95 protein-coding genes and 3 tRNA genes (2 of these 98 only partly in view) are annotated in these 115,343 nt (G+C 65.1%); 49 read left to right on the top strand and 49 right to left on the bottom strand.

The annotated features are described in order from the left end of the window. The 13 genes from NRS07_RS16610 to NRS07_RS16670 form a co-directional block, all read left to right on the top strand. A protein-coding gene (locus NRS07_RS16610) for a M48 family metallopeptidase (RefSeq protein ID WP_259208910.1) crosses the window boundary here: on the top strand, positions 1 to 231 show its 3' portion. 1,035 nt of this gene lie to the left of the window's left edge; only the last 231 of its 1,266 coding nucleotides appear in the window; its start codon lies off the left edge, out of view; its stop codon occupies positions 229 to 231. 45 nt (positions 232 to 276) lie between these two features. Then, entirely contained in the window at positions 277 to 603 is a 327-nt protein-coding gene (locus NRS07_RS16615; RefSeq protein WP_259213312.1) for a hypothetical protein, read from the top strand. 16 nt (positions 604 to 619) lie between these two features. After that, positions 620 to 1,381 (top strand): Crp/Fnr family transcriptional regulator, encoded by a 762-nt coding sequence (locus tag NRS07_RS16620; protein WP_259208911.1) that lies wholly within the window; start codon positions 620 to 622, stop codon positions 1,379 to 1,381. 157 nt (positions 1,382 to 1,538) lie between these two features. Further along, positions 1,539 to 1,838, top strand: coding sequence for a hypothetical protein (locus tag NRS07_RS16625; protein WP_259208913.1), 300 nt, complete (start codon positions 1,539 to 1,541; stop codon positions 1,836 to 1,838). A 228-nt stretch (positions 1,839 to 2,066) separates the two neighbouring features. Beyond that, positions 2,067 to 2,867, top strand: coding sequence for an ABC transporter permease (locus tag NRS07_RS16630; RefSeq protein ID WP_307729901.1), 801 nt, complete (start codon positions 2,067 to 2,069; stop codon positions 2,865 to 2,867). Next, a complete protein-coding gene (locus NRS07_RS16635) occupies positions 2,867 to 4,090 on the top strand; it encodes an ABC transporter ATP-binding protein (RefSeq protein WP_259208914.1) in 1,224 nt (407 codons plus the stop codon). The genes NRS07_RS16630 and NRS07_RS16635 overlap by 1 nt, the downstream gene beginning before the upstream one ends. Positions 4,091 to 4,100: 10 nt before the next feature. Next, on the top strand, positions 4,101 to 5,480 hold the full coding sequence (locus NRS07_RS16640; protein ID WP_259208916.1) for an FkbM family methyltransferase: 1,380 nt from the start codon (positions 4,101 to 4,103) through the stop codon (positions 5,478 to 5,480). Positions 5,481 to 5,506: 26 nt separating this feature from the next. After that, a complete protein-coding gene (locus NRS07_RS16645) occupies positions 5,507 to 8,452 on the top strand; it encodes a glycosyltransferase (protein ID WP_259208918.1) in 2,946 nt (981 codons plus the stop codon). A gap of 177 nt (positions 8,453 to 8,629) precedes the next feature. Continuing rightward, positions 8,630 to 9,655, top strand: a complete 1,026-nt coding sequence (locus tag NRS07_RS16650) for a glycosyltransferase family 2 protein (RefSeq protein ID WP_373889832.1) — start codon at positions 8,630 to 8,632, stop codon at positions 9,653 to 9,655. After that, positions 9,652 to 10,041 (top strand): GtrA family protein, encoded by a 390-nt coding sequence (locus NRS07_RS16655; RefSeq protein ID WP_259208919.1) that lies wholly within the window; start codon positions 9,652 to 9,654, stop codon positions 10,039 to 10,041. The genes NRS07_RS16650 and NRS07_RS16655 overlap by 4 nt, the downstream gene beginning before the upstream one ends. Further along, positions 10,041 to 10,910, top strand: coding sequence for a GNAT family N-acetyltransferase (locus NRS07_RS16660; protein WP_259213317.1), 870 nt, complete (start codon positions 10,041 to 10,043; stop codon positions 10,908 to 10,910). Before NRS07_RS16655 ends, NRS07_RS16660 begins: the two co-directional genes overlap by 1 nt. Continuing rightward, the gene (locus NRS07_RS16665; RefSeq protein WP_259208921.1) at positions 10,900 to 11,694 is read left to right on the top strand and encodes a PIG-L deacetylase family protein; all 795 of its coding nucleotides are present in this window, start codon (positions 10,900 to 10,902) and stop codon (positions 11,692 to 11,694) included. Before NRS07_RS16660 ends, NRS07_RS16665 begins: the two co-directional genes overlap by 11 nt. 20 nt (positions 11,695 to 11,714) lie before the next feature. After that, complete coding sequence (locus NRS07_RS16670) at positions 11,715 to 13,826, top strand: hypothetical protein (protein WP_259208924.1); 2,112 nt, start codon at positions 11,715 to 11,717, stop codon at positions 13,824 to 13,826. A 133-nt stretch (positions 13,827 to 13,959) separates the two neighbouring features. On the opposite strand, the gene NRS07_RS16675 is transcribed toward NRS07_RS16670, so the two are convergent. The 4 genes from NRS07_RS16675 to NRS07_RS16690 form a co-directional block, all read right to left on the bottom strand. After that, positions 13,960 to 15,627 carry a DEAD/DEAH box helicase gene (locus NRS07_RS16675; protein ID WP_259208926.1) on the bottom strand — a complete coding sequence of 556 codons (1,668 nt, stop codon included), beginning with the start codon at positions 15,625 to 15,627 and terminating at the stop codon, positions 13,960 to 13,962. 265 nt (positions 15,628 to 15,892) lie between these two features. Beyond that, complete coding sequence (locus NRS07_RS16680) at positions 15,893 to 16,648, bottom strand: hypothetical protein (RefSeq protein ID WP_259208928.1); 756 nt, start codon at positions 16,646 to 16,648, stop codon at positions 15,893 to 15,895. 8 nt (positions 16,649 to 16,656) lie between these two features. Next, positions 16,657 to 17,277, bottom strand: coding sequence for an LON peptidase substrate-binding domain-containing protein (locus NRS07_RS16685; protein WP_259208930.1), 621 nt, complete (start codon positions 17,275 to 17,277; stop codon positions 16,657 to 16,659). 91 nt (positions 17,278 to 17,368) lie between these two features. After that, positions 17,369 to 17,803, bottom strand: coding sequence for a hypothetical protein (locus NRS07_RS16690; protein ID WP_259208932.1), 435 nt, complete (start codon positions 17,801 to 17,803; stop codon positions 17,369 to 17,371). Between the two features lie 207 nt (positions 17,804 to 18,010). Between NRS07_RS16690 and NRS07_RS16695 the strand changes: the two genes are divergently transcribed. The 4 genes from NRS07_RS16695 (at position 18,011) to NRS07_RS16710 (ending at position 29,497) form a co-directional block, all read left to right on the top strand. Continuing rightward, positions 18,011 to 20,281, top strand: coding sequence for a CHASE domain-containing protein (locus NRS07_RS16695; RefSeq protein WP_259208934.1), 2,271 nt, complete (start codon positions 18,011 to 18,013; stop codon positions 20,279 to 20,281). Positions 20,282 to 20,335: 54 nt separating this feature from the next. Continuing rightward, entirely contained in the window at positions 20,336 to 20,677 is a 342-nt protein-coding gene (locus tag NRS07_RS16700) for a hypothetical protein (protein WP_259208937.1), read from the top strand. 296 nt (positions 20,678 to 20,973) lie between these two features. Next, positions 20,974 to 28,050, top strand: a complete 7,077-nt coding sequence (locus tag NRS07_RS16705; protein WP_259208939.1) for a non-ribosomal peptide synthetase/type I polyketide synthase — start codon at positions 20,974 to 20,976, stop codon at positions 28,048 to 28,050. Further along, a complete protein-coding gene (locus NRS07_RS16710) occupies positions 28,043 to 29,497 on the top strand; it encodes an FAD/NAD(P)-binding protein (protein ID WP_259208941.1) in 1,455 nt (484 codons plus the stop codon). The genes NRS07_RS16705 and NRS07_RS16710 overlap by 8 nt, the downstream gene beginning before the upstream one ends. A 40-nt stretch (positions 29,498 to 29,537) precedes the next feature. Here NRS07_RS16710 and NRS07_RS16715 read toward each other — a convergent pair whose 3' ends face one another. From NRS07_RS16715 to ybiB, 12 genes are all read right to left on the bottom strand, one after another. Beyond that, positions 29,538 to 30,287 (bottom strand): MBL fold metallo-hydrolase, encoded by a 750-nt coding sequence (locus NRS07_RS16715; RefSeq protein ID WP_259208944.1) that lies wholly within the window; start codon positions 30,285 to 30,287, stop codon positions 29,538 to 29,540. 639 nt (positions 30,288 to 30,926) lie between these two features. Beyond that, positions 30,927 to 31,005: transfer RNA gene (locus NRS07_RS16720), tRNA-Ile, on the bottom strand. A 122-nt stretch (positions 31,006 to 31,127) separates the two neighbouring features. Further along, entirely contained in the window at positions 31,128 to 33,323 is a 2,196-nt protein-coding gene (gene rpoD, locus NRS07_RS16725) for an RNA polymerase sigma factor RpoD (RefSeq protein WP_373889833.1), read from the bottom strand. Between the two features lie 291 nt (positions 33,324 to 33,614). After that, on the bottom strand, positions 33,615 to 35,411 hold the full coding sequence (gene dnaG / locus NRS07_RS16730) for a DNA primase (RefSeq protein WP_259208946.1): 1,797 nt from the start codon (positions 35,409 to 35,411) through the stop codon (positions 33,615 to 33,617). Between the two features lie 151 nt (positions 35,412 to 35,562). Further along, positions 35,563 to 36,012: a GatB/YqeY domain-containing protein gene (locus NRS07_RS16735; protein ID WP_259208947.1), complete on the bottom strand. Its 450-nt coding sequence runs from the start codon at positions 36,010 to 36,012 to the stop codon at positions 35,563 to 35,565. Between the two features lie 150 nt (positions 36,013 to 36,162). Continuing rightward, positions 36,163 to 36,375: a 30S ribosomal protein S21 gene (gene rpsU / locus NRS07_RS16740; RefSeq protein WP_008451879.1), complete on the bottom strand. Its 213-nt coding sequence runs from the start codon at positions 36,373 to 36,375 to the stop codon at positions 36,163 to 36,165. Positions 36,376 to 36,482: 107 nt separating this feature from the next. After that, positions 36,483 to 37,709 (bottom strand): NAD(P)/FAD-dependent oxidoreductase, encoded by a 1,227-nt coding sequence (locus tag NRS07_RS16745; protein WP_259208984.1) that lies wholly within the window; start codon positions 37,707 to 37,709, stop codon positions 36,483 to 36,485. A gap of 74 nt (positions 37,710 to 37,783) precedes the next feature. Further along, the gene (locus NRS07_RS16750; protein ID WP_259208986.1) at positions 37,784 to 40,360 is read right to left on the bottom strand and encodes a collagen binding domain-containing protein; all 2,577 of its coding nucleotides are present in this window, start codon (positions 40,358 to 40,360) and stop codon (positions 37,784 to 37,786) included. A gap of 154 nt (positions 40,361 to 40,514) precedes the next feature. Then, the gene (locus NRS07_RS16755) at positions 40,515 to 41,381 is read right to left on the bottom strand and encodes a molecular chaperone (RefSeq protein ID WP_259208989.1); all 867 of its coding nucleotides are present in this window, start codon (positions 41,379 to 41,381) and stop codon (positions 40,515 to 40,517) included. 9 nt (positions 41,382 to 41,390) lie between these two features. Then, a complete protein-coding gene (locus tag NRS07_RS16760; RefSeq protein WP_259208991.1) occupies positions 41,391 to 41,885 on the bottom strand; it encodes a DUF4402 domain-containing protein in 495 nt (164 codons plus the stop codon). 32 nt (positions 41,886 to 41,917) lie between these two features. After that, the gene (locus NRS07_RS16765; RefSeq protein ID WP_259208994.1) at positions 41,918 to 42,457 is read right to left on the bottom strand and encodes a DUF4402 domain-containing protein; all 540 of its coding nucleotides are present in this window, start codon (positions 42,455 to 42,457) and stop codon (positions 41,918 to 41,920) included. 472 nt (positions 42,458 to 42,929) lie between these two features. Next, on the bottom strand, positions 42,930 to 43,889 hold the full coding sequence (gene ybiB / locus NRS07_RS16770; RefSeq protein ID WP_259208996.1) for a DNA-binding protein YbiB: 960 nt from the start codon (positions 43,887 to 43,889) through the stop codon (positions 42,930 to 42,932). Between the two features lie 130 nt (positions 43,890 to 44,019). Between ybiB and NRS07_RS16775 the strand changes: the two genes are divergently transcribed. The 3 genes from NRS07_RS16775 to NRS07_RS16785 all read left to right on the top strand — a co-directional run bounded on the left by NRS07_RS16775 (position 44,020) and on the right by NRS07_RS16785 (position 47,177). Continuing rightward, positions 44,020 to 45,081, top strand: a complete 1,062-nt coding sequence (locus tag NRS07_RS16775) for a 3-deoxy-7-phosphoheptulonate synthase (protein WP_307729902.1) — start codon at positions 44,020 to 44,022, stop codon at positions 45,079 to 45,081. A gap of 66 nt (positions 45,082 to 45,147) precedes the next feature. Beyond that, positions 45,148 to 46,188, top strand: a complete 1,041-nt coding sequence (tsaD, locus tag NRS07_RS16780; protein WP_259208998.1) for a tRNA (adenosine(37)-N6)-threonylcarbamoyltransferase complex transferase subunit TsaD — start codon at positions 45,148 to 45,150, stop codon at positions 46,186 to 46,188. A gap of 143 nt (positions 46,189 to 46,331) precedes the next feature. Continuing rightward, positions 46,332 to 47,177: an endonuclease/exonuclease/phosphatase family protein gene (locus NRS07_RS16785; protein ID WP_259209000.1), complete on the top strand. Its 846-nt coding sequence runs from the start codon at positions 46,332 to 46,334 to the stop codon at positions 47,175 to 47,177. A gap of 15 nt (positions 47,178 to 47,192) precedes the next feature. Here NRS07_RS16785 and NRS07_RS16790 read toward each other — a convergent pair whose 3' ends face one another. The 3 genes from NRS07_RS16790 to NRS07_RS16800 all read right to left on the bottom strand — a co-directional run bounded on the left by NRS07_RS16790 (position 47,193) and on the right by NRS07_RS16800 (position 49,183). Continuing rightward, positions 47,193 to 47,870 (bottom strand): DsbA family oxidoreductase, encoded by a 678-nt coding sequence (locus NRS07_RS16790; protein ID WP_259209001.1) that lies wholly within the window; start codon positions 47,868 to 47,870, stop codon positions 47,193 to 47,195. Positions 47,871 to 47,983: 113 nt separating this feature from the next. Beyond that, complete coding sequence (gene plsY, locus NRS07_RS16795) at positions 47,984 to 48,604, bottom strand: glycerol-3-phosphate 1-O-acyltransferase PlsY (protein ID WP_259209002.1); 621 nt, start codon at positions 48,602 to 48,604, stop codon at positions 47,984 to 47,986. 87 nt (positions 48,605 to 48,691) lie between these two features. Continuing rightward, positions 48,692 to 49,183 (bottom strand): aminoacyl-tRNA deacylase, encoded by a 492-nt coding sequence (locus tag NRS07_RS16800; protein ID WP_259213327.1) that lies wholly within the window; start codon positions 49,181 to 49,183, stop codon positions 48,692 to 48,694. A 39-nt stretch (positions 49,184 to 49,222) separates the two neighbouring features. Between NRS07_RS16800 and NRS07_RS16805 the strand changes: the two genes are divergently transcribed. After that, positions 49,223 to 50,197: an endonuclease/exonuclease/phosphatase family protein gene (locus NRS07_RS16805; RefSeq protein ID WP_259209003.1), complete on the top strand. Its 975-nt coding sequence runs from the start codon at positions 49,223 to 49,225 to the stop codon at positions 50,195 to 50,197. On the opposite strand, the gene NRS07_RS16810 is transcribed toward NRS07_RS16805, so the two are convergent. From NRS07_RS16810 to NRS07_RS16830, 5 genes are all read right to left on the bottom strand, one after another. After that, the gene (locus NRS07_RS16810; protein WP_259209005.1) at positions 50,179 to 52,386 is read right to left on the bottom strand and encodes a bifunctional diguanylate cyclase/phosphodiesterase; all 2,208 of its coding nucleotides are present in this window, start codon (positions 52,384 to 52,386) and stop codon (positions 50,179 to 50,181) included. The two genes, NRS07_RS16805 and NRS07_RS16810, sit on opposite strands and share 19 nt — an antisense overlap. Positions 52,387 to 52,657: 271 nt before the next feature. After that, the gene (locus tag NRS07_RS16815; protein ID WP_259209007.1) at positions 52,658 to 52,858 is read right to left on the bottom strand and encodes a hypothetical protein; all 201 of its coding nucleotides are present in this window, start codon (positions 52,856 to 52,858) and stop codon (positions 52,658 to 52,660) included. Between the two features lie 81 nt (positions 52,859 to 52,939). After that, the gene (xerD, locus tag NRS07_RS16820) at positions 52,940 to 53,845 is read right to left on the bottom strand and encodes a site-specific tyrosine recombinase XerD (protein ID WP_259209008.1); all 906 of its coding nucleotides are present in this window, start codon (positions 53,843 to 53,845) and stop codon (positions 52,940 to 52,942) included. Beyond that, entirely contained in the window at positions 53,818 to 54,342 is a 525-nt protein-coding gene (locus tag NRS07_RS16825; protein ID WP_259209010.1) for a methylated-DNA--[protein]-cysteine S-methyltransferase, read from the bottom strand. Before NRS07_RS16825 ends, xerD begins: the two co-directional genes overlap by 28 nt. Before the next feature lie 387 nt (positions 54,343 to 54,729). After that, positions 54,730 to 55,728 carry a TRAP transporter substrate-binding protein gene (locus tag NRS07_RS16830; RefSeq protein ID WP_259209012.1) on the bottom strand — a complete coding sequence of 333 codons (999 nt, stop codon included), beginning with the start codon at positions 55,726 to 55,728 and terminating at the stop codon, positions 54,730 to 54,732. A 184-nt stretch (positions 55,729 to 55,912) separates the two neighbouring features. Here NRS07_RS16830 and NRS07_RS16835 point away from each other — a divergent pair, with 184 nt between their 5' ends. From NRS07_RS16835 to NRS07_RS16845, 3 genes are all read left to right on the top strand, one after another. Next, positions 55,913 to 57,889 (top strand): PAS domain S-box protein, encoded by a 1,977-nt coding sequence (locus tag NRS07_RS16835; RefSeq protein WP_259213332.1) that lies wholly within the window; start codon positions 55,913 to 55,915, stop codon positions 57,887 to 57,889. Between the two features lie 47 nt (positions 57,890 to 57,936). After that, positions 57,937 to 58,518: a response regulator transcription factor gene (locus NRS07_RS16840; protein ID WP_259209015.1), complete on the top strand. Its 582-nt coding sequence runs from the start codon at positions 57,937 to 57,939 to the stop codon at positions 58,516 to 58,518. 132 nt (positions 58,519 to 58,650) lie between these two features. Further along, positions 58,651 to 59,031, top strand: coding sequence for a DUF3052 family protein (locus NRS07_RS16845; protein ID WP_259209017.1), 381 nt, complete (start codon positions 58,651 to 58,653; stop codon positions 59,029 to 59,031). On the opposite strand, the gene queG is transcribed toward NRS07_RS16845, so the two are convergent. Beyond that, positions 59,026 to 60,120, bottom strand: a complete 1,095-nt coding sequence (gene queG, locus NRS07_RS16850) for a tRNA epoxyqueuosine(34) reductase QueG (protein WP_259209018.1) — start codon at positions 60,118 to 60,120, stop codon at positions 59,026 to 59,028. The genes NRS07_RS16845 and queG overlap by 6 nt on opposite strands. 51 nt (positions 60,121 to 60,171) lie before the next feature. Here queG and tsaE point away from each other — a divergent pair, with 51 nt between their 5' ends. The 3 genes from tsaE to NRS07_RS16865 all read left to right on the top strand — a co-directional run bounded on the left by tsaE (position 60,172) and on the right by NRS07_RS16865 (position 62,900). Next, entirely contained in the window at positions 60,172 to 60,654 is a 483-nt protein-coding gene (gene tsaE, locus NRS07_RS16855) for a tRNA (adenosine(37)-N6)-threonylcarbamoyltransferase complex ATPase subunit type 1 TsaE (protein ID WP_259213335.1), read from the top strand. A 74-nt stretch (positions 60,655 to 60,728) separates the two neighbouring features. Continuing rightward, a complete protein-coding gene (locus NRS07_RS16860; RefSeq protein WP_259209020.1) occupies positions 60,729 to 62,081 on the top strand; it encodes an N-acetylmuramoyl-L-alanine amidase in 1,353 nt (450 codons plus the stop codon). A gap of 12 nt (positions 62,082 to 62,093) precedes the next feature. After that, positions 62,094 to 62,900 (top strand): D-hexose-6-phosphate mutarotase, encoded by an 807-nt coding sequence (locus tag NRS07_RS16865; RefSeq protein ID WP_259209023.1) that lies wholly within the window; start codon positions 62,094 to 62,096, stop codon positions 62,898 to 62,900. Positions 62,901 to 62,931: 31 nt separating this feature from the next. On the opposite strand, the gene NRS07_RS16870 is transcribed toward NRS07_RS16865, so the two are convergent. Continuing rightward, complete coding sequence (locus NRS07_RS16870; protein ID WP_259209025.1) at positions 62,932 to 64,056, bottom strand: carbonic anhydrase; 1,125 nt, start codon at positions 64,054 to 64,056, stop codon at positions 62,932 to 62,934. 141 nt (positions 64,057 to 64,197) lie between these two features. Further along, on the bottom strand, positions 64,198 to 64,842 hold the full coding sequence (locus tag NRS07_RS16875) for a VTT domain-containing protein (protein WP_259209026.1): 645 nt from the start codon (positions 64,840 to 64,842) through the stop codon (positions 64,198 to 64,200). A 160-nt stretch (positions 64,843 to 65,002) separates the two neighbouring features. Between NRS07_RS16875 and NRS07_RS16880 the strand changes: the two genes are divergently transcribed. From NRS07_RS16880 to NRS07_RS16900, 5 genes are all read left to right on the top strand, one after another. Further along, entirely contained in the window at positions 65,003 to 65,944 is a 942-nt protein-coding gene (locus NRS07_RS16880) for a peptidylprolyl isomerase (protein WP_259209027.1), read from the top strand. Between the two features lie 27 nt (positions 65,945 to 65,971). After that, positions 65,972 to 67,894, top strand: a complete 1,923-nt coding sequence (mutL, locus tag NRS07_RS16885) for a DNA mismatch repair endonuclease MutL (protein ID WP_259209028.1) — start codon at positions 65,972 to 65,974, stop codon at positions 67,892 to 67,894. Continuing rightward, positions 67,891 to 68,850 (top strand): tRNA (adenosine(37)-N6)-dimethylallyltransferase MiaA, encoded by a 960-nt coding sequence (miaA, locus tag NRS07_RS16890; protein WP_259209030.1) that lies wholly within the window; start codon positions 67,891 to 67,893, stop codon positions 68,848 to 68,850. The genes mutL and miaA overlap by 4 nt, the downstream gene beginning before the upstream one ends. Before the next feature lie 80 nt (positions 68,851 to 68,930). Next, positions 68,931 to 69,007, top strand: a tRNA-Met gene (locus tag NRS07_RS16895). 71 nt (positions 69,008 to 69,078) lie between these two features. After that, positions 69,079 to 69,155, top strand: a tRNA-Met gene (locus tag NRS07_RS16900). A gap of 123 nt (positions 69,156 to 69,278) precedes the next feature. Here NRS07_RS16900 and NRS07_RS16905 read toward each other — a convergent pair. Genes NRS07_RS16905 through NRS07_RS16925 form a run of 5 tightly spaced genes read right to left on the bottom strand, consistent with a single transcriptional unit; the run spans position 69,279 to position 74,471 of the window. Next, on the bottom strand, positions 69,279 to 69,593 hold the full coding sequence (locus tag NRS07_RS16905; RefSeq protein WP_259209033.1) for a putative signal transducing protein: 315 nt from the start codon (positions 69,591 to 69,593) through the stop codon (positions 69,279 to 69,281). 33 nt (positions 69,594 to 69,626) lie between these two features. Continuing rightward, on the bottom strand, positions 69,627 to 70,895 hold the full coding sequence (locus tag NRS07_RS16910) for a DUF445 domain-containing protein (protein ID WP_259209036.1): 1,269 nt from the start codon (positions 70,893 to 70,895) through the stop codon (positions 69,627 to 69,629). Positions 70,896 to 70,941: 46 nt separating this feature from the next. Continuing rightward, positions 70,942 to 72,108, bottom strand: a complete 1,167-nt coding sequence (locus NRS07_RS16915; RefSeq protein ID WP_259209038.1) for a CaiB/BaiF CoA-transferase family protein — start codon at positions 72,106 to 72,108, stop codon at positions 70,942 to 70,944. A gap of 16 nt (positions 72,109 to 72,124) precedes the next feature. Further along, on the bottom strand, positions 72,125 to 73,279 hold the full coding sequence (locus NRS07_RS16920) for an acyl-CoA dehydrogenase family protein (RefSeq protein ID WP_259209040.1): 1,155 nt from the start codon (positions 73,277 to 73,279) through the stop codon (positions 72,125 to 72,127). A gap of 10 nt (positions 73,280 to 73,289) precedes the next feature. Further along, positions 73,290 to 74,471: a lipid-transfer protein gene (locus NRS07_RS16925; protein WP_259209042.1), complete on the bottom strand. Its 1,182-nt coding sequence runs from the start codon at positions 74,469 to 74,471 to the stop codon at positions 73,290 to 73,292. A gap of 99 nt (positions 74,472 to 74,570) precedes the next feature. Here NRS07_RS16925 and NRS07_RS16930 point away from each other — a divergent pair, with 99 nt between their 5' ends. Then, positions 74,571 to 75,206: a TetR/AcrR family transcriptional regulator gene (locus tag NRS07_RS16930; RefSeq protein WP_259209044.1), complete on the top strand. Its 636-nt coding sequence runs from the start codon at positions 74,571 to 74,573 to the stop codon at positions 75,204 to 75,206. Positions 75,207 to 75,307: 101 nt separating this feature from the next. Continuing rightward, positions 75,308 to 77,002, top strand: a complete 1,695-nt coding sequence (gene ybaL / locus NRS07_RS16935; RefSeq protein ID WP_259209048.1) for a YbaL family putative K(+) efflux transporter — start codon at positions 75,308 to 75,310, stop codon at positions 77,000 to 77,002. Positions 77,003 to 77,114: 112 nt separating this feature from the next. Here ybaL and NRS07_RS16940 read toward each other — a convergent pair whose 3' ends face one another. Next, positions 77,115 to 79,079 (bottom strand): AAA family ATPase, encoded by a 1,965-nt coding sequence (locus tag NRS07_RS16940; protein WP_259209050.1) that lies wholly within the window; start codon positions 79,077 to 79,079, stop codon positions 77,115 to 77,117. A gap of 578 nt (positions 79,080 to 79,657) precedes the next feature. Between NRS07_RS16940 and NRS07_RS16945 the strand changes: the two genes are divergently transcribed. The 3 genes from NRS07_RS16945 (at position 79,658) to NRS07_RS16955 (ending at position 81,217) form a co-directional block, all read left to right on the top strand. Then, complete coding sequence (locus NRS07_RS16945; protein ID WP_259209051.1) at positions 79,658 to 79,927, top strand: hypothetical protein; 270 nt, start codon at positions 79,658 to 79,660, stop codon at positions 79,925 to 79,927. Between the two features lie 109 nt (positions 79,928 to 80,036). Beyond that, positions 80,037 to 80,366, top strand: coding sequence for a hypothetical protein (locus NRS07_RS16950; RefSeq protein WP_259209053.1), 330 nt, complete (start codon positions 80,037 to 80,039; stop codon positions 80,364 to 80,366). After that, positions 80,363 to 81,217, top strand: coding sequence for an HDOD domain-containing protein (locus NRS07_RS16955; RefSeq protein ID WP_259209055.1), 855 nt, complete (start codon positions 80,363 to 80,365; stop codon positions 81,215 to 81,217). The genes NRS07_RS16950 and NRS07_RS16955 overlap by 4 nt, the downstream gene beginning before the upstream one ends. 175 nt (positions 81,218 to 81,392) lie before the next feature. Here the strand turns inward: NRS07_RS16955 and NRS07_RS16960 are convergent, their stop codons facing one another. Next, positions 81,393 to 81,791 (bottom strand): hypothetical protein, encoded by a 399-nt coding sequence (locus NRS07_RS16960; RefSeq protein ID WP_259209057.1) that lies wholly within the window; start codon positions 81,789 to 81,791, stop codon positions 81,393 to 81,395. Between the two features lie 611 nt (positions 81,792 to 82,402). Between NRS07_RS16960 and miaB the strand changes: the two genes are divergently transcribed. From miaB to NRS07_RS17010, 10 genes are all read left to right on the top strand, one after another. Beyond that, positions 82,403 to 83,776 carry a tRNA (N6-isopentenyl adenosine(37)-C2)-methylthiotransferase MiaB gene (gene miaB, locus NRS07_RS16965; RefSeq protein WP_259209058.1) on the top strand — a complete coding sequence of 458 codons (1,374 nt, stop codon included), beginning with the start codon at positions 82,403 to 82,405 and terminating at the stop codon, positions 83,774 to 83,776. Continuing rightward, positions 83,773 to 84,849, top strand: coding sequence for a PhoH family protein (locus tag NRS07_RS16970; RefSeq protein ID WP_259209060.1), 1,077 nt, complete (start codon positions 83,773 to 83,775; stop codon positions 84,847 to 84,849). Before miaB ends, NRS07_RS16970 begins: the two co-directional genes overlap by 4 nt. After that, positions 84,830 to 85,297 (top strand): rRNA maturation RNase YbeY, encoded by a 468-nt coding sequence (gene ybeY, locus NRS07_RS16975; protein WP_259209061.1) that lies wholly within the window; start codon positions 84,830 to 84,832, stop codon positions 85,295 to 85,297. The genes NRS07_RS16970 and ybeY overlap by 20 nt, the downstream gene beginning before the upstream one ends. 114 nt (positions 85,298 to 85,411) lie before the next feature. Then, positions 85,412 to 86,290 carry an HlyC/CorC family transporter gene (locus tag NRS07_RS16980; RefSeq protein ID WP_259209063.1) on the top strand — a complete coding sequence of 293 codons (879 nt, stop codon included), beginning with the start codon at positions 85,412 to 85,414 and terminating at the stop codon, positions 86,288 to 86,290. After that, positions 86,290 to 87,882 carry an apolipoprotein N-acyltransferase gene (lnt, locus tag NRS07_RS16985; RefSeq protein ID WP_259209066.1) on the top strand — a complete coding sequence of 531 codons (1,593 nt, stop codon included), beginning with the start codon at positions 86,290 to 86,292 and terminating at the stop codon, positions 87,880 to 87,882. The genes NRS07_RS16980 and lnt overlap by 1 nt, the downstream gene beginning before the upstream one ends. Before the next feature lie 111 nt (positions 87,883 to 87,993). Further along, the gene (gene glyQ / locus NRS07_RS16990; protein WP_259209068.1) at positions 87,994 to 88,920 is read left to right on the top strand and encodes a glycine--tRNA ligase subunit alpha; all 927 of its coding nucleotides are present in this window, start codon (positions 87,994 to 87,996) and stop codon (positions 88,918 to 88,920) included. A 27-nt stretch (positions 88,921 to 88,947) separates the two neighbouring features. Next, positions 88,948 to 91,035 carry a glycine--tRNA ligase subunit beta gene (glyS, locus tag NRS07_RS16995; protein ID WP_259209070.1) on the top strand — a complete coding sequence of 696 codons (2,088 nt, stop codon included), beginning with the start codon at positions 88,948 to 88,950 and terminating at the stop codon, positions 91,033 to 91,035. A 31-nt stretch (positions 91,036 to 91,066) separates the two neighbouring features. Beyond that, positions 91,067 to 91,621, top strand: a complete 555-nt coding sequence (gene gmhB / locus NRS07_RS17000; RefSeq protein WP_259209072.1) for a D-glycero-beta-D-manno-heptose 1,7-bisphosphate 7-phosphatase — start codon at positions 91,067 to 91,069, stop codon at positions 91,619 to 91,621. Positions 91,622 to 91,667: 46 nt separating this feature from the next. Then, on the top strand, positions 91,668 to 92,408 hold the full coding sequence (locus NRS07_RS17005; RefSeq protein ID WP_259209073.1) for a 1-acyl-sn-glycerol-3-phosphate acyltransferase: 741 nt from the start codon (positions 91,668 to 91,670) through the stop codon (positions 92,406 to 92,408). Positions 92,409 to 92,425: 17 nt separating this feature from the next. Further along, positions 92,426 to 93,358, top strand: a complete 933-nt coding sequence (locus tag NRS07_RS17010) for a M48 family metallopeptidase (RefSeq protein ID WP_259213338.1) — start codon at positions 92,426 to 92,428, stop codon at positions 93,356 to 93,358. 51 nt (positions 93,359 to 93,409) lie between these two features. Here NRS07_RS17010 and NRS07_RS17015 read toward each other — a convergent pair whose 3' ends face one another. The 6 genes from NRS07_RS17015 to NRS07_RS17040 all read right to left on the bottom strand — a co-directional run bounded on the left by NRS07_RS17015 (position 93,410) and on the right by NRS07_RS17040 (position 99,416). After that, positions 93,410 to 93,919: a YcxB family protein gene (locus tag NRS07_RS17015; protein WP_259209075.1), complete on the bottom strand. Its 510-nt coding sequence runs from the start codon at positions 93,917 to 93,919 to the stop codon at positions 93,410 to 93,412. Positions 93,920 to 94,020: 101 nt separating this feature from the next. Then, positions 94,021 to 95,295 carry a lipid IV(A) 3-deoxy-D-manno-octulosonic acid transferase gene (waaA, locus tag NRS07_RS17020; RefSeq protein WP_259213341.1) on the bottom strand — a complete coding sequence of 425 codons (1,275 nt, stop codon included), beginning with the start codon at positions 95,293 to 95,295 and terminating at the stop codon, positions 94,021 to 94,023. Between the two features lie 13 nt (positions 95,296 to 95,308). Further along, the gene (waaC, locus tag NRS07_RS17025; RefSeq protein ID WP_259209078.1) at positions 95,309 to 96,289 is read right to left on the bottom strand and encodes a lipopolysaccharide heptosyltransferase I; all 981 of its coding nucleotides are present in this window, start codon (positions 96,287 to 96,289) and stop codon (positions 95,309 to 95,311) included. A 22-nt stretch (positions 96,290 to 96,311) separates the two neighbouring features. After that, the gene (locus tag NRS07_RS17030; RefSeq protein ID WP_259209081.1) at positions 96,312 to 97,694 is read right to left on the bottom strand and encodes a phosphomannomutase/phosphoglucomutase; all 1,383 of its coding nucleotides are present in this window, start codon (positions 97,692 to 97,694) and stop codon (positions 96,312 to 96,314) included. 213 nt (positions 97,695 to 97,907) lie between these two features. Then, a complete protein-coding gene (locus NRS07_RS17035; RefSeq protein ID WP_259209083.1) occupies positions 97,908 to 98,225 on the bottom strand; it encodes an H-NS histone family protein in 318 nt (105 codons plus the stop codon). 90 nt (positions 98,226 to 98,315) lie between these two features. Continuing rightward, positions 98,316 to 99,416, bottom strand: coding sequence for a glycosyltransferase family 4 protein (locus tag NRS07_RS17040; protein ID WP_259209085.1), 1,101 nt, complete (start codon positions 99,414 to 99,416; stop codon positions 98,316 to 98,318). Positions 99,417 to 99,695: 279 nt separating this feature from the next. Between NRS07_RS17040 and NRS07_RS17045 the strand changes: the two genes are divergently transcribed. Continuing rightward, complete coding sequence (locus NRS07_RS17045) at positions 99,696 to 100,553, top strand: symmetrical bis(5'-nucleosyl)-tetraphosphatase (RefSeq protein WP_259209089.1); 858 nt, start codon at positions 99,696 to 99,698, stop codon at positions 100,551 to 100,553. A 30-nt stretch (positions 100,554 to 100,583) separates the two neighbouring features. On the opposite strand, the gene ilvD is transcribed toward NRS07_RS17045, so the two are convergent. From ilvD to NRS07_RS17080, 7 genes are all read right to left on the bottom strand, one after another. Then, positions 100,584 to 102,446 (bottom strand): dihydroxy-acid dehydratase, encoded by a 1,863-nt coding sequence (gene ilvD, locus NRS07_RS17050; RefSeq protein ID WP_259209091.1) that lies wholly within the window; start codon positions 102,444 to 102,446, stop codon positions 100,584 to 100,586. 121 nt (positions 102,447 to 102,567) lie between these two features. Next, the gene (locus NRS07_RS17055; protein WP_259209093.1) at positions 102,568 to 103,299 is read right to left on the bottom strand and encodes a 1-acyl-sn-glycerol-3-phosphate acyltransferase; all 732 of its coding nucleotides are present in this window, start codon (positions 103,297 to 103,299) and stop codon (positions 102,568 to 102,570) included. A 48-nt stretch (positions 103,300 to 103,347) separates the two neighbouring features. Next, a complete protein-coding gene (locus NRS07_RS17060) occupies positions 103,348 to 104,628 on the bottom strand; it encodes a dihydroorotase (protein WP_259213343.1) in 1,281 nt (426 codons plus the stop codon). 11 nt (positions 104,629 to 104,639) lie between these two features. After that, the gene (locus NRS07_RS17065) at positions 104,640 to 105,620 is read right to left on the bottom strand and encodes an aspartate carbamoyltransferase catalytic subunit (RefSeq protein WP_259209096.1); all 981 of its coding nucleotides are present in this window, start codon (positions 105,618 to 105,620) and stop codon (positions 104,640 to 104,642) included. Next, a complete protein-coding gene (gene pyrR, locus NRS07_RS17070) occupies positions 105,598 to 106,149 on the bottom strand; it encodes a bifunctional pyr operon transcriptional regulator/uracil phosphoribosyltransferase PyrR (protein ID WP_259209098.1) in 552 nt (183 codons plus the stop codon). Before pyrR ends, NRS07_RS17065 begins: the two co-directional genes overlap by 23 nt. Next, positions 106,136 to 106,528: a Holliday junction resolvase RuvX gene (ruvX, locus tag NRS07_RS17075; RefSeq protein WP_259209099.1), complete on the bottom strand. Its 393-nt coding sequence runs from the start codon at positions 106,526 to 106,528 to the stop codon at positions 106,136 to 106,138. The genes pyrR and ruvX overlap by 14 nt, the downstream gene beginning before the upstream one ends. Before the next feature lie 18 nt (positions 106,529 to 106,546). Continuing rightward, positions 106,547 to 107,200 carry a YqgE/AlgH family protein gene (locus NRS07_RS17080; protein WP_373889834.1) on the bottom strand — a complete coding sequence of 218 codons (654 nt, stop codon included), beginning with the start codon at positions 107,198 to 107,200 and terminating at the stop codon, positions 106,547 to 106,549. 267 nt (positions 107,201 to 107,467) lie between these two features. Between NRS07_RS17080 and NRS07_RS17085 the strand changes: the two genes are divergently transcribed. Continuing rightward, positions 107,468 to 108,919 (top strand): deoxyribodipyrimidine photo-lyase, encoded by a 1,452-nt coding sequence (locus NRS07_RS17085; RefSeq protein WP_259213345.1) that lies wholly within the window; start codon positions 107,468 to 107,470, stop codon positions 108,917 to 108,919. Between the two features lie 17 nt (positions 108,920 to 108,936). Here NRS07_RS17085 and NRS07_RS17090 read toward each other — a convergent pair whose 3' ends face one another. Beyond that, entirely contained in the window at positions 108,937 to 114,177 is a 5,241-nt protein-coding gene (locus tag NRS07_RS17090; RefSeq protein ID WP_259209102.1) for an Hpt domain-containing protein, read from the bottom strand. 27 nt (positions 114,178 to 114,204) lie between these two features. Then, on the bottom strand, positions 114,205 to 115,343 hold the final stretch of the coding sequence (locus NRS07_RS17095; RefSeq protein WP_259209103.1) for a methyl-accepting chemotaxis protein. 1,159 nt of this gene lie beyond the right edge of the window; 1,139 of the gene's 2,298 nt are visible here — the last part of the coding sequence; the start codon falls outside the window, past its right edge; its stop codon occupies positions 114,205 to 114,207.

The following is a 115,343-nucleotide window of genomic DNA, read 5'->3' on the forward strand; positions in this document are numbered from 1 at the left end:
TCATGGACCCGCCAGCAATGGGACAGCGCCACTCCTTATTCGCCGGAACTGCTGATCGACCAGGTGCGCGCCCAGCGCACGCAGGTGCTGCGCGCGGTGCTCACTTATCAGTTCGCCCGGAACCAGACTGTTGCGCTGGAGGGACGCATGGTCCGTAACCGCGAGAACATCAGCATCTTTCAGTACAATAACCGGCAACTGCAGCTGAGCTGGCAATGGCAGTACCCGTGACCCAGGCGGTACAATCGCCGGGTTAACAATCACGAAGGCTTGCCGATGGCGCCGGAAGTATGGATGTTTGTCTGCGCCGCAACCGTGCTGGGTGCCGGTTGTCTGGTTCCCAATCGCTGGCTTCCGCCCCTGCCCAACGATAAGTTCCTGCATTTTGCCGCATTTGCAGTGCTGACCGTACTGGCACTGCGGATCGCCCGGGGACAGGCCGAAATCGCCTGGTGGCTGGGCGGCCTGCTGGTGGGTGGCTGGCTGGTCGAATGCCTGCAGCAACTGGTGCCGGAGCGCCGCTTTTGCTGGCGCGACCTGGCCGCGAATGCCGCCGGCATCGCCGTCGTCGCCCTTCCCGCCTTCGCCCTCGGGCATTTTTGACGAGACCGATCCATCGATGAGTTCTTCCGCCAAATTATCCCAGCAGCGCGATCCGGCCGAGCAGTCTGCGCAGCCGGCTGCGCCCGAGCTGCAAAAACAGCAGATCCAGGTCAACCTGCGCAAGATACCTCTGTTGTCCGACCTGGCCGACGAGGAAATTCTTCAGGTCAAGGGCGAGCTGCGCTACCGGCATTACCCGAAACGTTCAGTGGTGCTGCACAAGGGCGGTAGCGGTGACGGTTTGCTGTTCTTGCTGTCGGGCCAGCTGCAGGTGGTCGACGTGACCGAAGACGGACGCTCGGTCGGCTTGCGCATGCTATCGGCCGGCGACTTCTTCGGCGAGATCGCCCTGATCAACGATTCGACCCGTTCGGCCTCGGTGGTAGCAACTACCGAAGTGCTGGTCGCCTTTTTGCCGGCCGCCGTGGCGCTGCACCTGTTCTCGCATTCGCCCTCGGTGGCGCGCAAGATGCTGGGCCACCTGGCGCAAAAGATCCAGCGCGATTCGGAATTCCGCGCCCTGCTCAGTATTAACAATACGACGCGCCGCATCTTTACCTATATCGCCCTGATGCAGCAGATCGACGGCCCCGACGGCACCCGCGTGATCGAAAACCTGCCAACCCACCAAGACATTGCCAACATGATCAATACGAGCCGCGAAACCGTCACCCGGGCCTTGTTGACGCTGGTGCAGCAGGGGGTGGCGCAGAAGGAGGCACACCGCTTGATCATCCTGGATCCGGGGGCGTTGCAGAGGTTGGTGCAGGGAACCTGAGGTTGCGCTCCTGGCTCTAGGCCCGACGGGGAACGGGCAGCGCCAAGCCCAGCCTTGGTTGCATTGGACAGGGTGCGGCGCCTCCAGCCCCGTGATACATTTCTGCCATGCCTGGCACCCTGCCGGCTTGATCTTTCTGTCCCCTCGGAGAACCACCATGAGCATCCCGACCGGCAGCAGTCTCGGCAAAAGCATCTCGTACGTGGTGGCGCTGACCGGCACCATTCTGATGATTCCGCTGGTGGCGATGCAGTTCACGCGCGAAGTCGACTGGACCGGGTCAGATTTTGTGGCCGCAGGCATTGTGCTGATGGTGACCGGGCTGGCATTCATGTTTGCGTCGCGCAAGCTCAAGACAGCGACACAGCGCGCGACGGCGTGTGGAGTGATTGCGCTGGCTTTCCTGTGGCTGTGGGCGGAGCTGGCGGTAGGGGGTTTTACCGATATGGGTAGTTGAGGTTTACGTTTCGACGATACAAGCCTTCGTCGAACTTGCCCAACACACGGTTAAACACCAGCGAAGCCTTTTCCTGGCACTGCTTATTGAACCAAGACAAGATGTTACACCTGTAACAACGGGCCGGCTGTTGGATGAAGTATAATTTCGGGCTCATCCGGCTCAGCCATTCCACATGACCAACACCCTGACGCACCCGACCGGGGCGCTGCCAGCACGGGCCGCCTCATGATCTCGCCCCTGATGCTGCGCGGCCTGTGGGCCTACCGCGGTTTCGTGCTGGGCAGCGTCAAGCGCGAATTCCAGTCGAAATACGTCAACGCCATGCTCGGTGCCGTCTGGTCCGTGCTGAGCCCGCTCGCGATGATTCTTGTCTACACCGTGATCTTTTCCGAGGTCATGCGAGCCAAGCTGCCCGGCAACGATTCCGGGGTCGCCTATTCGATCTACCTGTGCGCCGGCATCCTGACCTGGGGATTGTTTGCCGAGATTGTTGCACGCGGCCAGAACATGTTTTTGGAGCAGGCCAATCTGATCAAGAAGATCAGCTTCCCACGCATCTGCCTGCCGCTCATCGTGGTGCTCAATGCACTGGTCAACTTCGGCATTATCTTCGGTCTGTTCGTCGTCTTCCTACTCGTGTCCGGCCACTTTCCGGGGGCGGTGTTTTTCGCCATTATTCCGGTACTGGTGCTGCAGATCCTGCTAGCCATCGGACTGGGCATGGTCAGTGGCGTCCTGAACGTGTTCTTCCGCGACGTCGGCCAGTTCGTGACGATCGCGATGCAGTTCTGGTTCTGGCTCACGCCGATCGTCTACCCGGCCAGCATCCTGCCCGAAGAAGTGCGCCCGGTACTGGTCTATAACCCGATGGCCGCAGTGGTGCAGGCGCACCAGGCGATCCTGGTCGAAGGCGCCCTGCCAGACTGGAATTCGCTGATCCCTGCGGCACTGATGGCGCTGTTGCTGTGCATCCTTGGCATGCGCCTGTTCCGCAAGCGCTCGGGCGAAATGGTGGATGAACTCTGATGGGCAGCATCGTCGTCTCCAAGCTGGGCAAGGCCTACAAGCAGTACCCGACACGCTGGTCGCGGCTGGGCGAGTGGCTGCTGCCGCTGCGCGGCCCGCGCCACAAGCTCAAATGGGTGCTCAACGATATCAGCTTCCAGGTCGCGCCCGGCGAAGCCGTCGGCCTGATCGGCATCAACGGCGCCGGCAAGAGCACCCTGCTCAAGCTCATCACCGGCACCACCCAGCCGACCACCGGGACGGTGCAGATGCAGGGCCGCGTGGCCGCCTTGCTGGAACTGGGCATGGGCTTCCATCCCGATTTTACCGGCCGCCAGAACGTCTACATGGCCGGGCAACTGCTGGGCATGACGGTCCCCGAGATCAGCGCGCTGATGCCGCAGATCGAAGACTTCGCCGGCATCGGCGAGTACATGGACCAGCCGGTGCGCGTCTACTCGAGCGGCATGCAGATGCGGGTGGCGTTCTCGGTGGCCACCGCGCAGCGCCCGGACATCCTGATCGTCGACGAAGCGCTGTCGGTGGGCGACGCCTATTTCCAGCACAAGAGCTTCGATCGCATCCGCCAATTCCGCAAGGAGGGCACTACCCTGCTGCTGGTCTCGCACGACAAGCAGGCGATTCAGTCGGTGTGCGACCGCGCCATCCTGCTCGACGGCGGCTGGCTGGCCAAGGAAGGCCGGCCGGAAGAGATCATGGACTACTACAACGCCATGATCGCCGAGCGCGAAAACGAGACCGTGCGCCTGCACGAAGCCCAGGGCGGCAAGGTCCAGACCATCTCGGGCACCGGCGAAGCCACGGTCGGCGACATCGCCCTGTTCGATGACACCGGCGCACGGGTCGAGGTGGTGGACGTGGGCGCGGCCGTGACGCTGGAAGTACGGGTGCGGGCCAATGCACCGATTCCGCGCATGGTACTCGGCTACATGATCAAGGACCGTCTCGGCCAGCCGATGTACGGCACCAATACCCATCTCAAGGGCATGGCGCTGGACAGTGTCCAGGCCGGCGAAGAAGTGATTTACCGTTTCGCCTTCCCGATGAACCTCGGGCCCGGCACCTATTCGGTCGCGACCGCGATCGTCAGTACCGAGACCCACCTGGTGAACAACTACGAGTGGCGCGACCTGGCCCTGGTCTTCACCGTGATGAACATGCGCCGCCCGCACTTCGAGGGTTCGGCCTGGCTCGACCCGGCCATCGACATCCACCGCACATGATCCTACGTCCATGAGTTTAATTTCCTACGCCCAGAATTCCGAGGATGTGCTGCTGTGGCGCGCGCTCGGCCACGTCAAGAATGGCTTCTACATCGACGTCGGCGCCAACGACCCGGTCGAGCACTCGGTCACCAAGGCCTTCTACGACGCCGGATGGCGCGGCATCAGCATCGAGCCCCTGCCCGCCTTCCACCAGGCTTTCCTGGATGCCAGGCCGCGTGACGTCAACCTGGCGGTAGCGGCAGGCAGCACGAATGGCGAGCTGGTGCTCTACGACGTGCCGGCCGTGCGCGGCTGGGCCTCGCCCGAACAGTCGGTGGCCGAACTGCACCGCGCCGAAGGCCACCAGGTCGCCGAGCTGAAAGTGCCGGTGCGTACCCTGGCCTCGGTGTGCGAAGAGCATGTCCAGGGCGACATCCACTTCTTGAAGATCGACGTCGAAGGGTTCGAGGGCGACGTGCTGCGCGGGATGGACTTCGCGCGCTGGCGGCCATGGGTGCTGGTGATCGAGGCGACGCTGCCGAACAGCCGGGCCACCAACCACCACACCTGGGAACACCTGGTAACCGGCCAGCGCTACCGCTATGCCTGGTTCGATGGCCTGAACCGCTATTACGTGGCCGATGAACATGCCGAGCTGATGGCGCACTTTGGCGTCCAGCCGAATGTCTTCGACGACTTTATTTCGCATCACCTCGACAAGGCGTGGACCTCGTCGAAGGACCTCACGCGCGCACTGCGCGACTCCGAGCAGCATGCCGCGGACATCGGCCAGCGCGCCGAGAGCGCCGCGCAGGAAGCGGCGCGGGTGGCCCTGGCGCTGCACGAAGAAGTGGCGTACCACCGGCATTGCTTCGACGACGCCAGCGCGCGCGCGGACGAACTGAAAGACCAGCTCGACGCCGCCTGGGCGCGTGCCGAACACCTGGCCCAGGAAAAAATGCACGCCGACGCCAGCATCACCGCCCTGCAGCAGGCCGTGGCCGCGGAACAGGCGAACGCCGAAAAGCTGCTGGCATGGGCCAAGAGCCTTGAAGCGACGGTGATCGCTGTCCACAACAGCACTTCGTGGAAGCTCACCTGGCCGCTGCGCGCGGCCGGCCTGGCCGTCCGCACGCTGCGCCGGCCCGACCTGGGGCGGCGCGTGGTCGCACGCCTGTCCCGCGTCGAGGCGCTGCGGCGCCTCGTGCTCCCGGTGCTGCTGCGTTTCCCGCGCCTGGGCCTGCGCGTGCAGGTGATACTGGCCGCGATCAAGCAGTTGCCGCCCGAGCCGTTGCCGGAAGGCGTCAAGCCCGTTCCCGACGAGTTGCGCCCGGTGCCGGCCTCGGTGCGGATGGTGCTGTCGGACCTGCAGCGGGCTCGGCGCCGCCTTACCGGCCGCCAAGGCTAACTGAGCTACTGAAAAGATACTGGACTATGCGCATCGTTATCGACCTGCTTGAACACCACGGCCGCGTGGACTCCGCCGCGCTGGCATTGACGCAAGAACTGCTGCGCCGCGCCGGCGCGCGCGAGGTGCATCTCGCCCTGCCACTGCTCGATCCGGTCAGCCTGCAGACCCTGCGCGCCAGCGGCCTGCTGCCGCGCGAGCGGGTGCGCGCCTTCGACCTGCCGGCGGGCGGGCGCGTGCGCGCGCTGGTGCGCCGGCATGCGCTGGCCGGCCTGCGGCCCGATGTAGTGCTGGTGCCGGTACGTGCGCTGCGCAGGCACGGCGCCGCGACGCCCGCGGCGGCCCCGCTGCCCTGCCCGGTACTCGAGACCGAATGCCGCGGGGTCGATATCGACGCGCTGCTGGCCGCGCTCGACGCCAGCGCCGGAGAACAGGCACCAATCCAGCACCAGGCCGCGCGCCCGCGGCTGGCCTACGTGTCGCCGCTGCCGCCGGAAAAATCCGGCATCGCCGACTACAGCGCCGAACTGGTGCCGCAACTGGCGCATTACTATGACATCGAGCTGGTGGTGGAGCAGGACCAGCAACAGGTCACCGACCCGCGCCTGGCCGGCTTGCCGCTGCGCGACGCCGGCTGGCTGCGCGAGCACGCGCACGAGTTCGACCACGTGCTCTACCACTTCGGCAACTCGCACGCACACAAGCACATGTTCGAACTGGTGCGCGAGGTACCCGGCATCGTGGTGCTGCACGACTTCTACCTGTCCGGCGTGCTCGACAACCTCGAGCGCGAGCAATACCTGGACAAGGGCTTTCTGCAGGCGCTGTACGAATCGCACGGCTACACCGGCGTGCTCGGCCACCGCCGCGAAGGCCGTAATCCGTCGATCTGGAAATACCCGCTCAACAAGGGCGTGCTCGATAATGCCCTGGGCGTGATCGTCCATTCCGATTTTTCGCGCGAACTGGCAGTGCAGTGGTACGGCCCCGGCGCGGCCGACACCTGGCGCACCATTGCGCTGCTGCGCGGCAGGCCGGAGGGCGCCATGGCGCAGCAGGGGCCGGCTGCCGCGCGCAGTCATGCGCGTGAGCGCCTGGGGCTGGACGAGAAGGCCTTCGTGGTCGCCACGTTCGGCATGCTCGGGCGCACCAAGCTCAACGCGGAGCTGCTGGAAGCCTTCCTGGCCTCGCCGCTGGCGCTCGACCCCGACTGCCACCTGGTGTTCGTGGGCGAGAACGATCCGGGCCCGTATGGCGCGCAACTGCGCGAGCAGATCCTGGCCAGCCCGGCCGCCGGACGGATCCGCATCACGGGCTTCGTCGATGCCGCGGTTTACGCGCATTACCTGGATGCAGCCGACGCCGCGGTACAGCTGCGCTCGTCAACCCGGGGCGAGACGTCGGCGGCGGTGCTCGACTGCTTGCTGTATGGGCTGCCGACGGTGGTCAACGCGCACGGCTCGACCGCCTCGCTGCCTGATACGCTGCTGCTCAAGCTGCCCGACGAATTCGCGGTCGGCCAACTGGCCGAGGCACTGGCCCGGCTGCGCGGCGACCCAGCACTGCGCAGCCGCCTGGGCGCCCGTGCGCGCGCGCACATGGCCGAACACCATGCGCCGGCCCATGTCGGCGCCCTGTACCGCGACGCCATCGAGGGCTTCGCCCACCGCGGCGAGCCGGTTGCCTACCAGGACCTGGTAACTGCCGTGGCCCCCCTGTGCCCGACGCAGGAATTGCAGCAGCTGGCGGCCGCGATCGCGTTCAACCGCGCCCCTGCGCAGCCGCGCCAGCTGCTGGTCGATGTTTCGGCCGTGGTGCAGTCCGATCTCAAGACCGGCATCCAGCGCGTGGTACGCAGCATCCTGCTGGCGCTGATCGCCGACCCGCCGGCCGGTTTCCGGATCGAGCCGGTGTATTCCACCGGGGGCAACCGCAGCTACCTGTACGCGCGCCGTTTCGGACTGAGTCTGGTGGGCGAGACCGAGCTGGCACTGGAAGACGCGCCCGTGGACCTGCACCCCGGCGACCTGTTCTTCGGCCTCGATTTGTTCACCACCGGCACTTCGCAGAACGAGAACCTGCTGCTGTCGATGCGCGACCGCGGCGTGGGCATCTATTTCGTGGTGTTCGACATCCTGCCGATGTTGCGCCCGGATGTGTTTCCTTTCGGTGCAGAGCAATATTTTGGCGAATTCCTGCGCACCGTGCACAAGGTCTCGGACGGGGTGCTGTGCATCTCGCGCGCGGTGGCCGACGAACTGGGCGACTGGATCGAGCGCCAGGGCCTGCAACGTCGCACACCCTTGCAGCTCGGCCACTTCCACCTCGGCGCCGACATCAATGCCAGCGCCCCGAGCTTCGGCCTGCCGCCCGATGCCGACCATGTACTGGCCGCGCTGGGCGAGCGCCCAAGCTTCCTGATGGTGGGCACCGTAGAGCCGCGCAAGGGCCATACCCAGGCGCTGGCCGCCTTCGAACTGCTGTGGCAACGCGGCGAGGACGTCAACCTCGTGGTAGTCGGCAAGCAGGGCTGGATGATGGAAAAGCTGTGCGAGCGCATGGACGCGCATCCGGAAAAATCCAGGCGCCTGTTCTGGCTGCCGGGGATCTCGGACGAGATGCTGCTCAAGCTGTACGACGGCTCGGCCGCCCTGCTGGCGCCGTCGGAAGGCGAAGGCTTCGGCCTGCCGCTGATCGAGGCGGCCCAGAAAGGCATCCCGATCCTGGCGCGCAGCCTGCCAGTATTTCGCGAAGTGGCGGGCGAGCACGCTTTCTATTTCGACGGACTGGACCCGCAGGACCTGGCCAGTGCAGTCAGCGCCTGGCTGGGGCTGCAGCAAGCCAGAAAGACGCCGCAGTCGGTCGGCATGCCGTGGCTGACCTGGGATGGCAGCGCGAAGCAGGCACTCGATGCCCTGGTGGGCCAGCAGTGGTACCGCACGCTACCGGGAACGGAGGACCGCCTTGCTTGAACGCATTGCTGGCAAGCTGTGGCAGCCGCACGTCACCGACCGCGGTGGCAGGCAGCCGTCGGGCAAGCCAATGTGGCGAGCAGCGAGGCTGGCGCAAATCCAGCCGCCAGGATTTTGCCATCCTTGCGGTATGCTCACGCGCACGCCCCATATGCACCACCTATCGACTTGTACGCCATGAACGCACCCAATATCACCAGCATGAACGCCCCAATCCGCCGCGCCTTTGGCAGCGCGGACGCGATCGCGGTCGTGATCCCGTGCTACAAGGTCACCCGCCACATCCTGGGCGTGATCGAGGGCATCGGCCCCGAAGTCGCGCGCATCTACGTCGTCGACGACAAGTGCCCGGACGCCAGCGGCGCCTTCGTGCGCGCCAACTGCCATGATCCGCGCGTGACCGTGCTGGAACATACCGAGAACCAGGGCGTCGGCGGCGCTGTCATGACCGGCTACCGCGCCGCGATCGCCGATGGCGCCAAGGTGATGGTCAAGATCGACGGCGACGGCCAGATGGACGGCGCCCTGCTGCCGAACTTCGTGGCGCCGATCCTGGCTGGCGAAGCCGACTACACCAAGGGCAACCGTTTCTTCAACCTGGAGCGGATCGGGGCGATGCCGCCGATGCGCCTGTTCGGCAATGCCGTGCTGTCGCTGATGACCAAGCTGTCTTCGGGCTACTGGGACCTGTTCGACCCTACCAACGGCTACACGGCGATCCATGCCGATGCGGCGCGCTACCTGCCTTTCGAGAAGATCAGCAAACGCTATTTCTTCGAATCGGACATGCTGTTCCGCCTTAACATTCTCGGCGCGGTGGTGTCGGACGTGCCGATGGACGCTGTCTATGGCGACGAGGTGAGCAACCTGAAGATTTCCAAGATCGTCACCGAATTCTTTTCCAAGCATGTGCGCAATTTCGGCAAGCGCCTGTTCTACAATTACTACCTGCGCAACATGTCGGTCGCCTCGATCGAACTGCCGCTCGGGATCCTGCTGCTGGCCTTCGGCGCCGTTTTCGGCATCTCGCACTGGATCGTCTCGGCACGCTCGGGCGTCGAGACGCCGGCCGGTACCGTCATGCTGGCCGCACTGCCGGTAATCATGGGCGTGCAGCTGATCCTGGCCTTCCTGGCGCACGACGTGGCCTCGGTGCCGCGCCACCCGCTGCACAAGAAAACCCTGTACCGCAGCAGCACATGACAGTGGCGCAATTGGCTTCGCGCTTGCTGTCGCGCCAGTTTGCCGTTTTCATCGGCGGCGGGCTGCTGTGCGCGCTGGTCGACGTCGGCCTGATGCAGCTGCTGCTCAGCGGCGGCATGGCCAGCACGGCCGCCGCCAGCGCAGGCTTCGGCGCCGGGCTGCTAGTGAACTATGCCTTCCACAGCCGTGTTACCTTCAACACTGCGGCCAGCCCGGCCAATTTCACGCGCTACCTGTGCGTGGTGGGGGTGAACTACTTGCTCACCATCGGCTGCGTGGCGCTGGCCGAGGCCAACTTAGACAACCCGCTGCTAGGAAAGCTGCTGTCGCTGCCGCTGGTGGCAGTGAACGGCTATCTGCTCAGCAAATACTGGATCTTCAAGTGATGCAGCCGATGCACTTTGCGCCCGTACGCAACGACCCCGCCGCCCTGGCCCGATACGGCGCGCTGTTCGCCGCCTGCTTCCCCGATAGCGGCAAATTCACGCCCGCCTACCTCGACTGGCTGTATGTGGCCAATCCGGACGGCGCCGCGCTCGGTTTCGACGCCTGGGATGGCGAGCGCCTCGCCGCCCACTACGTGTGCGTGCCGGCGCGCGCCTGGGTCGAGGGCCGGGAAGTGCTGGTGCTGCTGTCGCTCAATACGGCGACCCATCCCGACTACCAGGGCAAGGGGCTGTTCACCAAGCTGGCGGCGATGACCTACGAAGCAGGCGCCCAGGCCGGTTTCGACGGCGTGTATGGCGTAGCCAACGCCAACAGCACCCCGGGCTTCGTGCGCAAGCTCGGCTTCCAGCTGGTGCGTCCACTGGAAGCGCGCGTGGGCCTTGGCCGCCTGCGGCATGCGCCCAAGCCGCAGGCCAGCGCGCTGTCATTCGAACGCAGCTGGACACCGGAAACGCTGGCGTGGCGCTGCGCCAACCCGCACAACCGCGTACACGCGGTACCCGGTCACGGCGGCAAGCCTCTGCAACTGCATGCGGCGGCCATGGGCAGCTTGATTCCGGCCTACGCCGAACTGGAAGCGCCAGCTGCGACAGCGCCGATCGCCGGCGCAACGTCCGTGCTGTCGCCGCTGCGCCTGTTTATCGGATTGGCGCCGGACGCCACCAGCAGCTACTGGAATTACGCCAGCATCCCGATGCGGCTGCGGCCCTCGCCGCTGAACCTGATCTGGCGCGCATTCGCGTCGCACACCCCTGCCCTCGACCCGCGCCGCATTGCGTTTAGCTTCCTCGACTTCGATGCCTACTGAGACCGGTCCTGCGAGCGCTCCGGCCGCGCTGTTCCTGTTCGCCCACCAGGACGACGAGTTCGGCGTGTTCCAGCGCATCCTCGACTGCCGCGCACGCGGGCTGCGCGTGGCCTGCGCCTACCTGACCGATGGCCGCACGGCAAGCGCCAGCGCCGAGCAGCGCAACAGCGAATCGCTGGCGGTGCTGGCCGGGCTTGGCGTGGCGGCGCAAGACGTGTATTTCGCCGGTCTCGAACTGGGTATCGGCGACGCGCAGTTGCCACTGCATCTGGAGCGCGCAGCGGGATGGATCGGGCGCTGGCTCGACCGCTACCGGCTAATCGACTCGCTGCACGTCACCGCCTGGGAAGGCGGTCACCACGACCACGACGCGCTGCATGCGCTGGCGGTATTGCAGGCCGCCGCGCGCGGCCTGTTGGCGCGCACCTGGCAGTTCTCGCTGTACCAGGCGCGCGGCTTGCCCGGCCCGCTGTTCCGGGTGCTGGCGCCGCTGCCGGCCAACGGACCGGCGCGCGCCACGCCAATTCCATGGCGCGCCCGCCTGCGCCACCTGCGCGCCTGCCTGTCCTACCCGTCGCAGCGCACGACCTGGATCGGGCTGTTCCCGTTCGTGGCGCTGCACTATCTGCTGCGCGGCGTCGAGCAACTGCAGCCGGTCGCCATCGCGCGCCTGGCCGAACGCCCGCACGCCGGTGCCCTGTATTACGAAAAACGCCAGTTCTTTACCTGGCCCCAGTTAGACGCCGCGCTCGCCCGCTGGCGCGCCACCAATTCCGCCACCTGAAACAGCAAGAGGTTCACTGCATGACCCCGCCCGACTCTGTCCTGCGCCGCCACCCGTGGTCGCTGGCCCTGCCCTTCGCTCTCGCCTGCATCGCATGGTTCCTGTACCAGCGTAATGTCGGACTGCACCCGACCATTTTCGCCGACGAGTGGTACTACAGCAAGATGGCGCGCCTGACCGCACTGCCCGATGCAATTGTCCCGTCCTATCTCTACCTGTGGATCTTCGGCTTCACCAAGGCTTGCGGCGACGGCTACATGGAATGTGTACGGGCCGGCAACCTGGCTTTGTTCATGGCTGCCGCGCCCTTTGTCTACGCGGTCACGCGCCGCTTCACAAGCAGCCTGGTGGCGTTTGCCGTGGCGGTGCTGTCGGCGCTTGCACCGCTAAACGTGTACACCGCCTATTTCATGCCGGAGACCACGTATTACTTTGGCTTTTGCGTGCTGAGCTGGGTGGCGCTCACGCGCATGCACTGGCACCCGATGTGGCAGGCGCTGGCGGTCGGCACGGTACTGGGCGTCATGAGCCTGGTGAAAGTGCATGCGCTGTTCCTGCTGCCGGCGCTGTGCCCCTTCCTGGTCTATGCGAGCTGGCACCGCGGCGGGCCATGGCTGGTGCGCGGCCTGGTGGTGGCCGCTGCAACCGCAGTATTCACGGTCGTTATCAAGTTTGGCCTGGGCTGGCTGATCGCCGGCGAGGCCGGCCTGAGCCTGCTTGGCCCCTTCTACCAGGGCGCGGTCAACGCCAGCGGCAACTCCAGCACGTTCCGGCTGCTGGCGCCGGCGTTCATCAACGGCCGCGGGCACCTGATGGCGCTGGCGATCCTGTACGGCGTACCGCTGGCAATCCTGGTGCACGAATTGCTCACCCGCGCCCTGCGCCCACGCAGCGCGGCCGGTGCTGCCGACCCGCGCAACTTGTTGCACATTTATACCTTCCTGACCCTGGGCGCCGCGGCCGGCGTGACGGTACTGTACACCGCCACCCTGGACGCGCCGGGCAGCAGGGAAATCCTGCGCTTGCACCTGCGCTATTACAGCTTCGTGTTTCCACTGCTGTGCATCGTGGCTGCGGCCGCGATCTCGCCGCGCCAGCAGGATCGGGCGGCGTCGGCCCTGCCATGGCTGCGCTGGGTGCTGGCGCTCGCCCTCGGCGCGGTGCTGGTGTTCTCGCTATCGAGACTGCATGGTTACGCGTTGAACACCGTGGATGGCCCCGACATTGGTGGTATCGACCTGCTCGGCCCGCCAGGCATGATTCTTATCGGGCTGCAGCTTGCGCTGTTGCTGGCCTGGGCGGCCCGCCTGCGCGCCGCGCCACTGCTGTTCGTGTTCGTGGCCCTGCCGGCTTCGCTGGCGGCCAGCCATGACGGCGCCGGCCGCTACCTGGCTGCGCACCGCCCCCCGGGACACGCCGACACGGTCGGCAAGTTCATGCGCCAGACCGTGCCGCCAGCCGACCGTGGCCAGGTGGTGGTCGCCGGCACGGACATGACGCAAATCATGCGCGTTCAGTTCCACCTCGACCATCCGGACAGCGTGCCGCTGATGCTCGAGACGCCGGGACCGATCGCCGACTACCTGGTGCCAATCAACAAGAAGTGGATGGTCTTGCTGGGCGACCAGAACCAGCTTCCGGATAGCCTGACCCGGGTGCTGCACACGCCCCACTACACCGTGGTGCGCCTGCCGGAACCAGACCGCCCGGTGGGACGCCTGCATCTGTCGGCCCAGCCCGATCCGCAATTCATCACCGCAATGGCAGGCTTGTCGCATGCGGAAGCCTGGGGCCGCTGGTCGGACGCCAAGCAGGTGGTGATTCACTTCGCACAGCCGCTGCCGCGCCGTGTCGGCGTGGTGCTCAATGCGCGCGCCTATGACATCAATGCGACCCTGCCATTCACGGCCCACGTCGGCGGTGTGACGAAAGAATTCCGGGTTGGGTGGCATCTGCAGGAAATCGGCCTGCATTTCGATACCGACGGCAGCGCGCGCACTCTGGTGATCGACGTGCCGCAGCCGGTGTCGCCGGCCGAACGCGGCTCGCCAGGCGATCCACGCAAGCTCGGCATCGGTATTGCCGAAATCACCATCACCGACGGCAGCCTGCCGGCGCAGGCCACGCGCTAATCGGGATACAGGCCGGTAAACAACAACAGGCGCTGGAGAGCGCCTGTGCATTGACTGCTTGCCGGCGTGATCATGCCGGCGCGGTTGTCAAACGATGGATTGAACGGCGCGTGCCTGGCGCCGTCGACCTTGACTAGCGCGGACCGCCGCCGAGCAGATAAGCCAGCTGCTGCTTGCCCGGCTTGCTGCTGCCCGGCTGCGGCGTGACGGTTTCCTTGTGCGCGGCGCTCGATGGCTCGTAGGGCTTGAGGAACCACGGGTCGACCTTATCACGGCGCGGCGCACTGCCATAGCTCGGGCGCGGGCCACGTTCGCTACGCTCGGCACCACGCGGGGCGGCACCGGTTTCTTCGGTACGGCGGCTACGGCGCTCGCCTTCGCGTGATACATCGCGCGCCGCATCGCGCGTCGCATCGCGCGTCGCATCGCGCGCTGGACCACGCGCACCATCGCGCGCACCATCGCGCGCGCGGCTCGATGGCGCCACGAAGCCGGTCAGCTCGCCACGGGTGATGGTCTGCTTGATCAGCTTTTCGATATCGACCAGCAGGCGCTCGTCCTTGTCGGTATACACCGACAGCGCGTCGCCCGAGGCGCCGGCGCGGCCGGTGCGGCCGATGCGGTGTACGTAGTCTTCAGCGTTGTACGGCAGGTCGTAGTTGATCACGCACGGCAGGTCGGTGATGTCGAGGCCGCGTGCAGCGACGTCGGTGGCGACCAGCACTTCGATCTCGCCCTGCTTGAAAGCCTCGAGCGCGGCCATGCGTTCTTGCTGGGTCTTGTCGCCGTGGATCGCCGAGGCCTTGATGCCCTTCTTCTCGAGGTGGGTCGACAGGCGCGAAGCGCCGATCTTGGTATTCGAGAAAACAATCACCTGCTTGAGCTTGCGCTCGCGGATGATGTGTTCGACCACGTCGCGCTTGAGCTCTTCTTCTACCTTGTAGACGATCTGGGTGACCTTGTCGGCGGTGGCATTGCTGCGCGCGACTTCGATCAGCACCGGCTTGTCGAGGAAGCTGTTGGCCAGCCGCTTGATCTCGGCCGAGAAGGTGGCCGAGAACATCAGGTTCTGGCGCTTCTTTGGCAGCAAATTGATGATGCGCTGCAGGTCGGGCAAGAAGCCCATGTCGAGCATGCGGTCGGCTTCGTCCATGACCAGCATCTGCACTTGCGACAGGCTGACGTTCTTCTGTTCGATATGGTCGAGCAGTCGTCCCGGGGTGGCGATCACGATCTCGACGCCGCCCTTCAGGACGATGGTCTGGCCCTTCATGTCCATGCCGCCGAACACCACGGTGGAGCGCAGCGGGGTGTGCTTGGCGTAGGCCTTGACGTTCTCGGCCACCTGCACCGCCAGTTCGCGGGTCGGGGTCAGGATCAGGGCGCGTACCGGATGGCGCGCCGGCGACATGCTGCTGCTGGCATGCGCCATCAAGAGCTGGATGATCGGCAGCGAGAAGCCGGCGGTCTTGCCGGTACCGGTCTGGGCGGCGCCCATGACGTCGCGGCCCTGCAGCACCAGCGGGATTGCCTTGGCCTGGATCGGGGTCGGGTGGACATACCCCTGGTCGGTCAACGCGCGCAGGATTTCCGGCGCCAGGCCAAGGTCGGCGAAGCGCACGGTAGGCTGCTCGTCGGCGGCAACCTGCTCGATCGGCGCGTCGAGCAGCGCGTCGGCCGCATCGGCGTCCGGGCGGGCTGCAGGCGCTGCCGGTGCAGTGGCGGCCAGGACCAGGTCGGACGCGGTCATCGGGGCGGTATCGGTCGGGGCGCTGGCTGGATTGTTCTGGGTATCAGACATATTCTTGTTGGACAGTATTTCGTTAGCTCTAGGGCTGCGCCTGCGGGCACGGCCTGCACAGCCCGACTGGCCTGCGCGGAAAGCTTCCAGATGGAACAGCGGGACGGCGAACCGGACCGCAAAGGCTGTCGGGGGCGCCAGGATTCGGACGCGCGGACGTAGACGCAGTTTAGCGGCCTACACGATACCTGAATTCGCCCCCCCTGTATATAAGCTACTGTTTTCGGGGAAGTTTTTCACTGTCTTCAACGCTCGCGCGCGCAGCTCAAGGCGTCCAGCCGCGCTGCTGGGCGGCGCGTTCTTCTACCGGGTCGAGCGTGGCGCCGACGATGCGGCTGTCAATGGCGGCCCGCACCGCCGGCGGCAGCGTGCTGCCGTCGACCCAGGCCGCGCCCGCCCTGGCCTGGGCCAGCACCGGGATGGTCCAGCGTCCGCCTGCGCGGCAGGCCAGCCCGGCGGTGGTATCGATCACGAAGCTGCGGCAATAGCTGCCGTCTTTCGATACGAAGGTGACGCCGATGCGCACGCCGGATTCGGATGGTCCGGGGCTGGTCAGCTGGCCGCCGAGCGCGTCCATGAGCTTGCCGCGCGCTACCAGTGCGCCATCGCTCGTCATGAGGCTCATGATGTCGGGATCGGGGCCCCAGGCCTCCCAGCCGAGGGCACCGCCCACGGCTCCCATGGCCAGCGCCGCGCCGATGGCGGCGAAGTGCCGCGCCGTCCATCCGGGATCGCGTGGCTGGGTCGGCGGCAGCGCGCAAGGACGTCCGGGGCGCACGGCATCGAGATGGACCACCTTGGCGCCGCGCGGCGGCGGCTGGCTGCGGTGGTTGCCGTCGTGGCCGTTGGCCGAGACATGGAAGATATGCGAGCGCCCCAGGCTGGACTGCTCCTTGCGGTGCCGGGCGACGCGCGCCGCCAGCACCGGATCGACGCGCAGGGCACGTTCGACTGCCGCCCGCGCCGGATCGGCCAGCTCACCGTGGATGTATGCAATCAGGAGGTCGTCCGAGAAGTTCATACGGCACGCTAGGAGGTAATCAAACCGTGTTCGTCGAGCACATCGTGCAGCAGTTCGAGACGAATCACGGGATTGTCGAGCATGAGCATATTGTGCTTTTGCTGGTTCGGCAAAGGCAACAATTCGCACCAGCGGTTCGCCACCCAGCCGCAATCGTCGAGGCGGAAAGGCGGCTGCACTGGCCAGCGGTGCTGCGGCACGTCGTGCAGCGACGACAGTACCCGGTCGAGCGCGTCGGACGCACCCTGTAGTTCGGACGGCACGCGCACCGTGTGGTCGCCTTCGACCAGCTCGGCTTCGGCCATCCAGAGCCCGTTCAGGCGCTGTTCGGCGGTAAGCACCTTGAAACGCGCCCCGCCCCGGCACAGCACCTGCAGCAACCCGGGCGAAGTGGTGGTGGTTTCGGTGACCGAGGCAATGGTGCCGGCGGCCGCGAAGCGTTCTGGTTCGCCCTCGGGCTGACGCGTTTCCTGCCCTTGGGTGAGCAACACCACCCCGAACGGCAGGTCGTCGGTGAGGCAGCGGCTGATCATGTCGAGATAGCGCACCTCGAACACCTGCAGCGGCAACACCCCGTCCGGGAACAGTACCGTGCTGAGCGGGAACAGCGGCATGGAAATCGTCGACATGATCCAATCATGACAGAATCACCCGAGAGACCGGAGCACGATTGAGGGGGCGAAAACGGCGCTGCCGGCCTGCGGCCATGGCGGCTACCCGTTAGCCCCCTGCTGGAGCTTGCAAGGGCAGCGTCCGGATCGCGCGCTCCAGGTTGCCCAGGCGCCAGCGCAGCCGCTCCAGGCCGGGATCGGGCATCGGCACCACCCGCACCAGCAGCGTCCCGCCCGCCAGCACCGGGCAGGCAATGGCGTGCTCACCCGCCTGGTCGAAGGGCAAGCGGAATTCGCCGCCCGGCGCCAGTTGCATGGGGCCGAACACAAGCGGGGCGCCGGTGCGGTTACGCAGCAGCAGCACATCTTGCACGCCCAGGGTCAGGCGCACCGAAGATGGCTTGCTGCCGGGCGCGATATCGAGCGGCAGCTCATGGCTGTTGCCGCGCAAGGGCGCCAGCGCGCCCCACAGCAGCGCCAGCAGCAAGCCGCCCCCCAGCACCGTGAGCGGCCAGTGGCGGCGCCAGGCTGCATCCGCACTCATGCCGTACAGGGCGATGGTGCGCCAGGCAGGTCGGGGAAACGACGCGGAAAATAACGCATAATATTGAATTGAATAAATTTTGAACGCCGATATTGTTGCCCGAGCAACATTTCGCGTGCGCCCCAAGCCTGTAAGGATGCGTATCCTACTGCTTTTCGCGCGTTTCCAATCAACCTGCTTCACGGCGCTCGCCGCGCGCCCGCACCCATGCCGCAGTTCCCATCCACTGCCAGCCGCATTCCCCTGCCCGGTTCCGGGCACTTGCCGCTGCTGCTGGCACTGCTGGTCTTGCTGGTGACGCAGCTCATGACCTACAGTGCCTGGAGCGGCGCCCGGCGCGCCGCCCAGGCGCAGTTACAGGAAACCTTCGATTACCGTACCCGCGACATGGCGGTTGGCATCAGCCGCCGCATGGCGGTATACGAGCAAGTCTTGCGCGGCGCGCGCGGCTACCTGCGCGGCGCGGTCGACATCGCGCCACGCGACTGGGCAGCCTATTACCAGGTGCTCGACCTGGAGCAGTCGTTTCCGGGGCTCGAAGCGCTGGGCATCTCGACCATCGTGCCGGCCGACGCGCTGACGGCGCACGAAGCGGCCATGCGGGGCGAAGGATTTGCCGATTACCGGGTGCGTCCCGAGCTGGAGCGGGGCGCAGCACGCGCGCTGGTATCCGCCATTACCCACATCGAACCATTTAGCGGACGCAACCTGCGCGCCTTTGGCTACGACATGTTCAGCGAGCCGGTACGGCGCGCGGCCATGGAGCGCGCCCGCGACAGCGGCCAGGCCGCCCTGAGCGGCAAGGTGGTGCTGGTGCAGGACGGCAAGGACGCCCCGCAAGCCGGCGTCATCATGTACCTGCCGGTGTACCGCGCCGGCCAGCCGACCGGCACCGTCGGGCAGCGCCGCGACGCCATTGCCGGCTGGGTCTATGCGCCCTTTCGCATGAACGACCTGATGCAGGGCCTGGGCGGCGCTCACTCAACCGACCTCGATATCGAGATCCACGATGGCGAGCCGGGCGACGCTGCCGCGCTGCTCTACCGCTCCAATGCTTCCCGGTCCGGGGCGGCGGGGCTTGGCGCGCGCGTCCAGCTCATGCCGGGCGGCCGTACCTGGACCATCACGATGCGCCCCAGCGCCGCACTCGAAAACAGCCTCGACACCACGCGCCCGCGCCTGATCGCCCTAGGCGGCGCCGGCCTGGGCGTGCTGCTCAGCGTGGTGGTATGGCTGCTGGCCAGGCAGCGCCGCGGCGCCCTGCAACTGGCGCAGGCAATGACGCTCGAATTACGCGAGTCGCACGACCAGGTCGCCGCCGAGCAGCAGCGCATCGAGGTCATCCTGGAAAACGCACCCGACGCCTTTTTGGCGCTCGACGCGCGCGGCCGGATCACCGACTGGAATGCACAGGCCACCCGGCTGTTCGGCTGGAGCGCAGTAGAAGCGATTGGCCGCGATGCCGAATTGTTATTACCCGAAGACCGGCGCGGCGCCTTCCGCAGCGCCTTCGACGCCTTTGCCGCCAGCGGACACTGCGCGATGCTCGACGGAGCGACCGAATTGACGGTGCTGGACCGCGATGGCCGCCCGATCCCGGCCGAACTGAGCGTGGCGGTGCTGCACACCGCGAGCGGCGTCGGCGCCACCGCCTTCGTGCGCGACATTACCCAGCGCAAGCAAACCGAAGCGCGCGAGCTGCAGCGCCAGCAGCGCCTGGACGAGGCGCGCCAGGCGCTGGCCCGTTCGCAAAAACTCGAAGCCGTGGGCAAGCTCACCGGCGGCGTCGCCCACGACTTTAACAATATCCTGCACATCATCAGCGCCAATGTGCAGTTGATGCTGCGCGCAGACGGCGCCAACCGCAAACGCCTGCTCAGCATCCTCGATGCGGTCGAACGCGGCGCCAAGCTCGCTGGCCAGCTACTGGCATTCGCGCGGCGCCAGCCGCTGCATCCGGGCGTGGTCGATATCGGCGAACTGCTCGAGCGCATGGACAGCCTGGTGCTGCGCGCCGCCGGCGACGGCATCGCGCTTGAAAAACACGTCCCGCCCGAGCTGTGGCCGACGCTGGTCGATCCAAACCAGCTCGAGAACGTGTTGCTGAACCTGGTGATCAATGCGCGCGATGCGATGGATGGCTGCGGGCGCATCGAGCTGCGTCTTAACAATGTCACCATCGACAAAGACCACGAGCTGGCGCCGGGCGACTATGTTGCGGTCGCGGTGGCCGACTCTGGCCACGGCATGCCGCCAGAAGTGATGGAGCACGCCTTCGAGCCCTTCTTCAGCACCAAGCCCGAAGGCGAAGGAACCGGCCTGGGCCTGTCGATGGCGCACGGTTTCGCGCGCCAGAGCGGCGGCGATATCCGGCTGGACAGCGCGCCCGGCAAGGGCACGACGGTGACGATCTACCTGCCGCGCCATACGGCGCCGGCGCAGCCGCCCGGCACTCCTGGCATGGCCGCGCCGCACTGAGGGCAGCAGCACGGCGTGCTGCCGGCCGCGGGCCGGCGCAGCTACAATTGCTGCATGCCCAAAAAGACCCCCATTTTCCCCGGTCCGCTGACCACCCGCGGCGCCGTGCTCGCGGTACTGCTGTCGAATGCCGACCAGACCGGCGCCGAGCCGATGCGCGGACGCATTACCCTCGCCGCCATCGTCCGCGCGCTCAAGCGCAAATACCACTGGCCGATCGAGACCGACAGTTTTCCGTCCAACGATGCCGATGGCCGCGCCACCTGGGCCACGGTGTACAAGCTGCCGCCAGAGGCGATCGCCAGGGCGCTCAAAGCCGGTGGCCAGGACTGGCTCAAGAGCAGGGCGAGCAGCAAGGGCCTGGCGATGCGCAGCGACTCCGAGCACGATGACTGAGCTGCGTGTTTGCGCATCGCAGCGTCTGGGTTCACGAAAATAATACAGATGGCGCGCTATTTGTTCGCGCTGAGAATGAATTCCTTAACTTAATTCCACCCTGCCTCTATCATAGCGCCTTGCCCGAGTGCGTAATGACAGTGCCCGCAGCGGGCGCCACCCACCACACCTTCCCTGAACCCCCTGGAAACACCCTTTCCCGTCGGAGCAGCGACCCGTCTTGAAGCCGCGCTGGCTGTCTGGTCAGCCGCGTCCAGGCCGGTCATGCCCGGTTTTACCTTCTTCCCATCGCTCACATGACCAGTCTTCCAGCCGACGACACCGCCCCTGCCACGCCGGTGGCCAGCCCCCTTTCGCGCGGCCAGCGCGCGATGTGGTTCTTGTGGAACATGAATCCGGCTGGCGCCGAATACGGCTTGCCAATGGCCTGGACCATCGACACGCCGCTCGACCCGGATGCCCTGCGCGATGCCCTGCAGGCGCTGGTCGATCGCCATCCGGTGCTGCGCACTACCTATTCGGCGCCGCATGGCGAGCCGGTCCAGCTGGTGCACGCGCGCCTGCCGGTCAGTTTCGAACGGGTCGATGCCAGCGACTGGGACGACGCGCGCCTGCACGCGCGCCTGAGCGCCACGGCCCATGCACCGTTCGACCTGGCGCACGGCCCCATTTTTCGCTGCCATCTGTTTACCCGCGCCGCCAGCGCCGGCAAACACGCGCACGTACTGCTGTTTAACAGCCACCATATCGCCACCGATACCTGGTCGCTGATCGTGCTGATGGAAGAACTGGGCCTGCTCTACCGCGCCGCAGTCGGCGGCCATGCGCCAGAGCTCCCCCCGGACACGCTGGCATATACCGCCTATGTCGGCTGGCAGCAGGACTTGCTTGCATCCAGCCGTGCCGACGAGCACTGGACCTATTGGCGTTCGCAGCTGGCGGCACCGCCCAGCCTGGACTTGCCCACCGACCGTCCGCGCCCTACCGTGCAAACCCATGCCGGCGCCGGCCATGCCTTTACCCTGGACAAGGAGCTGACCGCCCAGATTCGCGCGCTCGCGCGCCAGGAAGACGTCACCTTCTACACGGTCTTGCTGGCGGCCTTCTACGTGCTGCTCTACCGCTATACGGGCCAGGACGACATCGTCGTGGGCTCGCCGCGCTTCGGGCGTCCGCCCGAAGGCTATGCACGCACCGTAGGCTATTTTGCCAGCCCCTGCGCCCTGCGCTGCCAGCTCGATGGCGCCTCTACTTTCTCGGAGCTGCTGCACGGGGTGCGCAAGGTGCTGGTCGGTTCGCGCGAGCACCAGGACTTTCCCTTCCCGCTGCTGGTGGAAAAGCTCGGCCTGCCGCGCGACCTGTCGCGCAGCCCGGTGTTCCAGGTGGCCTTCACTTACCAGAAATCGCAGCTGGCGCACCTGCAAGGCGTGGCTGCCGCGCGCATGGGGCTGGCGGGCGCCAGTCTCGACCTGTCCGGCCTGCGCCTGGACTCGTACCCGCTCGAACAGCACACCGTCAAGTTCGACCTCGATTTTGTGGTGGAAGAAGTCGACGAGTCGCTGCGCGCGGTGTGCTGGTACAACACCGACTTGTGGAATGCGGACAGCATCGCCTACCTGGTCGAGCATTACCAGGCCCTGTTGCAAAGCGCGGCGCAGGCACCGGACCAAGCGGTCGAGCGCCTGCCGATGCTGACCGAACGCGAACAGCTGGCCAGCGCCGCCTGGAACGCCACCGCCACGCCCTACTCCCAGGCTTGTGCCCACCAGCTGTTCGAGCAGCAGGTGGCGCGCGCACCTGAAGCCGAGGCACTGCGGTATGGCGGCCGCAGCATGCGCTACGACGAACTCAACCGCCGCGCCAACCAGCTGGCCCGTTATCTGCAGCGCCAGGGCCTGGAGCCCGGCCAGCTGGTCGGACTGAGCATGGAACGCGGCCAGGCCGAGCTGGTGATCGGCGTACTGGCCATCCTCAAGGCCGGTGCCGCCTATTTGCCGCTCGACCCCGCCTATCCGCAGGACCGGCTGGCCTTCATGCTCGACGATGCCAGCCTGCGCCTGCTGCTAACCCAGGACAGCCTGCAGGCCGTGCTGCCCGCCAGCGCAGCGCGCCAGGTCTGCCTCGACCGCGACTGGGACAGCATCGCCCAGGAAGCCTCGCACGACCTCGATCTTGACATTGGCCCGGCCGAGCTGGCCTATGTCATCTACACTTCCGGCTCGACCGGCCGCCCCAAGGGCGTGCTGCTCGAGCACCGCGGCTTGAGCAACCTGGTGCACGCCTTGATGGATGGCTTTGCCGTCGGGCCCGCGAGCCGGATGCTGCAATTTGCCTCGTCCAGTTTCGACGCCTCGGTGTCGGAGATATTCACGGCGCTGGGCGCCGGCGCCAGCCTGTGCCTGGCGCCCAAGCTGGACCTGATCCCGGGCTCGGCGCTGGTCAATACCATCAACGACAACGCCATCTCGGTGGTGACCCTGCCGCCATCGGTGCTGGCGCTGCTGCGTCCGGCCGACGTGCCGGGCCTGCACACCATCATTACGGCCGGCGAAGCCTGCAGCCTCGAGCTAGCGCGCCGCTGGAGCGACGGGCGCCGCATGATCAATGCCTACGGCCCGACCGAAGCGAGCGTGTGCGCCACCATGGCCCGCATGCATCCGCTGGTCGAATCGGTGAGTATCGGCGGGCCACTGCCCAACACGCGCGTGCACGTGCTCGATGCGCACCTGCAGCCGGTACCGATCGGCGTGGCCGGCGAGCTGCACATCGCCGGCACTGGCCTGGCGCGCGGCTACCTGAACCGCCCCGAGCTCACCCGCGAGCGCTTCATTACGGCGCCCTGCGGCGAGCGCCTGTACAAGACCGGCGACCTGGTGCGGCGCGAGGCCGATGGCGGCCTGAAATTTCTCGGGCGCCTAGACCATCAGGTGAAGATTCGTGGGTTCCGCATCGAACTGGGCGAACTCGAAGCCGTGATCGGCGAGTGGCCCGGCATCCGCGAGGCGCTGGTGCTGGCGCGCGGATGCCCGGGTGGCGACCAGGCGCTGGTGGCCTATGCCATCGCACACGAGGGCGCTGTCGTGACCCCCGCCGCCCTGCGCGCCCATGTGCAGTCGCGCCTGCCGGACTTCATGGTGCCGGCCGACTTCGTGCTGCTCGATGCCTGGCCTTCCACCCCCAACGGCAAGATCGACCGGCGCGCCCTGCCGGCCCCGCCCGAACACCGGGTAGAGGCCACGGCCGCCATGCCGCGCGACGAGCTGGAAAGACAGATTGCCGCGATCTGGTGCGAGGTACTCGCGGTCAGTGCGGTGAGCATCGACGACAGCTTCTTCGACGCCGGCGGGCACTCGCTCAGCCTGGTGCAAGTGGAAGTGCTGCTGGAAGAACAGCTTGGCATCGTGGTGGCGACCGTCGACCTGTTCCGCTTCCCGACCATTCGGCTGCTGGCCAGGCACCTGCGCACGACCCAGGGGGTGGGCGCCGGCGACAAGGCTGTGCCGGTCGAGCCGGCTGCGCCGCGGGCCGCCCGCACCCGGGGGGCGAGCCAGGACATCGCCATCGTCGGCATGGCCGGTAAGTTTCCGGGCGCAAACGATATCGACGCGTTCTGGCGCAACCTGTGCGCCGGGGTCGAATCGGTGACCGAGCTGAGCGACCAGCAGCTGCAGGACGCCGGCGTCGATCCCGCGCTGCACGGGCAGCCGCGCTACGTGCGGCGCAAGGGCACGCTCGACGGCGTGGAGTGCTTCGACGCGCCCTTCTTCGGCTATCCGCCACGCGAAGCCCTGCTGATGGATCCGCAACAGCGCCAGTTCCTGGAAGTGGCCTGGCAGGCGCTCGAGCATGCCGGCTATGGTGGCGGCGCCACGGCCGGGCGCGTGGGCGTGTATGGCGGCACCGGCCGCGCCGCTTACATGCTGCACTTCCTTAGTACCAATCCGGCATCGGCCGCGGAGCTGTTCCAAACCACCATCCTCAACGACAAGGATTTCCTGTCGACCCGGGTGGCCTACAAGCTGGACCTGCGCGGCCCGGCCCTGGCGGTACAAACCGCCTGCTCGACCTCGCTGGTAGCCCTGCACCTGGCCTGCCAGCAGCTGTTGCAGGACGACTGCGACCTGGCCCTGGCCGGTGGCGTGTCGATCGAAGTGCCGCATGGCGCCGGCTACCTGTACCAGGAAGGACATATCCTGTCGCCCGATGGGCGCTGCCGCGCCTTCGATGCAGGCGCCAGCGGCACTGTGCGCGGCAGCGGTGGCGCCCTGGTGGCGCTCAAGCGCCTGGCCGATGCCACTGCCGACGGCGACACCATCTGGGCAGTCATCAAGGGGTCGGCCATCAACAACGACGGCGGCGCCAAGGTGGGCTACACCGCCCCGGCCGTCGAGGGCCAGGCGGCCGTCATCGAACAGGCCTTGCAACGGGCCGGGGTCGACCCGCGCACGATCGGACTGGTCGAAGCGCACGGCACCGCGACGCCGCTGGGCGACCCGATCGAAGTGGCCGCCCTCACCCAGGCCTACCGCCGTCATACGCCGGATAAAGGCTTTTGCCTGCTCGGCTCCGTGAAAACGAACGTCGGCCACCTCGATGCCGCTGCCGGCGTGACCGGCCTGATCAAGGCGGCACTGGCCGTGTACCATGGCCAGGTGCCCGCGACCTTGCATTTCCAGTCGCCCAATCCGAAACTGGGGCTGGAGCAGACGCCGTTTCGCGTCAACCCGACGCTGGTCGCGTGGCCGGCGTCGGCATCGCCGCGCCGCGCCGCGGTCAGTTCATTTGGCATCGGCGGCACCAATGCCCACGTCATCCTGGAGCAAGCCAGCCAGCCGCCCTCGGCCAGCGGCGGCCTGCCGGCCCAGCTCCTGAACCTGTCGGCGCGCTCCGAGACCGCCTTGCACGCGCTGGCCGCCAACCTGGCCAGCTACCTCGCGGCGCACCCCGAGGCCAACCTGGCCGATGTGGCCTATACCTTGCAACTGGGGCGCGCCGAACTGCCGCTGCGCCGCTCGCTTGCCTGCACGAGTGTCGCGCAGGCGCGCGAGATGCTGGCGCGGCCGGCGTGCGCAGCTGCCGCGCCAGGCGCCAAGCCGCGCGTGAGCTTCATGTTTCCGGGACAGGGATTGCAGAAGGTGAACATGGGACGCGAACTGTACGCCGAGGCGCCGCAGTTCCGCGCGTGCGTGGACGACTGCGCGCGCATCCTGCAGCCCTTGCTCGATTGCGACCTGCGCACCTTGTTGTATCCGGAACCGGATCTGCTGCAGGCGGCCACCCTGCGCCTGGCGCAAACAGCAATCACCCAGCCGGCGCTGTTCGTGGTGGAATATGCGCTGGCGCGCCAGCTCATGCACTGGGGGGTCCAGCCCGACGCCATGATCGGCCACAGCCTGGGCGAATACGTGGCGGCCTGCCTGGCCGGCGTGCTGTCCCTGGGCGACGCCCTGACGCTGGTGGCGGCACGCGGCCGGCTGGTGCAGCAACTGCCGGCCGGCGCCATGCTGGCCGTCGAGGCAGACCCCGAGCAATTACTGCCCTTCGTGGGCGGCGAGATCAGCCTGGCCGTGGTCAACGGTCCGCAAGCGTGCGTGCTGGCAGGGCCGGTTCCCGCCGTCGACGCCATCGAGCCGCTTGTCGCGGCCGCCGGCCTGCGCTGCAAGCGCATCCCCACCTCGCACGCCTTCCATTCGTCCATGCTCGACCCGGTGCTCGCGCAATTCCAGGCGCTGGTAGAAGAAGTGCAACTGCATGCGCCGCGCATTCCCTATATCACCAACGTCACCGGAACCTGGGTGACGGCGCAACAGGCCACCAGCCCCCAGCACTGGGTGCGCCACTTGCGCCAGACCGTCCTGTTCGCACCGGGACTGGCACGCCTGCTCGAAGCGCCCGATGGAATTTTCCTGGAAGTCGGCCCGGGACAGACCTTCAGCGCCATCTTGCGTCGCCATCCCCTGCGCCACCACGTGCGTCATGCCGGCCCGACCCTGGCCACCAGCGCCGAGCCCTCGGATTGCGCGGCGCTGCTGCACGGCGTCGGCCAGGTCTGGGCCGGGCACGGCGCCGAGCCGGCATGGGATCGGCTGCACCTGGGCGTGGCGCGGCGCCGCATCGGCCTGCCGGTGTATCCCTTCGACCGGCACCGGTATTGGCCGGCCGCGCCGACATCATCGGCAGCGACGGCCGCGACGGCGACGCACGGCGTGCAAGCCGCGCCCGGCATGCCGGCAGTGCCGATGCGGCTGGATCCGCCTGCGCCTGCGCCTGCGGCCGACAGTGCCGAGCGCCAGGTCTGCGCCATTTTCGAAGAGGTGCTCGGCATCGACGCGGTGGCGCCCGCCGACAATTTCTTCGACCTGGGCGGCAGCTCGCTGTCCACGCTGAGCGTCGTCATCCGGCTCGAGCAGGTCTTCGGCAGCAGCCTGCCCAGCGCGCTCTTGCTGGAAAACCCCACCCCGGGCGGGCTGGCCCGCGCGCTGCGCTCGGGCCAGCCCGCCCGCAGCGCGCGCCTGGTGGGTTTGCGCAGCACCGGTACGCGGCCGCCCATCTTCTGTGTCCATCCCTATGGCGGACACACCACCGGCTATGTCGAACTGGTACGCGCCCTGGGCCTGGAGCAGCCGGTGTTCGGCATCCAGGCACGCGGCCTGCAAGGCGAATCCGAGCCGCTGCGCACGATCGAAGCCATGGCGGCCGACTACATCGGCCTGATCAAGGCCCAACAGCCGGCCGGACCTTACCAGCTGGCCGGGCATTCGATGGGCGGGTGCATCGCCTTCGAAATGGCGCAGCAGTTGCAACGCGGCGGCGACCAGGTGTCGATGCTGGCCCTGATCGATTCACGCGCGCACAATGCCAGCCTGCGCCCGCTCTACCGCAACAGCGCCTACGGCCAGATGGCGCGCAAGGACTGGCTCAGCGACGATGCGGTCATGCTGGGTATCCTGTTTCCCAAGCTGGCGATGGATTGGGAAGCGCTGCGCAGCACGCCCGCCGACGAACACTGGGTGCAGGTCCAGGGGGCGGCCATGCGGCAAGGCCTGCTTCCGGCCGGCACGGCCCCTGAAGGGGTGCGCCAGCTGCTGGCGGTTACCCAGGCCAACGACGAAGCCTTGCGCAGTTACCAGCCGCAGCCCTGGAACGGCCCGCTCCTGCTGTTTGCCGGAACCGAAGGCTTTGGTCCCCAGTTCAATGAACCCGAGCTTGGCTGGCGCGAGCTGGCACCTGGCACGCTGGAAGTGCTGGCGGTGCCGGGCGACCACCATGGCGTGATGGTCGGGGCCAGCGCCCAGGCGATTGCCCGGCGCCTGCTCGGCAGTAAAACAGCCGACGCTGCCCAGCCGCACGCCCGAGTGGGCGTACATGATTGACGCGGCACTGGCAGCGCTGCAGGTGGTGGTGGTCGGCGGGGGCTTCAGCGGTACGATGGCAGCCATCCAGCTGGCCCGCCTGGCCGCGGGGCGTCCGGTGTCGGTGACGGTGGTCAATACCGGCTACCAGCCGGCCTGCGGGGTCGCCTATGACACCGCCTGCATGGAACACCTGGTCACGCTCCCGGCCCATATGCTGTCGGCCTTCCCTGACAATCTGCTGCACTTCGTGGAGTGGCTGCAAACGCAAGACCGTGCCCGGGATCCGGAAATGCAGGCGCTGGAACCGGACCGGCTGCCCGAAGCGTTTGTTTCGCGGCGCCTGTACGGCCGCTACCTGCAGAGCCTGATGCACGAGTATGTCGGCGAGTTGCGCGTCAATGGCGTGACCATCCGCTACCTCGACGGCGAAGCGGTCGACGTCGAACATGTCGTACCGACCGGCGCCCATGTCGTGCTGCGGGACGGCCGGCGCCTGCCTGCGCACAGGATCATCTTGGCGACCGGCAACGAAGCGCCGGCCGGCCCGCCGGGCTATTCCAGCGCGGCGGTGACGGGGCATCCGGGCTGGGTGGCCAACCCCTGGAGCGATTGGTTGCCCCATTTGGCGGGCACCGACCGCAACCGGGACGTGGTCTTGCTCGGCACCGGCTTGACTGCGGTCGATATCATGCTGACCCTGCTGCGGCTGGACTGGCGCGGCAGCATTACTGCGCTCTCGCGCCATGCGCTGCTGCCACTACCGCATTTCAGCGCCGGCGAACGGATGGAAGGTACGCAGGACTGGCCGCCCGCCGGCGTCGACCTGACCGGACTGCGCTTGCAGGAGCTGCTGGACTTGTTCAGCGAACACGCCGCCCGGGTCACATTGGCGGGCGGCCATCCGGCGCGGCTGCTGGGCAAGATCGGTCCCCAGGTGACACCTATCTGGCGCAATCTGAACCTGGCCGACAAACAGTTGTTTGTCAGCCGATACGCTACCCGCTTCAAGATACTGCGCCAGCAGATCGCGCCCTCGCTGCACGCCGAACTGCAGCAAGCCGTGGCGCAGCAGAAAATTCGCATATGCCGGGGCAGCGTGCTGGCAGTAGAGACCGACCAAAAGCAGCTGTGCGTGCGGATCCAGGATGGCCCGGACCCGCTACGGGTGCGCACCCTGCGCGCCGACCTGGTTGTCAATTGCCTGGGCCCGAACGTGCGCATGGCCGATACAACATCGCCGATACTGCGCCAACTGCTCGACAAAAAACTCATCGAGCCGGACGACATGAACATGGGTATCCGGGTCGATACCAGCCTGCGGGCCCTGGTCAATGGAGATCAGGTGTCGCCGCTGGTGCTGGCCATGGGGCCCCTGCTGCGCGGCACCTTCTGGGACAGTATCGCCTTGCCCCACCTGCGGCAGCAGGCGGTCGAGGTGGCCCAGACCATCTTGAGGCAAGACTAGGTTGTGCTGCCATCGCAGCCTGCGTCAGCAGGCAGCCTGATCAGCCTTGACGGCTTTCCGTCATCTGTTCGCAGTACTTGCCGAGATTTTCCGGCAAGTCTGCTGGACACACACCGCATTGCTTGTTGCCAGGCACCGCATAATCGATGAACTTTGGGTACGGCAAATTGAGGTTAGCCATGATCAGCCGGAACTCTTCGATCGTGCGGTCGCCACCGAGCCGGGGATTGCGCTTCTTTTCCTGCATCACGGTCGACACCCGCCGCTCCTGGTAGTCGTGTGCCGGGTACACCAGCGTATCGTCAGGCAGCGCGAACAGCTTGCCGCGCACGCTGTGATACAGGGCATCGGCATCGCCCTGCTGGAAGTCGGTCCGGCCGCAGCCTTCGATCAGCAAGGCATCGCCGGTAAATGCGCGCTCGCCCAGCACGTAAGTAAAATGTCCGGACGTATGACCGGGTGTATGCAGGGGCTGGAATTCCATGCTGCCTACCCGGAATGGCTTGCCTTCTTCTAGCTGGACATCGGCGCATGCGACGCGTTCGGCTGCCGGTGCGGCAATCGCGCTCCCGACCCTTTTCTTGAGCTCGAGTGCCGCCGTGATGTGATCGGCGTGCACGTGGGTATCGATGCTGTAGGCAAGCGTCAGACCCAGGCGCCCGAGCTCGGCCAGGTCACGGTCCATCGTGGCGATGACCGGATCGATCAGCACCGCCTGGCCGGTATCGGGGCAGCCGATCAGGTAGGTGTAGGTACTGGACAGGGGCTCGAAGAGCTGGCGGAAAATCATGCGGTTCTCTCTCACGGAAAATGGATACGCCTGCGCTCGCATTGCGTCGTTGCGTGGAGCCGCAGGCATGGCCCAGTATAGAGAACCGCAGGCGCTACCGGCGCGCGGATGCCGGGTGCGCCTGCACGTGTTCTACCGAGGAGATGGCTGGCGATTCATGCGCCCGTCAGGGAACCGAGCGCGGCAGGCAGCATGCGCTGCCGCGCCGGGATATTGGACCGGGCTCGACGGTCACGGTGCGTCAAGTGATGCGCAGTAATAGGCTGTTCGACCCCGATATGACCTCGGTGGCGGAACTTATGGGAACCCCGATGCCGGCTACCGGGCTGATCAGCATCGACCTGTACCGGGGCAACGAAGGTTGTTCGTATCTGTAGCTGAACCTTGCACTCTAACGGAAACTTCCACCGAGCTAGCCGTCAGCGTCGCTACGCCGGACCCTGGCGTGCCGATACGCGCAGCGTCTCGTGATATAGGCGATTAATGATTCTCGATCGTCGAGCGGACGCTTGACTCGAATCATTCAATTCCTACAGTTTCCCGGCGAAGCCCGCTTTTTTAGCCATCTTGCGCCGGCCGCACAGAAAAAAAGCCCTCCCGATTTCTCGCAAGAGCTTGAATTCAAACCAAAAACTATATTGGTAGGCCTCCCGTGAGTCGAACACGGCACCAACGGATTATGAGTCCGCTGCTCTAACCAAGCATGAGCTAGAGGCCCGAAAATCGGGACAGTGGCAAGAATCGTTCTTGCCATCTGCTTCCTGCGGCGTGCTACCGTGGAGCAGAGTGGCGAGAGGATATTGCCTTTAGTACAGCGCCGTCAAGCCCGGACGGCAACAATCAGTTGCTGCCCTCCAGGAAGCTCTTGAGCTTGTCCGAGCGCGATGGGTGGCGCAACTTGCGCAGGGCCTTGGCTTCTATCTGTCGAATGCGCTCGCGGGTGACGTCGAATTGCTTGCCGACTTCTTCCAGCGTGTGGTCGGTCGACATCTCGATGCCGAAGCGCATGCGCAGCACCTTGGCTTCGCGCGGGGTCAGCGAATCGAGCACGTCCTTTACCACGCCACGCATCGAGGCGTGCAGCGCGGCGTCCGACGGCGCCAGCGTGTTGTTGTCTTCGATGAAGTCGCCCAGGTGCGAGTCGTCGTCGTCGCCGATAGGCGTCTCCATCGAAATCGGTTCCTTCGCGATCTTCATGATCTTCCGAATTTTGTCTTCCGGCATTTCCATCTTGATGGCAAGCGTTGCCGGGTCTGGCTCGGCGCCAGTTTCCTGCAGGATCTGGCGCGAGATCCGGTTCATCTTGTTGATGGTTTCGATCATGTGCACCGGAATACGGATGGTGCGCGCCTGGTCCGCGATCGAGCGGGTGATGGCCTGGCGGATCCACCAGGTGGCATACGTCGAGAACTTGTAGCCGCGGCGGTATTCGAACTTGTCCACCGCCTTCATCAGGCCGATATTGCCTTCCTGGATCAGGTCGAGGAATTGCAGGCCGCGGTTGGTGTATTTCTTGGCAATCGAAATCACCAGGCGCAGGTTGGCCTCGGTCATCTCGCGCTTGGCCTTGCGCGCCTTCATTTCGCCGGCCGCCATCTGGCGGTTGATATTGCGCAGGTCTGGCAGCGGCAGCACGACGCGCGCCTGCAGGTCGATCAGGCGTTGCTGCAGTTCCTTGATGGTCGGGATGTTGCGGCCTAGGATGGCGCTATAGGCGTGGCCGGCGTCAACTTCTCCATCGACCCATTCCAGGTTGGTTTCGTTGCCGGGGAAGACCTTGATGAAGTGAGCGCGCGGCATGCCGCAGCGGTTCACGGCGACGTCGAGGATCTGCTTTTCGATGTGGCGCACTTCGTCGACCTGGCCGCGCAGCGTGTCGCACAGCTTTTCTACCACTTTTGCCGTGAAGCGGATGCCCAGCAGCTCGTTGGAGATCGCCTCTTGCGCCTTGACGTAGGCCTTGCTGTTGTAGCCGTCTTTCTCGAAGGCCTTGCGCATCTTGTCGAATTGCTGGGCGATGTGGCTGAACTTGGCCAGCGCCGACTGCTTCAGCGCTTCGAGCTGCTCGGCCGAATAGCCGGCTGCGCCCGATGCGCTGGCGGCTTCTTCCTCTTCTTCTTCTTCGGCGCCTTCTTCTGCGTCGTCGTCGTCTTCGTCGTCGTCGGACGAGGTCGCGGCCGCGGGAACCTGCACATTCTGCTCCTCGCCTTCGGCGTCGACCAGGCCGTCGACGATTTCGTCGATCTTGATCTCGTCCTTGTCAATCTTGCTGGCGGCGTCGATGATTTCGGCAATCGTCACCGGGCAGGCCGAGATCGCCTGGATCATGTCTTTCAGGCCATGTTCGATGCGCTTGGCGATCTCGATTTCGCCTTCGCGGGTCAGCAGCTCGACCGAGCCCATCTCGCGCATGTACATGCGGACCGGATCGGTGGTGCGGCCAAAGTCGGAGTCGACGGTCGACAGGGCGGCCTCGGCGGCGGCTTCGGCTTCATCGTCGCTTGTGACGGTGGCGACATTGTCGGACAGCAGCAGGGTCTCGGCATCGGGCGCGTGCTCGTAGACGGCAATGCCCATGTCGTTGAAGGTGCCGATGATGCCTTCGATCGCTTCCGGATCGACGATGTTCTCTGGCAGGTGGTCGTTGATCTCGGAATACGTGAGGAAACCGCGCTCCTTGCCCGACTTGATCAGGGCCTTGAGCTTGTTGCGGCGAATCTCGAGTTCTTCTTCGCTCGCTTCGGTATCCGACGAGAAGGCGTCTTTCAGCAGCGCTTTTTCCTTGGCCTTGCGGTCCTTGGCCTTGGCCTTGTCCGCGGCCTTCAGTTCGGCGCGCTCAACCGCGTTGAGGGCGGCGATCTCGTCGTTCTCGGGCGTGAATTCCTTCGGCTTGCGCCCGCGGCGTCCCGGCACCTTGACGGATGGCAGGACATAACCGGACGTATCGATTGCGGCCAATGCGGCTGCATCGGTGGTCTGGCTCACTGGTGCCGGGCTCGCCGTACGAACCTCGGCCGTGTCTTGACCTTTGTCCACGGTGGCGGACGCTCTCGTGGCTTTTTCAGCCAGTTTGGTTTCGGGTTTCTTGGTTGGCACAGGCGCTTTCGAAGTCACGACGACTCACACTTTACGATGGTTAAAGATAAACTTTCTTGTCACCTTACATCACCCTGCAAGCAACTTCCGTTGCCCCGCTAACCCAAACTCACTACCCCAGTCGAAACGAAAAAGGGTTTCAAAGATTGCAATAGTTAGCGTTTTATTATAGCACGCACCCCTAGTTTTTCCAGTCGCGAAGACTGCCTGCCGGCACTATGCGGCAGAGCGTCAGCGCGGCGCTCGTTCGGCAATTGCCTCCTTGTCAAGCGCGTCTAGCTCCGCGGCAATTTCACGATAGCGCGTTACCTGATCTGGGGTCATGCTGGAAGAAGACAACAACTGGTTGCTCTCTTTCTTTAACGTGTCAATCTTAATTTCGCGTACGGCGCTCATGAGACAGATTCGATCGGCATCAATATCCGATTCCGGTTCGGCAGCGATTTCCGAGATGATGCTGTCGTACACCCCCGTTACCTCTTTCAGTTGCTGCGACAGTGCAGCGAAGTTGCCGTGCTCGCCCAGTGCTTGCGCCACGCTCGCCAGGTAACGCAAGCTGTCGGCATCATCTTGCCCCAGGAAATCGAACGATTGCAAGATGGTCTCGTCCAGCAGCAAGGCCAGGTGCGGATGCGATACCAGGATGCGTAGCATTTGCAGAGGCAAGCCCACTGGCTGGGGCCGGCCCTGGCGCGGCGGCGCCTTGCGGATCACCGATACCGGCTTCGACAGTTCGAACAGGGCTTCGAGTTCGGCCGGGGTGGACTCGGTCAGGCTGGCCAGGCCGCGCACGATCTGCAGCCGCAGCGCGGTCGGCGCCATCGATTGCAGCAGTGGCTTGGCTTCGAACTGGGCGTGGGCGCGGCCTTCCGGCGTGGCCAGGTCGTGCTCGGTAGTGACTTCGCGCAGCAAGAATTGCGACAGCGGCATGGCCTCGTTGATTTCCTGGGCAAATGCGTCGCCACCATATTCGCGCACGAAACTGTCCGGGTCGTGCTCCGGCGGCAGGAACAGAAACTTGATGATCTTGTCGTCGTTCACTTGCGGCAGGCAGGCTTCGAGCGCGCGGCGGGCTGCGCGGCGGCCGGCCTTGTCGCCATCGAAGCTGAACACCACGGTGTCGGTCTGGCGCAGCAGCTTTTGCACGTGGGTGCTGGTGCAGGCGGTGCCAAGGGTGGCAACAGCCTGCGGAAACCCGAGCTGGGCCAGTGCGACGACATCCATATAGCCCTCGGTCACCAGCACGTAGCCGGTGTCGCGGATCGACTGGCGCGCCTCGAACAGGCCGTACAGCTCCAGGCCTTTCTGGAACAGCGGGGTTTCCGGGGAGTTCAGGTATTTTGGCTCGCCTGAATCGAGCACGCGGCCGCCGAAGCCGATCACCTGCCCCTTGGTGTTACGTATCGGGAACATGATGCGCTCCCGGAAACGGTCGTAGCGCTTCTTGTTGCCGCCGTCTTCGTCCACCTTGTCGATCACCAGGCCCGACTCGACCAGCGCCAGCGCCTCGTAGTCGGGGAAGACCGACCGCAGGTTATCCCAGCCGCCGGGCGCGTACCCCATGCCGAAACGGGCCGCGACTTCGCCGGTCAGGCCGCGGTTCTTGAGGTAGGCAATGGCATTGGGCGCCTCGCGCAACTGGGCGCGGTAAAAGGTGCAGGCCTGGGTCAGCGCATCGGTCATGGCCAGCGCCTGCGCCTGCTGGGCGGCGCGCTGCTGCGGCGGAATCTTGTCGTCGGCCTCTGGCACCACCATGCCCGCGCCCTGGGCCAGGTCCTTGACGGCATCGACGAAGCCCATGCCCGAGTATTCGATCAAAAAACCGATCGAGGTGCCATGGGCGCCGCAGCCGAAGCAGTGGTAGAACTGCTTGGTTGGGCTAACGGTGAAGCTGGGGGATTTTTCGTTATGGAAGGGGCACAGCCCCATGAAATTGGCGCCGCCCTTTTTCAGCTGGACGTAGCGGCCCACGACATCGACGATATCGACACGGTTGAGCAAATCGGTAATGAATGATTGCGGAATCACTAGTGGTACTCAGTGTTTGTCTCAGCTCAGACCAGACTATACCGCGGCGCTGACTGCAAATTGATTTAGGACAAGGCAATTGCCAGGTTGAATTTGGCATTCCGCCTCCCGAAGCGTGGGCAATCCCTGCCCACGCGTTCGAGCGCAGCTGTCAGCCGCCGGCCAAGGCCTTCTTTACCAGCGCCGACACCGCGGTCATGTCGGCCCGCCCTGCCAGCTTCGGCTTGAGCACCCCCATCACCTTGCCCATGTCCTGCGGGCCGGCGGCGCCGGTGGCGGCCACGGCGGCGGCAACTTCAGCGGCCACTTCGTCGTCGGACAGGCCAGCCGGCATGTAGGCCGCCAGGATGACCAGTTCGGCTTTTTCGATATCGGCCAGGTCGGCGCGGCCGCCAGCCTCGAACTGCGAGATCGAATCCTTGCGCTGCTTGATCATCTTTTCAATGATGGCCAGCACCTGGGTATCGTCCAGTTCGATCTGCTCGTCCACTTCCCGGCGCTTGATGTCGGCAAGCATCAGGCGGATGGTGTTCAGGCGGCCGCTTTCCTTGGCGCGCATGGCCGCCTTCATGTCCTCGGTCAGTTGTGCTTTCAGGCTCATGGGATCTCCGTCTGGGATGAATAACAATGTTAGGTAGAAATAACAGGCGCCAACGACAAAACCCGCCGCGGTGGCTACCGGAGCGGGCTTCCTGGCAATGTGCGACTCGCCGGGACAGCAAAGTCACCGGATCGCGCCGGCGATGCCGTCTTAGAACAGTTTCTTTGGCAGTTGCTGGCTGCGGATGCGCTTGTAGTGGCGCTTCACGGCAGCGGCCAGCTTGCGCTTGCGCTCTGCAGTTGGCTTTTCGTAGAACTCGCGTGCGCGCAGTTCGGTCAGCAGACCAGTTTTTTCGATAGTGCGCTTGAAGCGACGCATGGCGACTTCGAACGGCTCGTTTTCTTTAAGGCGGATAGTGGTCATGTAAAAATGAAACCGTTGGATTTATGAAGAACGAAAGTTTAGCATTGTTTGCGGATCAGTGGAAGGTTTTATCGACCTGTTCCGCAATTTCCACAGGCGATGGGCGGTCAGACGCTGCTGCCGGCGACAAATCCGGATGCCCATGCCCACTGGAAGTTGTAGCCGCCCAGCCAGCCGGTCACATCGACCGATTCGCCGATGAAATATAGGCCCGGCACCTTGTTGGCCATCATGGTCTGCTGGGACAGTTCACGCGTATCGACGCCGCCCAGCGTCACCTCGGCCTTCCGGTAGCCTTCCGAACCGGTCGGCACGATCTCCCAGCGGTTGATGGCGTCGCCCAGCTTGCGCAGCCTGGCGTCGGCCATGTCGGCCAGGCGCGCGTCGGGCGCGAAACCGTTGGCCGCCAGCAGGCCATCGACCAGCCGCGCCGGCAGCCACTGGGTCAGTACGTTGCCGAGTTGCTTCTTGACGGTGGTCTTGGCGCCGATCAGCTCCTCGGCCACATCCATGTCGGGCAGCAGGTTCAGCACGATCGGGGTGCCGGGCTGCCAATAGCTCGAAATTTGCAGGATCGCCGGGCCGGACAGGCCGCGGTGGGTAAACAGCAGGTCTTCGCGGAAATGGCCGCCCCTCGACTGGCCGCCCTTCCCGCCTTTGGCTTTTCCTGCGCTGCCGGTGCTCACCTCGACTTCCAGCGCGATGCCGGCCAGCGGCGCGAACACTTCCCAGCTCGGTCCGTCGAAGGTCAGCGGCACCAGGCCGGGACGCGGTTCGACGATCTGCAGCCCGAACTGGGTAGCGATGCAGTAACCGAAGTCGGTCGCGCCGATTTTCGGGATCGACAGGCCGCCGGTGGCGATTACCACGCTGTCGCAGGCGACATCGCCGTCGTCCAGCGTGATGTGGAAACCGCCGTCACGCTGCTCGATGGCGCCGACCTTGCACGGCATGCGCCAGCTGACCTCGCCCGCATCGCATTCGTCGCGCAGCATCTGGATGATGTGTTCGGACGATTCGGTACAGAACAGCTGGCCCTTGTGCTTCTCGTGGTGCGGAATGCGGTGCTTCTTGACCAGGTCGAGGAAGTCCTGGGCGGTGTAGCGCGCCAGGGCGCTGCGGCAGAAATGCGGGTTCTGCGACAAAAAATTGGCCGGCCCGGCGTTAATGTTCGTGAAATTGCAGCGTCCGCCGCCAGAGATGCGGATCTTCTCGGCCAGCTTGGTGGCATGGTCGATCAGCAGCACGCTCTTGCCGCGTCGGCCGGCGACCGCCGCGCACATCATGCCGGCCGCGCCCGCGCCGATTACTGCCACATCGTAGTGTTTTGCCATGCTTGCCGTGTCCTTGCGCTGGCGAAGAAATCGCCAAACCGGGCATTGTATCCGGTTCGGGCGCCGCTGCCATCCTAGGCTTCATCCATCGCCCGCACATCGAGGTCGCGCCCATTGAGCACCGTTCCGTCGGGTTCGATGGTAATCATGTGCATGCCCGTATCGGTCAGGCCCAGCCGCTTGAGCTGCTGCGGCGACACGCGCAGAAAGTAGTTGCCTGGAAAAACGCCGGTAAGGACGTAATAGCCGTCCGCCGCACTGGTAATGCTGGCCACCACCTTGCGCGAGGCATCGACCAGTTCCAGCTGCAGGTCGCCGATCGCGCGCCGCGCGCCGTTCGCATACAGGTAGGTAGTGCCGTCGATCTCGCCCGTGAGGTGAACCGCGAATTCGACCTGGCTCACCTTGCCCGGGCGCGGCACGATGCGTACGCCAGGCAGGCGCGGCTGCCATTGCGGGTCGTCGAGCGTACCTGGATCGAGGGCGATGTCGGTATGCTGGTGGGTCGGCAGGCGCGCCAGGTAGGCAATGCCGCTGGCGCCGGTGCGCACCGCATAGTTGGCGCCATTGACCGTAAAGCCGGCATTGGCGATGGCTTCGTCGCTGCCGTCCATGATGCCGTTCAGGTCCTTGTCGAGGAAGACGCGGATCGAGGCCGCACCCATGTTGGCCATCGGCTGGGCGTCGAGCATCAGGCGGCTGGCGCGCGGCTCCAGCCCCATGGCCATGAAGAACTGCATGCCCAGGCCGTAGTCGCGGCGGTTCGCGTAATACGCGTTGATGCCCAGTCCGTAGCTGCCCAGGCTCTTGTTGAGGGCGCCGGTGGCGCGCAGCCCGCGGTCCAGAAAGGTGCGCGTCAAGCCAAGGTTGAGCAGGTAACCGTCGTTCAGGTAATAGTCGGCCGATACCGCCGCACTACCAAGCGTCGCATTGGGCGTGAGCGTGTACTGCAGCTGCCCGCTCAGGCCGATACCTGCCACCCGGCGGCTGACCTGAAACAAGCCGTCGGCCAGCTCCTGGCTGCCGAGCTTTTGCCAGCGTAGCGCATTGGTCAGCGCAATGCCGTCAAGGTAGGCCGAGATCCGGGCCTGCACGTCGAGCTTGCGGGTGCTTGAGGCCAGCCGGTCGTGCCGCAACTGCAGCGCCACCGGAAAAAACCGGTTGCCGCCGGCAGCGACGACGCCATCGGCGCGCACCTCGTCGCGGCTGCGCACCGGGTCGCCCCCCTGGCTGAAGAAGTCGCTGCTGAAGTTGTCCAGCTGCGCATGGCTGGCCGACACGGCGACGTTGCCGAGCCGCGTCTTCAGGCCGAGCTGGGCGAGCGTGCCGCCATCGTCGGCGCGGGCCGCGTCAGCCGTGGCGATCAGGCTGTTCCAGTAGGCGCGCAGGCCCAGGTTGGCATAGCTGCGCGCGCTGCCGTCGAGCAGCGGCACGCGCTGCCAGCCGCCCAGCGCATTGATGCGCTCGCTCACGCCCCATTCGAATTGCGCCAGCGCCCTGGCGCGCCCTGCCAGGTCGCGGTGGGCGCCGGCGTCGTAATACAGCGCGCCACGCGGCACCGCCGACTGCTCCAGCAAGAAACTCTGGCGCTCCACGCGCAGCTGGCCCAGCGGGCCATGGAACACCAGCCGGAACTCGTTGGGGCCGTAGGCCAGCAACTGGTCTTCGAAACTGTACTTGCCGTCCGGGCGCGATTGCTGGAAGCCGACCAGCGCATCGTTGTAGAACAGCTCGACGTCCCAGCCTGGCGGCAGCGCGCCCTGCAGCGTGTGGCGGTCGAAGCTGGTCGGCTGGTTGAGCGGCCGGTTGCTGACCAGCAGGCCATTGCCGGTCGCGCTACTCGGCGAGATATTCGCCACCCCCGGCAAGGGCACGCTGCCGAACAGCGCGGTACGCGCATGAAGCGGTCCGAGCAGGCCGGCATCGGGGTCGTTGCGGCCCAGCGTCAGGCGCAGGCCCGAGGACGGGTCTTGCCGGTTGCGGCTGGCATATAGCGCGGCCTCCATGCCGAGCAGGTCGGTGGTGAGGTAGGCCGTATAGGCCGCGTCGGCCTGGCGCCGGCCATCCGTCTTGCTCGCGGACAGCCCAAAGGTCTGGTCGATGAAGGGCAGGTCGGCCAGCCGGTAAGGCGTGGCCAGGCGCGGGTAGCCAGGATCGGCATACCCGCCCGGCGCACCCGGCGCGCTGCCATGCTTGCGCCGCTCCAGCCGGGCTTGCAGTGGCAATTGCTCGCGCGGGCGCACCTTCAGGGCCAGGCTCGACATGTCCAGCTCGAGGTCGACCGGCAGCCAGCGCTGCAAGGTCTTGCTGGCCACGTAGATATCATCGGACAGCAGCTTGAACTGCGAACGGTCGAGCTCTTCGCGGCGGCCAGCCGAATCGAGCACGCGCCCGGGCACGTCGAGGCTGAAGGCGCGCTCCTGGCTGAGGATGAAACCGCTGGCACGTCCCTCGCCCGGCACCACGCGGATCGCCAGGGTCAGCAGGCGCGCCAGTTCGCCCAGCGGCAAAAAGACATCGCGGCCGATCTCGTAGCCGGTTACGGCATCGGACAGCAGCTGGTTGCCGAGCCGCACTTCCAGCAGCACCAGGTTGGCCTCGGATTGCTGCGATGGCGCCGCCGCCACCGGCGCCAAGGCCGGCAGCAACATCAATCCTGCAACGAGTAATCCGGTTCGAAAAACCTGCATGGGGCCTGGAGGCGCGTGCTAGCGCCTGGTGGTGGCTAACCGGCGGTCAGCCCTGCACCACGATTATTGCTCAAAAAACATTGACAAAGGAAGCTCCCGGACCATCGGGCTGGCATCACGGCAGATGCAGGCTGGCCTGCGCCAGCAGCTTGCCGCCCGCCTCCGGACGGTCGTGATAGGCGACGTCGAGCGTGCCGCCAGCGAGCGCCACCCCGGCCGGGGCCTGCAGCGGGAGCGTAGCCTGGCGCACCGGGTTGGGCGCGTACACCGCCAGTCCGCCCACCTGGGCCAGGTTGAGCGGCTTGCCGCCGCGCGGCGTAAACGTCACGCTCACGTCGCCATACACCGAGCTGCTGCCTGCGCGCTCGAACCGCAGGGTCAGCAGCGAGCGCCCGGCGCTGTCGCGCTGCAACGCGAGAGCGCCCAGGCTCACCCGTGCATCCACGCTACCATGGCGCACGATCACCGGCACCGAGGCGCCGACCATCGCATTGATCGCCACGCCGATCTTGCCGTCCTCGGCGCCGCGGTTTTCGATGCTGGCATTGCCTGCGACTTCCGGTAGCTTGTCGAACAGCAGGTGCGAGCGGTATTCGCCGTCGGCCAGTTCGGCCGGCTTGCGCAACATGATCCTTACCGTCTGCGCGGTACCCGGCTGCAGCGTCACCTGGCGCGGCGAATAGCGCAGCATCGCGTCGGCAAAGCGCTCCCCTTCCAGCGCCTGGTCTGCGGCCTCGAACTGGCCGGCTTCGGTCATGCGGCGGTTCACCAGCGCGATGCGGTAGCTGGCCGGCTTGCTGCCATTGTTGATCAGCTCGATCTGGGCCGCACGCAGGTTCTTGTCGAACACGATGCGCGTCGGGTGCAGCATTAGTTCGGCATGCGCGGGCAAGCATGGCGCCAGCAGCAGGCAGGCGAGCAGGCCGGGCTTCGCCTGGCGCAGGCGAAACAGGGCAGCGGAGACGAACGGGGAGAAAAACATGATGTAGTCCTACTGATAATTAACGGTCAGGGGAAACGAGCCGGTGTAGTTGCCCGGCGGCTGGTTGGGTGCCACGACCAGGGTTGCACCGACCCCCAGCGCAACGCCACCATTGGGGACGGAAGCGATCGACTGCGGATTGTTGACGAAGCTGTTGACCGCCATCGAATGGGCGCCACTGCTTAGCCTGACGCTGCCATTTGACGGCAGGGAAATGATCACTGCCTTGCCGCCGGCACCGTTGCCGCTCTTGCCGATGTTGAACCGGGCTGGGCCGGTCGCCGGGGAAGTAAGCAGGATGACACCCCCGGTGCGCGAGCGCACGCCGGCCGCACTGAGCACGACCGTGCCGCCGCTGCCGGCAACGAAGCGGCCAAAGTCGAGGTTGCTCATGTTGCTGACCGAAAGCTGCTGGGCCTGGGCGGCGCGCTGGCACGGCAGTGCCAGCGCCGCCAGCATGACGGTGGCGGCGGCCAGGACTGCCGGGTAGCGAGCTGGCTGCATGGTTCTGGACAGACTGCGCCGCCGTGCCGGTGTCAGTTGTAGTCGACGGTAGCGGTGACGGTGCCGCTGTAGCTGCCAGCCACCTGGTTGGCGCCGACGCTCAGGATGCCGCCGACATAGATCGTTTGCGTGCCAGCGGTCAGGGTGCCGCTCGTGACGGTACCGGAAGTAATGGCGCTGGCGGTCAGGTCGGTGATCGGGGTAAACGCCATCGTGTTCGCATCCGAGGTCAGCGTGGTGCCGACAACGCTGATCGAATAGGTCGAGCTTGCCTGGCCGGTTACGGTGAACTGGGCTGCGGTGCTGCCGCCGGCCATGGCGGTAACGCCGCCGGTCACGCCGCGCGCGTTGTTCGGGCTGACGGTGACGGTGCCGGCGGAACCGCTCGGTGCGAAACTGCCGAACGACAGGTCGGCAGCCTTGACGATGTTGATCGGGGTGACCACGGTACTGGACGTGGCTGCCTGCGTGCTGGCGGCATTCGCGCTGCCGGCGGCAACGGTCGCGGCGATGGCCAATGCCATTGCGGCCAGTGGAAGGTGGGTCGAGGTAAAGCGAGCGAGCTTGGTCATTCTTGTCTTCCTTCAGAGTGTGATGGAGCGGCATTTTTCGCCGAACTATTCTGACGAACTTGTAGCAACCTTGTATTCCAAGAAACATCAAGCGTTGCTGTTCAGTATCGTTTTGCTATGTTGCAAGAAAATAATAACGGCTTTTTGCGTTACATCAGCAACTCTGTCGGTTCCAGGCAATAAAACTATTGTCAATTTCATCAATAATTGTTAAGCGAATATGTGTCTATACAAGTGCGGTCGCAACGATTACCAAAAGTTGTACGTATATACCGCCAGTTCATGGAAGATTCCTGACATTTTGTCGCTAAAATGTTTCACGAGAAAACATTTACCCTGCGCGCATAAACATATGTTTTAGCCAAACAAACGTTGTTGCGATCCAACATTTCTACGATCGCCCACGTAAAACAGGCCACCTTGCGGGTGGCCTGGAATCGGCATAACGCCATTGCCGGCGCGGTGCGCCGGTTCAGCTACGCAGGGCGCGCGCTACCTGTAGGCATTGCGCCACTTGCGCCACAATCGGACGTGGAATCGGCACGTCGCCGCGCAATGCGGCGGCGATCCAGGCGGCAGTGGTTGCCGCATCGCGCGCCTCGGGCACCACGGCCAGTTCGTCGGCCGGCGCATCGCGCTCGACCAGCAGGCTGCGCTCGCCGCCGTGGAACCAGTCGATTTGCTGGGCCCGGTGGGGATTGGCAACGGTCTCGCCCTCGGTGCCGCGCATCAGGAAGGCGTCGCCCCGCTCGGGCGGCGCGCTGGTGGTGAAATAAGCGCCCAGGGTTTCCAGGTATTCGGGATGGGTATACGACACCAGCCGCAGGGCTGGGCAGGCAAAGGGCTGCAATATCTTGACCAAGGTGTGGGTGGAATTGCGCACACCCAGAATGCGCCGTAGCGACAGCATGTGGGCCAATTCGGGGGCCAGGCGTTCGATCGGCATGAAGGCCGGACGGCCTGCCGCCGCCGCATCCAGGATTTCGGCTGTAGAGCCTGCTTCGGCCAGGCCCAGCTCGGCCAGGATTTCGGCGCTGGTGATGCGACCCGGATCATTGCGCACGCCATGCACCAGGGTCGGCACGCCTTCGCGCGCCAGCAGCAGCGCCAGCAAGGGCGTCAGGTTGGCCAGCTTGCGCGCGCCGTTGTAGCTCGGGATCAAGACCGGAGCATAGTGCCCCGGTGGCGCCGGCAAGGGTGCGAAAGAGCTTTCGGCGGCATCCATGAAGCCGGCCAGTTCCTCCACCGACTCGCCCTTGATCCGCATCGCCAGCAAGATGGCGCCCAGCTCCAGGTCGGACACGCGGCGCTCGAGCATGGCGGTGTACAGTGCGCGCGCATCGGCGCGCGACATGCTGCGCGCCCCTTTCACGCCGCGGCCTATCTCTTTGATAAAGGGCGCAGCGGCAAATCGTTCAGTTGTCTTGTCCATATCCTGGAGCATACAACGCCTTGGCGCAGCCGTGCGCCAGGGCGCGCTTGCGGCAAGCCGGCGCAGGCTGCCTGTGCACGTGCAGCATTTTCAGTCTACACTTGATATTCCCTCTTGACACCACTGCACCATGATCAATACGCCTGCCATCGAAAACACCAACGTCAGTTCGTTCGCGCAGATGCCGACGCCGAACGAACTCCACGCCTCGCTGCCGCTGACCGACCGCGCGTTCGCCACGGTGATGCAGGGCCGCGAAACGCTGCGCAATATCCTCGACCGCCAGGACAAGCGCCTGTTCGTGGTTGTTGGCCCCTGCTCGATCCACGATCCGGAAGCCGGACTGGACTACGCGCGCCGCCTCAAGGCCTTGCAGGCAGAGGTCGCTGACACGATGGTGCTGGTGATGCGGGTATATTTCGAAAAACCGCGCACGACTACCGGCTGGAAAGGGTATATCAACGATCCGTTCATGGACGACTCGTTCCGCGTCGACATCGGCATGCAACGCGCGCGCCGCTTCCTGCTCGACGTCTGCGAACTGGGCCTGCCAACCGCAACCGAGGCGCTCGATCCGATCTCGCCGCAATACCTGGGCGACCTGATTGCCTGGACCGCCATCGGCGCGCGCACCACCGAATCGCAGACCCACCGCGAGATGTCGTCCGGCCTGTCGACCCCGGTCGGCTTCAAGAACGGCACCGACGGCGACGTCAGCATCGCCGTGAATGCGGTGCAGTCCTCGGCCAGCCCGCACGCCTTCTTGGGCATCAATGGCCAGGGCTCGGTGTCGATCGTGCGCACCAGCGGCAATGCCTATGGCCACGTGGTGCTGCGCGGCGGCGGCGGTCGTCCGAACTACGATTCGGTGTCGGTGGCCATTGCGGAGCAGGCGCTGGCCAAGGCCGGGCTGCCGGCCAACCTGGTGGTGGACTGTTCGCATGCCAACAGCTACAAGAAGCCGGAGCTGCAGCCGCTGGTGATGTCGGACGTGATCCAGCAGATCAAGCACGGCACCGGCTCGCTGGTGGGAGTGATGATCGAATCGAACATCGTCAGCGGGTCCCAGGCGATTCCAGCAGACTTGTCGCAACTGAAATACGGCTGTTCGGTGACCGATGGCTGCATCGGGTGGGAAGAAACCGAAACGATGCTGCGCAGTGCGCACATGGAATTGTTGCAGCGCCCATAGGGTGGTCGGCCAGGGCGGCCGCCCTACGCTACAATGGCGGATTGCGCTTTATCAGTTAAATTTCCCATGATCGTACTCGGCGTCGAATCTTCCTGCGATGAAACCGGCCTGGCTCTGTATGACACCGAGCGCGGGCTGCTGTCCCATGCCCTGCATTCGCAGGTGGCGATGCACGAGGAATACGGTGGCGTCGTGCCCGAACTGGCCTCGCGCGACCACATCCGGCGCGCGCTGCCGCTGCTGCAAGAAGTACTCGAGCGCGCCGGCATCGACATGGCGGCCATCGACGCCATCGCCTACACCCAGGGGCCGGGCCTGGCCGGAGCGCTGCTGGTGGGCTCGTCGGTCGCCTGCAGCCTGGCGCTGGCGCTCGACAAGCCGGTGCTCGGCGTGCATCACCTCGAAGGGCACCTGCTTTCGCCGCTGCTGGCCAGCGAGCGCCCGGAGTTTCCTTTTCTTGCCCTGCTGGTCTCGGGCGGCCACACCCAGCTGATGCGGGTCGACGGCGTCGGCCGCTACGCCCTGCTGGGCGAGACGCTCGACGATGCCGCCGGCGAGGCGTTCGACAAATCGGCCAAGCTGCTGGGGCTGGGCTATCCGGGCGGGCCGGCAATTTCACGCCTGGCCGAATTTGGCGACCCGGCGGCCTATACCCTGCCGCGCCCGATGCTGCATTCGAAGGATTTCAACTTCAGCTTCTCGGGCCTGAAGACCGCGGTGCTCACGGTCGTCAAGAACCACGAGCAGAAAGTGGTCGCCAACATCTGCGAGCAGGACAAGGCCAATATCGCGCGCGGCTTCGTCGACGCGATCGTGGACGTGCTGACGGCAAAGTGCGTCAATGCGCTGCGTCACACCGGCTTGACGCGGCTGGTGATCGCCGGCGGCGTCGGTGCCAACAAGCAACTGCGCGCGTCGCTCGACGCCGCAGCCGTCAAGCGCAGGTTCAAGGTGTATTACCCGGAACTGGAATTCTGCACCGATAACGGCGCCATGATCGCCTTTGCCGGCGCCCTGCGCCTCGAGCGCAACCCGGCGCTGGCCCAGCGCGACTATGCCTTCAATGTGCGTCCACGCTGGCCGCTAGACGAGCTCGAAGCTGCCTGAACTTGCCTGAAGCAGGCCTAATCGCCGCAGCGGTAACGTGCAAGCGATATTGAACTTGCAAGCCTGACATCGATCCTACGGTGTGACCGCCCCGTGCCAAACGGTGGCAATATCCGACGGTTAAGATTCACGGAGGGTTTGCGATGCGCGTAGTAAGTTGGAACATTCACTGGGGCTGTGGCAAGGACGGGCGAATTCGCATCCATGCGATCATCGACGTCTTGCGGCGGCTGAATCCGGATGTCGTGTGCCTGCAAGAAGTTGCGGCCAATCATCCGGAACTGAATGGGGGCGCTACCGCGAACCAGTTCAAGCAGCTCGGCGGCGCGTTTGGGGGCTACCACATGATGGAGCATGCCCCTAGCGAGCTCTACAAGAACAACTCGCCGCGCCTGTTTGGCAACCTGATCCTCTCGAAATACCGGATTTCGCAAGTGCACCGCCACCTGCTGCCCTGGCCGGCCGACCCGGGCAATCCGGCCGGCATGCCGCGCGGCCTCATCGAGACCGTGCTCGACGCGCCCAACGGCAAGCTGCGCCTGATGACCACGCATCTCGAGTACTACTCGCCGCTGCAGCGCATGGCGCAGGTGCACCGCATCCGCGAACTGCATGCCGAGGCCAGCGCCCGTTCGCGCATCTTCCAGCCCGATCCAAACCTCGACGCGCCCTACCAGCTGGGCTTCCGGCCGGCCTCGGCGATCCTGTGCGGCGATTTCAATTTCGCGCCCGATGCCGACGACTACCAGGCCCTGCTGGCGCCGCTCGAGGGCGGCGCCCCGCCCTTCCTCGATGCCTGGCGGGTGGCACACGGCAACGTCGCGCGTGCGCCGACCACCGGCCTGCATGGCTATGCCTGGCCCGACCGCCCGGAATGCTATGACCATTTCTTTGTCACCGAAGACCTGGCGCCGCGCGTCGAGACGGTTGAAGTGCAGTCGGAAACGGCGGCCTCGGACCACCAGCCGGTGGTGCTGGATCTGAAGTAAACCGTTGATTGAGGCTTACTGCGGCGCCGGCTCGCCCGGCGCCGCTTCCATTTTCGCGGCGATGTCGCGCAGCGCCTGCTCGAATACTTCGGGCGGCTGGCCACCCGAGATCAGGTGGCGCTGGTTGATGATAATGGCTGGCACCGAACGAATGCCGGCGCGCTGGAAGAACTGCTCGCGTTCGCGCACTTCGTCGGCGTATTCATCCGACTGGAGAATGCGGGTGGCCGTCTCGACATCCATGCCGATCCGCTCGACGGCGCGCAGCAGCGCGTCGTGGTTGCTGGGGTCTTCGCAATGGGTGAAATAGGCCTCGAACAGCGCCAGCTTGAGCTCGCGCTGGCGGCCGACCTGTTCGGCCCAGGCCAGCAGCCGGTGGGCGTCGAAGGTATTGTAGATGCGGCCGCGCCGTTCCATCTCGAAGACGAAACCGAGGTCCGAACCACGCTGGCGAATCATCTCGCGGCTACGCGCCTGGTCTTCGGCGGTAGCGCCGTATTTCTCGGTGATGTGCTCGACGATGTCCTGGCCGTCCGGACCCATGTCCGGGTTCAGCTCGAAGGGCTGGAAATGCAGGTCTACCGTGACTTCACCGCCGAGGCTGACGAGCGCTTGCTCCAGTGCCTTGTAGCCGATCACGCACCACGGGCACGAGATATCCGATACGAAATCGATCCTGAGTTGTTTGGTCATAGACGCCACCTTTGTGTTCGTTGCGGCACCTGGGTGCCAGATGGCGATATGGTAACGCGAGTGGGTGCTTGCGTGGCGTACGCTGGCGAAGGCGAAGGCGAAGGCCGCCAGCCTCAGCTTTTCTTCGCCCCCGCCGACTTCGCGCCTATCTTCGACTCTTTGCCCGCCACCAGGTTGGCGATATTGCCGCTATGCCGGTACAGCAGCAGCGCGCTCATGGTCACCACCGCGAACAGGATCTCGTCCACGCCGAACAGCAGTCCGTAATAAAACGGTGCGAACACCGAAGCGATCAGCGCCGCCAATGACGAATAGCGGAAGGCATACGCCACGATCAGCCAGGTGGCCAGGGTCGCCAGTCCGAGCCAGACGTTAATCCCGAGCAGCACGCCCAGCGCCGTCGCCACGCCCTTGCCGCCGACGAAGCGGAAAAATACCGGCCACAGGTGGCCCAGGAACACGGCAATGGCAACCAGCGCTACGGCGCCGTCGTCGAGACCAAATTGCGGACCATATTCGATCGTGAGCCAGACCGCCAGCCAGCCCTTGAAGCCGTCGCCGATCAGGGTGGCGATCGCGGCTTTCTTGTTACCGCTGCGCAGCACATTGGTCGCGCCCGGGTTCTTGGAGCCGTAGGTGCGCGGGTCGGACAGGCGGAACACCCGGCTCATCACGACCGCAAAGGAAATCGAGCCGATCAGGTAAGCGGCAATGGTGGCTATCAGGGTAGGCATCTGGTCTATTGGGTTTGGTGTCGCTTCAAAATTGCCAAGTAGCATAGGGCGCACGGAATATACACCATCGGATAGCCGCCCGGTAGCTCACTCGGCCAGCGCGCATTGCACCGGGCGCGCGCCGAGTAGATCGCTCAGGACCGCGGGATCGATGCCAACCAGATAGCCGCGCCGGCCGCCGTTGATGTAGATTCTGTCGAGCGCCAGCACCGATGCCTCGACATACACCGGCATCGGCTTGCGGGTGCCAAATGGCGAGGTGCCGCCCACCAGGTAGCCCGAATGGCGCTGCGCCACATCGATCTTGCAGGGCTCGACCGATTTGCACGCAATCACTCGCGCCAAATTCTTGGTCGATACCTTGCGGTCGCCGTGCATGAGCACGATCATGGGCCGGGCAGCTTCGTCCTGCATCACCAGCGTCTTCACGACATGGTGCTCGGGAACCCCAATGGCACGCGACGACACGGTGGTGCCGCCATGCTCTTCGTAGTCGTACGGATGCTCGGTGAAGACGACGCCGTGCTTGCGCAGGAACTGCGTCGCGGGAGTTTCAGACACGTGCTCTTTCTTGGCCATGCGTGGTACGCTAAAGACGAACATAAGGGGGTTTCTATTATGCAGCAAGAAATTCGCTTTGCCACCTTCAATGCCTTTAACCTGGCGCCGCCGGGTACGCGCTGCTACGACAACCTCGAGCCGTGCACACCCGCCGAATACGAAGCCAAGCTTGACTGGACGGCACAGCAACTGGACCTGTTGAACGCCGACGTGATCGGCTTCCAGGAGATTTTTTCACAGGCCTGCCTGCGCGAGGTGCTGGCGCGCACCCGCCACTACCGCGAAGCGAGCCACCTCGGTTTCGATCCTGACCCCGAGGCGCCGCGCCTGACCCCGAGCGTGGCGCTGGTATCGCGCCTGCCAGTGACCAGCCCGGGCCAGGCCTTGCCGCTGTTTCCCGGCAGCGTCACCATGCCACCGGGCAGCCGCGACCCCGACCGCTTCACGCGCGCGCCGCTGCATGCCGTGATCGAGCTGGCGCCTGGGCTGGTCGTCGATGTGGTGGTAGTGCATCTCAAATCGCGCCGTCCCGACTACCGCAGCGGCGACACCGGCGAAGACCCGAACCTGTACGCCCTCGCCTGCCTGCGCTCGCTGATCCGGCGCGGCACAGAAGCGGCCGCGCTGCGCGTGTTGCTCACCGACATGGCGCGCGACAGGCAGCGTCCGCGCGTGGTGCTGGGCGACTTCAACGATGTCGCCGATTCGGTCACCACCGAGATCGTGCTGGGCGAAGGCGCGCCACTGGCCGAACGCATGTTCGATACGGCGCGGCTGCGGCGCCACCAGGACGGGCAGCGCAACGTCGGTTTCTCGATCGTTCACGACAGCCGCCACTCGACCATCGACCACATATTGGTGTCGCACGAATTCAACCCCTTGCTGCCCAACGCGATCGGCGAGGTCATCGACGTGGTCTACCTCAACGACCACCTCGAACTGGCGCTGCCGCCAGCCTCGGACCATGGCCAGGTGCTGGCGCGCATCGTGTTGTATCCGCAAGACGGGCAGCTTCATGGCGGCTTGGAGTAAACCGGACCGCCTCCCCTATGCCACAGCGCTGGCGCGGCCTGGCTGCCGTAACGCGGGCAACTTGGCCGCGGCGTGAAATCCGGCCGGTTGCTTGCACCGGCGGCATACAGTCCCTGGTATTCGTCGCAGCCATGCTCGCGTAGAAAACGCAGTTGTTCTTCGGTCTCGACGCCTTCGGCGACCACCCGCAGGCGCAAGCTGCGCGCCACGGCGATGATGGCCGGAATCAGGGCTGCGTCGCCCGGGTCGTGCTCGATATCGTTGACAAAGCTGCGGTCGATCTTCAGTTTGGACAGCGGAAACCGCCGCAGCGACGACAGGCTGGCCAGGCCGGTGCCGAAGCGGTCGATATCGAGCAGCACGCCGCGTGCGCGCAACGCGGCCACGGTGCCGTCCAGGCAGCCGTCGCCCTGCATCAGTGCGCCTTCGGTAATTTCCAGGTGCAGCAAATCCGGCGCCAGGCCAGAAACCTCGAGCGCGGTATCGACCGCGTCGAGCAGCCTGGCATGCAGAAACTGGACGTCGGACAGGTTCACCGCCATCGTCAGCGTGTAGCCTTCGTCGCGCCAGTTGCGCGCCTGGCGACAAGCTTCGCGCAATGCCCATTCGCCGATTGGAACGATCAGCCCGCATTCTTCGGCCACTGGCAGGAAGGCATGCGGCAGCAGCAGTCCGCGCTCGGGGTGGCGCCAGCGGAGCAGGGCCTCGACGCCGACCACCCGGCCGCTGTGGACATCGATGCCGGGCTGGTATTCAAGCAAGAACTCACCACGCTCGAGCGCCTGGCGCAGGCGCTGTTCGAGCTGGCCGCGCTCGACGACGCGGGCGTTCATTCCGGGACTGAAAAAACGGAAGCTATTGCGGCCGTTTTGCTTGGCGTGGTACATCGCCACATCGGCATGGTGCATCAGGGTATCGACATCTTGCCCGTCGGTCGGACAGATCGCGATCCCGATCGAGGCCGACAAGCCGATTTCCTGGCCATCGACATCGATGGGATGGGCCACGGCCTGCATGACCGTGGCGGCGACGTGGGCGGCCTGGTCGGCGCCACCGATATCGGCCAGGAGCACGACGAATTCGTCGCCGCCGAGGCGGCTGATCGTGTCGACCCGGCGCACGCATCGACGCAGGCGCGCGGCCACCTCGCGCAGCACCGCGTCGCCGGCCTGGTGGCCGTTGTTGTCGTTGATGGACTTGAAACGGTCGAGGTCGAGGAACAAGACCGCAAAGCGCGCGTGCTGGCGGCGCCAGGTGGCCAGCGCATGATGCAGACGGTCAAGAAACAGCGTGCGATTTGGCAGCCCGGTCAGCGGGTCGTGCTCGGCCTGGTGCCTGACCTGCTCTTCGGCACGCTTGCGCTCGGTAATATCGGAGAGCAGGGCCATATAGCTGCTGGCCTCGCCATGCGCATCGCGGATGGTGGTCAAGGCCACCGAGGCCGTATAGCGCTCGCCGTTCTTGCGCTTTGCCGCCAGTTCGCCCTGCCAGTGGTCGTTGCCGTCGAGCTGGGACCAGATGCTGTCGTAGAAGCCGGTGTCGTCCTCGCCCCAGGGCAGATTGGCCAGCGTGGTACCGACGATGTCGGCGGCATCGAAACCGGTGATCGCCGTGAACGCGCCGTTGACCAACTGCACCCGGTAATCGGCATCCATGACGATCATGGCCTCGTGCGCATTCTGGAACACGCGCGCCGCCTGCACCAGATTGTCTTGGGCTTGCATGTGCGCGGTCATGTCGATTTCGATGCACAACACCTGCTGGACCAGGCCCTGGTGCATTACCGGAACATGGTGCGAGTGCATCCACAGGCAGCGGCCTGCCGCCGACTGTACCTTCCAGTCGCGCGGCGCGGGGGGAATGCCGTTGCGCCAGATGGCGGCCACGGTCTCGTCGAACTCGGCCTGGTGGTCGAGATGCGAGACGATGGCCTTCAAGGGCTGGCCCAGTGCACGGCTGGCCGGAACGCCGAACAGCTGGAAGCAGGCTCGGTTCCAGAAGCGCACGATACCGTTGGCATCGACCGAATGTACCGCGACGCCTGGCGCCTGTTCGATGGCCGCTACGAACCGGTAGCGCCAACCGAGTGCTTCGCGACCGGATGTGTCGGCATCGGCACCATCGGGCCCGGCGCAAGCTGGGCCCGCCGGGATATCTCCGGCGGACGATTCCTGCTTTTGCTCGCTCACGGGAAAGATCCTTTACAGACGGAAAAAGTCGTAACGCTCATGACAATTCCATCAATCTTCCCCGCAAATCAGGCGCCCTGTTTGCGGTCACGCAAAGCCACGCCTTGCATGCTATTCATCGGGATTTTTCGCGTTCCAGACCCACCCGCCGGCAGCCTGTCGCATCTGGCGCGAAGCGTACCTGCGACCCGCCTATATTGACAGCATGCGCAAGGAGCTCCACCTTGAAAACAAGGCGGAGCCCGAGCGCCACCCCACTACTCGTTTCGGCTCAGGCGCCGTCTTGCGGAGCAGTTTCGGCCGATTGCGCTTCGGGGGCATCCGCCCCGGCGTCGGCGTCGGCATCGGCATTGGCGCTAGCGTCACCCGGTTCGCGCTTGAGTTCATTCTTGCGCCTGAGCTTCTCTTCGGCCTTGCGTTTTTTTTCTAGTTCGCGCTGCCGCTTTTCGTACCCAAAATTTGTCTTTGCCATGTTGTCCTCGTTGCCGTTAAGAAGATGGTCGTGTGACCGTGCCTGGAGCATTATGGACTAGCCGGCCCATCCCGGCTTAATTTAACCCCGTGGATGATGTTGGGCATGCAGGTGTTTGAGGCGCTCGCGCGCAACATGGGTATAGATCTGTGTGGTCGAAATATCGGCGTGACCGAGCAACAGTTGCACTACCCGCAAGTCGGCGCCGTGATTGAGCAAATGGGTGGCGAAGGCGTGGCGCAGCGTGTGCGGCGACAGCGGTCCCGCGATACCGGCTTTGAGCGCATGTTTCTTGACCAGGATCCAGAACATCTGCCGAGTCATCGGCCCGCCGCGGCCCGTGACAAACAGCGCATCGTCCACCTGGCCGTTGAGGATGATGGCGCGCGCATCTTCGAGGTAGCGCTCGAGCCAGCGGCGCGCCTCCTCGCCGAACGGCACCAGGCGGGTCTTGCTGCCCTTGCCCGTGACCCGCAGCACGCCGTCGTTCAGGCTCACTTCGACCAGTTTCAGGGCCACCAGTTCCGACACCCGCAGGCCGCTCGCATACATCAGTTCGAGCATCGTGCGCTCGCGCAGGCCCAGCGGCGTGGACACGTCCGGCGCGCCGAGCAGCGCTTCAACCTGGGTTTCGCTCAAGGTATGGACGAAACGCACGGGCTGCTTTGCCGAGGCCATTTTAAGGCAGGGATCGGCGGACAACTGGTTGCGCCGCAGCGCCAGCCCGTAGAAACGCTTGAGCACCGACAGGCGCCGGTTGGCGGAACTGGGGCGGGTGTCGAGGTGGCGTTCGGCGAAATAGGCGGCGATGTCTTCCGGCTGCGCCGCCAGCAGGCTGGCGCAACCGGGCCGCTGGCTCTCCAGCCAGCTGGCAAACAGCCGCAGGTCGCGGCGATAGGCGTCGAGCGAATTCCTGGCCAGCCCCTGCTCCAGCCAGAGGGTGTCGCAGAACTCGTCGATCAGGCCCAGATCGATTGCTGTTGCCATGGAGATGCGGTGGCGCCTTCGTGCCTGAGCAGCCAGCGCTTGACCGACAGGTGAAAGCCGTTTTCGTCGTCCTGGTTCGCAAAGCCGCCCAAGCCGCTGGACGCCGTCACGCGATGGCAAGGTATCACCAGGGGAAACCAGTTGGCGCCGCAGGCCTGGCCCACGGCGCGCGGCGCCGAGCTGATCAGTTTGGCAAGCTGGCCATAGGTCGTGACCTTGCCCCGCGGGATCGCGCAAATCGCGGCCCAGACCCGGCGCTGGTAGTCGGTGCCGGCCTCGAACAGTGGCAGGTCGAAGCGAAAGTCGGGATCGTGCAGGTAACGTGCCACCTGCTCCACGGCCTGGGCCGCAACGGCGTTGTCGGCCGCATGCTCGGCGTATGAGGGCGGCAGGTACACCAGTTCGCGCACCCGCCCGTCCTGGGTACGGATGCCGATGGCGCCGAACTGCGCGGGCACGATGGCATTGAACGAGATACTTGCCTGGTCTGTCTTCATGCCCGCATCTTAACCGCTCGCTACGGGCCGTGGCGGGAATATCACCTCTTGCGGCCCATGGCGGAATAAAAAAAAGCGCACCTGCGGTGCGCTCCAATCGGCTTCACGTTTCCGGCCGTTTAGCTGTGCTAACGGCTTCTGTAAAACGTGCGTCTCCTCAATGTCTCCGGCATGCACTGCCGTGATGTTATCAATTGCTCCCCAAAACCTGTCGTGCTCTGTTCGTGTACGCACCATGCTAGTGCAATCAAGCCCCATGATAACGCAAGCTTTCCGCTCAAGCGTATCTTATTGGCCACATTACTTGAATTATTTCACTTGTAAAGCATGCTAAAGGGCGCTGGGCGGGCGCCGTCATGCGCCTGTCATATTGCCGTGCTTGCCAGTCTAGCGCGCCACTGCATGCCGGATCGCCTCCACCACATCCTGCCCGATGCGCGCCTGCATCTGCGTGGTCACCGGGGCCAGCGCACGGCGCCAGGCGGCCTGCTGCGCCGGGGTCAATGTATGAATGGTGGTCTTGCCGGAACGGCGGATCGCCTCCAGCGCCTCGTCGTTGGCGCGTTCGGCAATGGCCTTCTCGAAAGCGGTGGTGTCGGCCATCGCCCGTTCCAGGATAGAGCGTAGCTCGCGTGGCAAGCCGTCCCAGAACTTCTTGTTGACAATGACGGCATAGCCCAGGTAGCCATGGTTCGACAGCGTCAGGTGCGCCTGCGACTCGTGCATGCGCTGCGTGAACATGTTCGAGGGCGTGTTCTCGGTGCCCTCCACCACGCCATCGCGCAGGGCCGGCGCGGTTTCCGAGAACGCCAGCGCCAGCGGCTGGGCGCCCAGCGCGCGCATCTGCGCGTCCAGCACCTTCGAGGCCTGGATGCGCATGCGCAGGCCAGCAAAATCGGCCGGCTGCAACAACGGCTTATTTGCCGACATGATCTTGAAGCCATTGTCCCAGTAGGCCAGGCCGGTGATGCCTTTCGGTTCGAGCTTTTGCAACAGGTTGCGGCCGATGCGGCCCTCGAGCACGGTGTACAGCGCTTTCTTTGACGGAAAAATATAGGGCAGGTTGAAGGCTTCGAATTCCTTCACACCCAGCGGCGCGAACTTGGCCAGCGAGGGCGCGAGCATCTGCACCGCCCCCAGCTGCAGGGCTTCGAGCTCCTCGCGGTCCCGGTAGAGCTGGCTGTTCGGGTAGACTTCCACTTTCACCCGGCCGCCGGTACGCTGCTCGGCCAGCGCCTTGAAGTGCTCGGCGGCCCGCCCCTTCGGGGTCTCTGGTGCGACCACGTGGCTGAACTTGATGACGATCGGGGCCTGCGCCCGGGCCGGCGGGCTGGCGCAGGCAATACATGCTGCCAGGACTACGGCAGCCAGGGCTGGGATCTGCATGACGGGGTCGGCTCTTCGGGATGATGGCATTAGAATGGGTCCAGTCTGCGCGGCCTGGAGTGAAGCCGCCATCGTGGACTTCCACAATCGCCCGCCAGTGTAACGGAGTATGGACCCCTTGAAGATTTTCCCGCATGCCCGAGCGGCGCAGCCGCCGTCGGACTCGCCGCCCGCGCATTCGGCCATGGTGTCGCCCGCCACCGAGCGCGTGCGTTCGTGGCGCTGGCTCACGCCCGTGCTGCTGGTGCTGCTGTTCCTGGCCGTACTGATCTGGCTACCCTGGCAGGCACGCCAGATGGAGGCAACCGAGCGCCAGGAGCAACTCATTGCCGACACGCTGTGGGTCGAGCAGACGCTGCGCTTCGAACTGGCGCGCAGCGAAGAAGCGCTGGCGGTGCTAGGTGCCGACCTGGTCCGACTCCCCCCTTCCCAGCCAGCGCTGCAGGCGCGCTTCAAGCAGATGTTCAATAACGGGCGCGAATTGGTGCGGGTGGTCTGGTATGACGCCAATGGCCGGGTCTTGGCCAGCCACGGCCTGGAGCCGCCCGCCGCCCTGCCGCTGCCGACCCGGGTAGCGGCCGATGTGGCCGGCGCCACCCGCCGTGCCCGCTACAGCGAACCCTATGGTGCCAGCCCGGCTTCGCCCGGCGTCATCGACTTCTACTTGCCCCTGCAGGCAGACGGCCGCCCTGCCGGCAGCTTGATCGCCACCTACAGCCTGCAGGTGCTGCTCGACGAAGCCGTGCCGTGGTGGTTCGCGCAAGACAATGCGCTTACCCTGCTCGATCGCGACGAGCGTCCCGTGGCGCGGCGCGCCTCCGGCGGTCCCGGTCGCGGCGTCTACACGCACCGGCGCGAGCTCGACCTGCCCGGCGCACTGGTGGCGCTGTCCACCAACAGCGTGAAAAGCGCGCCCAAGCTGCTGCCGAACCTGTTGGTCGGGTCGGTCGTCGTGCTGGCGCTGGGCCTGGTGCTGAGCCTGGGCGCGCTGTGGCGCCACATCTCGCGCACCCTGGCGGCAGAAAGCGCGCTGCGCCAGCAGATGGCCTTTCGTACCGCGATGGAAAACTCCCTGATCACCGGCCTGCGCGCACGCGACCTGGAAGGCCGTGTCACCTATGTCAACCGCGCATTCTGCGAAATCGTCGGCCTGCCGCCTCAAGAACTGGTCGGCAAGCAGCCGCCGATGGCCTACTGGGCGCCGGAAGTAATGGCCGAGTACGAAGAACGCTTTCGCGGCGTGCTGTCGGGAACGATCACGCCGCAGTTCGAGACCGTGTTCCAGCGCCCCGACGGAGAGCGGGTGCCGGTGCTGGTGTTCGAGGCACCGCTGGTGGACGCCGACGGCCGCCAGACCGGATGGATGAGCTCGGTTTTGGACATCACCGACCGCAAGCGCGCCGAGAAGCTCAACCGCCAGCAGCAGGAAAAGCTCGAAGCCAGCGCGCGCCTGGCGACCATGGGCGAGATCTCATCGATGCTGGCGCACGAACTGAACCAGCCGCTGGCGGCGATCTCGAGCTACACCGCGGGCGCGCTCAATGTGCTCGAGCGCGCCGGACAGGCGGGCGAGCCGCTCAACCCCGGCATGCTCAGGCATGCGCTGGACGGGGCGCGCCAGCAGGCCCAGCGCGCCGGCCAGATCATCCGCAGCGTGCACGAATTCGTGAAAAAGCGCGAGCCGCTGCGCGAACTGGTAACGATCCGCAGCGTGATCGATGGCGTGCATGCGCTGGTCGAGCTGCAGGCACGCCAGGCCAGCGTGGTGCTGCGCACCGAACTGGCGCCGCAGCTGCCGCCGGTACTGGCCGACCGCGTGCTGCTCGAGCAGGTGCTGCTGAACCTGACGCGCAATGCGATCGAGGCGATGCACGATACCCGGCCGGACCAGCGCGTGCTGCGCATCGCCGCGCACCAGGCCGAAGGACAGGTATTGGTCTCGGTGATCGACCGCGGCCATGGCATTGCGCCCGAGGTGGCGGCCGGCCTGTTCTCGCCCTTTTACACGACCAAGGCCGAAGGCATGGGCATGGGCCTGTCGATTTGCCGCACCGCGATCGAGTTCCATGGCGGCACCCTGGACCACGCGCCCAATCCGGGCGGCGGCACCATGTTCACGTTTGCGCTGCAAGCCCAGGCGGCAAGCGCGGCGCCGGGCTAAAATCCGCCTCACGAAAACACCGGGACACCCCGGGCTGGAGACACCACATGCTGCACATCGTCGACGACGAAGACGTCATCCGTGACGCGCTGGCCTGGCTGGCGCAGTCGCGCGGCTTGCCGGCGCGGGGCTATGCCAGCGGCGAGGAGTTCCTGGCCGCCGCCACGACACCCGAGCCCGAGGGCGACTGCGTGCTGCTCGACGTGCGCATGCCCGGCATGAACGGCATCGCGGTATTTGACCAGTTGGCAAAACTTGGCCTGGTCGCACGCCTGCCGGTGATTTTCCTGACCGGCCACGGCGACGTGCCGATGGCAGTCGATACGCTCAAGCGCGGCGCCTTCGATTTCTTTGAAAAACCGTTCAACGACAACGTCTTGATGGACCGGGTGGAAGAAGCCTTGTCTGCCTCGCGCAAGGCGGCCGCGGCGGGCGTGGTCCAGGCGCGCCTGGCTACGCTGTCGGGGCGCGAACGCGAAGTGCTCGGGCTGATCCTGGCCGGCATGATGAACAAGGTCGTGGCCGACAAGCTCGGCATCAGCATGCGCACGGTCGAGGTGCACCGCGCGCATATCTTCGACAAGATGCAGGTGAAGACCGCGGTAGAGCTCGCTGGCCTGCTCAAGTAGCGCAGCGCAGGTTGAATATTTCCCTCTCGCAAACGCATCCCTAGCGTCCCGGCCAATTGAACGAAGCCTTGTAAAATGCACCCGAACGCGCCACAGGCTTGCCTGCCGCGGTGCACGCATGAAGGAGTCGTCATGAGCGAAAAAACAGTTGCAGACAAGATGTTCCTGAAGACGGTGAAGTCGATGCAGATCATCAACGGCCAGGTGCATCCCTCGATGGTGGCGCAGATGCCCGCCGAGCTCCAGAAAGAAGGCGACGATCCAGTCGACGTGGTCTTGCTGTTCGCCATGAACCGCAAGGATCTCGAGCAATATTTGCCAATCGCCAAAGAACGCCTGGGCGACAAGGGATCGCTGTGGATTGCCTACCTCAAGCAGAGCGCCTCCAAGGCCACCGACATCAACCGCGATTCGATCAATGCCTACGCCAGGGAAAACGGCATTACCGGGGTGGCGATGATTTCCCTCGACCTCGACTGGTCGGCCCTGCGCCTCAAGCGCATCGCGCTATAAGGCATGGCGGCTGAGCGCCCAGGCCACGTGCTCGCGCACCAGCGCCGAGGGGTGGCCGGCGCGTGAGCGCAGCGCCGCCACGATGGCGGCGTCGCCCTTGCCGGCAGGGGCCGCGGCAGCATTGCCGAGTCCCACTGCCAAGTTGCGCAACCAGCGCTCGTGCCCGATGCGCCGGATCGGACTGCCTTCCATGCGGCGCTGGAATTCGCTTTCGTCCCAGGCGAACAGCGTGACCAGGTCGGCGTCGCCCAGACCGTTGCGTTCGTCGAAATCCGGCACCGCCGCACGCTGCGCGAACTTGTTCCACGGGCAGACCAGCTGGCAGTCGTCGCAGCCGTAGATGCGGTTGCCGATCAGCGGGCGCAGTTGTTCCGGAATACTGCCCTTGAGCTCGATGGTGAGATAGGAAATGCAGCGCCGTGCATCGAGCCGGCCAGGGCCAAGGATCGCCTGGGTCGGGCAGACGTCGATGCAGGCTTGACAGCTGCCGCAGTGGCCATCCACGGGCGGGTCGACCGGAAGCGCGATGTCGACCAGGATCTCGCCGATGAAAAAGGTCGAGCCGGCCGTGCGCGACAGCAGCAGGGTGTGCTTGCCCCGCCAGCCCAGGCCGGCTTTTTCCGCCAGCGGCAACTCCATCACCGGCGCCGAATCGGTAAATACGCGGTAGCCCAGCACGCCCACTGCCGCCTCGATGCGCTCGGCCAGCGCCTGCAGGCGGTTGCGCAACACCTTGTGGTAGTCGCGGCCCCTGGCATACACCGACACCACGGCGGCGCCGGGTTCGCGCTGGCGCGCAGCTTCTTGTTCACGCCACTGCGGCCCGCGCGCCATTGGCAGGTAATCCATGCGCACCACGATGGCGCGTAGCGTGCCCGGCACCAGTTCGTCAGGGCGGGCGCGCTTCATGCCGTGGCTTGCCATATAATCCATCTCGCCATGGCAGCCGGCATCGAGCCAGGCTTGCAGACCGGCTTGCGCATGCGCCAGATCGATGTCGGCGATGCGCACGTCGGCAAATCCGAGTTCCGCGCCCCAGGCCTTGATGGCATGGGCGAGTTCGGGCGAGTCTGGAGAGATGGTCGGCATGGCGGGATGAACAACACGGCGCGGGTCGCGCCCAACATGCTATTTTATGCGATGCAGTCTTTCAAAGCCTATCTCCCCGACGAATCCGCCACCGCCGCACTGGGCGCGGCGCTGGCGCGCGCACTCGTGCCCGGCCTGGTGATCTACCTGCACGGCGACCTCGGCGCCGGCAAGACCGCGCTCACGCGCGCCCTGATCCAGGCCGCCGGCCATACCGGCACGGTCAAGAGTCCCACCTATACGCTGTCCGAACCCTACCGCGTGCAGGTCGACGGCCAGCCGCTGAACGTGATCCACTACGACTTGTACCGCATGTCCAGCCCGGAAGAATTCCTGGATGCGGGTTTTCGCGACGATTTCGACGGCCACAACGTGTGCATCGTCGAATGGCCCGAAAAGGGTGAACCGGTATTGCCGCCGCCCGACGTCCGGGTGCTGCTGAACGTCAGCGGTCTCGGCCGTGAGGTAGAATTGCAGCCGTTGTCCAAATTAGGCCTGCTATGCCTCGATCGCCTCGCCTACTCCCCATCCTGAACTCAGCCCATCGTTCGGGATCACCGCGCCGCCGTACACTGCTCAAGGCCGGGGGCACCCTGCTGCTGTCGGTCATGTCGCCGCTGCCGGCCAGCGCCGCGCAGATTCTCGCCGTGCGGGTCTGGCCCGCGCCCGACTACACCCGCGTGACGCTGGAAAACGACAGCAATCTCAAGACCGAACACTTCCTGGTGCCCGACCCGCCGCGGCTGGTCGTGGATATCGAAGGCCTCGGCCTGTCCGGTACGCTCAAAAGCCTGGTGGCCAAGGTCGAAGCGAACGACCCCTACATCAAGCAGGTGCGGGTCGGCCAGAACCGTCCCAACGTGGTGCGCCTGGTGTTCGATCTGAAAGAAGAAATCAAGCCGCAGGTGTTCACGCTGGCGCCGGTGGCGGGCTACCAGCACCGCCTGATCTTCGACCTGTATCCGACCCGGCCGGTCGATCCGATCACGGCGATGATCGAAAAAGGCGAATGGAGCGTGGATGACACGCTACCAGCGCCAGCCACCGGCGCCATTGCCAGCGCCGCGGGCGGCGCCAATCCCGCCTCGCCGCTGGCGGCCGCGCCGCCGGCGCAGACCGAAGCCGGACCGGACGCCATCGCCAAGCTCGAAGCGAAGATGTCGGCCCTGGACGGCACCGCGCCGCCGCATGCGGTGCAGCCGCCGCCATCGAGCCGCCAGCCCGGCGCCACCCCATCGCTGCCGAAGGTCGTGCGCATGGTGACGATCGCACTCGACCCGGGCCACGGCGGCGAAGACCCGGGCGCGATTGGCGCCACCGGGGCCTACGAAAAAGATATCGTGCTGGCCATCGCCAAGCGCCTCAAAGCCAGGCTGGAACAGCTGCCCAATACCCGCGTCATGCTCACCCGCGACGGCGATTACTACGTGCCGCTGGGCCAGCGCGTGCAAAAGGCGCGCAAGGTACAGGCCGACCTGTTCGTCTCGATCCATGCCGACGCCTTTGTGTCGCCCACCGCGCGCGGCTCGTCGGTGTTCGTGCTGTCCGAAAAAGGCGCCAGCTCGAGCGCGGCGCGCTGGCTGGCGAACGACCAGAACAAGGCCGACCTGATCGGCGGCACCAATGTCGCGACCCAGGACAAGCTGCTCGCCAGCGTGCTGTTCGACCTGTCGACGACGGCCCAGATCAACGACAGCCTGAAACTGGGCAACGCGGTGCTGCGCGAAATCGGCGGCATCAACCGGCTGCACAAGAGCGCGGTCGAACAGGCCGGCTTTGCGGTGCTGAAAGCGCCGGACATTCCGTCGATCCTGGTCGAAACCGCCTTCATCTCGAACCGCGAAGAAGAAGCCAAGCTGCGCGACGAGGGCTACCAGAACCAGCTGGCCGAGGCCATCACCAACGGCATCAAACGCTATTTCGCCGCCAACCCGCCCATGGCCAAGAGCCGCCAGACCTGACCCGGAGCCGTCATGACCCTCGCCACCCACGCTACCGTCGGCCAGCTGCCCGCAATTCGCATCAGCGCCCCGGACGGCGCCGAAGCCACCGTGACGCTGTATGGCGCGCACCTGGTCTCGTGGAAGGGCGCGGACGGCCAGGAGCGCATGTTCTGCAGTGCCAGGTCGGCACTCGATGGCAGCAAAGCGATCCGCGGCGGCGTGCCGGTGATTTTTCCGCAGTTCGCCGAACAGGGTAGCGGCATGCGCCACGGCTTCGCACGGGTGGTGACCTGGCGGCTGGAAGACAGCGGCCTGGACGACAGTGACATGCCCGGCGCGGCCTGGGCCAGCTTCAGCCTGGCGCTGGGCGACCTGCCCCCTACCGTCGCCGATGCATGGCCGCACCAGTTCATGCTGGGCCTGCGCGTCGCGGTGCGCGCCAACGAGCTCTCGATGGTACTCACGGTGCGCAACCTGGGGGCCGCCCCGTTCCCGTTCGCGGCGGCGCTGCACACCTACCACCTGGTGCCGGACATCTGCGAGGTACGCATCGAAGGCGTGTCAGCGGACCAGATATCGATACTCGACGCACTCGACGAAATCTACCGCAACGTTCCGGGCCAGGCCACCCTGACATCCAGCGCGGGCACCTTGACCATCGAGCAAACCGGCTTTCGCGATGCGGTGGTGTGGAATCCGGGGCCGGTCGATGCGGCGGCGCTGTCGGACATGGACAATGACGAGTACCAGCGTTTCGTGTGCATCGAACCGGCGCTGCTCGATCCGTTCACGCTGGAGCCGGGGCAAAGCTGGAGCGGGACCTATCGGCTGAGCTGAGCGCCGGGGCCGGGGCCGGCCCCGTCCGCCCTCAGTTCGATTCCTTGATGATCCGGCCATTATTTTTCTGCACCGGCCGGGCATTGAACGGATACAGTCGCGAGAACAGCGCCATCTGCGCCGGCGAGGCCTGCATCGGCTGCTTCATGACGATCCACAACACCTCTTCGGTACAGGGCGGCTCGGTCAGCGATCCCATGTACGTGAAATACTCGCGCTTTTCTGGCAGTGCTTCGTTCACGTCGATCAGGATCGAGGGCGACACCGGCTGCTTCTTTTCCAGGGGCAGGTGGTTCCATACGGTCTGGATCAGCGCATTGGCCTTGCCGCGCTCGAGCAGCACCGCCAGCACCAGCAGCCTGCCCTCGAAGCTGCGGTGCACCAGGTGGATCACCATCTCGGTGCCCTTGCCGTTGATGCGCTCTTCCGACGGGCGATGGAAGTGGAACTGCTGCAGCTCATAGGTCTGGTTGCCGACCGTCAGGAAGTTGCCGCCGCCAACCGTCACCTGGATGGTGTGGCCGTTGTCGATCTCGGTGAACGAACTCGGATGGTAGTCAAAGCCGATCTGTTCCAGGTCGACCTTCATGCCGTCGCGCAGGTCGATCGGCGACTGGCGGTTGCCGGTGGCGCACTTGGCCCAGCCATCATTGATGTTCGACCAGTTGGCCGGCCCGTATTCGCCCTCATAGCTCCAGTGGGTGCCGTTCTTCGGCTTGCTGGCCACCGCGATCGCGGCTTCGGCTTCCTTGCGGCGCCGGATGTCGGCGGCGCGCCTGGCGGCGGCTGCCTTGGCGGCGCGCGCCTGCTGCTGGACGCGCAGTTCGGCCAGGCGCTCGGCAATGCGCACCGACAGGTCGACTTCGGCCTGGTCTTCGGTGACGGCCGGCGCCGCAGCAGCACTGGCCTTGGTGCGCGCCAAGGCGGCATCGGCGGCGGCGGCCATCGCCTTCATGTCGGGCTTGGCCTGGGGCGTGACCGGCAGCGTCGGCTTGCCTTCGAGGATGGCCCTGACGCTGGCGGACCTGGCCGCAGCCGCCGCCGGTGCGTCGGCCGCAGGCTTGGCGGATGTTGGAGCGGGGTCGCTCGCGCTTGCCGAGGCCATGGCCATGGTCATGGCAAGGCTGCAAGCGAACTGGGCGATAAGGTGGCGCATGAGATTCCAGAAGTGGGCAGTCTTAATGCTTATCGGCAATTAGGCCCCAAAACTTGAGTACGCACATACGACAACGCCCCGAAATATCGGGGCGCTGGCAGGATGACAATGAGGCTTGCCGATTGGCCAATCAGCGACCGTTCATCGGCTCAGCATGCGGCGGCCGAATTTATACAGGCCGCCAACGGCCAATGGCACGATCGCCGCCGAGACGCCAACCAGCACGATTTCGGTCAGGTGGTCGCGCACGATCGGGATGTTTCCGAAGAAGTAACCAGCCGTCACCAGGCTCACTACCCACAGCACCGCGCCGCTGACGTTATAGAACTGGAAGCGCGCATGGGTCATTTCCGACACGCCGGCCACGAAAGGCGCGAAGGTACGCACCACCGGCACGAAGCGCGCCAGAATGATGGTCTTGCCACCATGCTTTTCAAAGAAATTGTGGGTACGCTGCAGCGCGTCCTTGTTGATCCACCGGTAATTATGCGTAAACACCCGGTGGCCAATGGCCTGGCCAATATAGTAGTTCAGGGTATTGCCGGTGACGGCCGCAATGATCAACAGCACCATCAGCAGCGGATAGCTCATCTGGCCGGTGGCGCAGAAGGCGCCGGCAATGAACAGCAGGGTATCTCCAGGGAAGAAAAACAGGAGCACCAGGCCGGTTTCACAAAACACGATCAGGAACAGCACGATGTACACGTAGGTTCCGTACTGGGCCAGCAGCGTGCCCAGCGTCTTATCGACATGCAGGATCATGTCGAAAAATTGCATCAGGTCCATAATTTTCCTAAAAGGTAGCGGCGCATCATACCATTACTGAGCCTGCCAAAACCCCGCCTCGCACAGACTGACGGTCGAACTGGCCGCAGCCGGGGGCTTTGGGTTCCTGCCATGTTCCCGCTTACAATCGTTGCATTAAAACACAGCAGACGGAGACCCGATGAGCGCTTTCTTCACCACCCCAAGCATGGCCACGGGCGCGCTGGCGCTGCTGGCGCTGCTGGCCACTGCCAGTGTGCACGCCGCGCCGGCCAAGCCCGCAGCGCAGCCGTTGCCGCCCAGGCCTTCGTTGGCCGACGTGATCAAGGCCTCCGGCCCGTCCGACTGGCGCGCACTCGACCCGGAAAACACGCTGTACATGGAACTGCCCACCGGCCGCGTGATCCTGGAACTGGCGCCCGCGTTCGCGCCGGCGACCGCTGCCAACATCCGCGCGCTGGTGCGCGAACGCTATTTCGATGGCCTGTTCATCATCCGCTCGCAAGAAGGCTTTGTGGTGCAGTGGGGCGACCCGGACGAAGACAACCCCAAGCCCTTCAAGGCCGCCAAGACGGTGAAAGCCGAGTTCACCGCTTCTATCAAGGACGCCGGCAACTTTACTCGCCTGAAAGACGGCGACGTCTACGCCCCCCAGGTGGGCCACGCCAACGGGTTCCCGGCTGCGCGCGATCCGGCGAGCGGCCGCACCTGGCTGACCCATTGCCCGGCCATGGTGGGCGTGGCGCGCGACGAGGGTGCCGATACCGGCAACGGCTCGCAACTGTACGTCGTCATCGGCCACGCGCCGCGCCAGCTCGACCGCAACATTACCGTGGTCGGGCGCGTGATCTCGGGCATGGCGCTGCTCTCGAGCCAGCCGCGCGGCACCGCCGCCTCGGGCTTCTACGACAAGCCCGAACAGCGCATGCCGATCAAGGCGGTGCGCATCGCGGCCGACCTTCCTGAAGCCGAACGCAGCCGTTTCGAGGTGATGCGCACCGACAGCGCCGCCTACCAGGCGGCGGTCGACGCCCAGCGCAACCGCGGCGGCCCGTGGACCAAGGTCGCGGCCGGCAAGATCGACCTGTGCAGTGCACCGATCCCGGTCCGCGAGCAGAAATAAGCACCGGGGGCGGGATATAATCCGGGCATGAACGCGCCCGTCCCCACCACCCGCCCGATCCAGCAGCTGCCTGACCAGCTAATCTCACAGATAGCCGCCGGCGAGGTCGTCGAGCGGCCCTCAGCGGTGGTCAAGGAGCTGCTCGAGAATGCGCTCGACGCCGGCGCCACGCAGATCACCGTGCGCCTCGAAGAAGGCGGCGTCAAGCGTATCGCCATTACCGACAACGGCCGCGGCATCGCGCCCGAACAACTGCCGCTGGCGCTGGCCCGCCACGCCACCTCGAAGATCGCGTCGCTCACCGACCTGGAGAACGTCGGCACGCTGGGCTTTCGGGGCGAGGCGCTGGCCTCGATTGCCTCGGTCGCCGCGGTGCGCGTGACTTCGCGCACGCCCGACGCCGCGCATGCCTACGAGATCGTCGGCTCGCACGAGGGCGTCGTCGCCCCCTCGTCCGGCGCCTTTGGCACCACCATCGATGTGCAGGACCTGTATTTCAACACCCCGGCGCGGCGCAAGTTCCTGAAATCAGAACAGACTGAATACGGCCATTGCGCCGAAGTCGTGCGCCGCATCGCGCTGTCGCGCCCGGACGTCTCGTTCAGCCTGACGCACAACGGCCGCACCATCGACCACTGGAACGTGGGCGAAGCGGCCAAGCGCAGCGCCCAGATCCTCGGCAACGACTTCGCCGAAGCACGCCTGGCGCTCGAAGAAGGCGCCGGCCCGCTGCTGCTGCGCGGCTATGTCGGCCTGCCGACCGCATCGAAGGCGCGCGCCGATGGCCAGTTCTTCTACGTCAATGGGCGCTTCGTGCGCGACAAGCTGCTGGTGCACGCGGTGCGCGCGGCTTACCAGGACGTGCTGCACGGCGACCGCTTCCCGTCTTATGTGCTGTCGCTCGAACTCGATCCGGCGCTGGTGGACGTCAACGTGCACCCGTCCAAGATCGAAGTGCGCTTCCGCGACAGCCGCGCGGTGCACCAGTTCGTGTTCCATGCGGTGCAGCGCACGCTGGCGCAAACCTCGGCCACCGCGCACGGCAGCGCCCCGGCGCCGGTGTCGGCGGCCGAATTCGGGGCAATGCGGCCGTCCGGCACGCCGCTGTGGGATGCACGTCCGGCGCCGCGCCCGCACGAGCAGACGTCGTTCGGCGCGCAGCTCGCGCCCACCTTCTCGCCGTCGCCGTTCGCGCCGGGCAGCCGCTGGGACGAGCGCCGCCCGCAGGCTGCACATGGCGGCGTGGCGCAGGGCACCGAAGCCTACGGCGCGCTGTTCGCGGCCGGGGAAACGGCCAGGTCGGCCCCGGCGGCGATGCCGCTGTCGGGTTCCGAGCGCCCTCTGACGAACGACGACTTCCCGCTCGGCTTTGCACTGGCCCAGCTGCACGGCATCTACATCCTGGCGCAGAACACCCGCGGCCTGGTGCTGGTGGACATGCACGCGGCGCACGAACGCATCCTGTACGAGCAGATCAAGAATGCGCTCGACGCCCGCCTCGAAGGCGAAGACCTGCAGGTGCAGCAGATGCTGATCCCGGTGACCTTCTTCGCCGACGCGGTCGAGGTAGCGACCGCGCAAGAGCACGCCGAGACACTGAAAACGCTGGGCTTCGACATCGCCGCGCTGTCGCCCACCACGCTGGCGGTGCGCACCGTGCCGACGCTGCTGCGCAATGCCGACGCCCAGACACTGGCGCGCGACGTGCTGCGCGACGTGCGCGAATATGGCGGCTCGCGTGTGCTGATCGAGCGCCGCAACGAGCTGCTCGGCACGCTCGCCTGCCACACCGCCGTGCGCGCCAACCGCGTATTGGGCATCCAGGAAATGAACGCCCTGCTGCGCCAGATGGAAACCACCGAACGCTCCGACCAGTGCAACCACGGCCGCCCGACCTGGGTACAGCTCGAAATCGCCGCGCTCGACAAGCTGTTCCTGCGCGGTCAATGATGAACTCGACCGGCAACAAGCCGATGGCAGTGGCCATCATGGGCCCGACCGCCTCGGGCAAGACCGCGGCCGCGCTGGCGATCGCCCGCACCCGCCCCGTGGAAATCATCTCGGTCGATTCGGCCCTGGTCTACCGCGGCATGGACATCGGCACCGCCAAGCCGACCGCGCAAGAACTGGCCAGCGCGCCGCACCACCTGATCGACATCATCGATCCGCTCGACGCCTATTCGGTGATGCAGTTCAGGATCGACACCCTGCGCCTGGTCGGCGAGATCAGCGCACGCGGCGCGCTGCCGCTGCTGGTGGGCGGCACCATGATGTATTTCAAGGGCCTGACCGACAGCCTGGACGACCTGCCAACCGCCGATGCGGCGGTGCGCGCCGCCATCGAGCGCGACGCGGCGGCCATCGGCTGGCCCGGCATGCACGCCCGGCTGGGCGCGCTCGACCCCGTCACCGCCGCGCGCCTGGCGCCAAACGACGCCCAGCGCATCAACCGCGCGCTCGAGATCATCGAACTGACCGGCAGGCCAATGTCGGAACTGCTGGGCAAGCGCGCGAAGCCCGAGCTGCCGTTCGAGCTGGTCTCGTTTGCGCTGGAGCCGTCCGACCGCGCCGTGCTGCACAAGCGGATTGCGCTGCGCTTCGACCAGATGCTGGGCACGCGCGACGACGAGGGCCTGGTAGCCGAAGTGACGCGCCTGCGCGCCCGCGGCGACCTGGCGCCGCAGCTGCCGTCGATGCGCTGCGTCGGCTACCGCCAGGCCTGGGACTACCTCGACGGCACGATAGACCGCGCCGGGCTGCGCGAGCTGGGCATCATCGCCACGCGCCAGCTGGCCAAGCGCCAGCTCACCTGGCTGCGCGCAATGCCGGACCGGATCGTGTTAGACTGCCTCGGTAGTGATCCGACGCAGGCCATGCAGAAGCAGTTGGACAGCTTGGGGAAATGACATCGTGAGCTGGTTTTTGTTGCGATGCGGCGTCGAGCCTTGACAGGCCGCGCGCCAGATCGGATAATGCCTGCCGTTGCGGTGATATAGCTCAGTTGGTTAGAGCACAGCACTCATAATGCTGGGGTCGGTGGTTCAAGTCCACCTATCACCACCAAGAATTTCCTGCAGATGGCTTGGCTCCCAAGAGTCAGGCCATTTTGCTTTACCGTTTCAAGTACGAGTTTCGGTGATATAGCTCAGTTGGTTAGAGCACAGCACTCATAATGCTGGGGTCGGTGGTTCAAGTCCACCTATCACCACCAGAAAAAATGGCCCGGTTCACCAGAACCGGGCCATTTTCGTTTCTGGTTGAAAGCTTCTTGCCGCCACCCGGGACTTTGCTCTCGGTAGCCCGGGCGCGCCTGGCTTGTCGTTTCGGCACACGCTTAATCGGGAACAAAGGACTCGTCCAGCGCATAGTCGCCCCGCGCCAGCCCTGCCAGCACGGCCGCGGCCTGCTGCAGATACTCTTGCGGCACCAGGATGCGCACTCCGCCCAGCGCCGGCGCCAGCAGCAGGTCGGTCTGCATCAGGTGCGCGTCGGCCAGGACGGCCGGGATGCCTGAGGCCACCAGGCAGCCCTGCGCCAGCGTCGCTTCCATCGGAATCAGGTACTTGGCGACGACGAACAGGTCGCGTCCCGGGATCTGCACGGTTTCCGGATTGGCTGCCAGCCAGGCGTTCAGTGCGATGTGATCCATGCTGCTTCTCCTGTGGGGTGCGCTAGCTCGAGCCTACTGCATCAGCGCAGGCAGTTGCGACAGCAGGTAGAGCGTGACGCCGATCAGGCCGCCAACGATGGTGCCGTTGATGCGGATGTATTGCAGGTCCTTGCCGATATTGAGTTCGATCTGCTCCGACATTTCGCGATCGTCCCACTGCTTGACGGTGTCGGCAATATGGCGGGTCAGGTAGCCCGCCAGCTCGGGCGCCATGCCGCGCGCGGCGGCTTCCAGGCTCTCTTGCAGCGACTTGCGCAGCTGCGGGTCGTCGGCCAGCACCCGGCCGAGCCAGGCGCCGGTGGCGATCACGCGCTGGCGCAGGCTCGAGTGCTCGCTGTGCAGGTCTTTCTTGAGCCAGTCCTTGAGCTCGTCCCAGAGCGAGGCCAGATAGCCGTTGAGGGTCTCGTCGCCCAGCAGGTAGGCCTTGATCTCGTCGGCCTTGCCGGCGAACGAAGGATCGAGCTTGAGCCGCTCGATGAACTCCTGGGTGAAGACGTCGAAGCGCGCGCGCAGCGGGTGCTGCGGATCGGCCGCCACCTTGTTGAGAATGCCGGCGGCCAGGCGCACCGCGAGGTCGGCGCCCTTGCGCCCGATCAGTTCCGAGGGCAGCATGCGCTCGATGAACGCATAGTCTTCCTTGAGCCACTCGACGATGCCCTGCGAGATCGTGGCCTGGGTCTCGGCATTGTCGAGCAGGTGCGCGAGCTGGCTGATGCCTTCGTTGAGCAACTCCTGGTGGCGTCCGTCGCGGGTCAGGCTTTCCAGGATGGTGCCGGCCGATTTGGACAGGTCGACGCTTCCCACCATCGCGTGCACCGCGCGCCGGATGAAGCCCTGCACCGCGGCGTCTTCGATGAAGTCGAGCATGAACGCGCCCACCCGCACCATTTGCTGCCCCAGCAGCTCGGTATTGGCCGGCTTGACCAGCCATTCGGCGACCTTCTGCACCGGGTCGTGGCGCCGGATCAGGGCGATGATCGATTCGGTGTCGAGGAATTTCTCGTGCACGAACAGGGCCAGGTTGTCGGCGATGCGTTCCTTGTTCTTGGGGATGATCTCGGTATGGCGCGAGACGATCGGAATCGGCACGCGCCTGAACAGCGCGACCACGGCGAACCAGTCGGCCAGGGCGCCGACCATGGCCGCTTCGGAAAAGGCGCGCAGCAGGCCGGTCCACCAGTTCTGCGGCAGGAACAGCGTCAGCACGAACAGCGCCGCCGCACCCACGAAGAATGCGAGGGCGAGCTGTTTGGCGCTGCGCAGTTCGGCGGCTTTGGTCATGGACTCCTGGGTTGCATAGGGTGGACAGGTGCTCGTCCTGCCAATGCTATATGACTTCGGCGGCCTTGAGCGCTTCGATTGACTCTGCGGTAAAGCCCCAGCCGGCCAGGATGGCGTCGGTATCCTGGCCCGGACTCGATGGCGCGGCCGGGGTGGCCGGCGCGGTGCGCGAAAAGCGCGGCGCCGGCGCCGGCTGGGTAACGCCGTCGATCTCGACAAAGGTGCGGCGCGCGGCATTGTGCGGGTGGTGCGGCGCTTCGCCCATGTCCAGCACCGGCGCGAAGCACACGTCGGTGCCTTCCAGCAGCTGGCACCAGGCCTGGCGCGAGCGCGTAGCGAACAGCGCGGCGAACTTCGCCTTCAGGTCGGGCCAGTGCGCCTTGTTCCAGCGCTTGACGAACACCGGATCGTCCGCCTCGAGCAGCAGCAGGAGCTGGGCATAGAACTGCGGCTCGATCGCGCCGATCGAGATGAACTTGCCATCCTGGCAGGCGTAGGTGTCATAAAACGGCGCGCCGCCATCGAGCAGGTTGGCCTGGCGCGTGTCGCTCCAGCTGCCGGCGCCGCGCAGGCCGTACATCATGGCGCCGAGCAGGGCCGACCCGTCGGTCATGGCGGCGTCGACCACCTGCCCCTTGCCGGAGCTGCGCGCTTCCAGCACCGCGCAGACCACGCCAAAGGCCAGCATCATGGCGCCGCCACCGAAGTCGCCGACCAGATTGAGCGGCGGCGCCGGCGGGCCATCGGCACGGCCCATGGCATGCAGCATGCCCGAGAGCGCGACATAATTCAGGTCGTGCCCGGCGGCCTGCGCCAGCGGCCCGTCCTGGCCCCAGCCCGTGACGCGGCCGTACACCAGCTTCGGGTTGCGCTCCAGGCAGGCCTCGGGGCCCAGCCCCAGGCGCTCCATGACGCCGGGCCGGAAGCCTTCGAGCAGCACGTCGGCCCGCGCCAGCAGCTGCAGCAAGGTGACCCGACCGGCCGCTTTTTTCAAGTCGAGCGCCAGCGAGCGGCGCCCGCGCGCCATGACGTCGTGGCGCGTGCCGAGCACCGGATAGGGGTTGTCCTCCCCTGCCCGGGGCTTGCGGTCGATGCGGATCACCTCGGCCCCCATATCGGCCAGCATCATCGCGGCGAACGGGCACGGGCCGATACCCACGATCTCGACGACCCGCAAGCCCGCCAAAGGTCCAGCGGCCAATGGTCCTGTCATTGCAATCTCCTGGCCATCACAGCGAACGCGCGATGATCTCTTTCATGATCTCGTTGGCGCCGCCGTAGATTCGCTGCACCCGCGCGTCGACGTACATCTGGGCGATCGGATATTCCAGCATGTAGCCATAGCCGCCGAACAGCTGCACGCACTGGTCCACGACCTTGCACTGCAGGTCCGAGAGCCAGTACTTGGCCATCGAGGCGCGCACCGTGTCCATGCGACCTAGCAGCATGTCTTCGACGCAGCGGTCGATGAAGATGCGCGCCACCGTCGCCTCGGTCTTGATCTCGGCCAGCACGAAGCGGGTATTCTGCATCTCGATCAGCGCCTGGCCGAAGGCCCTGCGTTCGCGCGTGTGCTCGATGGTCAGCTGCAGCGCGCGTTCGATCGCGGCGACTGCGCACACGCCCAGGATGGTGCGCTCGTAGGGCAGCTCGGTCATCAGCTGGGCGAAACCCCTGCCTTCTGCCCCGCCCAGCACGTTCTCGCGTGGCACCAATGCGTCGTCGAAGAACAGCTCGCAGGTGTCCTGGCCCTTCTGCCCGACTTTTTCCAGAATGCGTCCGACCCGAAAGCCCGGGTTGTCCCGGGTTTCGAGCAGCAGCAGCGACACCCCTTTCGAGCCGGCCGCGGGGTCGGTCTTGGCCACCACCAGGATCAGGTCGGCCAGAAAACCGTTCGAGATAAAGGTCTTGGAGCCGTTCACGCGGTAGCCGTCCGGGCCGAGCACGGCCGTGGTGCGGATGCCCTTGAGGTCGGAGCCGGCGCCGGGCTCGCTCATGGCGATGGCCGCGATCATCTCGCCACTGGCCAGGCGCGGCAGGTATTTCGCCTTCTGCTCTTCGGTGCCCTGGTTGAGCAGGTAATGCGCGACGATGGCATGGACGTGGATACCGAAGGCGGTGTCGCCCGCGTAGCCCAGCTCCTCGAATACCACCGCCATGTGGGCAAAGCCGCCGCCGGCGCCGCCGTACACCTCCGGGATGTCGGCCAGCAGCAGGCCCATTTCGCCGGCCTTGGTCCATAACGCACGGTCGACGTGCTGCTGCTCGCGCCAGGCTTGCTGGTGCGGCGTGATTTCACCTGCCACGAAACGGCGCACCGCGTCGCGCAGTGAAACCAGTTCTTCGTTCATCCATGGAGAGGTGGATTCGATCTGCAGTTCCATGCCGCTCTCCTTAATCGTTGCGGTACATGGTGACGACGCAGGCGCCGCCCAGGCCCAGGTTGTGCTGCAGCGCGATGCGCGCGCCCGGCACCTGGCGTGCATCTGCAGAGCCGCGCAGCTGGTGGGTCAATTCGTAGCATTGCGCCAGGCCGGTTGCGCCCAGCGGATGGCCTTTCGACAGCAGTCCGCCGGACGGATTGGTGACCACCTGCCCGCCATAGGTGTTGTCGCCCTCCAGGATGAACTTGTCGGCGCCGCCTTCGGGGCACAGGCCCAGTGCTTCGTAGGTAATCAGTTCGTTATGGGCGAAGCAGTCGTGCAGCTCGACCAGGTCGAGGTCTTCCGGGCCGATGCCAGACTGCTCGTAGACTTTCTGGGCGGCGGCGCGGCTCATGTCGTAGCCGACCAGGCGCATCATGTCGCCGGAGTCGAACGTCTCGGGACGGTCGGTTGTCATGGCCTGGGCGGCGATGTGCACATCCAGACGCAGGCCATGGCGCTTGGCGAAGCCTTCCGACACCAGTAGCGCCGCAGCCGCGCCGCACGTCGGCGGACAGGCCATCAGGCGGGTCATGACGCCGGGCCAGATTTCGGGCGCGTCGAGCACGTCCTGCATGCTCAGTTCCTTGCGCAACAACGCCAGCGGATTGTTCACGGCGTGGCGGCTGGCCTTGGCGCGGATGCGGGCAAAGGCCGCCAGCGGCGTGCCGTACTTGTTCATGTGCGCCAGTCCGGCGCCGCCGAAATAACGCAGCGCCAACGGAATCTCGGGCATGCCGACCAGGCGGTCGGTGACGGCATCGAAGTCGTCGAACGGGGTCGGGCGGTCGGTAAAGACCGAGCCGAGCGCGCCGGGATTCATCTGCTCGAAGCCGAGCACCAGCACGCATTCGGCGGCGCCGCTGGCGATGGCCTGGCGCCCTAAAAACAGCGCGGTCGATCCGGTCGAGCAGTTGTTGTTGACGTTGACGATCGGGATGCCGGTCATGCCGACCGCATACAAGGCCTTCTGGCCGCTGGTGGAGTCGCCATAGACGTAGCCGGCATAGGCCTGTTCGACCAGGTCGTAAGCCACGCCAGCATCTTGCAGCGCCGCCCTGGCCGCCTGCGCGCCCATCTCGTGATACGGGCTGCTGGCGCCCGGCTTGGCGAACGGGATCATCCCGACGCCGCTTACATAAACCTTGTTCATGCCTGTCTCCTGTGCTGGCGTGGCCCTTGCGGCCAATGATTATTCCTTGATTATAGGTCAGGCGACCTATTTTATGTAGGCTTCTGCGATAATCTCGCCATGACGCTCGATTCCGACCCCGCATTGCGCCGCAAGTCCTCGATCACGACCGAAAAGGGACGCGGCCGCGCGCACGAGATCGTGCTGGCCGCGCGCAGCCTGCTCGCACGAGAAGGCTATGCCGGACTGTCGATGCGGCGCGTGGCCGCTGATGCCGGCATGAGCCTGTCCAACGTCCAGCACTATTACGCCAGCAAGGAACGGCTGCTCGAAGCGCTGCTGCTGTACACGATGGACGAGTTCCAGGCCAAGATGGACCGGATTGCGGTGGCGATGGCGGGCCGGCCCCAAGTCGAGCGCTTTCTGAGCACCATCGACATGTTCCTCGACGAGATCACCGACCCGGTGACCCATGCGATCTTCTTCGAGATCTGGGCTTTAGCTTCGCGCCATCCGTTTGCATCCGACCTGATGGGCAAGATGATGGGGCGCGAGCGCAAGGCGATCTACGGTTTGATCCGGGGCCTGAATCCGGCCATCGATGACGACGACTACATGGCGCGCGCGGTGCTGATGGTGGCGCAGGTCGAGGGGCTGATGCTGTTTCGCCTCGACCGCCATGCGCGCCCCGAACAATTCGCGTCGGTGCGCGCATCGGTGCGCAAAGTGCTGCTAACGCTGGCTACCGTGCAGTGAACTGGCGCGAAACCGGTGATTAGCCGCACATAATTCGGAGTCAGGGCCGATCCGTCGTTTATACTCTGGGGGTTAATCAACTTGCTACCGGGGCCCAACGGATGGACCATGACCTGAGCCTGATCACCACCATCGCTGCCGCCCTGGGTTTCGGCCTGTTGTTCGGCATGCTCGCGGTTCGCCTGAAACTGCCGGCGCTGGTCGGCTACCTTGCCGCCGGCGTCCTGATCGGTCCGGCCACGCCGGGTTTCGTGGCCGACGTGGCACTGGCGTCGCAACTGGCCGAGATCGGGGTGATGCTATTGATGTTCGGCGTCGGCCTGCACTTCTCGATGCGCGACCTGCTCGAGGTCAAGGGCATCGCCCTGCCCGGCGCGCTGCTGCAGATCGGGGTGGCGACGGCGATGGGCATCGGCATGGCGCACTTGCTCGGATGGGGCTTGGGCGCGGGTCTGGTGTTCGGGCTGGCGCTGTCGGTGGCCAGCACGGTGGTGCTGCTGCGCGCGCTCGAGTCGCGCGGGGAGTTCGATTCGATGAACGGACGCATCGCGGTGGGCTGGCTGGTGGTCGAGGACCTGGTGATGGTGCTGGTGCTGGTGATGCTGCCGGCGCTGAGCCCGGCGCTGGGCGGCAAGGGCGATGCCGGCACCGAGCTGTGGCCGGCGCTGGGCATGACCCTGCTGCAGGTGGGCGGCTTCGTGGCCTTCATGCTGGTCATCGGCCGCAAGATCTTTCCGTGGTTCCTGTGGCGCGTCGCCAAGACCGGCTCGCGCGAGCTGTTCACGCTGGCCGTGATCGCCGCGGCGGTCGGGATCGCCTACGGTTCTTCGGCCCTGTTTGGCGTGTCTTTCGCACTGGGCGCCTTTTTCGCCGGCATGGTGCTGCGCGAGTCGGAGCTGAGCCACCGCGCCGCTGAAGAATCGCTGCCGCTGCGCGACGCATTCGCGGTGCTGTTCTTCGTGTCGGTGGGCATGCTGTTCGATCCGATGGTCGTGGTCGAGTATCCGCTGGAAGTGCTGGCAACGGTCGCCATCATCGTATTGGGCAAGTCGCTGGCCGCCTTCGTGCTGGTACTGGTGCTGCGCTACCCGCTCAACACCGCGCTCACGGTTTCGGCCAGCCTGGCGCAGATCGGCGAGTTTTCGTTCATTCTGGCTGCGCTGGGCATGTCGCTTGGGCTGCTGCCAGAACTGGGCCACAACCTGATCCTGGCCGGCGCCATCATGTCGATCGCGCTCAATCCGCTGCTATTTACGGCGATCAGGCCGCTGCAGCACTGGATGCGCGAGCGCTCGGCATTGGCACGCAAGCTCGAAAACCGCGACGACCCGCTGGCCACGCTGCCGATGGAAACGGCGCATGAAAAGCTTAGCGGCCAGGTAGTGCTGGTCGGTTACGGCCGCGTGGGCCACCGCATCGCCAACGCCCTGGCTGCGCGCGGGGTGCACTTCGTGGTGGCCGAGCAGAACCGCGAGCTGGTCGAACGCCTGCGCGCCGACGGGATTCCCGCAGTCGCGGGCAATGCGGCCGAACCGGCGGTGCTGATCCAGGCCCACATCACGCACGCGGCGCTGCTGGTGATAACCACACCAGACACCTTCCACGTCCAGCGCATGATCGAAATCGCGCGCATGCTCAACCCTTCGATCCAGGCGGTGGCGCGCACCGATAACGAAAGCGAAGCGGCCCTGCTGCGCCAGGACACGGGCGGGCAGGTGTTCGTGGGCGAGGACGAACTGGCGTCGAGCATGACGCGCCATGTGGTGGCGACCTTACAGGCGCATGCAGCGCGCTGAGTACCGGCTCGGGCGCAGGGCGGCGGTGACTTGGCCGCCACACCGGCATGCGTAAAAAAATCCGCCGGCGTGCGCCAGGCGGATTTTTTTTACAACTGGTAAAACTGCAAGCTCAAGCCGCCACTTCTTCCACGCACAGCTTCAGGTTCGCATGCCGGCCATGCAGCTGCGAGGCGATCATTTCGCTGCGCTCTTCAAGCAGCGCAAAGACGGCGTCCTTCGACAGCACATATTGCTCCATCAGCGTGTCCTTGAGCGACTCGATCACCAGCTTGTAGTCGCGAATCGCGGTCAAGGTGTAGCTGTAGAGCTCATCGGCCTTTTCTTCCACCAGGCGCAGCGTGTGCTCGCCGCCCACTTCCTTCAATTGGCTGTAGTCGATCTTCGAGCGCGAATACATCGACAGGCGGCTCACCATCAGATTGAGCATCCTGGTGATCTTCTCGATATCGTTCTGGCTGCCGACCGAGATGCCGCGCGCGCCGTAGAACAGTTCTTCGGCCGCCACGCCGCCATACAGGCCGATCACGTCGCGCTCGAGTTCTTCGAGCGTGCGCAGCGACATGTCTTCGCCCGACTGCAGCACATAGCCCAGCGCGCCGATCTTCGAGACGGCTTCGGTGCTGATCTTGAGCAGGTGCGACTTTTCCTTGACTTCGGCCAGGCTCAGGCCCTGGCGCAGCCACGGGTCGATCTGCATGAAGAAGTGTCCCAATTCGTGCAGTGCGATACGCTCGCGCTGCTTGGTCTTTTCTAGCGTGGTGGCGCGGTCGGTCAGGCCGATGGTGGCGCGCTCATAGGCCCGGAACAGCAAGCTGGTGTTGATGATCGTCTTTTCCTGGATCGACAGCATGCTGGCACGCTCGACCACGGTTTCAAGCAGCGCCGGGCTCAGGTTCTGGGTGATCTCCGCCACCTGCTCCAGGTTGGTGTCGCTCCAGTCGACCAGGCCGTCTTTCTTGCGCGACAGGAAGCTGCGCAGCAATTCCTTGCGCTCGAGCTTGTTCGGCAGGCGGAAATTGATCTTGACCGAGAAGCGGCGCAGCATTGCTTCGTCCATGTCGGTCGAGGCATCGTCGAAATTCGAGGCGACCACCCAGATCACGCCCTGACCTTTGTCGCTCTTGACCCCGTCGAGCAGGCCCAGCAGGGTGTTGGCGGTGTCGTCTTCCCATTTCTTTTCGCTGCGCCCGCGCGGCATGAACAGCGACTGCGCCTCGTCCAGGAAAATGATGCACCGGCCCTGGGCGCAAGCCTTGCGGTACAGCGCGTTCAAGGCCTTCGATCCGCCGCCGACATAGCCCGACTCCAGCGCCGAACCCGAGGCCGAAATCAGCGGCAGGCCCAGGCGCTTGGCCAGGTAGCCGACCAGCTTGGTCTTGCCGGTACCGGCCGGGCCGGTCAGCATCACGTTGAACGGCTTGTCGATGTTGTGCGACTGGTATTCGTCGCGGTTGCGGATCATGTCTTCCAGGTGCAGTACTTCCTGCTTGATGTCATCCATGCCGATCAGGTCGTCCATGCTGCCCTTGAGCTTGTCGGGCGAGATGACCGCGGCGTTCATGCCCATGCCCGGCACGCCAAACTTCAGGAAGTACAGCACCAGCAACACAATGGCGATGGCCAGTCCGTAGCTCTTGAGGAAACCGCCCGTCTTTTCAAGCGCGGTTTCGCCCTCGTCCATCACCGCTTCGTGGCTGGCCAGGAAGTCGGCCTTCGCGATCGAATATGGAATCGCGTTCTTGAGCAATACTTCACGCTCGAGCGACAGGTGCGACGTGCTCGGCACCTTGACCACGTGCAGCGACGGCGCATCCTTGAACTTGTAGATGTAGCGCGGCGACTCCGACAATGGCTTGGCGATCAGCAGGTATTCCAGGCGCGCTTTCTTCGCAGCCAGATCGGTAATCTCGGCAATGTTTTGCGAGTGCACGACTGGAATCGGGTTCTGCGGCACAGTCGATTTCCAGATGGCGATGGCCGCGAGCATGCCAAGCAGCGCCGCCAGGGCAATGCGCGCGCTCATGCTCTTGAACGCAGTCTTGAAGGCAACTTGTAATTGGGCGAAATTCGGCATCGTTGATCTCTTACAAAGTTAGGTCGGGCAGCGACAAGTGTCCTGGGTGCCGGCCGGCGTAATATCGCGGGATCGGCTGCGGCGCAAAGCGGCCGCTTGGTCCAAACATGTGCGTTTGGTATTTTTTTGATGCCCGTAGGCAATGGGATATGACGACTATACCTGTAAAAAAAACTGCGGTGTATACCGTGCGTCGAAAAAAACCATGAATTCGACGATTATAGAAACAGCGTTAATAGAAAGTATTGCAAAGCTGGCAGCGAATATGATCGAAACCCTAAAATTCCGACCATACTTTGTTTAAATGCCATTACAAACCAAACAATTGATTGCGATAATAACAGTAATGTTGTGAGGCAAATTAGCGACACCCCGCAGCAGCTTGTTTAAGCTCAACAGTGTCGATCTACCTGCATCTTGAACACTTCTTCACGCAAATCAACACCTCAATTGAGCGCGCGATTTTTATGAATTTGGTATGCTGATTTAGTAACACGCCCTTGATATCAACGCGCTTTTTATCTCGAGTATATTGGGCCGCACAGGCCGCCTGCAAGCATGTGCAAGAAGGAATGGTCATGAAAAGATTCACATTGGCAGCCGCGCTCGCAATATCTCTGAGCGGTGCCGCGCAAGCGGCCGTGATCGACATTTCCGCCCACATCGCCACGGCCGCGCCGCCCCGGCAGCCGCTACCCAACCTGTCCGTCACCCCGCGCCAGGACATCGTCACGCCCCCGACGCACCTGTCCGAATTGCCCGAGCCGGAAGTCTTCGCCATGATGCTGCTGGGCCTGATACTCATCGGCGTCAAGGCCCGCCGCGACCGCAGCGAAAAGTTCAAATAGTCTGCAGCAATCCAATCGCACTGCAGCCGGAACGCGACAGTCTCGCTGGCCGGATGACCCGTCACGCATGCCGGGTGATAAGATCGTCAGGCGATTAACAGGAGGGAAAATGAGCGATACCTATGAACTGGTGCCAATTGCGCATCTGTTCCCCGGCATGGCACTTGCCGACGTCTTGCTCGACGGGCAGGGCCAGGTCCTCCTGGCCCAGGGCGCGATCCTGAGCGAGGCGACCATCGCTTCGCTGGTGCGCCACGGTGTCAGCGCCGTGCCGGTGGCGCGCGCCGTCCCGCTGGCGTCGCCAACGGGCGCCATGGTCCAGCAACGCCTCGACCATCTTTTCCGCCACCACGAGCGCGACGACCACGACGACTGGGCGACTGGCTTGCTGCGCGCCTACATCGAGGATTTCCGCCTCAAGCGCGAGGTGGCGCCGTGAACACACCCGCGGGCGACATCAGTCTCGACGAACTGATCGGCAACGTGGACGACCTGCCTTCGCTGCCGGCGGTAGTAATGGAGCTCCTGGGCAGCATCGACCAGGAAGACATCGACATTGCCTTGCTGGCCAAGAAAGTAGCCAACGATCCCGCGCTGACGGCCAAGACACTGCGCCTGGCCAATTCTTCGGCCTTTGGGCTGCAGGTCAAAGCCACCACCATCCAGCAGGCGATGACCTTCCTGGGCTTCCAGACCACGCGCAATCTGATCACGGCGGCCGCGCTGACCGGGTGTTTTCCTGAGGGCCGTTGTGTAGGGTTCAACGACAAGGCATTCTGGCGCCATTCCATCGCTACTGCCGCCTGCGCGCGGGTGCTGGCGCGGCGCGTGCGCTTCAATCCGGACTACGCGTTCACTGCCGGCCTGCTGCACGATATCGGGCGCCTAGTGCTGGTGGCGCGCTTTCCCGAGCGCTACCAGGCGGTCCTGGCCCTGCGCGACAAGAACGATTGCGAACTCATCGTGGCCGAACGTGCCCTGCTGGGCATCGACCATGTCGATGCCGGCGTGGCGCTGGCTGAACACTGGAATTTCTCCGACACCATGCGCCAGGCGATCGCCTTCCATCACTCGCCCGAAGCACCGGGAGCCGGTTTCCTGGCGACGATCGTGCATGTGGCAAGCGCGGTCGTGCACGCGCTGGACCTGGCGGGTAATCCGGACGAGCTCGCGCCACGCATCTCGGCGGTGGCCTGGACGGCATTGGGAATGACGGAACAAGCATGGCTGCAGGCTTTCCACGATACCGAGCTGCAGTACGAAGAAATGGCGGCCATATTGATGGCTTGAGACGGCGCGCGCGACTAGCGGCCGGCGCTCAAAACAAGACTACCTGGCGGGAGAAAAAAGAAAAGGCGTCGATGGCAGACGCCGGAAGGAAACCGGCGCGGCACTGCGTCAATGCGCGGCGCCGCAGCTCGCTGGCCCCGTAGGCATGACAGTCGCAGCTGTCATGCCCGCGGCATCAGTGAGCATAGTTGCCGGAAGAAGAAGACGGAGTCGTTTCGCTGGTTTGTTGCGGTTGCTGCTGCTGGGCTGCTGCGGCTGCGGCGGCCTGTGCTGCCTTTTCTTCTGGCTTCGGACGGCCCTGGGCATCCGACAGACGATATTTGGTACGGCGATCGCCCATCAGGTCGCGCAGGTCGCGGATGCTCATGCCGGTTACTTCGTGCATGCGGATCAGCAGCGAAGCACCGACCGGCAGGCGGTGGTGGCGGATTTTACTGATGACTGGCGGCGCAACTTCGAGCATGCGCGACAGCGCAGCATCGTTTTTCAGTTGCATTTTGCCGAGCAAGATGTCCAGCAAGTGGTTCGGGTTGTAGCTTTCTTGCGAAGACAAAGCATGGTGCTGTTGTGCCATGATATTTACCTCTTTAGTTGGTTGAATTAGTTCTGTAACGAACTTTTGTTAAAGCTAGATTTCTTTAACATCAGTTCCCGGACTACCTTGCAGTGATTTAACAGGTTGAACCTGAAGATCCCCTTAAGAAACGTACCGGATCGCATGCCCCCGCCTATCCTCTCCACATGCGCACTTGTCTTTCGAACAAATTATCAGGCCCATACGCTCTCAGTACATCCGAGCTGCGCATGTGACTCATTGTCTCAAATCAAGCTATCGTGCGGAAAGCTTGTCACATAGGCATTTCAGCACATGGGGATAATTTGTGGCGCACGCAAGAGATTTCTGCAATAAATTTTCTTACCAGAAGTTTGACCGAACTCATTGATTTACATAAGGAAATAGTTCGATCCGTATAGATTCATTTACGCCCTGGCGCGACTTCCTGCATCATCGCACATTTAACAATCTGATTAAATATGCAATTACTTGGAGTTAAGTAACTAGTTGTTCTCGATGGCATAATCGGTGACAGCGCACATGCCTGTTTCGTGGGCAGCGGCAGATTTACGTTAAACTGGACACCTTGTCTTGCCCCGGCCCCAGCGCCCCTCTTCACACAGCACTCCATGCAGAAAAAAGTATTCATCAAAACCTTCGGCTGCCAGATGAACGAGTACGACTCGGACAAGATGGCCGATGTCCTCGGCGCCTCGGATGGGCTGGTTCGTACCGACACGCCCGAAGACGCCGACGTCATCCTGCTTAACACCTGCTCTGTCCGCGAAAAAGCGCAAGAAAAAGTGTTTTCCGACCTGGGCCGGTTCAAGGCCCTCAAGCGTGCCAAGCCCGACCTGGTCATTGGGGTGGGCGGCTGCGTAGCCTCTCAAGAAGGCCAGGCGATCATCCGGCGCGCGCCGCATGTCGACGTGGTGTTCGGTCCGCAGACCCTGCACCGCCTGCCGCAACTGATCAGCGAGCGGCGCAGCAGCGGCGCGGCGCAGGTCGACATCAGCTTTCCTGAAATTGAAAAGTTCGATCACCTGCCGCCAGCCAAGGTGGAAGGTGCGCTTGCCTATGTGTCGATCATGGAAGGTTGCAGCAAATACTGCAGCTATTGCGTGGTGCCCTATACCCGCGGCGAAGAAGTGTCGCGCCCCTTCGACGACGTACTGACCGAATGCGCCGGCCTGGCCGCGCAGGGAGTCAAGGAGATCATGCTGCTGGGGCAGAACGTCAACGCCTACCGCGGGATCATGGCCGGCGGCGACGCCGCCACCGACGTGGCCGACTTTGCGCTGCTGCTCGAATATATTGCCGATATTCCCGGCGTGGAGCGCCTGCGCTACGTGACCAGTCACCCGAAAGAATTTACCCAGCGCCTGATCGACGCCTATGCGAAGATCCCGCAACTGGTAGACCACATCTACCTGCCAGTGCAGCATGGCTCGGACCGCATCCTGGGCGCCATGAAGCGCGGCTATACCGGCCTTGAATACAAGTCGATCATCCGGCGCATCCGGGCGGTACGCCCGAACATGACCTTTTCGTCCGATTTCATCGTCGGCTTCCCGGGCGAAACCGAGGCCGATTTCGACGCCATGATGAAACTCGTGGCAGATGTCGGCTTCGACAACAGTTTCAGCTTTATCTTCAGCAAGCGTCCCGGCACGCCGGCCGCCAATCTCGACGACGATACGCCGCACGAGGTCAAGCTCGCCCGCCTGCAGCGCCTGCAGGCCCTGATCGACGCCAACACCCGCGCCTACAGCGCGGCCATGGTCGGCACCGTCCAGCGCGTGCTGGTCGAGGGCCCGTCGAAGAAAGACCCGGGGCAGTTGCAGGGGCGGTGCGAAAACAACCGTGTGGTCCACTTTTTGCCAGAGGCATCCGCTCCATCCCTGGTCGGCCAGCTGGTCGACCTGCGGATCGTCGCAAGCCATGATTATTTCCTGCGCGGCGAACTCGTCGCTCACTCACATTCGATAGCCAAAGCCAGTTGAAAAATACACCTTCCCAGCCTTCGTATTTCATCCCCGAGCCGCTCGACAATACCCGGCTTGCCCACTTGTGCGGACCGCTCGACGAGAACCTGCGCCAGATTTCGGCCGCACTTGACGTCACGATCTTCCGGCGCGGCGAGAAATTCATCGTCAGCGGCGCCAATGCCGAGCGCGCGGTCGAGTTGCTGGAACGCTTCTATGCAGTCGCCAACAAGGTGGTGCCGATTGAAGAAGTGCAGCTGGCCCTGGTCGAACAGCGCGTCGGCCTGATTCCGCACAGCGGTGCGGCCGCTGAGCCGGACGCTGCGGCGGCCGCCGAGCACCAGGCCCACGACGGCACCACGTCCGACCTGGTCAGCCCGACGCTCAAGACCCGCCGCAGCGATCTGCGCGGCCGCACGCCGCACCAGATCGAATACCTTAATGCCGTGCTCGAGCACGACATCAGTTTCGGTGTCGGCCCGGCCGGCACTGGCAAGACCTATCTGGCGGTGGCCTGCGCGGTGGACGCCCTCGAGCGCGACGCGGTCAAGCGCATCATCCTGACCCGTCCGGCGGTGGAAGCCGGCGAACGGCTCGGCTTCCTGCCGGGCGACCTGAGCCAGAAAGTCGACCCCTACCTGCGCCCCCTGTACGACGCACTGTACGATTTGCTCGGCTTCGACCGCACGCAGAAGATGTTCGAAAAGCAAGTTATCGAGATCGCCCCGCTGGCGTACATGCGTGGCCGTACGCTTAATCACGCTTTCGTGATCCTGGACGAGGCCCAGAACACGACGGTCGAGCAGATGAAGATGTTCCTGACCCGGATCGGCTTTGGCAGCAAGGCCGTGATCACCGGCGATGTGACCCAGGTCGACCTGCACAAGACGCAGCGCTCGGGCCTGGTCGACGCCATGCATGTGCTGAAAAACGTGCGCGGCATCAAATTCACCCAGTTCGCCAGCGTCGACGTGGTGCGCCACCCCCTGGTGGGGCGCATCATCGACGCCTACGAAAGCAATGCCTCGATCGAGGAACTGGCCGCCCTCCCCAAACCGACTCAGGTGAAAAATGCAAGAAAAAAAATATAAACTCGACCTCGAAGTCCAGTACGCCGACACCCGCCTCGAGAAGGAACTGACCGAGGCGATGCTGCAGCGCTGGGTCGAGGTAGCCCTGCTCGGCCCCGCCGAACTGACCATCCGCCTGGTCGACGCCGAAGAAGGCCAGACGCTCAACCGCACCTACCGCGGCAAGGATTACGCGACCAACGTGCTCACCTTCGCCTACAACGAAGGCGAAGAACTGGGCGAGGACGATGCCACCCAGGCCGACATCATCCTGTGCACCGACGTGTTGCTGCGCGAAGCGCAAGAGCAGAACAAGACGGTCGAGGAGCACGCGGCGCACCTGGTCGTGCATGGCGTGCTGCACGCCCAGGGCTACGACCATGAGCACGACGAGGAAGCCGACGAAATGGAGCAGTTCGAGCGCGATATCCTGGAAGTGCTGGGCTATCCCGACCCCTACGCCGACTGAGGCAGCTGGCAGGCTGCGCGGCCGGTACCATCGGCCGCGTGCGCCGCCCGAAATTGGGTCATCTGCCCTTTTCGTGTATCCTATACCCATCGCAACAACGGCTTCACGCCAACTATGCCCGAGTATCCCGCTGACGTCCGATCGGACGCCAAACCCCACAGGTCGCTGCTTGAACGGCTGACCGCCCTGATTTCCCCCGAACCTGAAAATCGCGCAGAACTCCTCGAGGTGCTGCACGAAGCCCACGAGCGCAACCTGATCGATGCCGATGCACTCTCGATGATCGAGGGCGTGTTCCAGGTCTCCGATTTGTCCGTGCGCGACATCATGGTGCCGCGCTCGCAGATGGACGTGGTCGACATTACCAAGCCGATCGAGGAATGGCTGCCGGTCGTGATGGAAACGCAACACTCGCGCTTCCCCGCCATCGAAGGCGAGCGCGACAAGGTTGTCGGCATCCTGCTGGCCAAGGACCTGCTGCGCTACTACGCCGAAGACGCCTTCGACGTGCGCGCCATGCTGCGCCCCGCCATCTTCATTCCCGAGTCCAAGCGCCTGAACGTGCTGCTGCGCGATTTTCGCGCCAACCACAACCACATGGCCATCGTGGTCGACGAATACAGCGGCGTGGCCGGCCTGATCACGATCGAAGATGTGCTCGAGCAGATCGTCGGCGACATCGAAGACGAATACGATTTCGATGAAGAAGAAGACAACGTCCTGTCGATCAAGGAAGGCCAGCTTGGCCCGCGCTGGCGCGTCAAGGCGCTGACCGAGATCGAGCAGTTCAACGACGAAATCGGCGCCAACCTGGCGCAGGACGACGCCGACACCATTGGTGGCCTGGTGGCCAGCCACCTTGGCCGCATGCCGCACAAGGGCGAAGTGTTCGACCTGGAACGCCTGCGCTTCGAAGTGCTGCGCGCCGACGCGCGCCAGATCCACGTGCTGCTGGTCGAGAAGCTGCCGCCGCTCGACGCCACCCGCGCCTGATGCTGCTGCGCCGTAGCAAGCCTGCCGCAGCGCCTGACCCGCTTCGCCGCGCCGCCCGCCCTTCCCCGAAGGCGCTGGTGCTGATGGCGCTGGCCGGCGCGCTGTCGCTGCTCTCGTTCGCACCCTTCGGCTGGTGGCCGCTGCAGTTGCTGGCGCTGGCCTACTTCTTTTACCGGGTCGGCGTCGAGAACACGCCGCGCCACGGCCTGCTGCTTGGCTGGGCGTTCGGCTTTGGCTGGTCGGTGGCCGGCATGCACTGGCTGTACATTGCCATTACCCGCTTTGGCGGCCTGCCCGCCATCCTCGGCGCCATTGCCATTGCCCTGCTCGGACTGTACATGGGCTTGTTCGGCGCCTTTGCCGGCGGCGTCGCCAGCTGGCTGCGCCGCAAGTGGTCGCTCTCGGTGAGCGCCTTTGTGCTGCTGGTGCTGCCAGTGACCTGGGGCGTGTCGGAATGGCTGCGCGGCTGGGTGTTTACCGGTTTTCCATGGGCTGCTTCCGGCTACGCCCACAACGTCTCTCCGCTGGCAGGGTATGCGCCGATCGTCGGCGTGTACGGCGTTGGCTTGCTTGCCGCGCTGTGCGCCGGCTGCCTGGCGATGCTGACCCAGCGCAGGCGCTGGCGCGTATTAGGCCTGCTTGGCGCCGTGATGGCGGCCGGCTTCGGCCTGAAACAGGTCGCCTGGACCCATGAAACAGGCCAGCCGATCACGCTGCGCCTGCTGCAGGGCGATGTCCGGCAAGACCAGAAATTCGACACCGCCTACCTGATCGAGATCGTCGAGCGCTACCAGGCATTGATCACGGCTGCTCCGGCCGACCTGATCGCCACGCCCGAAACGGCGATCCCGGTCACGCCGCAGCAGCTGCCGGACAGTTATCTCGCTGCACTCGACGCGTTCGTGAAGCAGACCGGCAGCAAGCTGCTGCTCGGCATCCCGACCGCAGACGGCGCGACCCGGTATTCGAACAGCGTGATTGCCCTCGGCCCCGACAGCGTCGCTGGCGCCCCGCCCTACCGCTACGACAAAGCCCACCTGGTGCCGTTTGGCGAATTCATCCCGCCGGGCATGCGCTGGTTTACCGATTTGATGAACATCCCGCTGGGCGACCTGACCCGCGGCAAATCGCTGCAGGCGCCGTTCCCGGTAAAAGACCAGCTGGTGCTGCCGAATATCTGCTACGAAGACGCTTTTGGCGAAGAAATCGCCGCCCAGCTGCGCAATGCGCCCAAGCCGGCCACGCTGCTGCTGAACGTATCGAACCTGGCCTGGTATGGCGAGTCGGTGGCGATCCCGCAACACCTGCAGATTTCGCAAATGCGTTCGATCGAAACCGGCCGCCCGATGCTGCGCTCGACCAACAACGGCGCCACCGCCATTATCGACGGGCGCGGCCAGATCGTGCAGCAGCTGCCCTTCTATGGCCGCGGCGTGCTGTCGGCTACCGTGCGCGGCACCGAAGGCTTGACGCCCTATATCCGGTTCGGCAATCTGGCCTTTTTGCTGCTGGGCGGCGCCATGCTGGCCGGCGCCTGGTTCGCCGGGCGCCGCAGGGCGCGTACCTCGAGCATGGCGAATTCGAACGGCTGAGCGCAATCCTGCCCCAGAGTACCGCCTAAATTCAGTAGAATTAGCCATTTGGCAAATTAACCGTGTCTGCGGCCTCATCGCCGCGCCGCCTTTCCTGTCGCTACTATTCCGATGCTCACATTCCAACAAATCATTCTGACCCTGCAATCCTACTGGGACAAGCAGGGCTGCGCGCTGCTGCAGCCCTACGACATGGAAGTCGGCGCCGGCACCTTCCACACCGGTACCTTCCTGCGCGCGATCGGCCCCGAGCCATGGCGCGCCGCCTATGTGCAGCCGTCGCGCCGCCCGAAGGACGGGCGCTACGGCGAGAACCCGAACCGCCTGCAACACTATTACCAATTCCAGGTGGTGCTCAAGCCGGCGCCGGAAAACATTCTCGAACTCTACCTCGGTTCGCTCGAGGCGCTGGGCCTGGACCTGAAGAAGAACGACGTGCGCTTCGTCGAGGACGACTGGGAAAGTCCGACCCTGGGCGCCTGGGGCCTGGGCTGGGAAGTCTGGCTCAACGGAATGGAAGTGACGCAATTCACCTATTTCCAGCAAGTCGGCGGCCTCGATTGCAAGCCGGTGCTGGGCGAAATCACCTATGGCGTCGAGCGCCTGGCGATGTATTTGCAGGGTGTCGAGAACGTCTACGACCTGGTCTGGACCACGTGGGAAGAAAACGGCATCACCAAAACCCTGAAATACGGCGACGTCTTCCACCAGAACGAAGTCGAGCAGTCGACCTATAACTTCGAGCACGCCAACACCGAGCTGCTGTTCCAGGCCTTCGCCAACCACGAGCTTGAGGCCAAGCGCCTGGTCGAGCTGGCGCTGACCCTGCCGGCCTACGAACAGATCATGAAGGCCTCGCACAGCTTCAACATGCTCGACGCCCGCGGCGCCATTTCCGTCACCGAACGCGCCGCCTACATCGGCCGCGTGCGCACGCTCTCGCGCCTGGTGGCGCAGGCTTACTACGACTCGCGCGAGAAGCTTGGCTTCCCGATGCTCGGGACCGCCCAGGACAGCGCCGACCAGGCTGCCGCTTAAGTCGACCGGACCACAACAGAACACACCATGAACCAGACTCTCCTCGTCGAAATCCAGACCGAAGAACTGCCGCCGAAGGCGCTCGTCAAGCTCGGCGCCGCGTTTGCCAACGGCATTGCCAACGGCCTGAAGGCGCGCGGCTTCCTTGACCCTGACAGCGTGGTGACGCCGCACGCTACTCCGCGCCGCCTGGCGGTCACGATCACGCAGGTAGCAGCCATGTCGCCCGACAAGACCATGCGCGAAAAGGTGCTGCCGGTCTCCGTCGCGCTGGACAAGGACGGCAATCCGAGCGCGCCGCTCGCCAAGAAGCTGGCCGCGCTGGGCTTTCCAGACCTGACGCTGGCCGACCTCGAGCGCGCCCAGGACGGCAAGGCCGAATCCTTCTTCCTGACCTATACCGCTGCCGGCAGCGCGCTGGCTGCCAGCTTGCAGGACGTGCTGCTCGATGCGGTGGCCAAGCTGCCGATCCCCAAGCTCATGAGCTACCAGAGGCCAAGCGGCGCCACCGTGCAGTTCGTGCGCCCGGTGCACCTGCTGCTTGCCCTGCACGGCGAGCAGGTACTGCCCCTGACACTGCTGGGCCTCGAGGCCGGCCGCCAGACCATGGGCCACCGCTTCCTGTCGCACGGCCAGCCGATTGTCATCGCGCACGCGGACAACTACAGCGCCGTGCTGGAAAGCGAAGGCAAGGTGATCTCCAGCGCAGAAGGGCGCAAGCAGAGCATCCGCCAGCAACTGCTCGCCAAGGCCGGTGACGACCAGGTATTGATGCCCGAGTCGCTGCTCGACGAAGTCGCCGCGCTGGTCGAATGGCCGGTGGTCTACGAATGCCGCTTCGAAGAAGAGTTCCTGGCCGTGCCGCAGGAATGCCTGATCCTGACGATGCAGACAAACCAGAAATACTTCGCGCTGACCGATAGCGCGGGCAAGCTGCGTTCGCGCTTCCTGATCGTGTCGAACATCGCCACCGATGATCCGAGCGCGATCGTCGGCGGCAACGAGCGCGTGGTGCGCCCGCGCCTGTCGGACGCCAAGTTCTTCTTCGAGCAGGACAAGAAGAAGACCCTGGAATCGCGCCTGCCGCTGCTGGCCAGCGTGGTCTACCATAACAAGTTGGGCACGCAGCTCGAGCGCACCGAGCGCGTTACCGTCCTGGCCAGCAGCATCGCGCGCCGCCTGGGCATGGATGTGCCGCTGGCCGAACGCGGTGCACGCCTGGCCAAGGCCGACCTCTTGACCGACATGGTGGGTGAGTTCCCCGAACTGCAAGGCATCATGGGCACGTATTACGCGCGCCATGATGGCGAGCACGAAGAAGTCGCCCTGGCCGCGTCCGAGCATTACCAGCCACGTTTCGCCGGCGACCTGCTGCCCTCGACCAATACCGGCCTGGTCGCCGCGCTGGCCGACAAGCTCGAAACCCTGGTCGGCATCTGGGCCATCGGCCTGCAGCCGACCGGCGAAAAGGACCCGTTCGCGTTGCGCCGCCACGCGCTGGGCGTGATGCGCATGCTGGTCGAAAAGCGCCTGCCGCTGTCGATCTCGGCGCTGCTGGCCGATGCCGTGGCAGTGTTCGAGGGCCAGGCCGCCTTCAAGGACCCGCGCGCCGAGGTGGCTGTCTTCATGCTCGAGCGCCTGCGCGGCATGTTGCGCGAGCGCGGCTTCACTCCGAACGAAGTCGAAGCCGTGCTGGCCCAGAACCCGGACCGCGTCGACGACGTGGTCCAGCGCCTGGAAGCGGTACAGGCCTTTGCCGCGCTGCCGCAGTCGGCATCGCTGGCCGCGGCCAACAAGCGCATCACCAATATCCTGAAAAAGACCGACGCCGCCATCGGGGAAGTCAAGCAAGAGCTGCTGGTGGAGCCTTCCGAGAAAAGCCTGGCCGCCGCGATCGCACGCGTGCGCCCCGAGGTCGATGCCGCTTTCGCGCGCGGCGACTTCACTGGCACCCTCAAGACGCTGGCCCAATTGCGCGACGACGTGGATGCCTTCTTCAATGACGTGATGGTAATGGCCGACGATCTCGCGCTGCGCAACAACCGCCTGGCGCTGTTGTCGCAACTGCATGGCATGATGAACGGCGTGGCCGACATCTCGAAGCTCGCGGCATAAGGCGGGGCCGCCAGTGGAACAGGGTCAGCGCATGAAGCTCATCATCCTCGACCGGGACGGGGTTATCAACTTCGACTCGCCCGACTTCATCAAGTCGCCGGCGGAGTGGGTCCCGATTCCCGGCTCGCTCGAAGCGATCGCCCGTCTGAACCAGGCAGGCTACCGGGTGGTGGTGGCGTCGAACCAGTCGGGCATCGCGCGCGAACTGTTCGACATGCCGACCCTGAACGCGATCCACCAGAAGCTGCACGCCAGCGCCCAGCTGGTGGGTGCCGATATCGACGCCATCTTCTTCTGCCCGCACGCGGCGATCGACAACTGCGACTGCCGCAAGCCCAAGGCCGGCATGTTCGAAGAAATCAGCAAGCGCTTCAAGGTCAACCTGAAGGGCGTGCCAACGGTGGGCGATTCGCTGCGCGACCTGCAGGCCGGTTTCAAGATGGGCTGCCTGCCCTATCTGGTTTTGACCGGCAAGGGCGAAAAAACCCATGCCACCGGCGGCCTGCCGCCAGGCACCCAGGTCTTCCCCGACCTGGCAACGATGGTGACCGCTTTTCTGAAAACTGCGCAGCAGCGGCCCGAGTAACACCGATCAGACCCTAACCAGAATACGACGATTGTCCGGAGCTCTTTTGCAAAACTTTACCCTGTTCCTGCGTTCCCTGCTGTTCAAGCTGGTCATGATCGTGGCCACCGTCGTCTGGGCCTGTGTATGCTTCCTGGCAGCGCCGCTGCCATACAACAAGCGCTTCTGGGTGACCTCGCGCTGGAACGTCTTCATGATCTGGTGCGCCCGCGTGATCTGCGGGATCCGGTACGAGTTCAAGGGCTATGACAACTTGCCGAACAGCCCGGCGATCGTGCTGTCGAAACACCAGTCGGCATGGGAGACCATTTTCCTGCTGCCCAATCTCACGCGCCCGCTCGTTTTCGTGTTCAAGAAAGAGATCCTGTATATCCCCTTCTTCGGCTGGGCCATGGCCTTGCTGCGCATGATCCCGATCGACCGCAAGCAGGGCAAGAACGCCTTCGCGCACGTGGTCCGGCATGGCAAGCGGCGGCTTGCCGACGGCCAGTGGATCATCATGTTCCCTGAAGGGACACGCATCCCGGTCGGCCAGAAAGGCAAGTACAAAAGCGGCGGTACCCGGCTTGCTGTCGAAACCCAAACGGTTGTGGTGCCGATCGCGCATAATTCAGGTGAGTGCTGGCCGAAAAATTCGTTCATCAAGCGCCCCGGACTAATCACCGTCTCGATCGGCAAACCGATTTCGCCAGAAAATCACACACCCGAAAGCATGATGCAAGAGGTCGAAAATTGGATAGAATCGGAAATGCGCGTCATTTCGCCCCACGTCTACAGAGGTGGCTGAGCGACGTCAGCGCCCAGATCAGGGATTCGCGACCGCAGCAAGCCACGGCCTCTCCCCGGATCGACGGCAACCAGCTGGAGCTGTTCGCACAAGAATTCTTCGCCGCGCTCAAGCCGGCGGATAAACCCGCGACGCCGGCGCAACCGCTGTTCAAGGCGCCGCCGCCGGCGCCGCGCCATCTGCTTCCGTCACCGCCGGTCGCGCCTGGAGCGCCACCGCTCAAGCGCATCTTTTTGGGCGCGTACACCATCGACTACGCGCTGCGCCGTTCCACACGCCGCTCGATCGGCTTCATGATCGACGACGACGGCCTGCGGGTGACCGCGCCGCGCCGCTGCTCCCAGCTCGATATCGACAACGCGATCCGCGCCAAGGGCCGCTGGATCATCACCAAGCTGCTCGAACGCGGCGAGCGCCGCGCGCAGCAGAAAGAACGCGCGCCGATCGAATGGAAAGACGGCGCCTGCCTGCCCCACCTGGGCGGCCAGATCGTGCTGCGCCTCGAGCAAGCCGCGCGCAGCCACTGCCGGTTCGACCCGGAAACCAGTCAGTTGTGGATCGGCGTGGTGCCGGGGCTGTCCGAATGGCAGCTCAAGGAACGCGTCAAGCTCTGGTTCCAGGCCGAGGCCAAGCGGCTGTTCACCGAACGGCTCGACCACTTCGCGCCGCGCCTGGGCGTGCGCTACCGCGCGCTCGCGCTGTCCTCGGCCGGCACGCGTTGGGGCTCGTGTACCATCGAAGGAAATATCCGTCTGAACTGGCGGCTGGTGCATTACCCGCTGGCGCTGATCGACTACGTGGTGGCGCACGAACTGGCGCACCTGCGCGAGATGAACCACAGCCCGGCGTTCTGGGCCACCGTGGCCGAGGTGTATCCGGATTACGACGGCGCGCGGCTGGCGCTGCGCAAGCGCTCGCAAGAAATGCCGGTGTTATTCACGGATAAGTGAAAATGCGTGGCGTGCCCTGCAGGGCGGCCAAGGCAAGGCATGCCGCCCGCGCTACAACAGCGCGTCGCGCCTGGCGTTTGCCAATTCCTTCATCGCCTCGAGCTGCAAATCGGACAGGCAGCGATACGGGATCGGCAGGGTGCCGTGCTTGAGCACCAGCATGAAGCCGCACGAATAGGTGCGCACTGCCAGGACGTCTTCCCAGCCAATCAGGGTCACGCCGCCGCTGGTGCGCACGATCCCATGCTGGTCGATGGTGAATTCGTAGATACGGCGTCCGCGACCGAGCAGGATGAAATGCAGCGCCGCGCTGGCAGTGCTCTTGAGGCGCAGATAGAGGCTGGCAGGCCAGCGGATGCGGCGGCGGCGGATCAAAAAGCCGCCGTGCTGCCACATGAATCTGAGGTATTCACCCAGCGAGTAACGGACAAAGAAATGCAGCGCCGATTGCGGAACCGGCGCGCCTGCGGACAGCACGGCCGGAGTCTCACCTGAAAGCTCGCCCGAAGCCGAGGCTGGCGGCACATGCAGCAGCTTGTCGTCTGCTTGCTGTACCAGCATGGCGACAGGCTTGTTGCTGCTGACGGGTCTCGGACGATTAAACGAGCGCATTGCGTGTCCCTTGGTATTGGTCCGGGCTCAAACCGGAATGGTAGCAAAAGCTAGCCAATCAGTGCTCGCAAGCGTTCAACGGTGCGCAGGGTAGCGCCGCGGTGGCGGCCCGCAAACGCCAGGGCATGCGCTCCCATGGCGGCGCGCGCCACCTCGTCGTCGAGCAGGCGCACCGCCGCCGCCATCAAGGCATCGGCATCCGGCACCCGCAAGGCGGCGCCCTCGCGCACGGCTTCGTCGGTTGCCTGGGCAAAATTAAAGGTATGGAGACCGACCAGTACCGGTTTGCCGAGGGCGCAGGCTTCGATCAGGTTCTGGCCGCCCAGCGGCATCAGGCTGCCGCCGATGAAGGCGCAGTCGCAGGCGGCGAAATAGGCGAACATCTCGCCCATCGAATCGCCCAGCAACACGTCGGCCTGGACACCATCGGCTACTGCTTGGCCGAGCTGCGAGCGCCGCACCACCGTCAGGCCGCGCGCCGCGACCATTTTTTCCACTTCGTCGAAGCGCTGCGGATGGCGCGGCACGATCGCCAGCAGCGCATCGGCAGGCTTGCCCGCTACGCGCTGCCAGGCCTCGAGCACCAGCGCTTCTTCGCCCTCGCGCGTGCTGGCGCACAGCAATACCGGGCGCTTCTTGATCTGGTCGCGCAGCCAGGCGCCGGTCTGCAGCGCGCTCTGCGGCGGCACCACGTCGAACTTGATGCTGCCGGTGACCGTGACGACTGGCGCGCCGAGCGAGCCGATCCGCTTGGCGTCGGCTTCGGTCTGCGCCGCCACCAGCGAGATCGCGCTTGCCGCATCCGTCATCAGGCGGCCCATCTTGCGCCCGCTGCGCAGCGAGCGTTCGGACAGGCGCGCGTTCACCAGCGCCACCGGCACGCCTGCTGCGGCGCAGCCGGCGACCAGGTTCGGCCACACTTCGGTTTCCATCAAGATGCACACGCGCGGGGCAAAGTGGCGCAAGAAGCGCGCCACCATGAAACCGGTATCGTAGGGAAGGTAGGATTGCACGATCCGCTCGCCATGGTGTCCGAACAGCGCGCGCCCGGTGGCGCGCCCGGTTGGCGTCATGTGGGTGAGCAGGATGCGGGCATCAGGGTAGGCCGCGAGCAGCGCATCGACCAGCGGTTCGGCGGCGCGGGTCTCGCCCACCGATACCGCATGCACCCACAGCGTCGGACGGCCAGACTGCCCGGCGCCGGGAAAGCCGAGGCGTTCCAGCCAGTGCGCGCGGTAGCCCGGCTCCTTGCGCCCGCGCCACCACAGCCGCCCCAGCACCAGCGGCAGCCCCAGCCACCATGCCAGCGAATACAGGCGCCGGATCACACGCGGTCCATCACGGCGCCGCCAGCAAGCGGCGCGCGGCGTCGATCACTTCCGGCACCGAAGGCGGCGCGCCCAGGTCGCCCAGGTTGACGATGCGCCCGGACCAGTTGCCCTCGGTCTTCCACTTCGGCGAGTCGCAGTAGATTTCCACGGTCGGGCGCAGGAAAGCCGCGGCGATATGGGTCAGGCCGGTATCGACGCCGATGGCCAGCCGCGCATGCTGCGCCACGCCGACCGCGTCCATCATCGACAGCTTGGGCAGCACCCGCGCGTTGGGCAGCGCCGCGGCAAGCAACTCGGCATCTTCAAGCTCAGACTGCGAGCCCCAGGGCAGCAGCACCGGCATCGGCGCCAGCGCGCTTCCCAGCGCGATCCAGTGGTCGCGCGGCCACTTCTTGGCTTCGCGCGCGGTGCCGTGGAAGAACACTGCGTAATCGTCAGGCGGCAGGAAAGCCGGGCGCAGCGCCTGTTGCGGCGCCGGCAGCCCGAAGTCGGGCGGCGTGTCGACCGGGTAGCCCAGCGCGGCGCCGGCGACCATGCGGCCGCGCGCGACCGCATGGGTGCGCGGGTCGAGCGCGATGCTGTCGGTATGAAAAATGCGGGAGATGCCCTCGTAGCCCGAGCCTTCGCTGCCGTTGGCCAGGCCGACCTTCTTGCCGCCGCGGCGCACCCGCGCGGCGCCCATGATGATGCCGGTCTTGAGCAAACCCTGGGTGTCGAAGACATAGTCGTATTCTTCTTCGCGCAAGGCAGCAAAGAAAGCCTTGATCTCGGCGCGGGTTTCGCGCTTGCCCAGGCTCTTGCGCCAGCGCCGCAGCGCCCAGGGAATGATTCTGCGCACCTGCGGGTGCAGGCGCACCAGGCTCTGATAGCCTTCTTCGACTACCCAGTCGATCGTCGCGCCCGGATGGCGGCGCAGGATATCGGCCACCATCGGCAGGTTGTGCAGCACGTCGCCCAGCGACGATACGCGCACCAGCAGGATCTTCACACGTTGTTCCTTGCCCATCCGCTTAGAAAGGCAGGTCGGCGTCCGGCTTGGCGGCCAGGATCACGCGGCGGAACTCGGCCTGGATACGCGCCAAGGCTTCCGGCGTCTCGCCCTCGAAGCGCAACACCACGACCGGGGTGGTGTTGGACGACCGGGCCAGCCCGAAGCCGTCCGGGTATTCCACGCGCAGGCCGTCGATGTCGACGATGCGGTCGGACCCCGGGAAGCTGGCGTTGGCGCGCAGGCTGTCGATCAGCGTGAAGTTCTCGCCTTCGTTCAGGTGCAGGTGCAGTTCCGGGGTGCTGCTGGCTTTGGGCAGGCCGTTGAGCAGCGCCGATGGATCCTGCACGCGGGTCAGGATCTCGAGCATGCGGGCGCCGGCATACAGGCCGTCGTCGAAGCCGTACCAGCGCTCCTTGAAGAAGATGTGGCCACTCATTTCGCCGCCGAGCGGGGCGCCGGTTTCCTTGAGCTTGGCCTTGACCAGCGAGTGGCCGGTCTTCCACATCAGGGCCTTGCCGCCGTGCTGTTCGATCCAGGGGCCGAGGTGGCGCGTGCACTTGACGTCGTACAGGATCTCGCCGCCCGGGTTGCGCGACAGGACGTCGGCCGCGAACAGCATCATCTGGCGGTCCGGGAAGATGATCTGGCCATCTTTGGTGACGATGCCGAGGCGGTCGCCATCGCCGTCGAAGGCCAGGCCGATCTCGGCGTCGGTCTCTTGCAGGGCGCGGATCAGGTCTTGCAGGTTTTCCGGATGCGCCGGGTCGGGATGGTGGTTCGGGAAGGTGCCGTCGACCTCGCAGAACAGCTCGACGACCTCGCAGCCCATGCCGCGGTACAAATCGGCGGCGAAAGCACCGGCCACGCCGTTGCCGCAATCGACCGCGATCTTGATCGGGCGCGCCAGCTTGACGTCGCCAATGATGCGCTCGAGGTAGGCGGCGCGGATGTCGTGGGTGCGGTAGCCGCCGCGCTGCGCTGCGACGCTGCCGTCATGGGCCGCGATGCTGTCGTGCAGGGCCAGGATGGCGTCGCCATGGATCGCTTCGCCGGCCAGCACCATCTTGAAGCCGTTGTAGTCCGGCGGATTGTGGCTGCCGGTGACCATGATGCCCGAGCGGGTATCGAGCACATTGGTGCCGAAGTAAACCATCGGCGTGGCAACCATGCCGAGGTCGATCACGTCCGCACCGGCATCGCGCAAGCCTTCGCTCAGGGCAGCCGTCAGGCCCGGGCCCGACAGGCGGCCGTCGCGGCCGATCACGACCGTGCGTTCTCCCTTGGCCAGGGCGGCGGCGCCGAATGCCCGCCCGATATGGCGTGCAATGCCGTCGTCGAGGGTCTTGTCGATGACGCCGCGAATGTCATAGGCCTTGAAGATTGTTTTGGAGAGAGCAACCATGATGTCCTGGGATAAGAGGCGCGTGGGCTCGGCAGCAATCAAGACTGCAGCCTGTGACGGCAAGGCGTCGACGCCGGAATGAGTGAAAAGATAATGCCCGCTATTGTAGCGGCAAGCGGCGCCCTGTGGGAATCGGGCGGACCGCTTGTCGGATATTGCTTCGAGCGCCAGGCAAACTTGCCAGTAACTCGTTGGCCGGCAATGCCGGCTCGATTACACGCGCAGCTTGTCGATCGACTTGCCGCTTTCAACCCATTCCTTGACCCACTTCGGCTGGCGACCGCGGCCAGTCCATTGCTGCGAAGCGTTGTCAGGGTGGCGGAAACGCACTGCCACCGAATTACCCTTGGTCGAATTGCTGCGACCGCCGGTCGCGAGCAGCTCTTTGAGCGGCACGCCGACGCTTTGTGCGATTGCCAGGATTTGTTCGCGTGCTTTTTGCACTTCCTGCACTTCGCGCTTCTTCATTTCCTGCTTGATTTGCTCTTGCAGGTTGCGCATATCGCCTACCGACATATTAGACAGATCCATTTTCGTTCCCTCGATAGTTAAGGTTGATACAGAGTTCGATACCGGCACGGAGAAAACTCACCAATTGTCGCAATATACTACATTTGAAATCTATTCGCGGCCTTTCCTGTGCAAAAAAAGCCATCGCGGAGACTTAAAGCGAACGATACGCGCATATAACCAAAGGTAACTGATTACAAACAACAAGCTGAAGAAGATCAGTGCGCCTGTGTTTTTCCAGAACACGGTGGCCGGAATCACCGCCATCAGCGAAAAGAGCCATAAATAAGGCGAAGTGCGCGCGTTCCGCTTCATCAATGCGCGCGCCTCTCGGGGCCCGACCGTCCATTGCACAATCCGCCGGAAAATCAAGCTATGCAGGTGAATCCCGTCTGGCAGCGCCGGGGATTTACCGCGTACGAACATGCGCCGGTACGCCGAGAAAATGGTTTCGAATGCGGGATAGATCAGCAGCAAAGCGGCATACCATGTCGACACTTCCGGATTGCGCATGACCAGCAGCAGCGCGAGCTCTCCCAGCATGAAGCCGATAAAATATGCGCCGCCATCGCCCAGGAAGATCAGGCCGACCGGGTAATTCCAGATCAGGAAGCCGAAGGTTGCACCAGCCACTACCAGCGCCGTCACCAGCACGAACATATCGCCTACCTGGAGCGCCACATACGCCAGCGACATCAGCATGCAGATGGTGACCACGCTGGCCAGGCCATTGAATCCATCGATGATATTGACCGCATTGGCGATACCCGCCACTGCCAGTACCGTGAGCGGCAACACAATCCAGTCCAGCTGCAGCGGCAATATGCCCCAGGGTAGGTCGAGACGCACCAGCCTGGCTCCGAGCAGGTAATACGCCAGCAGCGCCGCCACCATGGTGAGCAGCAGCCGGCGTGCCGGAGACACCCGGCCCGTATAGTCTTCGACGATTCCGCCTGCCATTGCAATGCATGCGCATCCGAGCAAAGGGGCGAGCCATGGCCCGAGCGAAGGCTCGCGCCACACCGATACCGCGCCGGTGATGACTACCGCCAGATAAATCGGGACGCCGCCTATGCGCGCAACTGAATGGGAGTGGAACTTCTGTACGCCGCCATAATCGCTGTCGAGCGCCGAACCATTGCGCTTGGCCAGTTTAATTACAAGCAGAGTCAGCAGCGCGGACAAGACGAAACTGACAAAAAAGGAGAACATTTATTATTCTTTCGGTGCAGTCAAGCGAGTCGTTTCCGCTTCGACTCCGCGGAAAAAACCACGGCACTCTTGTCAATCGAACCCGGCGCCATTGTACCGGATAAGATCAGGCGCTCCGGCCACGAAATGGAAACTACGCCGCGCGTGCCGATCCGGTCAAACCGCCATGCATCCAATCGTTCAAAAACGGCGCATTGCGCGCGCCAGGCAATCGGATGCAGGGGCAGGCAAAATCATTTAGTATCCAAAAACCGCCGGCCCACATTCGATAAGAACAACATGAGAACCTACGCCATCGGCGACCTGCAGGGCTGCGCCCACGAAGCCCAATTGCTCATCGAGCGCATCCACGACGATGCACTCGAACACGGACAGCCGCTGCCGCGCATCCTGTTCGTCGGCGACTTGATCAACCGCGGCCCCGATTCACTGACCGCCCTGCGCCGCATGAAGGCCTTGTCCGATGCAGATCCGGACCGGGTCGACGCCCTGCTCGGCAACCACGACCTGCACCTGATCGCGGTGGCGGTAGGCGCGCAGCGCGCCAGCCGTTCCGACACGCTTGGCGAGATCCTGGCCGCACCCGACTGCGAGGCGTTGATCGACTGGCTGCGCCGGCGCCCGCTGGCGATGTTCGTCGACGCGCACCTGCTGGTGCACGCGGGGGTGGCGCCGCAATGGAGCGCGGCGCAGACCATGGCGCTGGCGCACGAAGTCGAAACCACCCTGCGCGGCGATGGCTGGATCGACTTTCTGCGCCAGATGTATGGCAACGAGCCAGACCGGTGGAGCGACGACCTGACCGGCATTGCGCGGCTGCGCTGCATCGTCAATGCACTCACCCGCGTGCGCCTGTGCACCGCGGACGGGCGCATGGATTTCCTGCACAAGGAAAGCGAGGTCGGGCCGGAGGGGTCGGGACTGCTGCCGTGGTTCGACCTGCCCCAGCGCCGGACGGCGGATGTGACCGTGGTGTTCGGACACTGGTCGGCGCTGGGACTGGTGCTGCGGCCAAACCTCATTGGCCTGGACAGCGGCTGCGTGTGGGGCGGAAAGCTGACGGCGGTGTGCCTGGACGACCGCAAGCTGTTGCAGGTCGATTGCCCGGAATACCGCGAGCATGGTGGTAAAAAATAGGGTGAACGGCGATCCCGCCCACCCCACGGCTTAGCGGCGCAGCTGGGTGATGTCCCGTACCGCCCCACGATCGGCCGACGTCGTCAACGCCGCATAGGCCTGCAGCGCCTGCGACACATGGCGCTCGCGCCCGACCGGCATCCACGCGTCGCGCCCGCGGTCTTCCATCTTGCCGCGCCGGTGCGCTAGCTCTTCAAAGCTCACCCGCAGATTGATGGTGCGCGCCGGGATATCGATGTCGATGACATCCCCCTCTTCCACCAGGGCGATCGCTCCGCCCTCGGCCGCTTCCGGCGAAGCATGGCCGATCACCAGGCCAGATGAGCCGCCCGAGAAGCGCCCGTCCGTGAACAGCGCGCAGGCCTTGCCCAGGCCCTTGGACTTGATGTACGAGGTCGGGTAGAGCATCTCTTGCATGCCCGGTCCGCCTTTCGGGCCCTCGTAGCGGATGATTACGACGTCGCCCGCCTCCACGGTGTCTCCCAGGATCGCTTCCACCGCCGCGTCCTGGCTCTCGAATACGCGCGCCTTGCCGGAGAAGACCAAAATGCTCTCGTCCACGCCGGCAGTCTTCACGATGCACCCCTTCTCGGCGATATTCCCGTACAACACCGCCAGGCCGCCATCTTGCGAATACGCGTGCTCGCGGTCGCGGATGCAGCCCAAGCTGCGGTCGAGGTCATTGCCGGCAAAGCGTTCGGACTGCGAGAACGCCACCTGGGTCGGCACGCCGCCCGGCGCGGCGCGAAACAGCTGGTGTACGCCCTGGTCGTCGCTGACGCGGATGTCGTACTTCGCGAGGGCTGCTTCAAGGGTCGGGCTGTGCACGGTCGGCAGCGACGTGTCGAGCAGGCCGGCGCGCGCCAGTTCGCCCAGGATCGACATGATGCCGCCAGCGCGGTGCACGTCTTCGATGTGGTATTTGTCGGTCATGGGTGCCACCTTGCACAGGCAGGGCACCTTGCGCGAGATGCGGTCGATGTCGGCCATGGTGAATTCGACCTGCGCCTCGTGCGCCGCCGCCAGCAGGTGCAGCACGGTGTTGGTGGAGCCACCCATCGACACGTCCAGCGCCATGGCGTTTTCGAATGCGGCCTTGCTGGCGATGCTCCGCGGCAGCACCGAATAGTCATCCTGTTCGTAGTGGCGCTTGGCGACCTCGACGATCAGGCGGCCGGCGCGCAGGAACAGCTCCTTGCGATCTGAGTGGGTGGCGACGATGGTGCCGTTGCCCGGCAGCGCCAGGCCAAGCGCTTCGGTCAGGCAATTCATCGAATTGGCCGTGAACATGCCCGAGCACGAGCCGCAGGTCGGGCAGGCGGCGCGCTCGATCTCTGCCACGTCGGCATCGGACACGCTGCTGTCGCCGGCCTTGATCATGGCGTCGATCAGGTCGAGCTTGATGATCTGCTGGCCGCTGCCGACCGTCTTGATCACCTTGCCCGCCTCCATCGGCCCGCCCGACACGAATACCACCGGAATGTTCAGGCGCATCGCGGCCATCAGCATGCCCGGCGTGATCTTGTCGCAGTTCGAGATGCACACCATCGCATCGGCGCAATGGGCATTGACCATGTATTCGACCGAGTCGGCGATCAGGTCGCGCGAAGGCAGCGAATAGAGCATGCCGCCGTGGCCCATGGCGATGCCGTCATCGACCGCGATGGTATTGAATTCCTTGGCCACGCCGCCGGAGGCTTCGATCTCGCGCGCCACCAGCTGGCCCAGGTCCTTCAGGTGCACATGGCCGGGCACGAACTGCGTAAACGAGTTGACCACCGCAATGATCGGCTTGTCGAAATCGCCATCTTTCATGCCGGTGGCGCGCCACAGCGCGCGCGCGCCAGCCATGTTGCGGCCCTGGGTGGTGGTATGTGAACGATAGACGGGCATGGTGCTCTCCTCAAGCTGGCAATGGTGCAAAGCACCAGCGTGCTCCGCTTGCTGTGAGTTGTCCAATATATGATTCATTACCCTGTGATTCATTTCACGAATCACAGGGCGGTGCTGTCATTTAGCCTCGCAAGGCCCCTGCCACGGCGTCGTGCGCGGCCTGCGCCAGTTCGCGCCGGTGCGCACCCACGCCTTCGATGGGAGCCAGCGCCTGCAGCCGCGCCCGCACCGGCTCGCCCTCCAGGATCCGGAACATACTGTCGACAAAACTGATATCGCCGCTATAGTCGACCGACGGGTGATGGCCGCCGCCAGCGTCGAGATAGGCCAGCGCATACGGCTGCACCGCCACCTTGGCATCGATGGCGGCCTCGAACAGGTTGGCGTGGAAAGGCAGCACCTCACCCTGATGCGAGGTCGTCCCTTCGGGGAAGAAGGCCACGCGCTGGCCCTGCGCCAGCACCGCGACGATGCCCTTGAAGATATGGCGCAGCTCGCGTCGGTTGCCGCGCGCGATGAACACCGTGCCAGCAGCGTGCGCCAGCCAGCCCAGCACCGGCCAGGCGCGGATCTCGGCCTTGGCCACGAAACGGCACGGGTACAGGGCGTTGATCACGAAGATGTCGAGCCAGGAGACGTGGTTGGCCACCACCAGCGCATGCTCGAGCACCGGCGCGCCGGGCGCGGCTTCCACGCTGACCCGGCAGATGCCGACCAGCTTGCGCGACCAGCGCCGCGTCAGGCGCGCGCGCAACGCGTTCGACGCCAGCGGGAACACGACGGCGCAGGTGGCCAGGCCGGCCACCAGGTGGACCGCGAGGCGCGCAAGGCGCAATGCCAGGCGCAGCTTCACGATGCGCGAAGCTCGAACGGGGCGGGCAAGGCCAGCGGCCCGCCGCGCTCAGCGCTGGTAAGCAACGCGGCCGCGCACGATGGTCGCACGTACCTGCCCGGCCAGCTCGTAGCCCAGGAAAGGCGTGTGCTTGCCCTGGCTGGCGAGCGCCTTGCGCTCGACCTTCCAGCGCGCGTCCGGGTCGAACAGCACCAGGTCGGCCGCCGCGCCGACCGAGAGCGTGCCGGCGGGCAGGCCGGCAATGCGCGCCGCCTCATGCGTGATCTTGGAGATCGCCTGCACCAGCGCATCGCCGCCGTGCTGGTCCTCGGCCCACTTCAGGCTCAGCGATAGCAGCAGTTCCAGGCCGGTGGCGCCGGGCGAAGCTTCGCCGAAAGGCAGCAGTTTCTCGTCGTCGTCGACCGGGGTGTGGTCCGAGCAGATCGCATCGACGGTGCCATCGAGCAGGCCGCTGCGGATCGCTTCACGGTCGCGCTGGCTGCGCAGCGGCGGATTGAAGCGCGCGTTGGGATCGAAGAAGCCGATGTCGGCATCGGTCAGGTGCAGGTGATGCACGCCGACGTCGCAGCTGACCGGCAAGCCTTCTTTCTTGGCCGCCCTGACCAGCGCCAGGCCTTCGCTCGACGACATGCGGCACAGGTGCACGCGGGCGCCGCTGGCGCGCATGAGTTCGAAAATGGTGTGCAGCGCGATGGTCTCGGACATGGTCGGCACGCCGGACAGGCCCAGGCGCGAAGCCAGCGGCCCGCTGTGGGCCACGCCGCCACGGCCGATATGGGCATCCTGGGGACGCAGCCACACGGTGAAACCGAAGGTTTTCGCATACTGCATCGCACGCAGCAGCACGTTGGTGTCGAGCACCGGCACTTCGGCCTGCGAAAAGCCGATGCAGCCGGCCTCGGTCAGCTCGGCCATCTCGGTGAGCGCCTGGCCCTTCAGGCCCATGGTCAGTGCGCCCAGCGGGTGCACATTGGCCTGGTCGAGAATGCGCGCGCGGTGCTTGAGCATCTCTACCAGGCCCGGCTCGTCCAGTACCGGGTCGGTGTCCGGCGGGCACACCAGGGTAGTCACGCCGCCCTGCATCGCCGCCTGCATTTCAGATTCGAGCGTCGCCTTGTACTCGTAGCCCGGCTCGCGCAGGCGCGCCGACAGGTCGACCAGCCCCGGCGCGACCACCAGGCCGCTGGCGTCGATGGTGTTGTCGGCCACGAAGCCGTCCGGGGCGGTGCCGATGGCGGCAATCACGCCGCCGGCGATGTACACGTCCTGTACCTTGTCGATGCCGTTTGCCGGGTCGATCACGCGCCCGTTCTTGATATGGTGTTTCATGCGTTCGAATTTCAAGTCCTGCCTCCCGCCAAAATGCTCATGACCGCCATCCGTACCGCGATCCCGAAGGTCACCTGCGGCAGGATCACCGCCTGGCCGCCGTCCGCCACCGCCGAGTCGATCTCGACACCGCGGTTCATCGGCCCGGGGTGCATCACGATCGCGTCCGGCCGGGCCAGCGCCAGGCGCTCCGGGGTCAGGCCGTAGCTCTTGAAGTATTCCTGTGCCGAGGGCAGCAGCGCGCCACTCATGCGCTCGCTCTGCAGGCGCAGCATGATGATCACGTCGACGTCCTTCAGCCCTTCGTTCATGTCGGTGAAGGTGCGCACGCCCATTTGTTCCAGGCCGCCAGGGAGCAGCGTGTGCGGGCCGATGGCGCGCACTTCGGGCACGCCCAGCGTGGTCAGCGCGTGGATGTCCGAACGCGCCACGCGGCTGTGAAGAATGTCGCCGACGATCGCCACCCGCAGGTTGGTGAAGTCTTTCTTGTAGTGGCGAATCGTGTACATGTCGAGCAGGCCCTGGGTCGGGTGCGCGTGCCGGCCGTCGCCGGCATTGACCACGTGCACGTGCGACTGCCCGCTCTCGATCAGGTGCTTGGCGATCAGGTAGGGCGCGCCCGACTGCGCATGGCGCACCACGAACATGTCGGCGTGCATGGCCGACAGGTTGTCGATGGTATCGAGCAGCGACTCGCCCTTGCTGGCCGACGACGCCTGGATGTTCAGGTTGATGACGTCGGCCGACAGGCGCTTGGCCGCGATCTCGAAGGTAGTGCGGGTGCGGGTACTGTTCTCGAAGAACAGATTGAACACGCTCTTGCCGCGCATGAGCGGCACCTTCTTGACCTCGCGGTCGGAGATGCCCACGAAGCTCGACGCGGTGTCGAGGATGTGGTTCACGATGGACTTGGGCAGGCCTTCGATGCTGAGCAGGTGCTGCAGCTCGCCGTTCTTGTTCAGCTGTGGATTATTTTGCAGTAGTTTCGGCATGGCTCGTGGTTGGGGCAGGATCTTCTTCAATGGTCAGCGCGAGCTGGCCGGCATCGCCGCGCTGCAGGCACAGCGACTGGTGCGAGGGCAGCGTGGTGCGTACGCCGACATAGTCGGCAGCCACCGGCAGCTCGCGCCCGCCGCGGTCGGCCAGCGCCGCCAGCCGGATGCAGGCCGGGCGTCCGTAGTCGAACAGCACGTTGACCGCGGCGCGCACGGTGCGGCCGGTCTCCAGCACATCGTCCACCAGCACGATGGTGGCGCCATCGACCGCGAAGCGGATGTGGGTCGGCTTGACGTCCGGGTGCAGGCCTTTTTTCGCATAATCGTCGCGATAGAACGAGACGTCGATGGTGCCGAAGCGGCCCAGCAGGTCGAGGTCGCGCGCCAGCCGTTCGGCCAGCCAGGCTCCGCCCGAGTGGATGCCCACGATGGCGGGGTCCGGCACGCCGGCCAGGCCGGCGCGGACCTGGGCCAGCAGCTCGCGGTACAGGCTTTCCGCGTCATACTCCAGTTTAGGTGTTGGCATGTTCGTCAAAGTATTGTTGCAAGATGATGGCGGCCGCCTTGGCGTCGATAAGCTCGCCGCGCTTGTGCGCGATGACAACCGAGGAATAGCGCTCGTCGACCAGGTCGACTGGCAGGCTGAAGCGGCCGTGGAGCTGGTTGGCGAAGCGCCGCGCACGCAGGGTCATGTCGTGCTCGGCGCCATCGGGATGGCGCGGCTCGCCCACGATCAGGCGGGCCGGCTTCCATTCGTCGATAAGCTCGCCGATGACCTGGAAACGGGTGGTGTTGTCGATGGCCTTGATGACCGTCAACGGTTGCGCCTGTCCAGTCAGGGTGTTGCCGGTGGCGATGCCAATGCGCTTCACCCCGAAGTCAAAACCGAATACGATGTCCACCATCAGGGAAAGGCACTTTCTTTATGCATGGCCGGCTTCGGTTGCAAGCATGAGTGGATCGATTCCCAGCAGTTTGATGGCGGCGGTATAGCGCTCTTCGATCGGCAGGTCGAACAGGACGTGGGCATCGGCGGCGACCGTGAGCCAGCCGTTGCGGGAAAGTTCTTCTTCGAGCTGGCCAGGGCTCCAGCCCGAATAACCGATCGATACCAGCATGCGGGCCGGACCGGCGCCGTTGGCAACGGCCTCGAGCACGTCGATCGAGGTCGTGAAAGCGACGTCGTCGGTCACGGTGAGCGAGGACGAATAGCGGCCGCCGGGCGAGTGCAACACGAAGCCGCGGTCGTCCTGGACCGGGCCGCCAAACATGATCGGCTCGTCCACCACCGAGGAGCGCAGGCCTGCGCCGAGCTTCAGGTCGACCCGGTCGAACAGCACTTCCATTGTCATGTCGGTCGGCTTGTTGATGACCACGCCGAGCACGCCTTTTTCGTTGTGCTCGCAGACATAGACTACCGTGCCGCCGAAAATCGGATCCTGGATCGATGGCATCGCGATCAGGAAATGGTTGGCGAGGTTGAGGCCGGAAGAAACGGGGCCGATGTTCCCCAGCGTATCGTCTTCCGGTGGCATGCCGGGCATCGGTAGAGTCTTGCCAACTTTGCTTTTTTTCATACGCTTACTCTCAGATGGGCTCACTCTGGTTATCGGCCACCGCAAGAACAACAGACGACCGGGAAGTGTCCACGAAACAACGTTACGCTTTTCGATAGTTTACACTGAATCCGTCCAAGGGCTGTGGAAGCGCCACGCCACGCACCGCAAGTGCTGCAATACCGATGCGGTCCGGTCCCGCTACTGTCCCGCCCTGATGGCTGCACTGCAGCCTAGGAAGAATCCTACCCAGTAAAATCGGTCGCCACCTTGACCCCGAGCACGATGATGAATACGAGCAACTCCTTGGTGTGGTTCCGGCGCGATTTGCGCGCATTCGACCATGCAGCCCTGCATCGGGCCTTGACCTCGTCCGGGTGTGTGTATTGCGTTTTCGTGTACGACAGCGATATCCTCGATGCGCTGCCCCGTGACGACCGGCGCGTGCGGTTCATTCATGCCAGCCTGGCCAGCCTCGACACCGAGCTGCGCCAGCTCGGTGGCTATCTGATCGTGCGGCAAGGCCGCCCGCTGGAGGTGATTCCCGCGCTCGCCGCCCAATTGCAGGTCGACGCGGTCCATGTCTGCACCGATTATGAACCCGAGGCGGTCGATCGCGACGCACGCGTGGCAGCCCTGTTGGAAGCTGATAACAGGAAATTTCACAGCTCTAAGGACCAGGTGATTTTCGAACAGCACGAAGTGCTGACCCTGGCAAAAGGCCCGTTCTCGGTGTTCACGCCCTACAAGAACGCCTGGCTCAAGCGCCTGGCCGCCATGCCGGAAACACTGGCAAGCTACCCGGTCGAGCCCTACGCGCACGCCTTTGCGGCGCCCACGGCGCCACCTGCCCTGCCTTCGCTCGAGCAGCTCGGATTCGAACCGGGCGAGCCGCCGCTGCCGGCCGGGATGGAAGGGGCGCAAGCGCTGTTCGAGCGCTTTGTGGAGCACATCGCCGACTACGGCCGCGCGCGCGATTTTCCGTCCGAAGATGGCACTTCGAGACTGTCGATCCACCTGCGCTTTGGCACCACCTCGATCCGCCACCTGGTGCGCAGCGCGCAGCAGATGGCGCTGAGCGGCGCTGGCGGGGAAGGTAGCCGGGTCTGGTTGTCGGAACTGATCTGGCGCGATTTCTATTCGATGATCCTGGCGCGCAATCCGCACGTGGTCACGCGTTCGTTCAAGCCGGCCTACGATGCGCTGGCATGGGAAACAGGCGCGCAGGCCGATGCCATGTTCAAGGCCTGGTGCGAAGGCCGCACCGGCTATCCGCTGGTGGATGCGGCGATGGCGCAGCTGAACCAGAGCGGCTTCATGCACAACCGCCTGCGCATGGTGAGCGCCAGTTTTCTCACCAAGGACCTGGGCATCGACTGGCGCCGCGGCGAGCGCTATTTCGCCCTCAAGCTCAACGATTACGAGCTGGCCTCGAACAACGGCGGCTGGCAGTGGGCGGCATCGACCGGATGCGACGCGCAGCCGTGGTTCCGGATCTTCAACCCGGTGTCGCAATCGACCCGGTTCGATGCGCACGGCGACTTTATCCGGGAGTGGGTACCGGCGCTGGAGCGGCTGGGCGCAAAGGAGATTCACGCGCCGTGGCTGGTCGATGCCGGGGTGCTGGCAGCCAAAGGCGTGGTGCTGGGGCGCGACTATCCGTTGCCGGTGGTCGAGCACGACGTGGCGCGCAAGCGCACGCTCGAGCGGTTCTCGGTGGTCAAGAAGCTGGCCGGCTGATCGGGCCGGCGCCGGCCTTAGCCCTGCCCCAGCAGTTTCTCGACCTCTGCCAACAACACCGCCTCCTGGTACGGTTTCCCGAAGAAGGCGTTTACTCCCAGCTCCAGCGCCACGTTGCGGTGCTTGTCGGCCGTGCGCGAGGTGATCATGATGATCGGCACGGCCTGGGTCGCCGGGTTCTCGCGCAGCTGGCGGGTCAGGTCGAAACCATCCATGCGCGGCATCTCGATATCGACCAGCATCAGGTCGGGCCTAGCCTGGGCAATCTGCTCGAGCGCATCGACGCCGTCCTTGGCCAGCATCACCGCATAGCCTTCGCGTTCGAGCAGGCGCTGGGTAACGCGGCGCACGGTGATCGAATCGTCCACCACCATGACGGTGGCGCGCTGCTTGGGCGCCGCATCGGGCGTGCCGCTGGCGGCAGGCATGGCGGGCTGCTGCGCCAGCGCCACCGGATCGAGGATCAGCACGATCTCGCCGGTTCCCAGCACCGTGGCGCCGGCAATGCCGGGCATGCGCGCCAGTTGCGGGCCAACGTTCTTGACCACCACTTCGCGGTTGCCCAGTACCTCGTCCACGCGCAGCGCGATGCGCCCACCGGCGCCATGCACCACCAGCACCGGATTGAGGCGCTGCATGGCAGCGCCATGATCGCGCTCACCCAGTAGCGCGGCGAGCGTGTGCAGCGCCTGCGGCTGCCCGGCCACCGCGATCGATCCCGATGCCTGGGCGGCGGCCAGGTCGGTATCGCGCACCTGCATGACTTGCTCGACCAGGGTCGATGGCAGCGCGTAGGTACGGCCATTGCTGGCCACCAGCACCACCTGCGCCACCGCCAGCGTGAGCGGCAGGTGGATCGCGAAACGGGTGCCCTTGCCCGGCTCGGTCGTGACCACCACGCGCCCGCCCAGTGCCTGCGCTTCGGAGCGCACCACGTCCATGCCGACGCCGCGGCCGGCCAGCTCGGTCAGCGCATCGGCGGTCGAGAAGCCCGGCTCGAAAATCAGTTCGGCCGCCTCCTGGTCGGACAAGCCCGCGTCCGGCCCGATCAGGCCCAGCGTGCGCGCCTTGGCGCGGATGCGTTCCAGGTCGAGCCCGGCGCCGTCGTCGCCGAAATGGATCGCCACTTCGTTGCCATGCTGCTCGACCTGCACCAGGATCTCGCCGGTTTCGGGCTTGCCTGCTGCGCTGCGCTGCGAGCGCGGTTCGATGCCATGCACGATCGCATTGCGCAGCAAATGCTCGAAAGGCGCCGCCATCTGCTCGAGCACGCTGCGGTCGATTTCCACCGCGCCGCCGCGAATGTCGAGGTTGACGCGCTTCTCCAGTTCTTTCGCGGTCTGGCGGGCCACCCGGAACAGGCGCTCGGACAAGCTCGCAAACGGCACCATGCGTACCCGCATCAGGTCGCGCTGCAGGTCGCGCGTCATGCGCGACTGCGCCGCCAGGTCCTCGGCCGCGCTGTCCACCGTGCGCGACAGGCTGTCGTGGAAGGCTTCCACGTCGTCCACGCTCTCGGCCATCATGCGCGTCAGTTCCTGCAGGCGCGTGAAGCGGTCGAATTCGAGCGGGTCGAACCTTTGCTCGCCCGCGATCGACAGGGTCGATGCAATCTGCGACTCGGCCTGGATCGCGATTTCGCGCATCTGGCGGCGCAGGCGGTCCAGGTTCTCTGAAAAGTCGGACAGCGCGCCCTTGAGCGAGCCGACCTGGTTTTCAAGGCGCGAGCGGCTGATCGACACTTCGCCGGCCTGGTTCACCACCCGGTCCAGGATGTCGGCACGCACCCGCACCAGCGGCGCACGCGCGCCGGGCGCTTCGGCCGGCGCTGGCGCGGCCTGCGCCGGTGGCGACGGTTGCTGCAACTGCTCGAACAGCAGTAGCGCCGCGTCGTAGCTGGCCAGCAGTTCGTCGAAGGCGGCCGGATTCGTTTCCAGCGCGCCAGCCCCGGCCTGCAACAGGCTCTCGATCTGGGTCTCGAGTTCGTGCGCATGCTGGCCCAGGCGCATGGCGCCGGCCATGCGGGCGCTGCCCTTGACGGTATGCAGCGCGCGCTGCAGGCCCTGGGCGGCGGCGCCGTCTTGCGGGTTCTGCTGCCACTGGCGCAGGCCATTGCCGATCTGCGGGAACAGGTCGGCGCCTTCTTCGAGAAATACCGGTAACAGGTCGGGATCGAGTTCGTCGCCAAAGACCGGGACGGCGGCCAGCGGTGCCGGCGCCGGCATCGGGTCCGGCACCGGGGCTGGTGCCTCGGGCGCCTGTTCCAGCACCGCCTCGTCGGGCGTGACCGGCACGAACGCCGCAGGCTCAGCGTCCGGCGCGGCCTGGTCCAGCTGCGGCGCCGCGAACGCCGCGGCGGCAAACGGGTCGTCGAAGAAGGAATCGAACAGGTCGTCGATCTCGCTCGCTGCGTTCGACTGGACAGCCTCGTCGCGCACTGCCGGTGGCGCGGCGGCTTCGGGTTTGGCTTCGGGTGGCGATGCCAGCAGCTCGGCGTAGGCGCTGGCAAAGAGCGCGTCGAGCTGATCGAGCAGGGCCGGGTCGGCGTCGCCGTAGGCATGGTCTGCCTGTTTGTCTGCCTGTTTGTCGGCCTGTTTGCTGGCCAGGCGCTCGCCGAGCAGGTGGAGCTGCCCGACCAGGTCCGGCTGGTTTGGGGCGAACTGGCCCAGCCCGAATACCTGCAGCATGGTGCGCACGCGCGACAAGCTGGCGTCGAGCAGATCGCGTCCGGCCGCGTCAAGCCGCGCGCCAGGGGCCGCCAGCTGTTCCAGTACCTGTTCCAGCGCATGGGCGAGCTCGTGCAGCGCGCCGTAGCCGACCGTGGCCGACGTGCCGGCCAGCGTGTGCGCAGCCTTCACCGCGTCCGGCGCGGCCGGCCGCTCCGGTTCTGCGCGCCAGGCCGCGAATTCGTCGGCCAGCAGCGTCACCAGCGCCTCGGTTTCGTCGAGGTAGACCGCATGCAGCGCAGGCGCAATGTCCAGCTCGCCAACGCGCTTGATCTCGGGACCGGCGGCAGTGGCCGCCGGCTCGGCCAGGTCGACCAGCAGCGGCACGTCGTCCAGCGCCGGCCCGTCTGCTTTCCGATCAGGCTCCGGGGCGCCCTGCTGCACCCGCGCCGCGGCCGCCGCGAGGGCTTCGCTGTCGCGTGCCGAGCAACCGTTGGCAAGCAGGTCGGCTACCCAATCGGACAGCTCCGCGTGCGCTTGCCGGAGCAGCGCCAGCAGCTCCGGCGTGGCGCTGCGCGCCTCGGACAGCCACAGGTTCATGACCCGCTCGATCGCCGCCGCCGCGTCGGCGAAGCGCTCCAGGCTGACCATGCGGCTGCTGCCCTTGAGCGTATGGAAAGAGCGGCGCAGCAGCGCCAGGATTTCCTGGCTGTCCGGGTTGGCTTGCGCCTGCGGCAGGGCCTCGGCGACGAAACCCAGCACTTCCTGCGCTTCCAGGATGAAAATCTCGAGCAGCTCCGATTCGATCGACGCCTCGGGCGGTGCTGCCGGCGCGTCCGGCACTGCCACCGGCGCGGCCTCGACAAACTCGAACGGCAGCTCGCGCAGCAGGCGTTTTTCGGCGTCGAAGGTAAACCGGCCTTTCGCCAGTTCGCTGTTCTGTCCCAGCAAGTCGGTGAAAAAGCCGAGCGCGCCGATGTTCTGCGCGATGTTGTGCAGCACGCTCGATTGCGCCGTCACGTCGCCATCGCTGGTGGCCAGCAGGCGCACTTCGCCGGCGACATGGCGCGCGGCCAGCACCGCCTGCTCCTGGTCAAGAATAGCGAGGGCGCCCTGCAACTGGTGCAGCACCGGCTCGGCCTGGGCCAGGATGTCGCGCTTGGATGGGTCGTCGTAATAATCGTCCAGCAGCTTCTCGACCTGGCGCAGGCCAGCCTTGATCTCGCTGGCCAGCACCGCCACGGTCTGGCCCTGCTGGATCTGGCGCGCCAGTTCGCCCTGCCAGTGCGGCGCGTCCGGCGGCGTTTCGCCGGCCGCCAGCGCCAGCAGCCTGGCGCCGACCGCTTCCGCGTTCTCGGCGAAATCGTCCGGCAGCTGGCGTAGCTGGTCGAGCCCGTTCTCGACGAACAGCATGGCAGTGGCCATTTCCAGCCCCAGGCCGTCGCTGCGGCCGGCCGCCATGGCGTCGGTGGCGGCGCGTCCCAGTTCGCGCATCAGTTGTGCCAGTGCCGGCGCGCCCAGCTTTTCGCTGGCGCCGGCCAGGCGCGACAAGGCCTGGTTGAAATCTTCCTTGACCTCGGGCTCGCCCGCGCCCTTGGTGGCGATGCGGTCCCAGTCCGACTTGCTGCGCGCCAGCGCCTCGCGCGCTTCCAGCAGCGTAGCCTGGTCGATGCGCCCGTACCGGCGGGTGTCGTAATCGTGCGGCACCAGCCCATCGATGCCGCAGGCCTGGCGCAGCCTGTGCGCTTGCGCGTCAGGCTCTACCGCAGAGGCAACGAAGAACAGCGCGTCGCGCAGCATCGGGTCCGGCGTGCCGCCCTGCCCCTGCGACAGGCGGCGCAGCTGCATGTTCACCTGTCCCAGCAGCTGCTTGACGTACAGGTCGCTCTCGACCTGGCCGTCGGCCACCACGCCGATAAAGGCATGCAGCGCTTGCCAGAACAGGCGTGCGCGCGGTTCAGGCTGGGCCGGCGCGATCGGTGCGATCGCATCGCGCATCGCGCCCGCGTGCGCTCGGCCATCGGCCTTGTCGCCGCTCTTGAGGTAGGGTAACAGCGACTTTTCAAAGCGCGTGCGGCAGGCCGCGACATCAGGCGCCGCCGCCGCCGGCTCCGCGTCCAGCACCACCCCTTTACCGAGATCGGCGGGCAGCAGGTCGGACGGGTGGATGCGCTCGGCGCCCAGCTTTTCTTGCAAGTCGCGGTAGTAGGGAAACAGGCGCACCGGCTGCTGGGGCGCGCCGGCCAGCAGTTCTTCGAGATATTCGATCAGCGCCTGGTAGGCGTCCTGCACGATCTTTACCGACTCCAGGGTACAGGCCTGGTGGCCGTCCTTGAAACGGTCGATCAACTGTTCGGCCGCCGCGCTCAGGGCGCCGATGCCCTCGACATCCACCAGTTGCAGGGCACCGTGGGCCTGGTGCAGGTGGCTCTTGGCATGCAGCAGCATGGTTGGCTGCGCCTCGGCGCTGCGGCCGGCGGCGTCGCGCAGGGCCGTGCCCGAGCGCCCCAGTGCATCGCGGATTTCGCCGATCACCCAGGACAGGGGGCCGGTGTCGAAAGCTGGGATGCGGCTGGAAGTTGCGTTGGTCATGGGCTCGATTCGTGGGCTCGATATGGGTTAGGCGGCCACGCGGAAGCGCGACACCGAATCTTTCAGTTCCTGGGCCAGCAGCGCCAGCTCACGGATCGACTGCGCCGTCTGGCGCGTGCCGCCCTGGGTGTGCTCGGTGACCGACAGGATATGCTGCATATTATGGGCCACGCCGTTGGCGGACGTCGCCTGTTGTTGTGCGGCGCTCGAGATCCCCTGGATCAGCTCCGCCAGGCGGTGCGACACGCGCGAAATATCGAGCAGCGCGGCGCCGGCCGCATCCGACAGGCGCGCGCCCTCGACCACGCCCTGGGTCGACTTTTCCATGGCCGCGACGGCGTCATGGGTATCGGCCTGGATGGTGCGCACCAGCGCACCGATGCCCTTGGCCGCCTCGCCCGAACGTTCCGCCAGGCGCTGCACTTCCTCGGCCACCACCGAGAAGCCGCGTCCTGCCTCGCCTGCCGACGCGGCCTGGATCGCGGCATTGAGCGCCAGCACGTTGGTCTGCTCGGTAATGTCCGAGATCAGGTCGGTGATCTCGCCGATTTCCTGCGACGATTCGCCCAGGCGCTTGATGCGCTTCGAGGTTTCCTGGATCTGCTCGCGAATCTCGTGCATGCCGGTGATCGCGTTCTGCACCGCGCTGGCGCCCTGCTCGGCCGCGGCCACCGACTGGCGCGCCACGTCGGCCGATTCGGTCGCCGAGCGCGACACGTCGGCGATCTCGGTCGCCATGCGCAGCACGACCGCCGAGGCTTCCTGGATCTCGCGCGACTGCTGCTCGGCCGCGCCCAGCAGCTCGGTGGAGACGGTCTGCGCGCCGCCAGATGCGCGCGTGACCTGCTCGGCGGTACGGATCACCCGCAGCACCAGTTCGCGCAGTTCCTCTACCGTGTAGTTGACCGAGTCGGCGATCGCGCCGGTGATGTCTTCCGATACCGTCGCATGCACGGTCAGGTCGCCATCGGCGACTTCCTGCAATTCGTTCATCAGGCGCAGGATCGCCGCCTGGTTCTGGTCGTTGGTGGCCTTGGCTTCTTCTTCCTTGGCCTGGGCCATCTGGCGCATTGCTTCGGCTTCGCGGCGGCGCGCTTCGGCGCCGCGGGCGCGGTTGCGCGAATCCTGCAGCATCACGCGGCTGATACTGCCGCCCATCGCCAGCG

It is taken from the genome of Massilia sp. H6 (assembly GCF_024802625.1).
GTDB lineage: Bacteria > Pseudomonadota > Gammaproteobacteria > Burkholderiales > Burkholderiaceae_D > Telluria.

Coding starts and splice junctions, on each gene's coding strand:
- NRS07_RS16615 (WP_259213312.1), top strand. CDS start 277: ATGGCGCCGGAAGTATGGATGTTTGTCTGCGCCGCAACCGTGCTGGGT.
- NRS07_RS16620 (WP_259208911.1), top strand. CDS start 620: ATGAGTTCTTCCGCCAAATTATCCCAGCAGCGCGATCCGGCCGAGCAG.
- NRS07_RS16625 (WP_259208913.1), top strand. CDS start 1,539: ATGAGCATCCCGACCGGCAGCAGTCTCGGCAAAAGCATCTCGTACGTG.
- NRS07_RS16630 (WP_307729901.1), top strand. CDS start 2,067: ATGATCTCGCCCCTGATGCTGCGCGGCCTGTGGGCCTACCGCGGTTTC.
- NRS07_RS16635 (WP_259208914.1), top strand. CDS start 2,867: ATGGGCAGCATCGTCGTCTCCAAGCTGGGCAAGGCCTACAAGCAGTAC.
- NRS07_RS16640 (WP_259208916.1), top strand. CDS start 4,101: ATGAGTTTAATTTCCTACGCCCAGAATTCCGAGGATGTGCTGCTGTGG.
- NRS07_RS16645 (WP_259208918.1), top strand. CDS start 5,507: ATGCGCATCGTTATCGACCTGCTTGAACACCACGGCCGCGTGGACTCC.
- NRS07_RS16650 (WP_373889832.1), top strand. CDS start 8,630: ATGAACGCACCCAATATCACCAGCATGAACGCCCCAATCCGCCGCGCC.
- NRS07_RS16655 (WP_259208919.1), top strand. CDS start 9,652: ATGACAGTGGCGCAATTGGCTTCGCGCTTGCTGTCGCGCCAGTTTGCC.
- NRS07_RS16660 (WP_259213317.1), top strand. CDS start 10,041: ATGCAGCCGATGCACTTTGCGCCCGTACGCAACGACCCCGCCGCCCTG.
- NRS07_RS16665 (WP_259208921.1), top strand. CDS start 10,900: ATGCCTACTGAGACCGGTCCTGCGAGCGCTCCGGCCGCGCTGTTCCTG.
- NRS07_RS16670 (WP_259208924.1), top strand. CDS start 11,715: ATGACCCCGCCCGACTCTGTCCTGCGCCGCCACCCGTGGTCGCTGGCC.
- NRS07_RS16675 (WP_259208926.1), bottom strand. CDS start 15,627: ATGTCTGATACCCAGAACAATCCAGCCAGCGCCCCGACCGATACCGCC.
- NRS07_RS16680 (WP_259208928.1), bottom strand. CDS start 16,648: ATGAACTTCTCGGACGACCTCCTGATTGCATACATCCACGGTGAGCTG.
- NRS07_RS16685 (WP_259208930.1), bottom strand. CDS start 17,277: ATGTCGACGATTTCCATGCCGCTGTTCCCGCTCAGCACGGTACTGTTC.
- NRS07_RS16690 (WP_259208932.1), bottom strand. CDS start 17,803: ATGAGTGCGGATGCAGCCTGGCGCCGCCACTGGCCGCTCACGGTGCTG.
- NRS07_RS16695 (WP_259208934.1), top strand. CDS start 18,011: ATGCCGCAGTTCCCATCCACTGCCAGCCGCATTCCCCTGCCCGGTTCC.
- NRS07_RS16700 (WP_259208937.1), top strand. CDS start 20,336: ATGCCCAAAAAGACCCCCATTTTCCCCGGTCCGCTGACCACCCGCGGC.
- NRS07_RS16705 (WP_259208939.1), top strand. CDS start 20,974: ATGACCAGTCTTCCAGCCGACGACACCGCCCCTGCCACGCCGGTGGCC.
- NRS07_RS16710 (WP_259208941.1), top strand. CDS start 28,043: ATGATTGACGCGGCACTGGCAGCGCTGCAGGTGGTGGTGGTCGGCGGG.
- NRS07_RS16715 (WP_259208944.1), bottom strand. CDS start 30,287: ATGATTTTCCGCCAGCTCTTCGAGCCCCTGTCCAGTACCTACACCTAC.
- NRS07_RS16735 (WP_259208947.1), bottom strand. CDS start 36,012: ATGAGCCTGAAAGCACAACTGACCGAGGACATGAAGGCGGCCATGCGC.
- rpsU (WP_008451879.1), bottom strand. CDS start 36,375: ATGACCACTATCCGCCTTAAAGAAAACGAGCCGTTCGAAGTCGCCATG.
- NRS07_RS16745 (WP_259208984.1), bottom strand. CDS start 37,709: ATGGCAAAACACTACGATGTGGCAGTAATCGGCGCGGGCGCGGCCGGC.
- NRS07_RS16750 (WP_259208986.1), bottom strand. CDS start 40,360: ATGTTGCTGCCGGCCTTGGCGCCGGTGGCGGCGGCGCCATCGCAGCAA.
- NRS07_RS16755 (WP_259208989.1), bottom strand. CDS start 41,381: ATGTTTTTCTCCCCGTTCGTCTCCGCTGCCCTGTTTCGCCTGCGCCAG.
- NRS07_RS16760 (WP_259208991.1), bottom strand. CDS start 41,885: ATGCAGCCAGCTCGCTACCCGGCAGTCCTGGCCGCCGCCACCGTCATG.
- NRS07_RS16765 (WP_259208994.1), bottom strand. CDS start 42,457: ATGACCAAGCTCGCTCGCTTTACCTCGACCCACCTTCCACTGGCCGCA.
- ybiB (WP_259208996.1), bottom strand. CDS start 43,889: ATGGACAAGACAACTGAACGATTTGCCGCTGCGCCCTTTATCAAAGAG.
- NRS07_RS16775 (WP_307729902.1), top strand. CDS start 44,020: ATGATCAATACGCCTGCCATCGAAAACACCAACGTCAGTTCGTTCGCG.
- tsaD (WP_259208998.1), top strand. CDS start 45,148: ATGATCGTACTCGGCGTCGAATCTTCCTGCGATGAAACCGGCCTGGCT.
- NRS07_RS16785 (WP_259209000.1), top strand. CDS start 46,332: ATGCGCGTAGTAAGTTGGAACATTCACTGGGGCTGTGGCAAGGACGGG.
- NRS07_RS16790 (WP_259209001.1), bottom strand. CDS start 47,870: ATGACCAAACAACTCAGGATCGATTTCGTATCGGATATCTCGTGCCCG.
- plsY (WP_259209002.1), bottom strand. CDS start 48,604: ATGCCTACCCTGATAGCCACCATTGCCGCTTACCTGATCGGCTCGATT.
- NRS07_RS16800 (WP_259213327.1), bottom strand. CDS start 49,183: ATGGCCAAGAAAGAGCACGTGTCTGAAACTCCCGCGACGCAGTTCCTG.
- NRS07_RS16805 (WP_259209003.1), top strand. CDS start 49,223: ATGCAGCAAGAAATTCGCTTTGCCACCTTCAATGCCTTTAACCTGGCG.
- NRS07_RS16815 (WP_259209007.1), bottom strand. CDS start 52,858: ATGGCAAAGACAAATTTTGGGTACGAAAAGCGGCAGCGCGAACTAGAA.
- xerD (WP_259209008.1), bottom strand. CDS start 53,845: ATGGCAACAGCAATCGATCTGGGCCTGATCGACGAGTTCTGCGACACC.
- NRS07_RS16825 (WP_259209010.1), bottom strand. CDS start 54,342: ATGAAGACAGACCAGGCAAGTATCTCGTTCAATGCCATCGTGCCCGCG.
- NRS07_RS16830 (WP_259209012.1), bottom strand. CDS start 55,728: ATGCAGATCCCAGCCCTGGCTGCCGTAGTCCTGGCAGCATGTATTGCC.
- NRS07_RS16835 (WP_259213332.1), top strand. CDS start 55,913: ATGGTGTCGCCCGCCACCGAGCGCGTGCGTTCGTGGCGCTGGCTCACG.
- NRS07_RS16840 (WP_259209015.1), top strand. CDS start 57,937: ATGCTGCACATCGTCGACGACGAAGACGTCATCCGTGACGCGCTGGCC.
- NRS07_RS16845 (WP_259209017.1), top strand. CDS start 58,651: ATGAGCGAAAAAACAGTTGCAGACAAGATGTTCCTGAAGACGGTGAAG.
- queG (WP_259209018.1), bottom strand. CDS start 60,120: ATGCCGACCATCTCTCCAGACTCGCCCGAACTCGCCCATGCCATCAAG.
- tsaE (WP_259213335.1), top strand. CDS start 60,172: ATGCAGTCTTTCAAAGCCTATCTCCCCGACGAATCCGCCACCGCCGCA.
- NRS07_RS16860 (WP_259209020.1), top strand. CDS start 60,729: ATGTCGCCGCTGCCGGCCAGCGCCGCGCAGATTCTCGCCGTGCGGGTC.
- NRS07_RS16865 (WP_259209023.1), top strand. CDS start 62,094: ATGACCCTCGCCACCCACGCTACCGTCGGCCAGCTGCCCGCAATTCGC.
- NRS07_RS16870 (WP_259209025.1), bottom strand. CDS start 64,056: ATGCGCCACCTTATCGCCCAGTTCGCTTGCAGCCTTGCCATGACCATG.
- NRS07_RS16875 (WP_259209026.1), bottom strand. CDS start 64,842: ATGGACCTGATGCAATTTTTCGACATGATCCTGCATGTCGATAAGACG.
- NRS07_RS16880 (WP_259209027.1), top strand. CDS start 65,003: ATGAGCGCTTTCTTCACCACCCCAAGCATGGCCACGGGCGCGCTGGCG.
- mutL (WP_259209028.1), top strand. CDS start 65,972: ATGAACGCGCCCGTCCCCACCACCCGCCCGATCCAGCAGCTGCCTGAC.
- miaA (WP_259209030.1), top strand. CDS start 67,891: ATGATGAACTCGACCGGCAACAAGCCGATGGCAGTGGCCATCATGGGC.
- NRS07_RS16905 (WP_259209033.1), bottom strand. CDS start 69,593: ATGGATCACATCGCACTGAACGCCTGGCTGGCAGCCAATCCGGAAACC.
- NRS07_RS16910 (WP_259209036.1), bottom strand. CDS start 70,895: ATGACCAAAGCCGCCGAACTGCGCAGCGCCAAACAGCTCGCCCTCGCA.
- NRS07_RS16915 (WP_259209038.1), bottom strand. CDS start 72,108: ATGACAGGACCATTGGCCGCTGGACCTTTGGCGGGCTTGCGGGTCGTC.
- NRS07_RS16920 (WP_259209040.1), bottom strand. CDS start 73,279: ATGGAACTGCAGATCGAATCCACCTCTCCATGGATGAACGAAGAACTG.
- NRS07_RS16925 (WP_259209042.1), bottom strand. CDS start 74,471: ATGAACAAGGTTTATGTAAGCGGCGTCGGGATGATCCCGTTCGCCAAG.
- NRS07_RS16930 (WP_259209044.1), top strand. CDS start 74,571: ATGACGCTCGATTCCGACCCCGCATTGCGCCGCAAGTCCTCGATCACG.
- ybaL (WP_259209048.1), top strand. CDS start 75,308: ATGGACCATGACCTGAGCCTGATCACCACCATCGCTGCCGCCCTGGGT.
- NRS07_RS16940 (WP_259209050.1), bottom strand. CDS start 79,079: ATGCCGAATTTCGCCCAATTACAAGTTGCCTTCAAGACTGCGTTCAAG.
- NRS07_RS16945 (WP_259209051.1), top strand. CDS start 79,658: ATGAAAAGATTCACATTGGCAGCCGCGCTCGCAATATCTCTGAGCGGT.
- NRS07_RS16950 (WP_259209053.1), top strand. CDS start 80,037: ATGAGCGATACCTATGAACTGGTGCCAATTGCGCATCTGTTCCCCGGC.
- NRS07_RS16960 (WP_259209057.1), bottom strand. CDS start 81,791: ATGGCACAACAGCACCATGCTTTGTCTTCGCAAGAAAGCTACAACCCG.
- miaB (WP_259209058.1), top strand. CDS start 82,403: ATGCAGAAAAAAGTATTCATCAAAACCTTCGGCTGCCAGATGAACGAG.
- ybeY (WP_259209061.1), top strand. CDS start 84,830: ATGCAAGAAAAAAAATATAAACTCGACCTCGAAGTCCAGTACGCCGAC.
- NRS07_RS16980 (WP_259209063.1), top strand. CDS start 85,412: ATGCCCGAGTATCCCGCTGACGTCCGATCGGACGCCAAACCCCACAGG.
- lnt (WP_259209066.1), top strand. CDS start 86,290: ATGCTGCTGCGCCGTAGCAAGCCTGCCGCAGCGCCTGACCCGCTTCGC.
- glyQ (WP_259209068.1), top strand. CDS start 87,994: ATGCTCACATTCCAACAAATCATTCTGACCCTGCAATCCTACTGGGAC.
- glyS (WP_259209070.1), top strand. CDS start 88,948: ATGAACCAGACTCTCCTCGTCGAAATCCAGACCGAAGAACTGCCGCCG.
- gmhB (WP_259209072.1), top strand. CDS start 91,067: ATGAAGCTCATCATCCTCGACCGGGACGGGGTTATCAACTTCGACTCG.
- NRS07_RS17015 (WP_259209075.1), bottom strand. CDS start 93,919: ATGCTGGTACAGCAAGCAGACGACAAGCTGCTGCATGTGCCGCCAGCC.
- NRS07_RS17030 (WP_259209081.1), bottom strand. CDS start 97,694: ATGGTTGCTCTCTCCAAAACAATCTTCAAGGCCTATGACATTCGCGGC.
- NRS07_RS17035 (WP_259209083.1), bottom strand. CDS start 98,225: ATGGATCTGTCTAATATGTCGGTAGGCGATATGCGCAACCTGCAAGAG.
- NRS07_RS17040 (WP_259209085.1), bottom strand. CDS start 99,416: ATGTTCTCCTTTTTTGTCAGTTTCGTCTTGTCCGCGCTGCTGACTCTG.
- NRS07_RS17045 (WP_259209089.1), top strand. CDS start 99,696: ATGAGAACCTACGCCATCGGCGACCTGCAGGGCTGCGCCCACGAAGCC.
- ilvD (WP_259209091.1), bottom strand. CDS start 102,446: ATGCCCGTCTATCGTTCACATACCACCACCCAGGGCCGCAACATGGCT.
- NRS07_RS17060 (WP_259213343.1), bottom strand. CDS start 104,628: ATGAAACACCATATCAAGAACGGGCGCGTGATCGACCCGGCAAACGGC.
- NRS07_RS17065 (WP_259209096.1), bottom strand. CDS start 105,620: ATGCCGAAACTACTGCAAAATAATCCACAGCTGAACAAGAACGGCGAG.
- pyrR (WP_259209098.1), bottom strand. CDS start 106,149: ATGCCAACACCTAAACTGGAGTATGACGCGGAAAGCCTGTACCGCGAG.
- ruvX (WP_259209099.1), bottom strand. CDS start 106,528: ATGGTGGACATCGTATTCGGTTTTGACTTCGGGGTGAAGCGCATTGGC.
- NRS07_RS17080 (WP_373889834.1), bottom strand. CDS start 107,200: ATGAAAAAAAGCAAAGTTGGCAAGACTCTACCGATGCCCGGCATGCCA.
- NRS07_RS17085 (WP_259213345.1), top strand. CDS start 107,468: ATGAATACGAGCAACTCCTTGGTGTGGTTCCGGCGCGATTTGCGCGCA.
- NRS07_RS17090 (WP_259209102.1), bottom strand. CDS start 114,177: ATGACCAACGCAACTTCCAGCCGCATCCCAGCTTTCGACACCGGCCCC.